Source organism: Thiohalophilus sp., assembly GCF_034521165.1.
Lineage (GTDB): Bacteria > Pseudomonadota > Gammaproteobacteria > UBA6429 > Thiohalophilaceae > Thiohalophilus.
The window spans coordinates 633,005-748,347 of record NZ_JAXHMV010000008.1 but is presented as its reverse complement, the minus strand read 5'-3'; the positions used below and the strand labels follow the sequence as shown (position 1 = coordinate 748,347).

The 115,343-nt window shown below is 55.5% G+C and carries 115 protein-coding genes and 2 tRNA genes (2 of these 117 running past the window's edge); 48 read left to right on the top strand and 69 right to left on the bottom strand.

Translation table 11 applies throughout. The annotated features are described in order from the left end of the window. From U5K34_RS08370 to U5K34_RS08320, 11 genes are all read right to left on the bottom strand, one after another. Positions 1 to 408, bottom strand: the 5' portion of a protein-coding gene (locus U5K34_RS08370; protein WP_322567929.1) for a PIN domain-containing protein. The gene continues 162 nt to the left of window position 1, outside the view; the window shows 408 of its 570 coding nt (coding positions 1-408); the start codon lies at positions 406 to 408; its stop codon lies beyond the left edge, outside the window. A gap of 4 nt (positions 409 to 412) precedes the next feature. Beyond that, entirely contained in the window at positions 413 to 874 is a 462-nt protein-coding gene (locus U5K34_RS08365; protein WP_322567928.1) for a helix-turn-helix domain-containing protein, read from the bottom strand. A 218-nt stretch (positions 875 to 1,092) separates the two neighbouring features. Next, complete coding sequence (hflC, locus tag U5K34_RS08360; RefSeq protein WP_322567927.1) at positions 1,093 to 2,034, bottom strand: protease modulator HflC; 942 nt, start codon at positions 2,032 to 2,034, stop codon at positions 1,093 to 1,095. Next, positions 2,031 to 3,083, bottom strand: a complete 1,053-nt coding sequence (hflK, locus tag U5K34_RS08355; RefSeq protein WP_322567926.1) for an FtsH protease activity modulator HflK — start codon at positions 3,081 to 3,083, stop codon at positions 2,031 to 2,033. Before hflK ends, hflC begins: the two co-directional genes overlap by 4 nt. 427 nt (positions 3,084 to 3,510) lie before the next feature. Continuing rightward, positions 3,511 to 4,749 (bottom strand): EAL domain-containing protein, encoded by a 1,239-nt coding sequence (locus U5K34_RS08350; RefSeq protein ID WP_322567925.1) that lies wholly within the window; start codon positions 4,747 to 4,749, stop codon positions 3,511 to 3,513. Positions 4,750 to 5,163: 414 nt separating this feature from the next. Continuing rightward, entirely contained in the window at positions 5,164 to 5,589 is a 426-nt protein-coding gene (locus U5K34_RS08345; RefSeq protein ID WP_322567924.1) for a hypothetical protein, read from the bottom strand. Positions 5,590 to 5,592: 3 nt separating this feature from the next. Beyond that, on the bottom strand, positions 5,593 to 6,564 hold the full coding sequence (locus U5K34_RS08340) for a PIN domain-containing protein (RefSeq protein WP_322567923.1): 972 nt from the start codon (positions 6,562 to 6,564) through the stop codon (positions 5,593 to 5,595). A gap of 433 nt (positions 6,565 to 6,997) precedes the next feature. After that, positions 6,998 to 7,294, bottom strand: coding sequence for a DUF3175 domain-containing protein (locus tag U5K34_RS08335; protein WP_322567922.1), 297 nt, complete (start codon positions 7,292 to 7,294; stop codon positions 6,998 to 7,000). A 203-nt stretch (positions 7,295 to 7,497) separates the two neighbouring features. After that, positions 7,498 to 8,460: a DUF523 and DUF1722 domain-containing protein gene (locus tag U5K34_RS08330; RefSeq protein ID WP_322567921.1), complete on the bottom strand. Its 963-nt coding sequence runs from the start codon at positions 8,458 to 8,460 to the stop codon at positions 7,498 to 7,500. Next, a complete protein-coding gene (locus U5K34_RS08325) occupies positions 8,450 to 9,043 on the bottom strand; it encodes a hypothetical protein (protein ID WP_322567920.1) in 594 nt (197 codons plus the stop codon). The genes U5K34_RS08330 and U5K34_RS08325 overlap by 11 nt, the downstream gene beginning before the upstream one ends. A gap of 29 nt (positions 9,044 to 9,072) precedes the next feature. Further along, positions 9,073 to 9,492: a DUF6524 family protein gene (locus U5K34_RS08320; protein WP_322567919.1), complete on the bottom strand. Its 420-nt coding sequence runs from the start codon at positions 9,490 to 9,492 to the stop codon at positions 9,073 to 9,075. A 103-nt stretch (positions 9,493 to 9,595) separates the two neighbouring features. On the opposite strand from U5K34_RS08320, the gene U5K34_RS08315 reads away from it, so the two are divergent. Both U5K34_RS08315 and U5K34_RS08310 read left to right on the top strand, forming a co-directional pair. Next, a complete protein-coding gene (locus U5K34_RS08315; protein WP_322567918.1) occupies positions 9,596 to 10,147 on the top strand; it encodes a hypothetical protein in 552 nt (183 codons plus the stop codon). 28 nt (positions 10,148 to 10,175) lie between these two features. Further along, positions 10,176 to 12,011 carry an ABC transporter ATP-binding protein gene (locus tag U5K34_RS08310; RefSeq protein WP_322567917.1) on the top strand — a complete coding sequence of 612 codons (1,836 nt, stop codon included), beginning with the start codon at positions 10,176 to 10,178 and terminating at the stop codon, positions 12,009 to 12,011. A 788-nt stretch (positions 12,012 to 12,799) separates the two neighbouring features. Here the strand turns inward: U5K34_RS08310 and U5K34_RS08305 are convergent. Further along, complete coding sequence (locus tag U5K34_RS08305) at positions 12,800 to 13,201, bottom strand: gamma-glutamylcyclotransferase family protein (protein WP_322567916.1); 402 nt, start codon at positions 13,199 to 13,201, stop codon at positions 12,800 to 12,802. A 364-nt stretch (positions 13,202 to 13,565) separates the two neighbouring features. On the opposite strand from U5K34_RS08305, the gene rapA reads away from it, so the two are divergent. The 3 genes from rapA (at position 13,566) to U5K34_RS08290 (ending at position 16,756) form a co-directional block, all read left to right on the top strand. Continuing rightward, positions 13,566 to 15,272 carry an RNA polymerase-associated protein RapA gene (gene rapA, locus U5K34_RS08300; protein ID WP_322567915.1) on the top strand — a complete coding sequence of 569 codons (1,707 nt, stop codon included), beginning with the start codon at positions 13,566 to 13,568 and terminating at the stop codon, positions 15,270 to 15,272. Between the two features lie 25 nt (positions 15,273 to 15,297). After that, on the top strand, positions 15,298 to 16,464 hold the full coding sequence (locus U5K34_RS08295; RefSeq protein ID WP_322567914.1) for a hypothetical protein: 1,167 nt from the start codon (positions 15,298 to 15,300) through the stop codon (positions 16,462 to 16,464). 94 nt (positions 16,465 to 16,558) lie between these two features. Then, positions 16,559 to 16,756 carry a DUF6316 family protein gene (locus U5K34_RS08290; RefSeq protein ID WP_322567913.1) on the top strand — a complete coding sequence of 66 codons (198 nt, stop codon included), beginning with the start codon at positions 16,559 to 16,561 and terminating at the stop codon, positions 16,754 to 16,756. Between the two features lie 13 nt (positions 16,757 to 16,769). On the opposite strand, the gene U5K34_RS08285 is transcribed toward U5K34_RS08290, so the two are convergent. The 17 genes from U5K34_RS08285 to U5K34_RS08205 form a co-directional block, all read right to left on the bottom strand. Continuing rightward, a complete protein-coding gene (locus U5K34_RS08285) occupies positions 16,770 to 18,407 on the bottom strand; it encodes a putative bifunctional diguanylate cyclase/phosphodiesterase (protein ID WP_322567912.1) in 1,638 nt (545 codons plus the stop codon). Between the two features lie 507 nt (positions 18,408 to 18,914). Next, positions 18,915 to 19,727: a TIGR00282 family metallophosphoesterase gene (locus tag U5K34_RS08280; RefSeq protein ID WP_322567911.1), complete on the bottom strand. Its 813-nt coding sequence runs from the start codon at positions 19,725 to 19,727 to the stop codon at positions 18,915 to 18,917. A gap of 229 nt (positions 19,728 to 19,956) precedes the next feature. After that, positions 19,957 to 20,388, bottom strand: a complete 432-nt coding sequence (locus U5K34_RS08275) for a hypothetical protein (RefSeq protein ID WP_322567910.1) — start codon at positions 20,386 to 20,388, stop codon at positions 19,957 to 19,959. 13 nt (positions 20,389 to 20,401) lie between these two features. Further along, complete coding sequence (locus U5K34_RS08270; RefSeq protein WP_322567909.1) at positions 20,402 to 21,535, bottom strand: FAD/NAD(P)-binding oxidoreductase; 1,134 nt, start codon at positions 21,533 to 21,535, stop codon at positions 20,402 to 20,404. A gap of 82 nt (positions 21,536 to 21,617) precedes the next feature. Continuing rightward, positions 21,618 to 21,851, bottom strand: coding sequence for a sulfurtransferase TusA family protein (locus U5K34_RS08265; RefSeq protein ID WP_416224066.1), 234 nt, complete (start codon positions 21,849 to 21,851; stop codon positions 21,618 to 21,620). Between the two features lie 40 nt (positions 21,852 to 21,891). Then, positions 21,892 to 22,278 (bottom strand): DsrE/DsrF/DrsH-like family protein, encoded by a 387-nt coding sequence (locus tag U5K34_RS08260; protein ID WP_322567907.1) that lies wholly within the window; start codon positions 22,276 to 22,278, stop codon positions 21,892 to 21,894. A 92-nt stretch (positions 22,279 to 22,370) separates the two neighbouring features. Next, positions 22,371 to 23,240, bottom strand: a complete 870-nt coding sequence (locus U5K34_RS08255; protein WP_322567906.1) for an ABC transporter permease — start codon at positions 23,238 to 23,240, stop codon at positions 22,371 to 22,373. Positions 23,241 to 23,356: 116 nt separating this feature from the next. Beyond that, the gene (locus U5K34_RS08250; RefSeq protein ID WP_322567905.1) at positions 23,357 to 24,184 is read right to left on the bottom strand and encodes an ABC transporter permease; all 828 of its coding nucleotides are present in this window, start codon (positions 24,182 to 24,184) and stop codon (positions 23,357 to 23,359) included. After that, positions 24,181 to 25,515, bottom strand: coding sequence for an ABC transporter substrate-binding protein (locus U5K34_RS08245; RefSeq protein WP_322567904.1), 1,335 nt, complete (start codon positions 25,513 to 25,515; stop codon positions 24,181 to 24,183). Before U5K34_RS08245 ends, U5K34_RS08250 begins: the two co-directional genes overlap by 4 nt. Before the next feature lie 79 nt (positions 25,516 to 25,594). Further along, positions 25,595 to 26,389: an ABC transporter ATP-binding protein gene (locus tag U5K34_RS08240; RefSeq protein WP_322567903.1), complete on the bottom strand. Its 795-nt coding sequence runs from the start codon at positions 26,387 to 26,389 to the stop codon at positions 25,595 to 25,597. Positions 26,390 to 26,527: 138 nt separating this feature from the next. Further along, entirely contained in the window at positions 26,528 to 26,941 is a 414-nt protein-coding gene (locus tag U5K34_RS08235) for a hypothetical protein (protein ID WP_322567902.1), read from the bottom strand. 25 nt (positions 26,942 to 26,966) lie between these two features. After that, the gene (gene scnC, locus U5K34_RS08230; RefSeq protein ID WP_322567901.1) at positions 26,967 to 27,689 is read right to left on the bottom strand and encodes a thiocyanate hydrolase subunit gamma; all 723 of its coding nucleotides are present in this window, start codon (positions 27,687 to 27,689) and stop codon (positions 26,967 to 26,969) included. A gap of 37 nt (positions 27,690 to 27,726) precedes the next feature. Further along, positions 27,727 to 28,095: an SH3-like domain-containing protein gene (locus tag U5K34_RS08225; protein WP_322567900.1), complete on the bottom strand. Its 369-nt coding sequence runs from the start codon at positions 28,093 to 28,095 to the stop codon at positions 27,727 to 27,729. Continuing rightward, complete coding sequence (locus U5K34_RS08220) at positions 28,088 to 28,519, bottom strand: nitrile hydratase subunit beta (protein WP_322567899.1); 432 nt, start codon at positions 28,517 to 28,519, stop codon at positions 28,088 to 28,090. The genes U5K34_RS08225 and U5K34_RS08220 overlap by 8 nt, the downstream gene beginning before the upstream one ends. Before the next feature lie 264 nt (positions 28,520 to 28,783). Further along, positions 28,784 to 29,578, bottom strand: a complete 795-nt coding sequence (locus tag U5K34_RS08215; RefSeq protein WP_322567898.1) for a methyltransferase domain-containing protein — start codon at positions 29,576 to 29,578, stop codon at positions 28,784 to 28,786. Between the two features lie 85 nt (positions 29,579 to 29,663). Beyond that, entirely contained in the window at positions 29,664 to 30,104 is a 441-nt protein-coding gene (cynS, locus tag U5K34_RS08210; protein ID WP_322567897.1) for a cyanase, read from the bottom strand. 109 nt (positions 30,105 to 30,213) lie between these two features. Further along, positions 30,214 to 30,867 (bottom strand): HupE/UreJ family protein, encoded by a 654-nt coding sequence (locus U5K34_RS08205; RefSeq protein WP_322567896.1) that lies wholly within the window; start codon positions 30,865 to 30,867, stop codon positions 30,214 to 30,216. Positions 30,868 to 31,207: 340 nt separating this feature from the next. Here U5K34_RS08205 and cynR point away from each other — a divergent pair, with 340 nt between their 5' ends. Further along, positions 31,208 to 32,257: a transcriptional regulator CynR gene (gene cynR / locus U5K34_RS08200; protein WP_322567895.1), complete on the top strand. Its 1,050-nt coding sequence runs from the start codon at positions 31,208 to 31,210 to the stop codon at positions 32,255 to 32,257. Between the two features lie 153 nt (positions 32,258 to 32,410). Here the strand turns inward: cynR and U5K34_RS08195 are convergent, their stop codons facing one another. The 14 genes from U5K34_RS08195 to U5K34_RS08130 form a co-directional block, all read right to left on the bottom strand. Then, positions 32,411 to 33,613 (bottom strand): alginate export family protein, encoded by a 1,203-nt coding sequence (locus U5K34_RS08195; protein ID WP_322567894.1) that lies wholly within the window; start codon positions 33,611 to 33,613, stop codon positions 32,411 to 32,413. 408 nt (positions 33,614 to 34,021) lie between these two features. Beyond that, on the bottom strand, positions 34,022 to 35,158 hold the full coding sequence (locus tag U5K34_RS08190) for a carbohydrate porin (RefSeq protein WP_322567893.1): 1,137 nt from the start codon (positions 35,156 to 35,158) through the stop codon (positions 34,022 to 34,024). Positions 35,159 to 35,172: 14 nt separating this feature from the next. Further along, positions 35,173 to 36,471 carry a glycolate oxidase subunit GlcF gene (gene glcF, locus U5K34_RS08185; protein WP_322567892.1) on the bottom strand — a complete coding sequence of 433 codons (1,299 nt, stop codon included), beginning with the start codon at positions 36,469 to 36,471 and terminating at the stop codon, positions 35,173 to 35,175. A gap of 219 nt (positions 36,472 to 36,690) precedes the next feature. Next, entirely contained in the window at positions 36,691 to 37,575 is an 885-nt protein-coding gene (locus tag U5K34_RS08180; RefSeq protein ID WP_322567891.1) for a PhzF family phenazine biosynthesis protein, read from the bottom strand. A gap of 932 nt (positions 37,576 to 38,507) precedes the next feature. After that, a tRNA-Met gene (locus U5K34_RS08175) sits at positions 38,508 to 38,584 on the bottom strand. A 137-nt stretch (positions 38,585 to 38,721) separates the two neighbouring features. Continuing rightward, positions 38,722 to 39,813 (bottom strand): redox-regulated ATPase YchF, encoded by a 1,092-nt coding sequence (gene ychF, locus U5K34_RS08170; protein ID WP_322567890.1) that lies wholly within the window; start codon positions 39,811 to 39,813, stop codon positions 38,722 to 38,724. Between the two features lie 158 nt (positions 39,814 to 39,971). Beyond that, the gene (pth, locus tag U5K34_RS08165) at positions 39,972 to 40,538 is read right to left on the bottom strand and encodes an aminoacyl-tRNA hydrolase (RefSeq protein WP_322567889.1); all 567 of its coding nucleotides are present in this window, start codon (positions 40,536 to 40,538) and stop codon (positions 39,972 to 39,974) included. A 51-nt stretch (positions 40,539 to 40,589) separates the two neighbouring features. After that, on the bottom strand, positions 40,590 to 41,237 hold the full coding sequence (locus U5K34_RS08160; RefSeq protein ID WP_322567888.1) for a 50S ribosomal protein L25/general stress protein Ctc: 648 nt from the start codon (positions 41,235 to 41,237) through the stop codon (positions 40,590 to 40,592). A gap of 97 nt (positions 41,238 to 41,334) precedes the next feature. Next, positions 41,335 to 42,273, bottom strand: coding sequence for a ribose-phosphate diphosphokinase (locus tag U5K34_RS08155; RefSeq protein ID WP_322568094.1), 939 nt, complete (start codon positions 42,271 to 42,273; stop codon positions 41,335 to 41,337). Positions 42,274 to 43,053: 780 nt separating this feature from the next. Then, a tRNA-Gln gene (locus U5K34_RS08150) sits at positions 43,054 to 43,128 on the bottom strand. Positions 43,129 to 43,159: 31 nt separating this feature from the next. Continuing rightward, positions 43,160 to 44,032, bottom strand: coding sequence for a 4-(cytidine 5'-diphospho)-2-C-methyl-D-erythritol kinase (ispE, locus tag U5K34_RS08145; RefSeq protein WP_322567887.1), 873 nt, complete (start codon positions 44,030 to 44,032; stop codon positions 43,160 to 43,162). A 2-nt stretch (positions 44,033 to 44,034) separates the two neighbouring features. Continuing rightward, entirely contained in the window at positions 44,035 to 44,607 is a 573-nt protein-coding gene (locus U5K34_RS08140; RefSeq protein WP_322567886.1) for a hypothetical protein, read from the bottom strand. Continuing rightward, positions 44,604 to 45,206, bottom strand: a complete 603-nt coding sequence (gene lolB / locus U5K34_RS08135) for a lipoprotein insertase outer membrane protein LolB (RefSeq protein WP_322567885.1) — start codon at positions 45,204 to 45,206, stop codon at positions 44,604 to 44,606. Before lolB ends, U5K34_RS08140 begins: the two co-directional genes overlap by 4 nt. Further along, on the bottom strand, positions 45,203 to 46,951 hold the full coding sequence (locus U5K34_RS08130) for a tetratricopeptide repeat protein (protein ID WP_322567884.1): 1,749 nt from the start codon (positions 46,949 to 46,951) through the stop codon (positions 45,203 to 45,205). The genes lolB and U5K34_RS08130 overlap by 4 nt, the downstream gene beginning before the upstream one ends. 167 nt (positions 46,952 to 47,118) lie before the next feature. Between U5K34_RS08130 and hemA the strand changes: the two genes are divergently transcribed. From hemA to U5K34_RS08085, 9 genes are all read left to right on the top strand, one after another. Further along, positions 47,119 to 48,387, top strand: a complete 1,269-nt coding sequence (hemA, locus tag U5K34_RS08125) for a glutamyl-tRNA reductase (RefSeq protein ID WP_322567883.1) — start codon at positions 47,119 to 47,121, stop codon at positions 48,385 to 48,387. An 11-nt stretch (positions 48,388 to 48,398) separates the two neighbouring features. Next, a complete protein-coding gene (prfA, locus tag U5K34_RS08120) occupies positions 48,399 to 49,484 on the top strand; it encodes a peptide chain release factor 1 (protein ID WP_322567882.1) in 1,086 nt (361 codons plus the stop codon). A 376-nt stretch (positions 49,485 to 49,860) separates the two neighbouring features. Then, complete coding sequence (locus U5K34_RS16110) at positions 49,861 to 50,148, top strand: BrnT family toxin (RefSeq protein ID WP_416224065.1); 288 nt, start codon at positions 49,861 to 49,863, stop codon at positions 50,146 to 50,148. Next, a complete protein-coding gene (locus U5K34_RS08110) occupies positions 50,123 to 50,404 on the top strand; it encodes a hypothetical protein (protein WP_322567880.1) in 282 nt (93 codons plus the stop codon). Before U5K34_RS16110 ends, U5K34_RS08110 begins: the two co-directional genes overlap by 26 nt. Positions 50,405 to 50,719: 315 nt before the next feature. Then, positions 50,720 to 51,301: a carbonic anhydrase gene (locus U5K34_RS08105; protein WP_322567879.1), complete on the top strand. Its 582-nt coding sequence runs from the start codon at positions 50,720 to 50,722 to the stop codon at positions 51,299 to 51,301. Positions 51,302 to 52,017: 716 nt separating this feature from the next. Further along, positions 52,018 to 53,088: an alpha/beta fold hydrolase gene (locus U5K34_RS08100; RefSeq protein ID WP_322567878.1), complete on the top strand. Its 1,071-nt coding sequence runs from the start codon at positions 52,018 to 52,020 to the stop codon at positions 53,086 to 53,088. A 132-nt stretch (positions 53,089 to 53,220) separates the two neighbouring features. Next, entirely contained in the window at positions 53,221 to 53,769 is a 549-nt protein-coding gene (locus U5K34_RS08095) for an OsmC family protein (protein ID WP_322567877.1), read from the top strand. Positions 53,770 to 54,672: 903 nt separating this feature from the next. Continuing rightward, on the top strand, positions 54,673 to 55,158 hold the full coding sequence (locus U5K34_RS08090) for a hypothetical protein (protein WP_322567876.1): 486 nt from the start codon (positions 54,673 to 54,675) through the stop codon (positions 55,156 to 55,158). A gap of 40 nt (positions 55,159 to 55,198) precedes the next feature. Beyond that, positions 55,199 to 55,477: a SelT/SelW/SelH family protein gene (locus tag U5K34_RS08085; RefSeq protein WP_322567875.1), complete on the top strand. Its 279-nt coding sequence runs from the start codon at positions 55,199 to 55,201 to the stop codon at positions 55,475 to 55,477. A 78-nt stretch (positions 55,478 to 55,555) separates the two neighbouring features. Here U5K34_RS08085 and soxX read toward each other — a convergent pair whose 3' ends face one another. The 3 genes from soxX to soxA all read right to left on the bottom strand — a co-directional run bounded on the left by soxX (position 55,556) and on the right by soxA (position 58,362). Further along, complete coding sequence (soxX, locus tag U5K34_RS08080; protein WP_322567874.1) at positions 55,556 to 56,044, bottom strand: sulfur oxidation c-type cytochrome SoxX; 489 nt, start codon at positions 56,042 to 56,044, stop codon at positions 55,556 to 55,558. 159 nt (positions 56,045 to 56,203) lie between these two features. After that, a complete protein-coding gene (locus tag U5K34_RS08075) occupies positions 56,204 to 57,244 on the bottom strand; it encodes a porin (protein ID WP_322567873.1) in 1,041 nt (346 codons plus the stop codon). Between the two features lie 35 nt (positions 57,245 to 57,279). Then, positions 57,280 to 58,362 carry a sulfur oxidation c-type cytochrome SoxA gene (gene soxA, locus U5K34_RS08070; RefSeq protein WP_322567872.1) on the bottom strand — a complete coding sequence of 361 codons (1,083 nt, stop codon included), beginning with the start codon at positions 58,360 to 58,362 and terminating at the stop codon, positions 57,280 to 57,282. Positions 58,363 to 58,843: 481 nt separating this feature from the next. Here soxA and U5K34_RS08065 point away from each other — a divergent pair, with 481 nt between their 5' ends. The 3 genes from U5K34_RS08065 (at position 58,844) to U5K34_RS08055 (ending at position 63,251) form a co-directional block, all read left to right on the top strand. Beyond that, the gene (locus U5K34_RS08065; RefSeq protein ID WP_322567871.1) at positions 58,844 to 60,424 is read left to right on the top strand and encodes a HAMP domain-containing sensor histidine kinase; all 1,581 of its coding nucleotides are present in this window, start codon (positions 58,844 to 58,846) and stop codon (positions 60,422 to 60,424) included. Positions 60,425 to 60,460: 36 nt separating this feature from the next. Next, a complete protein-coding gene (locus tag U5K34_RS08060) occupies positions 60,461 to 61,855 on the top strand; it encodes a sigma-54 dependent transcriptional regulator (protein ID WP_322567870.1) in 1,395 nt (464 codons plus the stop codon). Between the two features lie 754 nt (positions 61,856 to 62,609). Beyond that, positions 62,610 to 63,251: a hypothetical protein gene (locus tag U5K34_RS08055; RefSeq protein WP_322567869.1), complete on the top strand. Its 642-nt coding sequence runs from the start codon at positions 62,610 to 62,612 to the stop codon at positions 63,249 to 63,251. A gap of 65 nt (positions 63,252 to 63,316) precedes the next feature. Here the strand turns inward: U5K34_RS08055 and U5K34_RS08050 are convergent, their stop codons facing one another. The 8 genes from U5K34_RS08050 to U5K34_RS08015 are packed head-to-tail and all read right to left on the bottom strand — an operon-like array spanning position 63,317 to position 70,355. Continuing rightward, entirely contained in the window at positions 63,317 to 65,008 is a 1,692-nt protein-coding gene (locus tag U5K34_RS08050) for a complex I subunit 5 family protein (protein WP_322567868.1), read from the bottom strand. Continuing rightward, a complete protein-coding gene (locus U5K34_RS08045; RefSeq protein WP_322567867.1) occupies positions 65,005 to 66,504 on the bottom strand; it encodes a complex I subunit 5 family protein in 1,500 nt (499 codons plus the stop codon). Before U5K34_RS08045 ends, U5K34_RS08050 begins: the two co-directional genes overlap by 4 nt. Beyond that, positions 66,501 to 67,967 carry a complex I subunit 5 family protein gene (locus U5K34_RS08040; protein WP_322567866.1) on the bottom strand — a complete coding sequence of 489 codons (1,467 nt, stop codon included), beginning with the start codon at positions 67,965 to 67,967 and terminating at the stop codon, positions 66,501 to 66,503. Before U5K34_RS08040 ends, U5K34_RS08045 begins: the two co-directional genes overlap by 4 nt. A gap of 9 nt (positions 67,968 to 67,976) precedes the next feature. Beyond that, positions 67,977 to 68,288 (bottom strand): NADH-quinone oxidoreductase subunit K, encoded by a 312-nt coding sequence (locus U5K34_RS08035; protein ID WP_322567865.1) that lies wholly within the window; start codon positions 68,286 to 68,288, stop codon positions 67,977 to 67,979. Beyond that, positions 68,281 to 69,225, bottom strand: coding sequence for a hydrogenase subunit MbhD domain-containing protein (locus tag U5K34_RS08030; protein ID WP_416224064.1), 945 nt, complete (start codon positions 69,223 to 69,225; stop codon positions 68,281 to 68,283). Before U5K34_RS08030 ends, U5K34_RS08035 begins: the two co-directional genes overlap by 8 nt. Further along, positions 69,225 to 69,521: a monovalent cation/H(+) antiporter subunit G gene (gene mnhG / locus U5K34_RS08025; RefSeq protein ID WP_322568093.1), complete on the bottom strand. Its 297-nt coding sequence runs from the start codon at positions 69,519 to 69,521 to the stop codon at positions 69,225 to 69,227. The genes U5K34_RS08030 and mnhG overlap by 1 nt, the downstream gene beginning before the upstream one ends. After that, positions 69,511 to 69,789 carry a monovalent cation/H+ antiporter complex subunit F gene (locus tag U5K34_RS08020; RefSeq protein WP_322567863.1) on the bottom strand — a complete coding sequence of 93 codons (279 nt, stop codon included), beginning with the start codon at positions 69,787 to 69,789 and terminating at the stop codon, positions 69,511 to 69,513. Before U5K34_RS08020 ends, mnhG begins: the two co-directional genes overlap by 11 nt. A gap of 47 nt (positions 69,790 to 69,836) precedes the next feature. Continuing rightward, a complete protein-coding gene (locus tag U5K34_RS08015; RefSeq protein WP_322567862.1) occupies positions 69,837 to 70,355 on the bottom strand; it encodes a Na+/H+ antiporter subunit E in 519 nt (172 codons plus the stop codon). Between the two features lie 225 nt (positions 70,356 to 70,580). Between U5K34_RS08015 and U5K34_RS08010 the strand changes: the two genes are divergently transcribed. From U5K34_RS08010 to U5K34_RS07980, 7 genes are all read left to right on the top strand, one after another. Then, positions 70,581 to 71,195, top strand: a complete 615-nt coding sequence (locus U5K34_RS08010; RefSeq protein WP_322567861.1) for an N-acetylmuramoyl-L-alanine amidase — start codon at positions 70,581 to 70,583, stop codon at positions 71,193 to 71,195. Positions 71,196 to 71,249: 54 nt separating this feature from the next. Further along, positions 71,250 to 71,927, top strand: a complete 678-nt coding sequence (locus U5K34_RS08005; protein WP_416224063.1) for a haloacid dehalogenase type II — start codon at positions 71,250 to 71,252, stop codon at positions 71,925 to 71,927. Next, positions 71,920 to 72,096 carry a hypothetical protein gene (locus tag U5K34_RS08000; RefSeq protein WP_322567859.1) on the top strand — a complete coding sequence of 59 codons (177 nt, stop codon included), beginning with the start codon at positions 71,920 to 71,922 and terminating at the stop codon, positions 72,094 to 72,096. Before U5K34_RS08005 ends, U5K34_RS08000 begins: the two co-directional genes overlap by 8 nt. 32 nt (positions 72,097 to 72,128) lie before the next feature. Next, positions 72,129 to 73,961, top strand: a complete 1,833-nt coding sequence (locus U5K34_RS07995) for a sodium:proton antiporter (RefSeq protein ID WP_322567858.1) — start codon at positions 72,129 to 72,131, stop codon at positions 73,959 to 73,961. A 172-nt stretch (positions 73,962 to 74,133) separates the two neighbouring features. Continuing rightward, positions 74,134 to 74,985, top strand: a complete 852-nt coding sequence (gene prmC / locus U5K34_RS07990) for a peptide chain release factor N(5)-glutamine methyltransferase (RefSeq protein WP_416224062.1) — start codon at positions 74,134 to 74,136, stop codon at positions 74,983 to 74,985. A 90-nt stretch (positions 74,986 to 75,075) separates the two neighbouring features. Beyond that, on the top strand, positions 75,076 to 75,465 hold the full coding sequence (locus U5K34_RS07985; protein WP_322567856.1) for a hypothetical protein: 390 nt from the start codon (positions 75,076 to 75,078) through the stop codon (positions 75,463 to 75,465). A 178-nt stretch (positions 75,466 to 75,643) separates the two neighbouring features. Next, positions 75,644 to 76,390, top strand: coding sequence for a molybdopterin-synthase adenylyltransferase MoeB (locus tag U5K34_RS07980; RefSeq protein WP_322567855.1), 747 nt, complete (start codon positions 75,644 to 75,646; stop codon positions 76,388 to 76,390). A gap of 63 nt (positions 76,391 to 76,453) precedes the next feature. On the opposite strand, the gene hslO is transcribed toward U5K34_RS07980, so the two are convergent. The 4 genes from hslO to gatC all read right to left on the bottom strand — a co-directional run bounded on the left by hslO (position 76,454) and on the right by gatC (position 80,754). Then, positions 76,454 to 77,326 (bottom strand): Hsp33 family molecular chaperone HslO, encoded by an 873-nt coding sequence (hslO, locus tag U5K34_RS07975; protein WP_322567854.1) that lies wholly within the window; start codon positions 77,324 to 77,326, stop codon positions 76,454 to 76,456. Between the two features lie 46 nt (positions 77,327 to 77,372). Further along, positions 77,373 to 78,806 carry an Asp-tRNA(Asn)/Glu-tRNA(Gln) amidotransferase subunit GatB gene (gatB, locus tag U5K34_RS07970; protein WP_322568092.1) on the bottom strand — a complete coding sequence of 478 codons (1,434 nt, stop codon included), beginning with the start codon at positions 78,804 to 78,806 and terminating at the stop codon, positions 77,373 to 77,375. Between the two features lie 148 nt (positions 78,807 to 78,954). After that, entirely contained in the window at positions 78,955 to 80,409 is a 1,455-nt protein-coding gene (gene gatA / locus U5K34_RS07965) for an Asp-tRNA(Asn)/Glu-tRNA(Gln) amidotransferase subunit GatA (protein ID WP_322567853.1), read from the bottom strand. Between the two features lie 57 nt (positions 80,410 to 80,466). Beyond that, the gene (gatC, locus tag U5K34_RS07960) at positions 80,467 to 80,754 is read right to left on the bottom strand and encodes an Asp-tRNA(Asn)/Glu-tRNA(Gln) amidotransferase subunit GatC (protein ID WP_322567852.1); all 288 of its coding nucleotides are present in this window, start codon (positions 80,752 to 80,754) and stop codon (positions 80,467 to 80,469) included. A gap of 182 nt (positions 80,755 to 80,936) precedes the next feature. Between gatC and U5K34_RS07955 the strand changes: the two genes are divergently transcribed. From U5K34_RS07955 to U5K34_RS07895, 13 genes are all read left to right on the top strand, one after another. Further along, entirely contained in the window at positions 80,937 to 81,983 is a 1,047-nt protein-coding gene (locus tag U5K34_RS07955; RefSeq protein WP_322567851.1) for a rod shape-determining protein, read from the top strand. A gap of 75 nt (positions 81,984 to 82,058) precedes the next feature. Next, the gene (gene mreC, locus U5K34_RS07950; RefSeq protein WP_322568091.1) at positions 82,059 to 82,973 is read left to right on the top strand and encodes a rod shape-determining protein MreC; all 915 of its coding nucleotides are present in this window, start codon (positions 82,059 to 82,061) and stop codon (positions 82,971 to 82,973) included. Further along, complete coding sequence (gene mreD / locus U5K34_RS07945) at positions 82,970 to 83,458, top strand: rod shape-determining protein MreD (protein ID WP_322567850.1); 489 nt, start codon at positions 82,970 to 82,972, stop codon at positions 83,456 to 83,458. Before mreC ends, mreD begins: the two co-directional genes overlap by 4 nt. An 8-nt stretch (positions 83,459 to 83,466) precedes the next feature. Continuing rightward, complete coding sequence (gene mrdA / locus U5K34_RS07940; RefSeq protein WP_322567849.1) at positions 83,467 to 85,338, top strand: penicillin-binding protein 2; 1,872 nt, start codon at positions 83,467 to 83,469, stop codon at positions 85,336 to 85,338. After that, a complete protein-coding gene (gene rodA / locus U5K34_RS07935) occupies positions 85,325 to 86,464 on the top strand; it encodes a rod shape-determining protein RodA (RefSeq protein ID WP_322567848.1) in 1,140 nt (379 codons plus the stop codon). The genes mrdA and rodA overlap by 14 nt, the downstream gene beginning before the upstream one ends. 18 nt (positions 86,465 to 86,482) lie before the next feature. Next, positions 86,483 to 87,463: a lytic murein transglycosylase B gene (gene mltB, locus U5K34_RS07930; RefSeq protein WP_322567847.1), complete on the top strand. Its 981-nt coding sequence runs from the start codon at positions 86,483 to 86,485 to the stop codon at positions 87,461 to 87,463. A 21-nt stretch (positions 87,464 to 87,484) separates the two neighbouring features. Continuing rightward, positions 87,485 to 88,366: a septal ring lytic transglycosylase RlpA family protein gene (locus U5K34_RS07925; protein WP_322567846.1), complete on the top strand. Its 882-nt coding sequence runs from the start codon at positions 87,485 to 87,487 to the stop codon at positions 88,364 to 88,366. 108 nt (positions 88,367 to 88,474) lie between these two features. Further along, positions 88,475 to 89,620, top strand: a complete 1,146-nt coding sequence (locus U5K34_RS07920) for a D-alanyl-D-alanine carboxypeptidase family protein (RefSeq protein ID WP_322567845.1) — start codon at positions 88,475 to 88,477, stop codon at positions 89,618 to 89,620. A 17-nt stretch (positions 89,621 to 89,637) separates the two neighbouring features. Continuing rightward, complete coding sequence (locus U5K34_RS07915; protein ID WP_322567844.1) at positions 89,638 to 90,498, top strand: D-amino acid aminotransferase; 861 nt, start codon at positions 89,638 to 89,640, stop codon at positions 90,496 to 90,498. 150 nt (positions 90,499 to 90,648) lie between these two features. Then, the gene (locus U5K34_RS07910) at positions 90,649 to 90,915 is read left to right on the top strand and encodes a DUF493 domain-containing protein (RefSeq protein ID WP_322567843.1); all 267 of its coding nucleotides are present in this window, start codon (positions 90,649 to 90,651) and stop codon (positions 90,913 to 90,915) included. A 2-nt stretch (positions 90,916 to 90,917) separates the two neighbouring features. Further along, the gene (gene lipB, locus U5K34_RS07905) at positions 90,918 to 91,571 is read left to right on the top strand and encodes a lipoyl(octanoyl) transferase LipB (RefSeq protein ID WP_322567842.1); all 654 of its coding nucleotides are present in this window, start codon (positions 90,918 to 90,920) and stop codon (positions 91,569 to 91,571) included. A gap of 4 nt (positions 91,572 to 91,575) precedes the next feature. Further along, positions 91,576 to 92,553: a lipoyl synthase gene (gene lipA, locus U5K34_RS07900; protein WP_322567841.1), complete on the top strand. Its 978-nt coding sequence runs from the start codon at positions 91,576 to 91,578 to the stop codon at positions 92,551 to 92,553. Between the two features lie 56 nt (positions 92,554 to 92,609). Further along, a complete protein-coding gene (locus U5K34_RS07895) occupies positions 92,610 to 93,368 on the top strand; it encodes a YdcF family protein (protein WP_322567840.1) in 759 nt (252 codons plus the stop codon). A gap of 295 nt (positions 93,369 to 93,663) precedes the next feature. On the opposite strand, the gene U5K34_RS07890 is transcribed toward U5K34_RS07895, so the two are convergent. From U5K34_RS07890 to U5K34_RS07865, 6 genes are all read right to left on the bottom strand, one after another. Beyond that, positions 93,664 to 94,986 (bottom strand): L,D-transpeptidase family protein, encoded by a 1,323-nt coding sequence (locus tag U5K34_RS07890; RefSeq protein ID WP_322567839.1) that lies wholly within the window; start codon positions 94,984 to 94,986, stop codon positions 93,664 to 93,666. Further along, positions 94,986 to 95,930 carry a tetratricopeptide repeat protein gene (locus U5K34_RS07885; RefSeq protein ID WP_322567838.1) on the bottom strand — a complete coding sequence of 315 codons (945 nt, stop codon included), beginning with the start codon at positions 95,928 to 95,930 and terminating at the stop codon, positions 94,986 to 94,988. The genes U5K34_RS07890 and U5K34_RS07885 overlap by 1 nt, the downstream gene beginning before the upstream one ends. Before the next feature lie 75 nt (positions 95,931 to 96,005). Then, entirely contained in the window at positions 96,006 to 97,031 is a 1,026-nt protein-coding gene (locus U5K34_RS07880) for a M14 family metallopeptidase (RefSeq protein ID WP_322567837.1), read from the bottom strand. Then, on the bottom strand, positions 97,015 to 98,448 hold the full coding sequence (locus U5K34_RS07875) for a glutamate-cysteine ligase family protein (protein WP_322567836.1): 1,434 nt from the start codon (positions 98,446 to 98,448) through the stop codon (positions 97,015 to 97,017). The genes U5K34_RS07880 and U5K34_RS07875 overlap by 17 nt, the downstream gene beginning before the upstream one ends. After that, a complete protein-coding gene (gene murU, locus U5K34_RS07870) occupies positions 98,448 to 99,113 on the bottom strand; it encodes an N-acetylmuramate alpha-1-phosphate uridylyltransferase MurU (protein WP_416224046.1) in 666 nt (221 codons plus the stop codon). Before murU ends, U5K34_RS07875 begins: the two co-directional genes overlap by 1 nt. Further along, entirely contained in the window at positions 99,110 to 100,120 is a 1,011-nt protein-coding gene (locus U5K34_RS07865; RefSeq protein WP_322567835.1) for an aminoglycoside phosphotransferase family protein, read from the bottom strand. Before U5K34_RS07865 ends, murU begins: the two co-directional genes overlap by 4 nt. Positions 100,121 to 100,305: 185 nt before the next feature. Here U5K34_RS07865 and U5K34_RS07860 point away from each other — a divergent pair, with 185 nt between their 5' ends. From U5K34_RS07860 to U5K34_RS07815, 10 genes are all read left to right on the top strand, one after another. Continuing rightward, the gene (locus tag U5K34_RS07860) at positions 100,306 to 102,531 is read left to right on the top strand and encodes an LPS-assembly protein LptD (protein WP_322567834.1); all 2,226 of its coding nucleotides are present in this window, start codon (positions 100,306 to 100,308) and stop codon (positions 102,529 to 102,531) included. 93 nt (positions 102,532 to 102,624) lie between these two features. Beyond that, positions 102,625 to 103,920, top strand: coding sequence for a peptidylprolyl isomerase (locus U5K34_RS07855; protein ID WP_322567833.1), 1,296 nt, complete (start codon positions 102,625 to 102,627; stop codon positions 103,918 to 103,920). After that, positions 103,917 to 104,912 carry a 4-hydroxythreonine-4-phosphate dehydrogenase PdxA gene (gene pdxA / locus U5K34_RS07850; RefSeq protein WP_322567832.1) on the top strand — a complete coding sequence of 332 codons (996 nt, stop codon included), beginning with the start codon at positions 103,917 to 103,919 and terminating at the stop codon, positions 104,910 to 104,912. The genes U5K34_RS07855 and pdxA overlap by 4 nt, the downstream gene beginning before the upstream one ends. A gap of 5 nt (positions 104,913 to 104,917) precedes the next feature. Continuing rightward, on the top strand, positions 104,918 to 105,697 hold the full coding sequence (gene rsmA / locus U5K34_RS07845) for a 16S rRNA (adenine(1518)-N(6)/adenine(1519)-N(6))-dimethyltransferase RsmA (protein ID WP_322567831.1): 780 nt from the start codon (positions 104,918 to 104,920) through the stop codon (positions 105,695 to 105,697). A gap of 330 nt (positions 105,698 to 106,027) precedes the next feature. Beyond that, on the top strand, positions 106,028 to 107,671 hold the full coding sequence (locus tag U5K34_RS07840; RefSeq protein WP_322567830.1) for a chemotaxis protein CheW: 1,644 nt from the start codon (positions 106,028 to 106,030) through the stop codon (positions 107,669 to 107,671). A 12-nt stretch (positions 107,672 to 107,683) separates the two neighbouring features. Further along, positions 107,684 to 108,196: a hypothetical protein gene (locus tag U5K34_RS07835; RefSeq protein WP_322567829.1), complete on the top strand. Its 513-nt coding sequence runs from the start codon at positions 107,684 to 107,686 to the stop codon at positions 108,194 to 108,196. Positions 108,197 to 108,261: 65 nt separating this feature from the next. After that, a complete protein-coding gene (locus U5K34_RS07830; RefSeq protein ID WP_322567828.1) occupies positions 108,262 to 108,561 on the top strand; it encodes a late competence development ComFB family protein in 300 nt (99 codons plus the stop codon). Positions 108,562 to 108,590: 29 nt separating this feature from the next. Then, positions 108,591 to 108,977, top strand: a complete 387-nt coding sequence (gene apaG / locus U5K34_RS07825) for a Co2+/Mg2+ efflux protein ApaG (RefSeq protein WP_322567827.1) — start codon at positions 108,591 to 108,593, stop codon at positions 108,975 to 108,977. A gap of 4 nt (positions 108,978 to 108,981) precedes the next feature. Beyond that, positions 108,982 to 109,584 carry a class I SAM-dependent methyltransferase gene (locus tag U5K34_RS07820; RefSeq protein WP_322567826.1) on the top strand — a complete coding sequence of 201 codons (603 nt, stop codon included), beginning with the start codon at positions 108,982 to 108,984 and terminating at the stop codon, positions 109,582 to 109,584. Between the two features lie 3 nt (positions 109,585 to 109,587). After that, the gene (locus U5K34_RS07815; protein ID WP_322567825.1) at positions 109,588 to 110,421 is read left to right on the top strand and encodes a symmetrical bis(5'-nucleosyl)-tetraphosphatase; all 834 of its coding nucleotides are present in this window, start codon (positions 109,588 to 109,590) and stop codon (positions 110,419 to 110,421) included. 201 nt (positions 110,422 to 110,622) lie between these two features. On the opposite strand, the gene folA is transcribed toward U5K34_RS07815, so the two are convergent. The 5 genes from folA to U5K34_RS07790 form a co-directional block, all read right to left on the bottom strand. Beyond that, positions 110,623 to 111,129, bottom strand: coding sequence for a type 3 dihydrofolate reductase (folA, locus tag U5K34_RS07810; protein WP_322567824.1), 507 nt, complete (start codon positions 111,127 to 111,129; stop codon positions 110,623 to 110,625). Positions 111,130 to 111,439: 310 nt separating this feature from the next. After that, a complete protein-coding gene (locus U5K34_RS07805; protein ID WP_322567823.1) occupies positions 111,440 to 112,273 on the bottom strand; it encodes a thymidylate synthase in 834 nt (277 codons plus the stop codon). A 472-nt stretch (positions 112,274 to 112,745) separates the two neighbouring features. Beyond that, the gene (locus U5K34_RS07800) at positions 112,746 to 113,684 is read right to left on the bottom strand and encodes a hypothetical protein (RefSeq protein WP_322567822.1); all 939 of its coding nucleotides are present in this window, start codon (positions 113,682 to 113,684) and stop codon (positions 112,746 to 112,748) included. Positions 113,685 to 113,759: 75 nt separating this feature from the next. Then, positions 113,760 to 114,551: a prolipoprotein diacylglyceryl transferase gene (gene lgt, locus U5K34_RS07795; protein WP_322567821.1), complete on the bottom strand. Its 792-nt coding sequence runs from the start codon at positions 114,549 to 114,551 to the stop codon at positions 113,760 to 113,762. 102 nt (positions 114,552 to 114,653) lie between these two features. Then, on the bottom strand, positions 114,654 to 115,343 hold the 3' portion of the coding sequence (locus U5K34_RS07790) for a class I SAM-dependent rRNA methyltransferase (RefSeq protein ID WP_322567820.1). The gene runs 510 nt beyond the window's last position; the window shows 690 of its 1,200 coding nt (coding positions 511-1,200); the start codon falls outside the window, past its right edge — the gene reads right to left on this strand; its stop codon occupies positions 114,654 to 114,656.

Genomic DNA, 115,343 nt, shown 5'->3' with positions numbered 1-115,343 from the left:
ATGGCCAAGAAAGATATCTGGTGTTTGCACATCTATTTCATGTTTAGCAAGCGCTTCATCGGGAAAATCTCTCAGGTTGTTTGTGACTATCACATCAGCCTGGCATTTTATCGCTGCCGCCAAAACATGCCGATCATCAGGATCGGGTAATTGCAAAGAATCAATATAACCTTCGTAATTTTCAACAATCGCGTCAGGAACAGCTTGTCGCATAAGCTCTGCTGTGCGATAAAGAGTTTCTTCGGGGATATCAGAACGATCTTTCAGAACATTACGTATCCATTCATTCTGAATCTCAGTGGTCCATTTTGCACGGAACTGATCTGTCAGGGCGACGCTCATCAAGAGATCGCGTAATGGGGCAGGATACAGAACACAGGCATCAAATACGGCAGTAAAATTTGCCATGTGCCTAGTATCCCATTTTTGATTCCTGTGCTTGTTCCGCCAGTTCGTCTAATGCTTTGCGTCGTGCATCCATGCTTTGTTCCTTATAGGCTACCAGGTCATGAAAATAGACCCGTCGATGACTTCCAACTTTATGAAAAGGTAATTTCCCTTCCTCGAGTAGTTTTACGAAATAGGGACGGGAAACATTCAGGAAATCGGCTGCTTGCTGGGTAGTAAGTTCTGCATGCTGCGGAATGAGCGTCACCGCCTCACCTTCAGCCATATGGGCAAGGATATCCACCAGCATCCGCATCGCCGATACCGGCACGGTGATCTTCTGGTCTCCATCAACTATCTGAATCTGGGCCTTGTCACCCTTACCGATACAGGCCGCAAGCAAGCGGCTGCTCTCGGCCGCGATTTTCATATCCTCTTCACTCGGCGGTCGGCCTGCTTGATCAGATAGCTTGAATGCCTGCTCCATTTCCAGCCCTCAGTTAATAATACATTCCCGACTGTTTATAAGCCTGGCACACAAACGAAATAAACGCAATATACGAAATAATCGAAATATTGTCATACTAATAGAGGGGTTAATTAATCAGAACGCTCTGATTTTATTGATTTGTATAGAGAAAGATAGAGGTTGGTAATTAACCAGGGACCGCACCCGGAGGGGCGCGGTCCCTGGAAGGCCGGGATTTACCTGACCTGAGACTCTTCCAGGTAACGGAAGAAGTCGGAGTCGGCTTTGAGCATGAGGGTGCTGTTCTCGCCCAGGGCCCGGTAGCTTTCCAGCGTGCGGAAGAAGGAATAGAACTCCGCGTCGGCCCCGAATGCCTCACCGTAGATCCGGGTCGCTTCGGCGTCGGCCTCGCCCCGGATCTTCTCGGCGTCACGCGCGGCCTCGGAGCGAATGCGCCGAAGGTCACGTTCCATGTTGCCGAGGATTTCCTGACTGCGGCCCCGGCCTTCGGAGCGGAAACGTTCGGCAATGGACTGGCGTTCGGCGATCATGCGGCTTTCCACCTGCTTGCGCACCGATTCAATGTAGTTGACCCGCTTGATACGCACATCGTCCAGCTCGATCCCGAGCGCGGGCATGGAATCCCGGGCCCGCTCCAGAATCCCGGCTTCCAGCAGTTCACGACCCAGTTTGGGTTTTTTCTCCAGGTTGACGTCACTGCGTTCGGCCAGCGCGGGGTCATCCAGCTCATCGACATTGACTTCCCAGTCCTTCGAACGAACGATCTCTTCCAGCTCGGTGGACGAGACCATGTCGCGTACCACCGAGTCGATGATGTCGTCGAGTCGGGTGCGTGCACCGGCTTCATCCCGGACGCTGGTCAGAAACAGCAGTGGATCGGTGATCCGCCAGCGCGCCGTGGTATCCACGAGGATGAACTCACGGCCCAGTGTGGGGATCTGGGTCACGTCCCCGTCCCAGACCAGCAGGCGTTTGTCGAAATAGCGCACATTCTGCCAGGGTAGCTTGAATTTCAGACCCGGCTCGTCAATAACGTCGCCGATCGGTTCACCGAACTGGACCACGATGGCCTGTTCGGCTTCATCCACGGTGTAGAGGGTGACATAGCCGATGATGACGGCAATCACGGCCACGATGGCAAGCACTGTGGTTTTCATTGGTCACCTCCGGTGGCACGCGCGGCTTTACGGTTGACATCGAGCAAGGGGAGCGGCCCCACCTGCCCGTCCTGTACGACCAGTATCTGTCCGATACTGGGCAGGATTTCGTTCAGGGTTTCCAGATACAGGCGTGAACGCGTGACCTCGGGTGCCTGCTGGTATTCGCGCAGGACGGCACTGAAGCGTGCGCTCTCACCGTCGGCCCGGTTGACCCGTTCCGTGGCGTAACCTTTGGCTTCGGCGACGGTGCGCAGGGCGGCGCCCTTGGCGTTGGGGATCTCCTGGTTAACGCGTTTTTGCGCTTCGTTGATCATCCTCTCCCGTTCCTGGCGTGCCTCGTTGACTTCGTTGAACGCCGGCTGCACGGCCGGGGGCGGCACCACATCCTGCATTTCGACGGTGCTGATACGAATGCCGGCATCGTACTGGTTGAGTATTTCCTGAATCTCGTCGCCGGCCTTCTTCTGAATCTCCACCCGGCCGATGGTCAGCACCTCGGAGCCCAGCATGTTGCCGACGATACGGCGCATGACCGACTCGGAAATATCGCGCAGAGTCCGGGTGGGCTCACGCATCCGGTACAGGAACTTGATCGGGTCATCAATGCGGTACTGGACCACCCACTCCACATCGATCATGTTGAGATCGCCGGTGAGCATCAATGACTCATCTTCGAATTGCGCGGCGCTGTAGGTCGAACGTTGACCCTGGCGGGTGCCCTGGGTGCGGAAGCCGAATTCCTGCTTGAGCACCCGCTCGGTGGCCACCAGCTGAACCTGGTCGATGCCAAAAGGAAGCTTGAAGTGCAGGCCGGGATCGGTAATCCCCGTGACGGAACCGAATCGTTTCACCACGGCCCGCTGCTCGGGCTGAACAGTGTAAAAAGAGGTCAGCGCCGCCCAGGCCAGCAGGAGGAGTACAACGACGCCGATGACGCCGCCGATCCGGCCACGCGGTGAGCCCCCGCCAGTGAATTTTTTCATTATCTCAAACAGGTCGGGTGGGCCCGGCGGCCCGTGACCATTGCCTTTCACGGATTGAATCATACTTGTTCTCCCTTGAATCGTGACAACAGTCTACGCTTCAGGGTCGGTTTTGTAAGCAATTGGGGCGAAAAAATCTGGTCAATCCGTGTGCACCGACAGTTGGTGCAGAGCGCCTGTTCGATAACGGAAACTGCGCTGGAGGTAGACAAGAAAGAGAGCGTTGGAGATCATAATCCCCTGGATCACAGAGGGTTAGAATGCCGACACCAGAATCGGCAAGTTAGTGTCAGCTTTCGGCCAGAAGTCGATATTCGACCATGTAGAGTATAACAGCAAGTGTCCAAAGAGGTCATAATGAGAACCTCATGGTTCGACAACTTTGCCGAGAACGAATTTGGACATCGTGAATGGATGCCTGCAGGCAAAACAAGGGAAGGTCTGTATCAATCCTTTTCAACCGCACATGGCCAGGTTAATTATAGGCGTCTCAGAGATAATTGTTAGTTATAAGTTCAGAAACAGACATCGGCTTACCCAATAAGTAGCCTTGAGCCATGTCGATACCGATTTTACGCAGGGCGTCGAGTTCGGCTTCCGTTTCCACACCTTCTGCCACGATCTTGCTGCCTACCGCGTGAGCGAAACCCATGAGACCACGTGCCAATTCGCATCGGTTGGCGTCGCGGTCAATATTGCGGGTGATACTTATATCGAGTTTTATAATATCGGGTTTCAAAGCCAGGATATGACGGAAGCTCGCAAATCCTGCCCCGGCATCGTCCACGGCAAGCCGCACGCCGTAGTTACGCAAAGGAAGCAAGGCATCAACCAGGTCCTCATAACAATCCACCACAGCATGTTCTGTCAACTCAAGTACCAGGCGACCATCAGGTTGCGTACAGAGTAATTCTTCAATATGACCATCAAGCAACGTTTTTGGCGAAAGGTTAACGGAAACGTAGTAACCTGATGAAATTCGCTCCGCTTCGGCAAGCACACGTCGCAAGGCCATGATCTCAAGGTCTACACCGAGACCAACCTGAGCCGCCTCGTTAAACCAGACATCGGGTGTTCTTGCCGGTTCGGCCTTGAATCGCGTCAGTGACTCGAAGCCAGTCGGCGTATTCGTTGTAATATCATATATTGGTTGAAACACAGGATTCAGCAACTCATTATCAATGACTCGGCTGATACGGTGTTTTATCTCGTTATGTTTTTCTCGTTCTTCCAGGTCCTGTTCGATTTGCTCTGCTGCAACTTCAGAAAAAGCGTGCATCATCGCCAAATCCCGCTCGTTGAGGCTATGGTCAGGATGAGTGCTGAAGCAGCAGAATGTACCGTAGATACGGCCATTTTCAAGTCTTATCGGCACGCTGAGATGAGCGCCTATAGGAAAATCCTTAGTTGCCGCCAGTTTCCGTGCCTCCTCGAGATCGTTAGCGTCTTGAATTAACTCGGGCAGGCGCCCCTCGATGACCTGCAGACAATAACTATCTTCTTCTGGATCCGACCCGCCGACCTTAACCCTGTCTTCTCCTTGTTTGGCATCAACATGGCGAAAATACCGTCGGCCATCGACAAGTTCCGATATAAAGGCAACATCCATCTTGAGGTGACGCCGAATAATGGTAAGCAGACGACTGATGAATTCCTTCGATGTGTAATTCTCAGGCTCTCCCGAAATAGTAAGCATATCTCTAATCGGAGTGTCCAGGGTATTTGACATACCTCCCCACCTTTACTGAATTGTTAATTTCCCCTTATAAATCATAGCAGTAAGAAAATCATTTGCAAACCTTTCAGATTTTTTGTCTGAAGCATATGCGTGTAGTTTAGCTGTAACCTGGCCATACAAAGCTGGGGCACAGCCCGCTATCTGGGTATTGAGGTAGATGATGTACTAAAAATGGCGGAACAAACTGAAATCAAACTGGAATTGGGCAGTGGGTGGCCAGGTATGGTCACTTACCGGCCATGAGCGGCCATTGGAGCTACGCGTCAAATCGTGGTCTGTTCCTAATTATCCTGTTCAACTCAACAACTTGAATGTTTGAATGTTGGACCTGACCCCGTTCCGCTGGTGGCAAAGCCGCAACGAAGCGAAGGTTTTGGCATCCGATGGATGGCTTGGTTATTTTTTTCACAGTTTTAAACTAGCTAAGCCCTCCGGTATTGGGCCGCCCATAAAAAAGCCATTTTCAGATACGCCAATTCCCACGCCAAATCCTGAAACCATCCCACCGCCGATTTTATTAGTACCTATTCTTGTGAACTCTTTTCCGAGCTCGCACTCAGGCAACCTTCCAGTCAAATCTCTAAATATTTTTCTCGTAGGTGAGTAGAAATATGACTGTATTTCGTTTTCGTATATTACGAACCCATCCTCTTTCTCAGCGTATTCAATTTCATTCCATGGCTCGTCAACGACAATTTGAGGTTTGGCTTTTTCACCGCTTAGGTCAATTACCGAAAGAGCACCATTTGAATGAGACAAAATAGCTTTCTTTCCCCAAAGCAAAGGGATTTTTACACTATTAAAACTGACCGACCCTATTTTAAAGTCCATGTTTCAGTCACCAATTAAGTTTTTGAGCTCAGCCTCTAAAAATTGACGTTTAGAGGATTCCATTTGACGTCTTATTTCACTTTGTATTTCTTCCTGGGGAGTAAATTCCCTGTGGATTTGCACCACTATATCAGCTAGCTTTAAATCAAGTATTACTGGGACATCAGCATGATATATTAGATTCCCATTAATTCTAGGTGGAAGAGCATTGGCCTCATCCGTAACTAAAACAAATTTACTTGTCATATTTCCATTCGCTTCTTTCTTGGACCGAAAGTCTTCTACTCGGCTAATATTATCCTCACACAATATTATGTTGTTTTGTGCTAGTTTATCGCTAAATATAAATATATCGTTTATAAGATTTTGAATCGGGGCGGGACGCTTATCCAACAATTGATTTAGATCATCCTCGCTTTTTAAATTAATTATTCGGGCAGACTTGCCTTCTTCAGTGTTGGCGCCGTTTTCAAATATTTTGTCACTTGAGACAATCACTATCGGTAATGCTGATTTTTTAGAGATCGATATCAGCTGACTCCAAATTATCCTGTCTCTAAACTCCTCTCCTTCTGCGTTTTTTGGATGTGGAGGGAGCCGAAATGATGTTCGTTGCTCTGCATCTAGGTAGTTTTCTATTCCCGGCTCAAGCAAATAGACTTCAGAAAATCGCTTCTTAATAATGCCATATACATCAACTATATTTTCTGTTTCTTCTGGTTTAGGCGATACATTAAATCCTTTTTCGTTTAGCAGCTCCCACGCTTTCCGAATGTTAGCAGCATCTTTGGCTGCCAAGTCTTTAACCCATGCATTCAGCTCTAACTGAACCGTTCTAGGAATAGCGACTGCATCACCTCTTTTAATTGCAATTTGAATTTGAGTGCGCAATCTTTCAGGGATGTTTCCTTCAAGATAATCGTTTGATCCAAGAGACCTCAGGTAATTTGTGTCAAAAACTATGTACGACGACATTTTATGTCTCTCTAGATTATGCGTTTTCGATTTCGCCCGTAAACATAACAGTGATTTACACAGAATCTGCCTTTTCCAGGATATAGACAGATTCTGTCTATTCCAGACCCGGGTCCTGATATTACAGACATTACCCATAATCGTAGCAGGGAGGAAGGGGCTTTTCGAGGTTGGCAAAGCCTCGTTTTGTCGAGATATTGGGCTTTACCCTGACGCAGGCGAATTGTCGAAGGCGACAGGACCTCGAGGTATCCGGGAATTTGTCCGACATCGCTTTTCTTTATTGAGCCTTCTGGATGACCGCTTTGGGTCGAAAACAGTCATTCCTTAACCCTGGCTATATTCAATATGTTTGTAGTTAAATGTATAACCCATAATCAGAACAGGTCAATGCGATTTGGCGGGAATTTGTCGTTTTCTCCGGGGCGGGCGGCTATTTTTTCTTCTCCCTGCCGTACAGCGTCCGTAATTCGTCCTTGGCCTGTTCCAGGATCTGCAATTGCTGCTTGTCGAGGTTCTTGCCGGCGCGGTTGATGTAGAAGACCAGCATGGACATGGCGGAGCGGTAGGGTTCGGTCTTGCGGCGGGTGCTGGCCTCGGCGGAGTCGCGCAGGGATTTGGCGATCTTCTTCGGGTCCTTCCAGGTGAAGACGCCTTCATCCAGTTCCAGGGCGTCGCTTTGCTCGGTGACTTTCTGTGACCAGCGCGAGGTTTTCTTTTTAGTCGCCATGGGGTTCTCCTGACTAAGAATCTCACCACCAAGACACCAAGACACAAAGTTAATATTTATTCTGTCAAAGACTTATTCAGGAAGTGTTTGTATACAGTTCAACACGGTAATGGCTTGTAAACATTATTTTTCTTGGTGCCTTGGCGTCTTGGTGGTTAATATCTTGTCTTGCTGGTGAATATCGTGTCCTGGTGGTTAATCACTTACAGGCTGTTGCGCAGCATGAGTTCCTCGGGATAGGGATTCATGTAGTATTGCTGATCGATGTAGGGCTGTGGATTTTTGCGCAGGTGGTGTTTAAGCAGGGTGATGGGCACGATCAGGGGCACCTGGCCGAGGCGGTATTTTTCCAGGACTTCGAGCAGTTCCTGTTTGTCGTCGCCGTCCAGCGAGTTTTTCAGGTAGCCCATGACATGCATCAGTACGTTGGTATGCCGCTTGCGCGTGGCGGGGATTTTCAGCGCCTGCATCAGGATGTCGATGTAGCTGCCGGCCAGTGAATGCAGGTGCTCCTTGCCGGCGTCGGCGACCAGACGGCCCAGCCGGCGGTAGGCGGGCTCGTCGTGGGCCAGCACGTTGAATTTGTGCCGCGAATGGAAGTCGACCAGTGCCGAGGGGCTCAGGCCGGCTTGCAGCATCTGTTGCCAGCGATAATAGACGAACACCCGCTCGATGAAGTTCTCGCGCAATACGGGATCCATCAGCCGCCCCTCTTCCTCGAACGGCAGGTTGGGCAGGCACTGCATCAGGGTTTCGGCATAAATGCCGCTGCCGGTTTTGGCGGGAACGTTGTTGTGATCGAACACCCGCACCCGCTCCATGCCACAGCTGGGCGAGTCTTTCTTTAATATATAGCCGGAAATCTGTTGCAGCTGGCCGGCGACCTCGAAGGCATAGTCACGCAGCGCGTCGGTCTTGTCCATCGTCGGGTCTTCGCTGCCGACCGCGTGTATCCCGTCTTCGCGGCGCACCAGCCGGATCGGCGGGCGGGGAATACCCAGCCCGATCGCCACTTCGGGACAATACGGAACAAATTCGAAATACTCGCTCAGGTTATTCAGGACATACACATTGCGTTTGTGCCCGCCGTCGTAACGCACCTCCTGGCCCAGCAGGCAGCTGCTGATACCGATATGGATCGTATGTGTCAGGGTATCAGCGCTCATCGTCATCGTTGCCGGATGATTTTCCATGAAGGTTTTCCCGCAGCATGTTCACGAACAGTTCGCCCTGCTCACGGGCATCGTCCAGGGCGATATGATTGTGTTCCTGTTCGGAGAACCAGCGGTTGGGCAGGTAGGGCTTGCCGCACTCGCGAAACGGCCGTTTGCGCATGCCCATGGCATAGGAGCGCATGTCGATGCCGTGCTCGCCGAAGGCGCGCCGATCGGTGAAGCGCAGCAGGTACCAGTAGATCCACATAAAGTCCCAGGTCGCCGGCCAGGCGGTGAAAATGGGATTGCCCGGCAACTGGTCGAGCCAGTCGGCGAACTCGCTCATCACCGCTTGCGGCGGCCGGGTGTTTTCCCGGCAGGCGGCCCAGGCCTCGGGGAAGTGTTGCCACCAGGCTTCCATGCGCGGGTGGGCGGTGGCGTCTTCCAGGGTGTCGAGATTGGCGCTGTAATGGGCGATTTCCTCGCCGGCCTCGTCATAGGCGACCGCGCCGATACTGAGCATCGAATGGGGACCGGGAATCGGGCCGTCGGCCTCGATATCCACGCTGACATAAATTTCCGGTTTTTTCGCCATCTTATCGGCCCGGGCTGCGCTGCAATGGTTCAGTCTTCGACATCATCAATATCGAACTGGCCGCTCAGGCGCCGGCGGATATGCGACCAGGTCATGCCCACGGCCAGCAGGGCGCTGATGACAAACAGGACCATGTAGGCCACGGTGTCAAACGAACCACGCGGGATCACGCCCCATTCCCTCAGCAACCACAGCATTGAGGCGAACAGCGCGACCACCAGCAGCATGCCAAAGCCGCCCAGCGAGCCGAGTGTGGCGCGAATAAAAATCGTCCAGCCGATAATCAGCAGGATTCCGACAAAGATCTTCAGCGACAGCGGCCCCTGCGCAGTGTCAGCCGCCCAGTGGACGAATGAGTAGCCTTCCGGGTTATAGGTACAGAAGACCAGCACCAGTGCCGCCAGAAAGCGCCAGCCGATTCCGACCCAGGTAATTTCCCTCCTCGCCATTGAACCCCCTTTTTAATTATTGCTTCCGCCCCATCCGGCAGCCGATTTGATCCTGACCCGGATATTGGAAACAATAGCGGTTCGTTTTTCCGGAGTAGTTGCAATGAGTATATCAGAACGCGATCAACAGATTCGACAAACCCACGCCCCGCTCATCCAGCAGGTGGTCAAGGCCTGCCTCAATGCCGAAGAGCGGCAGCGGCTGGAACCGATGTTGCAAATGGCCCGGGAACAGAACTGGCACGCACTGGTGGATCGCATCGAATCCATTTTGCAGGGGCAACGGGACGAATCGCTGCTGCTGAATCTGGATGAGGAAGATCAGGTAATCGTCCAGGCTATTTTGCAGGGACTGCAAAACCCCGAGACCCTGCCCGATCCCGAGGTGCAGGCCGATCCGACCATCGCCGCCCCGGGCCTGGCGCAGATGATCCACGCCGCCAATCACGGTAACAGCGAGGCGTTACAGGCGCTGGCCAACATGGCCGAATACATGATTCAAGTCCCCGGCGACATGCGCCAGCTGGGCGGGATTATTAACCGTCTGTTGCAGGGCGAGCGGGACCCCGACGTATTATGTAAAGGCATGGGACCGAGCGGCGAACAACTGGTGCTGAATATTCTCGAAGAACTCAACCAGCTGTCGCCCCAGTAACCCGATCCGCCAGCCCCGACGCCATTGTATGACCACTTCCTCCCCAACCCGGCCGGTGCCGGTTGATGACGACGCCGCCTCCGCGCCGGCGCAGGGATACGGCTGGTCCTACATTCTCAATGCAACGCTGCGCCACAAACGCGAGCTGGTCAAGGCCAACCTCATTGCCGTGGTCGCGGTGCTGGCCAGCGTGCCCATCCCGTTGATGATGCCGCTGCTGGTGGACGAGGTGTTGCTGGAACAGCCCGGGCCGCTGGTCGGGTTTATGCAGGGGCTGTTTCCCGCGCCGTGGCACGGTCCGGTGCTGTATATTCTGTTCATCCTGCTGGTCACTGTATTACTGCGCCTGAGTTCGATCATGTTCACAGTCTGGCAGACTCGCCAGTTCACCCTGGTGGCCAAGGATGTGGTGTATCGCATTCGTCGCACGCTGTTAAATCGCCTGCGACGCATCTCCATGGCCGAGTACGAAACCCTCGGCAGCGGGACGGTGGCCTCCTACTTTGTGACCGATCTCAATGCCATCGACGAGTTTATCGGCCAGTCGGTGAGCAAGACCCTGATTGCCGGCCTGTCGCTGATCGGGGTTACCGCGGTATTGCTCTGGCTGCACTGGCAACTGGCCCTGTTTATCCTGTTTCTCAATCCGCTGGTGATCTATTTCACCGTCACTCTGGGCAAAAAGGTCAAGACACTCAAAAAGCGCGAGAACAAGGCCTTTGAGCTGTTTCAGGAATCCCTGGTGGAAACCCTCGACGCGGTGCGCCAGATACGCGCCAGTAATCGCGAGCGCCATTATCTGGGCCGGGTGATCGACGCCGCACGCCGGGTGAAAAGCCACTCGGCCGACTACTCCTGGAAATCCGATGCCGCCAGTCGACTCTCGTTCGGCGTGTTTCTGCTCGGCTTTGACAGCTTTCGCGCCATCGGCATGTTAATGGTGGTGTTCTCGGATCTGACCATTGGCCAGATGATGGCGGTGTTCGGTTATCTGTGGTTCATGATGACACCGGTGCAGGAACTGCTGAACCTGCAGTATGCGTTCTATTCCGCGAAAGCCGCCCTGCAGCGCATCAATACCCTGCTCGACCTGCGCCTGGAGCCCCGCTATCCCCATCATCAGAATCCGTTTTCCGGCAAGATCACCACCGGCATTCGCCTGGACGACATCAGTTTTACCTATGGCGACAACGAACCGGTGTTGCGTCATGTTTCGCTGAACGTCAAACCGGGGGAGAAAATCGCGCTGGTCGGCGCCAGCGGCGGCGGCAAATCCACGCTGGTTCAGGTGCTGCTTGGCATCTATCCCTTTGACAGCGGCATGCTCTATTTCGATGATGTGCCGATTACCCGCATTGGTCTGGATGTGGTGCGCGAGAACGTCGTCACGGTGCTGCAGCAGCCGGCCATGTTCAATGACACCGTTCGCCACAACCTGACCCTGGGAGAGGAACAGGACGACGCACAACTGTGGCAGGCTCTGCGCATTGCCCAGCTCGAAGAGATCGTCTTACAGATGCCGCACAGGCTGGACACGCTGATCGGCCGCCAGGGCGTGCGCCTCTCCGGCGGCCAGCAGCAGCGCCTGGCCATTGCCCGCATGATCCTGGCCAACCCGAAAATCGTCATTCTGGATGAAGCCACCTCGGCCCTGGATATCGACACCGAAGCACGCCTGCACCGGGCCCTGCATGATTACCTGCAGGAACGCACCACGTTGATCATCGCCCACCGGCTCAGCGCGGTGCGCCAGGCCGATCGGGTCTATGTCTTCGAGGATGGGCATATTATCGAACATGGCTCGCACGAAGAGTTGATCGAAGCCGGCGGGCTGTATCAACGGCTTTACGGAAAACAGGCATAAAATCGGAGTTGGCAGATGGCAGATGGCAGATGGCAGATGGCAGATGGCAGATGGCAGAAAATTCTAATTCAGTTTTTGCTGTCAACTGCCATCTGAAAACTGTCAACTTTCTTTTCACCGCTACATGACAATCGACCGGGAATCGTCACATAAGCTTCGCCAATGTGACCTACGGCTGAATAGTGAGCCTGTGGGAGCGCCCCACGGGCGCGACTGCCGAATCTGGCACCAGTCGCGGTCGAAGCCCGCTCCTACAGGGATTGGGTTGAACGTTGGCAAATAGCTGAATAGTGAGCCTGTAGGAGCGTCCCGCGGGCGCGACTGCCGAATCTGGCACCAGTCGCGGTCGAAGCCCGCTCCTACAGGGATTGGGTTGAGAGTTGGCAGAGAAATTTTAAATGATGAATTTTGAATGTTGAATGTTGAATTTAAACCCGGCAGCCTAGGTCAGGTTGTGCGCAGCATTACCTGACAATCGACCGGGAATCGTCACATAGGCTTCGCCAATGTAACCTACGGCTGAATAGTGAGCCTGTAGGAGCGTCCCGCGGGCGCGACTGCCGAATCTGGCACCAGTCGCGGTCGAAGCCCGCTCCTACAGGGATTGGGTTGAGAGTTGGCAGTTGGCAGTTGGCAGTTGGCAGTTGGCAGTTGGCAGTTGGCAGTTGGCAGTTGGCAGTTGGCAGTTGGCAGTTGGCAGTTGGCAGTTGGCAAAACTCTGATTCAGGGCTTTTTGGCTGTCAACTGCCATCTGACGTCTGCCAACTTCGCTTTTCTGCCAACTTTCCCTAGCGAATATAACGCAGGAAGTTTTCCAGGTGTTGTTCGATGAATTGTTGTTGATCCCACTGGCGGGATGAGAGCAGGCGGCCTTTTTCGTCGGGGATCACGTAGGCCATGGCGAACAACTCCAACCCCTCTTTTGTCGTCACTCTGACCTGCCGCTTTTCATAACAGGTATCTTCGTAGTGATCGATTTTGCGGTGAATCGCGGGGTCCAGATCCCGGTATAATGTTCCCTGCAAGCCCTCTCCCGGTGTCACAATAATGCCGGGGTAGACTTCGCCCTCCAGGCGATAACGGGCATAGCCGTTCAACCTGGCCGGGGTGCCGTCCAGGCTCTGGCCGGTCACGGCCGCAAACACTTCGGGTAATTCGAGGGTGCCGTAAGTAAACAGATGAGCGGACATTGCCCCTCCTTTATAAATAACATGTATCACACCAGTTCAGTGTTTCGAATGCCCGGTCACGTTGTTCACAAGATTTACTTCGCTTCGCTCGCAATGACGACAATAGTGGGGTCATTGCGAGGAACAACTTAACAAAGCAATCTCTCCGGACCTGGCATTCAGAACACTTATGAGGAATTTTAAAGCAAACATTACGCCATCACTATTCGGGTAATTACTTATATACTTCCAAGATGATCACAATTTGACAGGCGTCACATTGGCCTGTTCCCTGCCGCCTTTTTGTGCACGACATTCGCGCTTGCACAATTTACGTGCAGGGACAAGACTGTCTGTGGGCCCCGTTATTTGACACAATCGCGACATGGAAAATTTCATCCCAGGCCAGCGCTGGTACAGCGACAATGAACCGGAACTCGGTCTGGGTATCGTACGGACTGTCGAGCCCCGGCAGGTCCATCTCTACTTTCCGGCGATCGATGAAGATCGCCTCTATCGACTGGATAATGCCCCGCTGACGCGAATGCGTTTTCTGCCCCATGACACCGTCAATGATGATCAGGGCACAAAGTGGTCTGTCACTCACGTGGAAGAGCATGACGGCGTGCTCATCTATTATGGTCACGACGAGCAGGGCCACCCCGGCCAGATCGTTGAAACCGCTCTGGCGCCCCGCTTGCAACTCAGCCGGCCACAGGACCGGTTACTCGGCGGGCATATCGACTCCGCCCGCCTTTACCGGTTACGCCAGATGATCCGCGAGCGACAGCACGCGTTATTGCCGGCGCCCGTCCATGGGCTGTGCGGCTGCCGGGTCGACCTGGTGCCGCATCAGCTCTACATTGCTCATGAAGTCGCCAACCGCGCCACGCCCCGGGTACTCCTGGCCGATGAGGTGGGACTGGGCAAGACCATCGAGGCGGGCCTCATCATGCACAAGCAATTGCTGGACGAGCGCATTGCCCGGGCGCTGATCCTGGTGCCGGAAAACCTTCTGCATCAATGGCTGGTGGAAATGTTGCGCCGCTTTAATCTGCGCTTCAGTTTGCTGGACGAACAACGCTGCCAGGCCCTGAGCGAACAGGACGACAATCCCTTCGAGACCGAGCAGCTGGTTCTGTGCCCGCTGGAAATGTTCATGAGCCATACCGAGCGCCAGCAACAGGCGTTAACGGCGTCATGGGATCTGCTGGTCGTCGACGAGGCCCATCATCTTGACTGGCAGCCCGAACGGGTCAGCCCCGAATACCGTTTTATCGAACAACTGGCGGCGCGCATCCCGGCGGTGCTGTTATTGACCGCGACGCCGGAACAGCTGGGCATCGCCGGCCATTTTGCCCGCCTGCGACTGCTGGATCCGCAACGCTTTTTTGATCTGGATGAATTCCTTGAAGAAGAAGCCCTTTATCAGCCGATCCTGCGAGCGGTGAATGCGTTGCTGGAGGATCAACCGCTGGGTGAGGCCTCACGGGAGGCACTGCATCTGGCGCTCGGCGAGCACCCCGCCTTCGAGCGCCTGATGTCGCTCGCCAATCATGCGCCAACGGACGAGTGGCATCGCACGGAACATCATCATGCCCGTCAGCAACTGATTCATCTGCTGGTCGATCGTCATGGCACCGGCCGGGTCCTGTTTCGCAATACCCGCGCGGCGATCAGCGGGTTTCCCGAGCGGCAGCTGCACGCCACCGCCCTGCCCCTGCCCGACGCCTATGCGCAAGCGTATGCCAGTGCCTGCGATGACGACACCACCTGGCGGTTGAACCCGGAACAACTCTGGTCGCAACAGAACGAGGCCGCAACCGACTGGGTCGCGTTTGATCCCCGGGTGCAATGGGTAATCGAGACCGTACGCGAATACCGGGGTGAAAAGTTTCTTCTGATCTGCGCGCAGGCACAGACGGCTCGCACACTGCATCACTACCTGGCCGATCGGGTCGGTCTGCGTTGCGCCGTTTTTCATGAGCAGATGAGCATTATCGAGCGGGATCGGGCCGCCGCCTATTTTGCCGACCCGGAAGAAGGCGCCCGGTTGCTGATCTGCTCGGAGATCGGCAGCGAAGGGTCGTAATTTCCAGTTTGCTCATCATCTGCTGATGTTCGACCTGCCCGCGCACCCGGATCTGCTCGAACAGCGCATTGGTCGCCTGGATCGCATTGGTCAGACACAAACCGTACAGATCCATGTCGCTTATCTGGCAGACACGCCGCAAAGTATTCTCTACCGTTTATATCACGACGCGCTGGATGCTTTTTTACATCCCTGTGCCACCGGCGATGCCGTGTTTACCCGGTTTCGGGAAGCCATCGACGCGGAGATGCATCAGCCATCGAACATCACCACCTCGTTCGAGACACTGCTGGGGGAAATCGCGGAGTATCATCAACAACTTTCTCAACAACTGGACGCCGGCCGCGATCGGCTGCTCGAACTCAACTCCTACCGGGCCGAAGAAGCCGATTATCTGCAACAGGCCATTCGCCGTCTGGATAACGATCCGCGACTGTCTGAATTTCTGGAGGAGGCCTGTGCCCAGTTCGGGGTCGATCTGGAGGTGCATGGCAGTGATAGCCATGTCATGCATCCCGGTGCGCACATGCTGGTGGATCACTTCCCCGGCCTGCCGGATGACGGGCTGACGCTCACCTTCTCCCGCGCCACCGCTCTGGCCCGCGAGGAGTGGCAGTTTATGAGCTGGGAACATCCGATGATTCGCGGCATCATGGATCAGGTTCTGGAAGCGCGCCAGGGCAACGCCGCGCTGGCGATTCTGCGGGCCAGCGGTCTGCCCGCCGGAACTCTGCTGCTGGAGTGCCATTTTATTCTCGAGGGCATGGCGCCCAGACGGCTGCAATTGCCGCGCTTTTTGCCCCCGACCCTGGTGCGCCGGGTGGTTGATTCCGAGGGGCGGGATCTCAGCGAGCGGTTCCCGGCCGACACACTGCGCATCCTCCCCACCGAGCTGGACAAGACCACCCGTAACCGGATCCTGCGCGCCCGTCAGGACAGCTTGCGAGACATGTTTGACCGGGCCGAAACCCTGGTGCAGGCACCGGCACGCGAAATACTCGAACAGGCCAACCGGCATATGCTGAGCCTGCTGGAGACCGATATCACCCGCCTGCAACACCTGGCCACCATCAATCCCAACGTCCGCGATGAAGAAATCCGGCAGCTTCAGGCGCAGCGGGACGCGTTGTCCCGTCACATTCTGCAGATCGAACCCACACTGGATGCCGTGCGACTATTGATCGCCGGTTAAGCCGTCATCCAAAGACCGGTATTTTTCTCGGGAAATTGACGAACGCAGTGCCGGGGTCTATAGATCACAAAGCAACCATCATGGAGAACCTGTCATGCACGTGCATCGCCGGGGTGAGCAGGGCGCGATTCCCTTTCGCAGCGGCCGTTTATTCAATATCGATACCCGCTGGTATTTTGCCTGTCGGACAGGGCTGGACAAGGGCCCCTACGATAGTCGCGATGAAGCCGAAGCCGCCCTGTCCCTCTTTATCCGGGACATGAACACCCGGGATCAACGCCTGTATGACTGAAATAACGTATCGCTCAGGCCGGACTGTCGGCACGCGCCGCCAGCAACTCGGTAACGGGGCCATGCGCCAGCCAGCGTCGAAATTCCGCAACGCTGACAGGCCGGCAGATGTAATAGCCCTGGGCAAGATCGCAACGCAATATTTCGAGCAATTCATAGGCGTCCTGCGCCTCGACACCTTCGGCAATCACCCGCCGTCCCATGTTATGCGCCAGATCGATGGTCGTGCGGACAATCACCGCGTCATTATCATCGCGGCTCATATCCCGCACAAACGATTTGTCGATTTTGATCTCATCGGCCGGAATCTGCTTGAGATAGGCCAGTGACGAATAACCGGTACCAAAATCATCAATCGCCAGGCTGACGCCCATTTCATGCAATTGCTCAATCACCACGCGCATCCCATGTGAATCGGTCATCACACTGTTTTCGGTAATCTCCAGCATCAACCGGGCCGGATTAATCCGGTAGCGCTCGATCAGTTCGCGCAATTTTTCAGGCAATAGGGCATCCTGGATATCATGAATGGAAAGGTTCACGCTCATGCGTAAATCCAGTCCTTCCTTTTGCCATTCGGCCATTTGCTGTAGTGCAGTGCGCAAAATGTACTGGGATAACGGTCGCATCAGGTTCGACTGCACCGCCAGGGGAATAAACTCATCCGGCATCACCAGTCCCAGCTCCGGATGCTGCCAGCGGGCCAGGGCTTCCACCCCCCAGACCTTCTTGTGCTGCATATCGATAATCGGCTGGTAGTGCAGCGTAATCTGCCGGTTATCCATGGCATCACGCAGATTACACAACATGCTCAGACGCTGGGTGGTGTATTGATCCTCGCTCGCGTCGTAAAACGCATAACCGGACCCGCTCTCCTTGGCCATGTACATGGCCACGTCGGCATGCTGAATCAGCATATCCGCCGAGGGACCATCCTCGGGATAACAGGCCAGACCGATACTGATACCAATCGGTATCTGGCGACGGTCGATTCGAAACGGGTCCTGCATAAAACGGACGATATTCTGCGCCACCACTTCTGCTGTCTTATCATTTGCGCCCGGCAACAACACCGCAAACTCATCCCCGCCAAGGCGAACGAAGGTATCCGTCACCCGCAACACTTTCTTGATCCGGGTCGCGACATGCTGAATCAGCCTGTCACCGGCCTGGTGTCCCATCGAATCGTTAACTTCCTTGAACTGGTTCAGATCCATCATCAGTACCACGAACTCGAAGTGAGCTGACGAGCTGTCCTTGATCAGACCTTCAATCTTCTCATACAGGAAATTGCGGTTGGGTAATCCGGTCAGGTGATCATGATAGGCGTAATGGAGTTCCAGCGCGGAAATACGCCGGATGTATTCAATACTGGAAAGACTGCTACGGGTGATTAACAGCACGAACAGGCTGCCGCCCAGAAAGACCATTGCCACAAGAATTTCCGCAATGCCAGGGACAGCCTGACGGCTCAGCATCGTCAACTGGGCAATATAGCCGGCAATAAACAAGACCAGCAAAATAAAAATGAAATTCCAGGTCAGGTCGGTGCATTCCTTTTCCTGACAAATTTTCCTGACCGGACGCAACGAGGAGAGCAGTAATACCAGGCCAACCACCACGAGGGACATCGTTATGTACTTCAGCACCATAACCCCACCTAAAAGTATTCCGTCCCGCTAACAGGGAACAAATATAATAATTATTCTGTTTAATCCGACTTGGGTCGAACCGGGCTGGCGTGCTCAAAAAGTCACCATCGCCCATGCTGGAAAGTCGATTCAGCAATGCTATGAATTTACGTGATTTAGAATCATTCAAAAAATAATATCCATAGACGCTGTATCAATTATTGTTACTGCTCTGCAGAATAAATACAAGGGCGGCATAATAGAATCAACAAAGACGGAGTCGAGTCAAGTAGCCAATGCGCCAGATTGGTGCTGGAATCATATTTATTAGCCCGAGCAAACCGGCGCCTGGACAAAAAATAGTCACCCCGAGAGGGACATAATGGAAGAATTCGGAGTTGAGTAGAAAAGCAGGTGTGGGGTGTCCACAAAGTTGTTAAGCCTGTGAGAGACGTTAAGCTAAGCGTCCCGGTTACAAGATTCGACATCCAGTATGTGGACAAATTAGCAAATCTGGAACTGGCGCCTCTATACACAAAGTTGATGACTGGTCAATTCAGACTCCCTCATCCGTAATCGCTGAATATCTATACATCTACCTGTTTTTTCATTCAACTCAAGCAGTGCAGCGTGAAGTGTACCTTCACCATGGGCAACAGTTAATGAGACAGACTCCTTGTCAATCAAACGCCTCATGGACTGATTAATATCCATCCCAACAACAGAATTATAACACCCGGTCATGCCGACATCGGTGAGGTAGCCTGTCCCCCTGGGAAGCACACATTCATCAGCAGTTGGAACATGCGTGTGCGTGCCAATAACCGCAGATACTCGCCCATCCAGGTACCATCCCATGGCAATCTTCTCGCTTGCCACTTCTGCGTGCACATCAACAACAACACAACTCACATCTGATGGTTTGTTTGCCAATGCATCATCTGCAGCCTTGAAAAGGCATGATAACGATGAGGGCATAAAGAGGTTACCCAGAAGGTTAAGTATTCCAATTTTAGCTCGACTTTTAGTAGTAACTACATGCCAGCCACTACCCGGAGTTCCAACGGGATAATTATAAGGCCTGAGCAAACGAGGTTCGGTAACGATATAATTAATTACTTCTGATTTATCCCATGCGTGGTTACCATTTGTCAAAACATCAACACCAAGGGAGAACAGCTCCTCAGCCGTTTCAGACGTGACACCCTTACCATCCGCTATGTTTTCAGCATTAGCGATGACAAGATCGATCGGGTAACTGGAATGTAAACAAGGAAGCGCAGAAGCTATGGCCCGTTTGCCTGGCTCGCCGACAACATCACCGATAAATAACACAAGCATATGAAGAGCCCTTAACGCACTATAAGACCTCAAGTTGTAGAACCCGAAGCAGAGTCAAAACAGCATATCCTTGCAATACAACTTGAAAATAACCAGTTATCGATGACTTACAGGTAGATCTTACTATTAGCTCAGCCACTACCGCACAAAATCTGTATTAATACGTGCATTGAGCGTAAGTGGCTGGCTGCTCAGCTTGTGATAGAGGTTGTGAATGTATTACCGAAAGCTAAGCGGAACTCCCTCCCTTATGGTGTTGCTCGCGCAGGCTATGGCTCATATGCTTGCCTATAAGCGACAGGAGTCTTATACCCTCTTGCGTGCCAGGATCTTTGGCGACACGCACCATGCAACCAAACCCACCTGTTGCGGGTGGCGCAGCGGATATTTCCTGGCTCGTCGCATGAATCGCCTCTGAAAGGGCAATGAGCAAATTCTGACTTTCAGGCTTGTCAAGGACCTGGAGTAGGCGCATCAGACCTTCATTACGTGTCAGTCGATCTAGAAGCGTTAACCCCTCACTCATTGTACCAGCTATACGTGTGACAATTTCATCAGACATTGCATCACGAGCTGCTGATACGAGGTTGGCGATTTCAACCAACCCTTCAATGTCATTCCGATCAAGATTGTCTAAAGTTGCTTCATTTTCAGTAGTCATAATATCTGCTTCCTTAGAGTAATCCGCGGACACTGGACCAGTACATCTGGTTATAGGCCATTTTAAACCAGTGCATCGGTTTGGATGATGGCTTCAGATCAGGCGGGTTTTTATAGTCAAACATTGCATGAGTCGCACTGTCATGCCCGGTCTCAATGAAACAGTAAACTTTCCCGTCATAATCTCTTACAGGAATGCCGATTTTGATAATTGAAGCAATATTCTCGGCAACAACCTCTGCTTCGAAATGAGCCGCGGACCCGGTCTTGCTGACAGGCAGGTTCGTCGTATCACCCAACACATAAACATTGTCATAGCCTTCCATTGTCAGCCTGTGCCTGTCTGTTGGTATCCAACCACCTGTTCCAAGGTTGTTTTTCTCAACAACCTCCATGCCGGTGTGCGGAGGAATTGCGATCAACATGTCATACTTGGTTTCGGTTCCTTCCTCGCTTCTGACCACCTTGTTCTCCGGATCAACCTCTTTAACATTGAACAGAGTTTCATATTCAATTCCCATCCTGTCGAATTCAGGTTTTGCCCATGTGGCCACATTGGCGATCGTATGAATTCTGCCAATCGGATAGTGGTATTTGATCTTGATTTTGTCGCGTATACCTTTTGCAGTAAAGTAATCATGCAGTGCGAACACGAGTTCAACAGGAGCAATGGGACATTTATGAGGCACGCCAACCGCAACTGCTATTGTTCCTTCCTCAATTTCACGCAGCCGCTTGAACATCTTGACTGCGCCGGCTTCAGAATAAAAAGTATCCGCACCTTCGGACATACCAGGAATCTGCTCTGGAGCAATGCGCGAACCTGTCGCAATTACCAGCATGTCATACTCATGTGTTTTTCCACTCTTTGTAATTACCTTGTTATTATCGAGCTGGAACTCTTCTGCAGGATCCACATGGAAATCGATACCAGGCTCGAGAAGGCTCTGCTGGTCCCTATACAGCTGGTCTGGTGTCATCTGCCCAAATGCCACATATAAAAGACCAGGCTGGTACATGTGCTTATCCGATGCTGAAAGCATCGTTAATTTAACTTTACGACTTCGAATTTCGGAGGCCAAGCGTCGCGCCAGATTATTAGCCAGAATGGTACCACCTGTGCCACCGCCAACAATTAGAATTCTCATTGCATTCTCCTATCCAAACTTGAACCAGGCTATTGTTACTGCTGGTCAGGGTTTACCATTCAGACACAACAGACAACACCTGTTATTTCATTTTGCGAATAAAAATATGCCAAACGCCGTCGATCTTCTCACTGCTGACAAGCTCATGACCGACCTTGTTAACCCATTCTGGCACATCATTACCAGAACCTTCGTCAGTTGATAATAACTCCAGTGTCTCGCCAACTTCCGCTTGTTTCATATGTGTGATCAGCTCCATAAGAGGCCCTGGGCAAAACGTATCTCTTGCATCGATTACTTTATTAGTATCACTCATCATTAATACCTCATTTAATTGCCATTACTGGGCGCATATATTAGAATGTAACCATATGCCCTTCTTCGGCATCACTCAAAAAGCGTGTAAGTCCGGTTGGTGGGCCAAGCTCAGGCTCAAGATCTTCACCGGTAATTTCCATCAAATCGAGCGCCATCGAGCAAGGCAATAGCTTCGCATCACCCAGCTCTACTGCTTGCTGGAACAGTTGTTTGAAAGGCGGGACGCCTTTTTTCGACATAAGTTCACCAAGCTCGCCTTCAACAGGAGCGGCTTCACTATAGTGCTTCGTAAAGTATGGCAAAGCGTTCATGGACAGAAATACTACGACTTCATCACCAGACGCAGCGGCAACAGATGCAAACATTGCAGCCATTTGCATTTTTTCGTGCGTCCCAGTGACACACACTATATTAAGCTTTGACATTTTGTCTCCATATCCTCTAATTAATCGATCTACATCAAAACGTTGAATTAACTATTGAACTCGGTATCAGTTTCAAGAGATAGCCGTGATAATCATTTTTTGTTCCAGGAGAACTGCTTGATCAGCATTACAAGAATACTGTCCAGGATATAACCGACGAGACCGATTACGAGTATAACTCCCATAAGATTCGGGTAATTCATGCTCTCTCGTGCATCCTGTATTGCGTACCCAAATCCGGAGGTCACACCCAGGAATTCGGCGGGGATAATTACGATCCACGCAACACCCAGTGCGAGTCGAATACCAGTAAAAATATCAAAAGCAATCGCCGGAAAAATAATTGTTTTTAGAATATGCAGCGGATTCGCGCCAAGATTTTTAGCCACTTTAAACCAGCTTGGATCTACTTTCTGCAATCCGGCCGCAGTAGAGAACATTACCGGCCATACAGCAGCAATGGTAATCAGGAAGATAATTGCATCATTCCATGTCAAAAATGCAACTACCGCGATCGGCTCCCATGACAATGGGCTGATCATCCGCATAAACTGAAATGGAACGTTAGTAAGTTTCTGGAACGATGCTATACGTCCCATTACGATTCCAATTGGAACACCAATGGCTATAGCAAACAGCATTCCCATTCCAAGTCGATAACCACTGTTTACAAGAGCGTCAGGAATCGAACCGCTGGCCCACAGCCCAGGCAGTGCTTCGAAGGCCTGTATTATTCCGAATGACTTAAAAAAAGAATTTGACGGATCCAGCGTAATCAGAAAAATCCCTAGCCACCACAGGCCGAACAGGATAGCCAAACCAACCAGTATATTACCGAAACCACATGCCGTGCACTTGAACATGGTGCACATCTGACAATACATAACATAGAATCGATCGTCTCGGGGCTTCACTGTTGCCGCTCCATCATTACCTACCGATAAAACATCATTATCATTCATCGTTTTACATCTCCACGCTGTGCGGTTAAATAATCACGCACAAAACCGATAACCTAACGTACTCTCTGCTTTATATTCTCTGGTAGTGATTATAAATATTCGAACATCACTACCATTTAACATACACCACCTCTGTGCCAACTGAATTTCTTGATAAGCATGGCCAGAGTTGTATCCAGAACATAACCAATCGCACCAATCGATAGAACGATAGCGGTAAGATGATCGTACGATAATGTTTCACGCGCGTCTTGAATCGCATAACCAAGACCGGATGTGACGCCAAGATATTCCGCTGGCACCAGAACGATCCATGCAACGCCAAGCGCAAGTCTCAGACCAGATAGAATATCAAAGGTAATCGCCGGTAAAATGATCCTGGTAACCATATGTACAGGTCCTGCACCAAGATTACGGGCAACCTTGAACCATGCAGGATCGACCTTCGCCAGACCTGCCGCGGTAGAGAACATAATTGGCCAGACTGAAGCCATGGCTATAAGAAAAACGATCGCCCCGTACCAGGTTGAAAATACAAAAACGGCAATCGGGCTCCATGCGAGTGGGCTTACCATACGCAACAACTGAAAAGGCGAATTCGACAGTTGATTAAACCGCCTGAATTGCCCAATAAGGATTCCAACAGGAATACCGATAATTATTGCAATTCCGAGACCTACAAAGAGACGATTCAAGCTGACAGTAGTCGCACTTTGCAGCTTCCCGATTTCCAACAACTCAGGAAATGCCTGAAGCGTCGGGATAAGTCCAAAATTTGCAAAACTGGCTGTATTCGGGTTGCTTGCAATATAATTTCCAAATAACCACCAGGCAAATGCCAGAATCGCAAACCCCCCCAGACTCCAGATGAGTTTGCTCATCATCGAACTTTTGAATATTCCGGCGAGGCCCCCCCCGCCGGATGCGGCTACTGCATTGTTCATAGACTGATTTCCTCTTCCCTTTCGAAGGGGTTACCGGTTTGCGGTACACTCGGATCATTTTTCCAGTCGGGGTATTTTTCCAGGGATTTTCTTACGTAGTCATATTGGAACAGGTCATTTGCGACATGATCACCCGTTATACCCTCCAGGAAAGCATTGTCACCTGTAACCATGGTGTTTTTTAGCTCATCCACGATCCTGACAGTCGCAGATTTGTATGGCCAACCCTGGAAGTTGATTCTATCCTGTCCCCACTGGACATTCTGGATAGCATGCGGATTTTTATAATATGCCGGATCATAGAACATCATCGCACGTTCGATAATTTCCGCCGGGAACGGCATGTATTTTTTCCCGTCACGCGAAAGCATCTGGGACATTGATTTTCTGTTTTCACCCAGATACAGCTGGGCGCGGATTATCGCGTCATGCACAGCCTGCGTCCATTCGGCCCGATCCGGATCCATTGCATCCTGTTCATGCATCGCGACAACGCAGCAAGGATGCCCTTTCCAAATATCCCCATTGAAACGCAGAATTTCACCCTGTGCACGCAGTTCACCCATGGCACAGAACGGTTCGGCAACACAGAAGCCATCAATCTGACGAGAAGCCAGGGCAGGCGGCATATCCGGTGGATTCAGAACAAGGAAATTACATTCGTCTGGTTCAAGTTTGGCGTTCTGGGGACGGATTACCGGTTTAATCCCATGTTCCTTGAGCAGCATCTGGGAAACAATATTGTGCATGGAATACCAGAATGGCATCGCAAACTGTTTACCCCCCAGGTCTTTTGGAGATTTTATTCCACTGTCCTTATGTACCACCATCGCTGAACCATTAGTATGATCCCATGCTGTCACCTTGACCGGGTAGTTATTGTTGTACCGCATCCAGATAGGGATTGGTGCTAACAAATGAGTCAGATTGAAACGATGTGATGAGAAGGCCTCTACAAGTGGAGACCAGCCGCGAATCAAAGTCGGAGGCGCGGATTCGATTCCAGCGTCCTTGAAGAACCCCATCTCATGGGCCACAAGCAATGCGGCGGCGTCGGTAATCGGGATATAACCAATTTTCACCACCGGGTCGAATTTTTTATCTTTCTGTGCGAATGCCGATGAGAGCGGCCCCATCGCCCCAAGCCCGGCTACAGCGGCACTGGCTTGCAACAAGGTACGGCGCGTAATACCGGTGCCAAGTCCTTTTGTAAATCTCGAGTCACATTCAATTGTAGGCTCTGAGGTTTCAAAGCCTTCACCGTATTTTTTGTAATCGAGTTTCTCACCAACGATTTTGTTATTATGTCGATTTGTTCTATTTTTGCTCATTGCGTCTCTCCTGATGGTGCTTACCTTTGAGGTATCCCAGATTTACACACTTGCCCATATACGACGCAGGCTAAAAGGCTTACTGGGAGGCTGCTACAGCCGTATTTACAGCATGGACATCCGCGGCCGATTCGAATGTAGACATCAGTCTCCCGCGAAGCTCTTGAACTGCGGGGTCCTGACGTTCTCTCGGGTCAGGTAAGTCAATATCGAGTTCGTGAACGATATTACCTGGTGTGCCAGCCATAATTACAGCTTTGTCTGCCATAATTACAGCCTCATCAATATCGTGTGTAACCATGACGATATTAAATCCGAACTTTTTTGCTAATGAACGAACATCTCGTTGAAGCGAAGCGCGTGTAAATGCATCAAGAGCTGAAAACGGCTCATCCAATAATAGAATCTCAGGCTCCATAACCAGGGAACGCGCCAGAGCAACACGCTGCTGCTGACCTCCAGATAGATCCTGGACATTTGATTCTGAAAAGTTCTGAAGCTCGACAAGCTCTATTGCCTCGTCAACACGCTTGCTAATTTCATCTTTTGACCATCGACCAAACGTCAAACCTACTCCTACGTTTTGTGATACTGTCATCCAGGGAAATAAATGCGGGGACTGAAACATCATGACCCAGCGTGGTGATGGTTTTTGTATGGGTGATCCGTCGAACAGGACTTGACCTTCTGTAGGCTTCAATACTCCAGCCAGAATGTGCAAAAGTGTAGACTTCCCGCAACCTGACCGCCCGATTATCGCCAATGCCTCGCCAGGAGGTGACACCAGGTCAACCTTGTTAAACGTGACAGGACTCTTGGGCGTATAGCGGTGAGTCAAGCTATCTATTTTGATTTCAGTACCGCGTATTGACATCGATTTTACCTCTAACTTTCGCCCTGTTTTGCGAGGGCATATGGCGATCAGGGACAGTATAAAAATCAGTCAGATTCATTAACTTCATTTTCTATTATTCAGAACATAAAATTTTCGACTGGCATATAATCCCTGGTGTCAGGCGCTGTTAAATCTTTTTTCCAGTTCTTCCATTCGTTCAGCCAGCTCGTTCTCATTAAGCAGGCCACGCTTGATCATGGAATGCGCAAGAGCAAGAAGCTGTCGCTCAGGAAACGGCACATCTTCATAGATGGTCTCGGACAGCTCATCTTCCTCGGTGCGACGCTCAAGAGAGGGTAAAGCACATGAATCGAGATCAACCTCATCGTATGGCTTCACACATGAATCAGCAGCAAGCAAGTCGCAGGTAGTTTCAAGAGTAATCTTCCAGGGCGGATCGGGGTTAGTTACACCATACTCCGTTGAAAGCTCTTCCCAGTATCGGCCATTCTCCTGAATTTTTTGCAACAAGGAAATTGGTGTGATATCTACTACATAGTCATCACTTCTGTTGTCGTTAGTTGCACTCATGGCTTGACCCTCATATCTCTTACAATTAGTGATCGTGATGTACCGGGTTAATTGCTTTACGAACAGGTCGCTGGGCATTTGACGTAACACCCGGTTTAGGTACTGCAACACCAATCAGACAGTCACGCGTGACAATTTCAGCCAGTTGGTCTTCAGTCCATCCATCTGTACCTTCCGGTCGCTCCGGCATGACGATATAACGTGTTTTCTGATTGGAGTCTGCGACGCGAACCTCAACATCTTCAGGCAATTGCAATCCGAACTCTGCCAGAACCTGTCGAGGCCAGCGAACCAGTCGGCGACGATAATTCGGTGTACGATACCATTCCGGAGATTGGCCAAGAATTGGACGTGGATAGCAAGAACATAAAGTACAAACTACAACATGTTTTAATTTAGGAGTATCAACCAGAACTCGCAGGTTACAGTAGTCACTCGGTGTTCCGAACTGGGTCGGCGGGCTGGTAACCCAGTCAACGCCTACGGCTTTACTTGCTTCAACGCCATCTTCTTCACAGAGCTTTTTGTATTCAGGATCGAGCCATGCCTTGGCTACAAGCCGTGCTGCAGGCAGTGGGCCCAGAGTATGTACATACTCTGTCCATACCCGATGATCCTCAGCTGAAAACAGGCCTTTCTCTATTGCCAGCTCTCTCACTGCCGCCTCAAGAATCTCAAAGTCGCTGACTTCTTCGACCATAGGAGCCGGCTTGTGGACGTGGCCATGATTATGTTCATGATCTGACATCTGTATTTCCTCTCAATCTATAATAATATTTTCAGTGTTAGACAGCTTCCAGGTAGTGTTCAGGAAACTCAGTCTCCAGTGCATCATTGGAATATGTTTCGCTGTATTCAGGCCACAGATCTTTCTGCATAAATTTGACACTATAGAACCACTCTGGAGTGTCTTCATTACCAAACGCCTCATCTTCGGCCGCCGGGCTCTCATACACCAGTCTTGTGACCACACCTTCTGCACCACGTGTATAAGTCATAGTACGCGTATAAAAGATATCGGGAAGATCCTTGATCCGCACCCGATCGCCTTCTTTGAATTTAGGTTTTCCTGCCTTACCTTTGAAGCATTGCGGATCACCAATGCCATAGGCCATCTTCGCATGATGCTCTAGATCGTAAACCGGTTTAGACATGACGATTTCTCACCTCTTCAATTTTATTGACCAGCTCTGTAAGAGTTACGAATTGTTTGTCGACCAGGATTCGTGCTGCTGTCAGAAGCCAACGACCATAATATGGCAGACCTAGATACTGCGTCTGACCTACGTCAACATTTTGTTTGCGACGACGTTCTTCTGCGGTCCATACACCTCTCCAGGCCAGGCATTCGCAGGTCGCGAAGGTATTTAATTCCCACTGCTCTTCTTCTTTTTCTTCCCATACAATGGGAACATCAGGTTCGCCACCTACATCATGTGGTGTCCGCGTATAAGCGCGAAATAATGTATGGTCGATCTCGTCCGGGGAAGGCGCATGCGTCTGTTTATGCAAGGCCGGTTGCATCAGGCCGACAACGTTTATGTGCCGAAGAACCTCATCTCTAGTTGACGATGACATTGTTATTACTCCTCTTTTGATTGCGAGCAATCTCGCTTTCGCTCATACTGTATCGAGTTTACTTGCCTTCTAACTATCATTACTTATGACCACTTCATAAATTACAACTTAATTTATAACTCTCTTTCTAAAACTATGAATCAACCTCTAACAGTTTGCCAAGACTAATTTCCGATGGCATTGATAAGCGATAACTATATCCTGCAGTGTTAATTCTCTATGTAATATTAATGCTTGCTTAAATACTCTACTATATACCGACATCTAGACTTTTTTAGCCAGATACGTGTAATAGTTGCAGGCGGCAAAGAATGTTCCATTATCCATCGCCTTATTCTGTTCCTTGAGCCATATATCAACGGTCTGCTCTGACAACATTCCAGAATTCTTTACATAGGGAGCATAGGTTTCCGCAAATGTTTTGAAATAACTGCCCTGGCCGATTTCTACAACCGCATCACCCCAGGCATCTGTTAACACCAGTTCAAACTGCGGAAGCAACCTGGGCAAATCGCACATTATCCTTGGATTATTGAACGTTGTGTTTGACAGCGCTGCATCCATCCTGTTTCCGAATGAATGATCAGGAAACGCATAAGTTAACGATGAATAGTCACCATCGAATATGGCGATAACGCCACCTTTTTTTGTAACGCGCGCCATCTCTGCAAGAATTTTTGCTGGTTCTGTTACATGACTTATTACTGTATGACAGATAACAATATCGAACTCACTATCTTCGAAATCCAGCTTGTGCGCATCGCCCAGGCGGAACTCCAGACTATCAGTCACTTTTTCCTGATCGGCGAATTTAGTCGCCGCGTCTATAAATGATTTACAATGGTCTACACCTATGCCTCTCGCACTAAACGCATGTCTCTGTGCGAGCTTCCGCAAAATTATGCCAGTTCCACAACCGACTTCCAGAATTTTCCCTGCATCCGGGATTTCAATTCTATTTACATACTTTTCGAACAAGTCAGAGAACGTATTTACCTGTGCACGACTTTCCAGTCGCTCGATAAGACGCTCATGTGCCAACTCGTCTAACTCGTTCACAAATCTATGCGGATCCGGCACTATTTCTTCCTCTATCAAACTTTAATGTTATGACGACCATTAAATCTGCGTTTCCGCTATATAATCACCATGATTTATATGGCAGAAATTTTCCATTCATTGTTACTACGACTCGATCGCCTTTTGGATCTTCCTGTTTTTCAATATTCATTGAAAAATCAATTGCACTCATTATTCCATCACCAAAATTGTCTTTGATGATTTCTTTTATGGTTTCCCCGTATACACCGACAATCTCATACCATCTGTAAATCACAGGATCGGTGGGTACACTCTGCTCCCATGATTTGTAGGGATACTGTTGCAATGCCTCAGAAACCTCGCTTCCCAGCTCCAGAAACTCTGCCACGGCATCTGCATTCTCTTTCTCAAGATGATTCATTCCAAGGCATGCTGAACAGGTAAACTCGGGCGACAAACCTGCAGCTTTACCAACCTGCTCCCATTTGACTCCCTTCTCATGCTTTGCTTGCAAAATTACCTGTTTCATTGTTTCTTTATTCATCTTTACATCCACTTTTTCTGTCTGGATTCTCGCTATATTGACCCTGTATTAATTGCCCGAGCCAAAAGACACATTGACCTTTTGACCCGGGCTATACTCAGACCTTTTATCAAGACAGACTCATTGCCAGAAACAGACCACCGGTCAGAAAAGCTGCAATTCCACTCACCCGTGCTGCAATACTGCGCATTGTTTCAGAATGTTTGGCAAGCTTCTCCAGGCCCAGCGTACCACCAGCAATGATCATGTATTGAATTGCTGCGAATCCAATCAGGTACGATACCAACGGGGTCATCTCCGCGCCAATTATCGACTCACCATAGGCATAGCCATGCAGAACTCCACTAACTGCAAATACACCGCTCAAGACTATGGCTCCAAGATAATTCTTGCTTAATGCCAGAACAGCGCCAACAAGCACCGTTACTGCAACCAGCATTTCAGACATCGGAATATTCGCTGCCCCCAGGTGCAATGCCGTACCACCCACAGTTGCCCCAACAAATGCCAGTGGCACGACATATCGTGCCGCGCCTTTCAGGGCACACGACAGAAGTATCGCTACCACCAGGAATGCAAAATGATCCAGACCAATGATGGGGTGACCCACGCCTGAAAGCAGCCCCTGGCCTAATGTTTCAGGCGTTGCTCCACCCATTGGATGATGAGCGAATGCCGGTGAAGAGGCGATTAAAAGCATTCCGCCTGCTACAGACATCTTTGCGCGCAAAGAATTTTTAACAACATTATTTTCAATGCTCATAACAATTTCCCTCACAGTTTACTTCTTTGTTACCCGAGATCATTTAAGCGGTGTAATTCATTCAGTTTCTCAATCACTGTTTGAAACCAAGTGAAATTAATTATCTTCGGCTTACCACCTGTTGATATTTTCCGCTCCTGCCTGCGCCTGAATATCAGGCCGTACTTATATTAAAGTTTTCTAATCTGTTTAAATTGGAGTTTGTTTGACCGGTTTTTGCATCAATGCCTAAATTCAAGCTCGCAACGCGGTCTACAGAACTCTTCCTTGCAACTGACTATGTACGATGCGATGATAGTTTTCCAAGATTTAATTCCGATGAGCCCTATAGGAGTATGTTATGGCTCGTAACAACATTTTTCCCCGCTCCGTCCACTATCTTCTTGCCGTCGCCGAGCATCAGAGTTTCACTCGCGCCGCAGAAGCGCTGTATGTCTCTCAGCCGTCTTTATCTCAGCAAATCAAGCAACTGGAAGACCTGTTAAATATCCAGTTGCTCGACCGTTCTGGCCGCAGTGTTCGTCTAACCCCGGCGGGCGAGGTATATTTGCACCATGCGCGTCGTGCTTTGAAAGAGCTGGATGCGGCCAAACGGGCTATTCATGAACTCAAAGATCTGAGCCGCGGCAGCCTGCGTATTGCCATGACTCCCATTACTGATTATCTGGCTATTCCCCTGCTGGTTAACTTCAATACGCTTTACCCCGGTATCACAGTAACCACACTCGAAATGCCACAAAATGACATGAAAGATGCTCTGGTTGGCGATCATGTTGATATCGGAATCGCGCTTAGCAGCACGCTCACGACCGAGGGATATCCTGGAATAACGGACAGTGAAACCTTATTTAGTGAAACACTCAGTCTCGTATTCGGTAAAAATCACCCCCTGGCCGGACAAAAGGGTCCGATCAGTAAACACGCACTTGAAGAGGAACCTTTAGTCCTGTTCAATACCAATTACGCCCTGCGCTCGCATATTGACCACTATTGTCTTGAACAGGGCATATCCCCGCATATCGCCGTGGAAGCTACGTCTCTGAGTGTGATTATTGAGATGGTACGGCTGGGAAAGATCGCCACTATTCTGCCAGACACAATCGCATGTCATCAGCACGGCCTCTACTCACTCTCCCTGCTACCTGAGTTGCCACATCATACAATCAGTCTTATATATCGTAAGGATATTAATAAAAGTCCCGCCTGCCTGGCTTTCGAGGAACTGGCTGGCGAATGGTCGGCCACACGCTGCGAACTTCATCCCAGTCATCGCCTGCGTCCCTGTCCACTGACCGACGCCTGTGCTGAAGATGAAGAGAAATTTCCTCCTGATGTCAGTATAGATGGAGCTGACACCCCACTTGAAGACATCGAAACCGATATCGTGTAACTCAATCAAGAGGAACAATTACAGAGTTAGAAAATAAAAAAATGTCGGGACAAATATCACTTGCCAGAATATTTGTCACCGACTCAAGAGGAGAACTTTGCGACAAATACCACTTCAAAATATTTGTCGCCGCCTTTTCTGACTAAGCACGAATCAGAACTTCATTTCCCCCCATACCCACAACTTATCAGTATCAACTTTGCCAGCCGCGGCGTCACCGGCGGAATACGAACCATACTTGATACCCCCGGTATAGACTTTCCCGAACTTTCTGGCATACAGAATATTAATTTCATCGCCGAGGTCATCAATTGTTGCTGTGGATTCGTCAGCACTGAAGTCATGATAAACAGCAAGCCATTTACCACCGGCAAACTTGCCGCCCAGACTGACATATAGATCAACCAGCCCCTGATTAGGAGTCGCTAAGAACTGGTCAGTCCAGCCGTTGAAGAGATGCACAGTCGCCAGAGGCGTCGAAAAACCATATGTACCATCATCCGAACCCAGGAGTTCATAACCCAGCTTGGCTGTCATCCCCGAGAATTTCATCGCACCTTCGGCCAGAATATAGTCAGCATCGCTCTTGGTCGCTCCTGATTCAGACTCCTGAGAAGCATACTCCAGACTATAAGAATACTGATCGTTCGCACCGGTGCTGCCGATAAGACGCAGACCATAGGTATCCAGTGCATTATTAGTATTGTTATCAATCTCCAGCAGGTATGCATAACCGCTTAACGTCCCGAAGGAGGATTTGTATGAAACATTCAGAAGATTATCCTTCGAATCTACATCGACGGCCTCGGCAAAAATCCGATTGCGTTTAGAGATATATGAATAATCGACTTTAAGATTGTCCGCCGGTGAGACAGAGACTCTGAGGCCGTCATATGTCTGTCTGTCCTGTCGCCACCCAACATGACCAACGAACCGCTGGTTATCATATGTAATTACCTGGCGGCCATATTTGACCTCGGTCATACCTGAAGAATATTTGATAAAACCCTGATCCACTTCAGTCACTTCCGGGTCCGCAATTACTGAATACACGCCGGGATTGAAGCCTGTTAATGGCATAGAATATTCGTCTTCACCACCAACAATTCTGACATCTTCCATGCCAAGCGTTGCAGAAAAACCTTTATATTCACCTGTTGCGTAGCTGATACGACTCCTTAACGTCATTGCCGACGCATCCTGGAGACTATTATCTTGTTCAACGGACTCATAACGCAGACGCATATCAACACTCGACTTCCCGCTCGTTATTGCGTCAGTGATATTGTCCGCCGCAAGAGAAACGTCGAAACACATTGCGGTGGATAACAATGCTATTGAGACTTTAGTTTTCATAGTTAACTCCCATGATTATTCTTATGCTATCCGACTTGAAGGCAGATTATTTTCTTTTCCAGAAAACAGAATACTTCGCAACGACATTTCTGAAACAAACTAGAATATTTACATCGATATATACCCTGAAGTCTCTGATAGTCATATAATTTATATAGTTAGCAACATCAATAAACAGTCGCACATAACTGACGCGTAAACAGAATACAAATTACGTCCAATTGACATACACCTGCGGCTGTCAGGAGCAACTATGTATGAAAGCTCTTTTTTTTACCAAGACTTAATTCCGATAGGACTTATAGGAATTTGCTATGCCTTGTTGATAATAAAATTATAATATGCTTGTGCTCATACAAACCATGCGAGGCACTATTTCACAGGCATTTGACTATGGAGATATTAAAGCTACTCAAAAATCATGCTGATTCGAAGACTATATACGACCAGTTCATTGTCAACAGGACTGTCAATGGTATCGAATCCACTGTTTTTCAGCCACTGCACTGATGGAGTGAGTGCAAGTGCATTGCTCAACCCAAACCTGTAATAGACTTCCGACTGCGTTATATCGCCCTTTGTATTAACCACCTCATCAGATACACCGGTATAACCTGCTGCAATACCCAAAGTGGCATCTCCCAGATGTTTCTCAAATGCCATACTTGCAAACGATGTTGCTTCCGAAACATCTTCGTTCGCAATTCCCAGACGGAAATTCAGCCCATAATTATCACGAATATAATCCCCGCTGAGGTAAATGCCTGAATTATCGTCAACTTGTCCGGAACCATCCACATAGTCATTGTCAGCCGTATTTTGCCAAAACCCAAGCCGCCATATGCCGTATGCGGTTTGGCGATACAGCTCCACCCCGGCAAATACGCCCTTACCCTTGGCCCCCACGTCGACTAACTCTGAATAGGATCTTCCCGGATTATCAGCCATTCCATGCGAACCAGTGACAAGGAGATTCAGTCCGTAAGGTGCCAGGCCTTGATGTACATGCATGCACCCGCCCAGGGTATAATCCGGGAAAGCGATGGTTGGATTATTAACAAATGCATTACCCAGAAACTGAGATGTTTCATCATTGGCAATTTCGCTGTTGTCCAGCCTGCAGTCCGGATCGAGAAGCCCGACGGTTAAAATATTTTGACCGATTCGTTGTGTATAGTGTATTTCGGATACCTGCAGACGCCCTTTTCCCTGGCCGTCCAGTGCTGATCCTGCATCGCCATTGACTTCCTCAACCAATGAACTGACTCCTCCCTCCCTGGGACTGATATTTCCTTCCACATATGTCAGTAATTTGCCCGGCCCCATCGGCACTTCGGCCGTCAAGTCAACGGACAACAATCCTTCGTCTTCCAGACGTGAATCGTTACTTGTCTGAAATGTAAATGTGGCACCCGCCTGGACTTCAATCCCCGACTTTTGCTCCTGAATTACGCCATGCCTGACTTGTGGCTCGTCAGCCAAAACTCCTGCCGAGAAACTACCAGCAAGCATTGCCACAACCAATGGTCTTTTAATATGCATCATACTGGAGACTGATTTTATTGTTTATTTTCCAGTTTTTCGTCCACAAGCTCGATCCAGTGGCGAACCGGTATTGGTGACACGGCGGAAAGATGTGTCAAACACCCGATATTGGCTGTGGCAATAGTTTCAGGACGACTTGCCAACAAGCTTTTCAGCTTCATGGCACGTAAGGATTTGGAAAAGGCACGTTGCAATATGGAGTAGGTGCCTGCCGCGCCACAGCACATAAACGGATAGCTAACTGGCACCAGTTTAAAACCGGCCTGCTTGAGCAATTTCTCGGTAACGCCGTTCAGCTTTTCACCATGCTGCAGGCTGCAGGACGATTGAAAGGCGATTCTTCGTACTGGTTTTTCGGGCTTGTCAGATGAACCGGTGGAAGCTTTACTGTCCCACTCCTCACCAACGACTTCCGCAATATCCCGTGTCAGCATGGAAATCCGACGGGCTTTTTCGCGATACAGGGGATCATCTTTCAGTAATTCACCATATTCCCTGAATTGCATCCCGCATCCACTGGCTGTCAGGACGATAGCCTCTGCGCCCTGTTCAATGTGCGGCCATATCGCATCAATATTCTTGCGCATGAAATCACGCGCTTCTTCTGTTTCAGCCATGTGCTGACTCAAAGCACCGCAACACCCCTCTGCCGTCGGTATCAACTCAATACCAAACCTGTCCAGGACACGTGCCGCGGCGGCATTGATATCCGGCGCCAGCGCCGGCTGCACACAGCCCTGCCAAATCAGCATCTTGCGAGGACGCTCCTGCCTGGGCCAGAAACCCGCTTTGCGTTGTTCGGGGACCATACTGCGCAACTCGCCAGGCAGGATCCGCCGAAATGTCTGCCCAAGTCGCAGCAGCGTACTGAACCCGCGACGATGCGCGACAACCGACCGCAACATCCGCCGCATGAGGCGCTCCTTGAACGGCCTTGGCACCTCTTTTTCCACCAGTTCCCGGCCGATGTCCAGCAATCGCCCGTAATGCACGTCTTGAGGGCAACTGGTTTCACAGGAACGGCAGGTCAGGCAGCGATCAAGATGCAGTTGCAGATTTTGTTCCAGCGTTCGACCTTCGAGGGTTTTCAGCGTATAGGCGGGTGGCAGTAAATCCAGTCCTGGTTCCTTGCCTTCCAGAAACTGTTTGATGAGATAAATACGGCCTCTCGGCCCATCCCATTCATCATTCGTCAGCCGGAATGTCGGACAGGTAAATGTACACTGACCGCACTGTACACAGGGCATCAGCAACGATTCCGCTTCCTGCCCCAGTTCGGTCTTCTTATATGCTTCAGCCAGCTCGACTTTCATCGAGAACCTCCCGATATCCTGCTAACCAGGCACGGCCATACCGCGCACTGTTGGTTTCACCTGTTTAAACTATCTCGCAGGGCACCGAAGCAGTCCAAGATTTTATTTCGATTCTGGCTATAGGGATTTGTTATAGAGGCGCAAATCAATTGCTGTTGCCGAAAACCGGCAATAATATCAGGTAAATGAATAAGTACCAGTAAATCAGTAAATTAGCAATTAGAGTAACCTGCCCTCTATCACAGGAATCACCTGCCCACCAACGAATACGATATCGGCGTTGGCCTTTTTTTGCCCTTTTAACAGGATTCGTGAGGGACGCTGGAGTGCGTGCCCCTGCTCGATGCGTAATGAAAACTGCCCGCCACTGCCTGTTTTATGCTCCAGCAGATAAGCGCCGAGAAAAGCGGCCCCATTGCCCGTTGCGGGATCCTCACGTACGCCATGTGCCTCGAAGAAAAAACGCACAGACAAATCACTATCGGGATCCTGCGTCTCGCTGCAAAACAGATATGTCAGAGGTGGAAAGCCCTGTGCAGCCAACGGCGCGTACGCCTCAAGGTTCAGCCTGGCTCGCTGCAGGGCCGAAAAATCCCGCAGCGGGACAATCATGGCCGAGGTACCGGCAGAAACCTGCTGGATTGGCGTTGTATCATCGATGTCCTGCGGAGCCAGACCAAGGGCCGCCGCCATCTGTTCGGTGTTAACGGACTTGCCAAGTGACATGGATGGCGCCCTGAACCAGGCAATCTCATCACCTGATTCACTCGTCTTAAATGTCACTGTCACTGTCCCGATTGACAGCTCAAGAGGTACTTCTATTGCAGCATTTGCCATAACATATTGTTTCAGCACCCAGGCCGTTCCCAGAACCGGGTGTCCGGCAAAGTCAATTTCCCGTGCCGGAGTAAAAATCCGCACCGTATAGCTTCCGTTGTCGTTCAATCCAGGACTGACAAAGGTTGTTTCAGAGTAATTCGTCTCCGCGGCGACCCGCTGCATGGTCTCGCTAGTCGGCAACTCATCACTGACCACTACCGCCAGCTGATTGCCTGCATAAGGCTGTTCGGCAAATACATCCACAATATAAAAATGTTGTGGCATATCGAAATTCTCCCCGCTTTTGTATAACCGTTATCTTTGCACAAAACTTCACAAATGATAACTGTATAGCCTTGCACTGTTCATGACAACGCATTGTCTATCAATGCTTGTTTATCTGCTACTTTCCGGCCAGGCCAAAATCAAATACTACCCGCAACGCGGGTAGTATGATGAAAGCTCCCGGAGGGGGCTGTATCAGGGACAAGGTACGTTTCACGCCTCGTTATCCTGGTCGAAATGATGGTACGCAAGATACCTTCTACCCGGCTGGAACACTCTTACAGAGACGCAGAGTACGCGGAGAATAAACGCGTTAAGTTTCTCTGCGCCGTGGCGTCTCTGCGAGAGAAGTGCTTTTTTCCTCAGATTACAGAACGCCAGTCCCAAACAGGGATAACCACCGAAATCTCGAACACACCGACCCGCACTGAAAAACAGAGTATTGAATCGCTGGTAGATTGGAAGTGTTCAGAGAAAGGCATAGGCCCGATAAAGCGAAGTGGCATCGGGCAACACCACCGATTGCCGGACACCGCGTTGCTATGTCCGGCCTACCACTGGCTCAAATCCGGCGTATTTCATGATTCTCGGACACCGCTCAAATCAGGGATAAAGAGCTCACCACGAAGGCACGAAGAACATGAAGTGACAAATCCATTAAACCTTCGTGGCTTCGCGTCTTCGCGGTGAAGGCTTTTCCGCCTTTATCGTCACTCGACCCTGCTGGTCAGGCAGCGAAGAATTCAGGGGGTCGTAGGCCCGATAAAGCGAAGCGGTATCGGGCAACACCGCCGATTGCCGGACACCGCGTTGCTATGTCCGGCCTACCACAGGGAATACGAACATTGGACGGGATTTGGAATGTGTACTGGATGTAGGTACGCCAGGCAGTTACTAGAACCTGGCACCTAGAGCCTAGTTACTGGATAGAATGGTGGCTACGCCCTGATTCGAACAGGGGACCCCATCATTATGAGTGATGTGCTCTAACCAGCTGAGCTACGTAGCCATATATCTTGCTGGCCCGGACGGGCCCCACAGGAGCCGCGCATTGTCGGCATTTGTGGCCGGGATGTCAAGCCAGCCATGCCCGCCTGATGCCTCTCCGGCTCAAAATCTTCAAATAAAATCAGTCAGTTGCCAGCTTCAGACATTGAAGCGAAAGTGCATCACGTCCCCGTCCTGAACGATGTATTCCTTGCCTTCCAGGCGCAGCCGGCCGGCTTCCTTGGCCCCGGCTTCGCCATTGTATTTGACGAAATCGTCGTAGCTGGTGACTTCGGCGCGGATGAAGCCTTTCTGAAAGTCGGTATGGATCACGCCGGCGGCCTGCGGGGCGGTGGCGCCGATCGGGACGGTCCAGGCGCGCACTTCCTTCTCGCCCGCCGTGAAATAGGTCTGCAAGCCCAGCAGTTCAAAGCCGGCCCGGATGACGCGATTCAGCCCCGGCTCTTCGAGCCCCATCTCACCGAGAAAATCCGCCATCTCCGCCTCGTCCAGTTCGGCAATCTCCGCCTCGATCGCGGCACAGACCGGTACCACGGGCGCCCCTTCACCCGCCGCGTACTCACGGACCTTGTCCAGCAGGGGATTGTTTTCGAAACCGTCGTCGTTGACGTTGGCGATGTACATGGCCGGCTTGATGGTCAGCAGGAACAGATCGCGGATCAGTTTCTTTTGCTCCTCATCCAGATCCAGCGCCCGCACCGGTCGGCCTTCATCCAGCGCGGCTTTGACTTTCTCGAGGACCGCGACTTTTGCTTTGGCCTCCTTGTCACCGGACTTGGCCATCTTGCCCAGGCGGTTCAGGGCCTTTTCCACCGACTCCATATCAGCCAGCGCCAGTTCAGTGTTGATGATCTCGATATCGCTGATCGGATCCACCTTGCCGGCGACATGCACCACGTCGTCGTTTTCGAAGCAGCGCACCACGTGAGCAATGGCTTCGGTCTCGCGGATATTGGCCAGAAACTGGTTGCCCAGCCCCTCGCCCTTGGAGGCGCCTTCCACCAGGCCGGCGATGTCGACAAACTCCATGGTCGCCGGCAGGACTTTTTGCGGCTTGACGATCTCCGCCAGCTTGTTCAAGCGGGGATCCGGCACCGGTACCACACCCACATTGGGTTCAATGGTGCAAAACGGATAATTCTCCGCCTGAATCCCCGCCTTGGTCAGCGCATTGAACAACGTCGACTTGCCAACGTTGGGCAGACCGACAATACCGCACTTGAATCCCATGATGTCTGTTCCGTTTAGATTGAAGAATTTTTACCGCAGAGACGCAAAAGCATGAACCAATTTTGAATTTCAAGTTTTGAATTTTGAATTAAAGCCCGTGACCTTAATTCATAATTTAAAATTCAACATTATCTCCCTGCGCCTCTGCGTTGGGTTTTCTAGCTTCGATGAAGTTCGTTCATCGCTTTGGACAATTCACCGCCGAGGATTTCCGGCAATACTTTCAGGGCCGCGTCGATGGCGTTATCGATGGCGATGCGATCGTCTTTGGCTGCTTTTTTCAGGACATGGCTGGTCACACGGTTTTTGTCGCCCGGATGGCCGATGCCGATGCGCAGACGCTGAAAGCCGTTGCCCCCCATCTTGCTGATAATGTCACGCAGGCCATTGTGCCCGCCATGCCCGCCACCTTCTTTTAGACGGGCCGTGCCGGGTGGCAGATCCAGATCGTCATGCGCGACCAGGATGTTTTGCGTATCAATCTTGAAAAAATTGGCCAGAGCCTGCACGGCCTGACCACTGAGGTTCATATAGGTATCCGGTTTGAGCAACCAGACATCCTGACCGCCCACAGTAAACCTGGCGACCTCGCCGTGGAATTTTTTCTCGAATTTGAAAACAGCGTGATACTGGCGGGCGACCTCGTCCACAAACCAGAAACCGGCGTTGTGCGGTGTGCCTTCATATTCGGGGCCGGGATTTCCCAGACCCGCAATCAGTTTCACACATGCAGACAACGCCGGTTACCTGAGGTCGTAAAAAAGGGAAGAAGCCGATCAGCTTTCTTCGCCGGCCGCTTCGGCCGACTCGCCGCCTTCCTCTTCTTCCACTTCTTCTTCTTCCTTCGCACCGCGCGGCAGATGGATCGCAACAACCGGCTGATCATGCTCTTCGCCGTGCATCAGTTCCACCAGTTCGACACCGGCCGGCAGTTTCAGCTCGCTCATGTGTACCGTGTGATCCAGCTTCAGCTCGCCAAGATCCAGCTCGATGTATTCGGGCAGGTTTTTGGGCAGGCAGGAGACTTCAACTTCGGTCAGGTTATGGGTGATAACCCCGCCTTCCTTGACGCCCGGGCACTTCTCTTCGTTCATAAAGTGCAGCGGTACTTGCACACGAATCGCCTCGCTGGCACTGACACGCTGCAGATCCATATGCAGGATATAGGGCTTGCCGGGATGGCGCTGCAGATCCTTGATAATCGCCTGATCTTCACCCTGGTCCATTTTGACAGTCAGGATCGAGGAGAAGAATGCTTCGCTTTTCAGCTGGTTAACCAGCTCGTCGTGATCCAGGGTCAACATCACCGGATCCTTGCCGGCGCCGTACATAACGGCCGGTACCCGGCCCGTGCGACGCAGGCGGCGGCTCGCACCTTTGCCCTGATCGCTGCGGGGTTCTGCTTGTAATACAAAATCACTCATGGTGAATCTCCTGTTACATGGTGCGCAAAATGCGCGATGCCGTCCCCGCGACCAGAGACGGCGTTGCCCGCCTGTTCAAAGGCAGGATCGTCAGCAGTCAGTCGACAAACAGACTGCTGACCGATTCTTCACTGCTGATGCGGCGGATGGTCTCCGCCAGCAACTCGGCGATACTCAGCTGCCGGATATTCGGACACTCGCTGGCGGCGGACGACAATGGAATGGTGTCGGTCACCACCAGCTCATCCAGCGAGGAATGAGTAATGTTATCCACCGCCGGGCCGGACAATACCGGATGGGTACAGTAGGCCACCACTTTGCGCGCCCCGTGTTCCTTGAGCGCGTTGGCCGCCTTGCACAGCGTGCCGGCGGTATCCACCAGATCGTCCACGATAATGCAGGTGCGATCCCGGACATCGCCGATAATGTTCATCACCCGCGCATCGTTGGCACGCGGGCGGCGCTTGTCGATAATCGCCAGGTCCGCATCATCCAGTCGCTTGGCCAGGGCCCGGGCGCGAACCACACCGCCCACATCGGGCGAGACCACCATCAGGTTCGGATACTTCTGACGCCAGACATCGCCCAGCAAAATCGGCGAGGCATAGACGTTGTCCACCGGGATATTGAAAAACCCCTGGATCTGATCGGCGTGCAGGTCCACGGTCAGGACCCGGTCGGTCCCGGCGGCGCTGATCATATCGGCCACCACCTTGGCAGTGATCGGCACCCGTGCAGAGCGCGGCCGGCGATCCTGGCGGGCGTAACCGAAATACGGAATCACCGCGGTAATGCGTGCGGCCGAGGAACGGCGCAGCGCATCGACCATGACCAGCAGTTCCATCAAATTGTCGTTCGACGGATGGCAGGTAGGCTGTACGATGAAAATGTCCTTGCCGCGGACATTTTCCATGATCTCCACCATCACCTCGTCATCGCTGAACTTGCCCACCAGCGCCTTGCCCAGCGGCAGACTCAGTCGCGTGGTAATGTCCTGCGCCAGTTGCGGGTTGGCATTGCCCGCGAAGATCATCATGCTGCGCTCGGCGGCACGGTTCCCGGGGAGATCCAGTTCTGGTCGATTGTTTAGCATCATTCTCTCTGGGTCAGCTGGATGGCTCGGCCCATCATTTTATGGCTGGGGTGGCAGGATTACTCGGCGCGGTCGCTCCCGGCGTCCTGCCTCCCGCGACATTAGTACTTCCTGTACGTCATCCTGCGCCTCGCCCCTTCGGGGCCGGCCTTCGGCCGTTCAAATTCGAGTCGCTCCCGGCATCCTGCCTCCCGCGACATTAGTACATCCCTGTACGTCATCCAGACAAATTTGTAGAACCTTTTACGGTTCTCATCCTGCCTCGACTCAGCGTCCTGGTTCAAAATCGAACGCTGTCGATCAGCCTTGCCTACATTAATGGCTGGGGTGGCAGGATTACTCGGCGCGTCCTGCGCCTCGCCCCTTCGGGGCCGGCCTTCGGCCGTTCAAATTTGTTCCAGACAAATTTGTCGAACCTTTTACGGTTCTCATCCTGCCTCGACTCAGCGTCGTTTGTTCAATACCGGACGCTATCGATCAGCCTTGCCTACATTAATGGCTGGGGTGGCAGGATTACTTCGGGCTTCCTGCCCTTCGCCCCTTCGGGGCCGGCCTTCGGCCGTTCAAATTCGAGTCGCTCCCGGCATCCTGCCTCCCGCGACATTAGTACATCCCTGTACGTCATCCAGACAAATTTGTCGAACCTTTTACGGTTCTCATCCTGCCTCGACTCAGCGTCCTGGTTCAAAATCGAACGCTGTCGATCAGCCTTGCCTACATTAATGGCTGGGGTGGCAGGATTCGAACCTGCGTATGCTGGAATCAAAATCCAGTGCCTTACCGCTTGGCGACACCCCAAAAATAGTTCTCAGTCCTAAGTACTTAGTACTCAGAACCTGGTACTCAGTACTGTATTTAAAGGTGATTCGTTGACGCCTTGTGCCACGAATCCCTGCCAGTTTCCGGCCAGTTGCTGCCAGACGGCGTTGGCGGCCGCCTCGCTTTCGAATGCCGCGAAAACGCAGGCGCCGGTGCCAGTCAGGCGGGCCGGAGCCAGGGGGTCGAGTGCGTCCAGGGCCGCGGCTACTTCAGGGTAGCGGGCGCGGACCGGCGCTTCACAGACATTGCCCCATTGCGGGCTTTCGGGCGCGGCCAGAAAGTCGCGTATTGTAATGGGTGGACAATCCCGCCGCAAATGCGAATCGGAGAAAATCGCCGCTGTTGAGACAGTTACCGGCGGAATCAGCACCAGATACCAGCGCCTGGGCAGATCCAGCGGCTGTAATTGCTCACCCACGCCCTCGGCCCAGGCGCTGTGGCCGCGCACGAAGACCGGCACGTCGGCGCCCAGCTGCATGCCCAGTTCGGCCAGCGCCTCGACGCCCAGGCGGGTATTCCAGAGCTGATCGAGCGCCACCAGCGTGGTGGCGGCATTGGAGCTGCCACCGCCCAGGCCCCCGCCCATCGGCAGGCGTTTGTCCACGTGGATATTGACCCCGGCTTCGACACCGCCGGCCTCCTGCAGCAGGCGGGCCGCGCGCACCACCAGATCCTGCGCGGCCGGCACGCCGGTGAGATCCGTCGCCCGGTGGATCGCCGCGTCGTCCCGCAAAGAGAACGCCAGCCGATCGCCGTAATCGAGCAACTGGAAAACCGTCTGCAACAGATGATAGCCATCCTCGCGCCGGCCGGTGATATGCAGAAACAGGTTCAGTTTGGCCGGCGCCGGCCACCAGCGAAGGGGGGTGGTATCCACTGTCATGCTCAATTCCCCGGTGGTTGCAGCCGCAAGCGTCGCTCGCCGATCAATTCGTAGTCGGGCACGGCCAGGTTCTGTTGTTGTGCCACCCCGCTGTCTTTGAGCAATCGCCCGGCGCTGTCAAAACGGGCGCCGTGACAGGCATCGACAAATTCCGCTTGCTCCGCGACCAGCCGAACCCGGCAGCCGCGCCGGGTTTCGTAGGGATGAAACACGAATATTTCCGGGTGGCGCGAGCGCCAGAGCGGGGAGATGCCCTCGGGCTGGCGACTGTGGCGTGAGTCGGGATCATGCAATTGGGCCGCCGGGCGCTGCTTCAGTCGATCCGCTTCGCCGGACAGGCGTCGATAGATCCAGATCTCCCGCCCGTCGGGCCACTGCAATTGACGCCGCTCTCCCGCCGGGATTTGCGTCCAGTCTACTTCCAGTCGCCAGGGGTCGGCCGTCGCTGCCTGCTCCCGCTGCCCGTCGCCGCCGCCCAGGCTGGCCAGCAATACCGCCGCCAGTGCCACCAGGGCGATCAGAAACAGCAGTTTCACCGCCACGGAGAGATAAAGCCGACGCGCGGAACTGTTCATGAACCGGAAGCGTTGACCTGCCAGTGATCCACGACCAGCTTGACCCGCAGATCCTGCCGGTCGACCGACAGGCGATCCGGCAGGGCCAGGCTGTCGACCCGGGTATAACGGCTGAAGGCGACCTGCCAGTCGCCCTGTTTGACCGCGGTCAGCCGACCGGCCTGATCGCGGTGCGACTGCCGGGTGGCGTAGCGGGGATCGGTCAGCCCCAGAATCCAGTAACGCAAACCGCTGACCGGCATGTTGACCCCGGTATGTTCATACAACAGGCTTTCGGGATCCTCGGCGTAATAGATGCCCTGACGCGAATCGGTCAGGCGCACGCCCTGCCCGTCGCCCTCGAGTTGCACCCGGCCGCTGCCAAACGGCCCCCACAATTCGATACGGTAATCCTCCTGGCGCTGTTGCCATTCCACGTTCAGGTGCCAGGCTTCGGAGCCATTGATAATGGCCACCCGCCCTTTCAGCTGCCAGGCGTCGATCTGTTCCAGGGCCTGCTGGCGCTGTTCACGGCTCTGGTCGGAAACGGTGCCGGAGTCCGGCGGCGTGGCGCAGCCGGCCAGCCAGACGCCGGCAATCAAAACCGGCCACCACCTCATTGGGTGAACCGCTCGATCACATCCTGCAACACGCGATGTTCGGGGGCCTCGCGCAGCGCCTCGTCCCAGACCCGGCGGGCATCTTCCCGGCGGCCGGTCACCCACAACACCTCGCCCAGGTGCGCGGCGATCTCGCCGTCCCGGAGTTTATCGAAGGCGCGTTGCAGATATTCGAGCGCCTTGTCGTGTTGGCCCAAGCGGTAATAGGCCCAGCCCATGCTGTCGATAATGGCCGGCTCATCGGGCTGGATCTTGTAGGCGCGGCGGATGTAGTCGAACCCTTCGTCGATTCGATCGGTGGCATCCACCAGGGTATAACCCAGCGCGTTGAGCGCCTCGGCGTTGTTGGGTTCGTTATTCACGATGCGCTGCAGATCGGCGATCGTCTCGTCCAGCCGGTCGAGTTTTTCGGCAACCAGCGCCCGGGCATAGAGCAGTTTGCTGTTATCGGGCATCTGCTCCAGGGCGATGTTATAGAGCCGGTAGGCCTCCTCGTACTCACGGGCGTTGAGCAACAGATCCCCCTCGGCCAGATAGAGCTGCAATTCCGTATCCAGGTTGTCGGCGCGGGTGTTTTGCAAATGTTCACGCCCGGCGGCCAGACCGCCCTGTTTGGCCAGGATGCCGGCGGCGCGGATGCGGGCATTCACGTACTGATCACCGCGTTCGATCATGGCGTAGTAGTCGAGGGCCAGGTCGAATTTTTCCTGTAACTCGGCGGCCTGGCCCAGGTAATAACGCGCCTCGTTCACCCGTCGCTTTTGCGCGATGAGCTGCTTGAAACTGGCTTCGGCCTGGGTGTAATCCCCCATCTGCAGGGCCAGCAGCCCGCGGGCGTAGAGTGCATCGGTATGTCCGGGCTCACGTTTGAGGACTTCATCGAATTGCCGGCGCGCGGCGTCAAACTGTTGTTCGTCCACCAGCTTGCGCGCCAGAAACAGGCGCAGCGGCACATCGTCCGGCGCGGTGTCCAGTCGCTCGCGCACCAGTTTGAACAACCGGCCGGTCTTGCCCTGACGATGCAGGACATTGGCCCTCAGCAGATGCGCATCGGACCAGTCGGGGCGCCGGGCCAGGGCTTGTTCGATGGCCTGCCCGGCCAGCTCCAGGCTGTCGACCATCAGGGCCAGATGCGCCAGGGCATACTGGGCATCGGGATTATCCCGGCGCTCGGCAACCAGCTTCTGCATCACCGCCAGCGCGGCCTGCTTGTCTTTCTCTTTGCTGAGCAACGAGGTGATCAGCATGTAACGCTGGCGTTCCTTATCGCCGTTGTCCAGCGCCAGCAGCGCCTCGAAGTGCGGCAAGGCGGCATCACTGTTGCCGGTACGCACCAGCAGCGCCGCCAGCACCTGGCGCGCCTCGGCATTGTCGGGCGCCAGCTGAACCCACTTTTGCGCCGCTTGCAGGGCCCGTTCATCATCGCGGGCATACACGGCGATGCGGGCCGCCCGCTCGGCAACCCGCACATCGTTGGTGGCCGCGGCGGCCTTGCTGTAGCCTTCCACCGCCACATCCATGCGATTGCGCTGCAGGGCGATTTCGGCGGCCAGCAGATAATAGAGGACTTCCCCGGAGAGCGACTCGGGCAGCTCGGCCACCGGGGCCGGCGCCTCGCTTTGCGCTACCGGCTCACTGGTCACCGGGGCCGATTCGGGCGTATCATCCGGCGCGCCGGGGGTGGGAGCAGTCTGGCAGGCCGGCAACAGCAGCGCCAAACACATGACATATATAGGATTTTTCATCAAATTACCGTGACAAACTGGAATTGATTCCGATCATTGTAGAGAAACCGAACAGCAACTATAACCAACTTTCGCCGGTTTGACGCTGATATAATATAGAATATCGGGCAGCATAACCGGCATCTCAACCCGAACGCGAACTTTCGACAGGTATTCAGGCAAACGACGTGGCATTACTGGCATTTGGCATCAACCACAAGACCGCCCCGGTGGATATCCGGGAGAAAGTCTCGTTCGCCCCTGAAAAGCTGGAGGCGGCGCTGCGCGATCTGCAATCCCGTGGCGCGGTGAACGAATGCGCCATCGTCTCGACCTGCAACCGCACCGAACTGTATTGCGGTTTTGACGAGAGCCAGAGCAACGTCGAGAACATCCTGCACTGGTTCCGCGAATACCATCACCTTGACGCCGACGAGGTCGAGCCCTATCTCTACACCCATCTGGACAACCTGGCCGTGCAGCATTTGCTGCGCGTGGCCAGCGGTCTCGACTCACTGGTGCTGGGCGAGCCGCAGATCCTGGGCCAGATCAAGGACGCCTACAACAGCGCCAGCCACGCCGGCGCCATCGGCCGCCAGCTCAACCGCCTGTTCCAGCATACGTTTTCCGTCGCCAAGCAGGTGCGCACCGACACCGCCATCGGCGCCAGCCCGGTCTCGGTCGCCTTTGCCGCGGTCAACCTGGGCAAGCGGATCTTCTCCGACCTGGGCAAACACACCGCCATGCTGATCGGCGCCGGCGACACCATCGAACTGGTGGCGCGGCATCTCAAGGAACAGGGTATCAAAAAGATCATCGTCGCCAACCGCACCGTCGAACGCGCCCAATCACTGGCCGACGGTTTCGACGGCGAGGCAATCACCCTCTCCGACATGCCGGCACGCCTGATCGAAGCCGACGTCATCATCGCCTCCACCGCCAGCCAGTTGCCCATCCTGGGCAAGGGCGCGGTGGAACGGGCGCTGAAAAAACGCAAGCACCGACCCATGTTCATGGTCGACATCGCCGTGCCGCGCGACATCGAACCGGAAGTGAGCGAACTGGCCGATGTCTATTTATATACCGTGGACGATCTGCACGGCGTGATCGAGGAAGGCCGCCAGTCCCGCGAGGAGGCCGCCCGCCAGGCCGAGGACATCATCGACAACCAGGTCGAACACTTCATGGGCTGGCTGCGCTCGCTCGAAGCGGTCGATACCATCCGCGCCTTCCGCCAGAACGCCGACACCATTCGCGATGAAGCCCTGCAAAACGCCGAGCGTCAGCTGGCCGCCGGCAAGGATCCGCAAGAGGTCATGCAGGAGCTGGCCCGCACCCTGACCAACAAACTGATCCACAATCCCTCGGTCCAGATGAACCAGGCCGCCTTCGAAGGTCGCAAGGATCTGCTCGATACCGCCCGTCAGCTGCTCGGCATCAAAGACGACGACGCCTGAGCCGCCGCTGCATGAAAGCTTCCATCCAAGCCAAGTTGGAAAACCTGGTCGATCGCCTCGAGGAAATCAACGCGCTGCTGGCCGACCCCGGTGTCATCAATGATCAGAACCAGTTCCGCAACCTGTCGCGCGAATACGCCCAGGTCAATCCGGTGGTCGCCACCTTCAAGCAATACCAGGACACCCTCACCGAAATCGACGAAGCCCGCGCGATGCTCGACGACAGCGACGGCGAGATGCGCGAGATGGCCGAGGAAGAACTGCACAGCGCCGAGCAGCGCAAGGCCGATCTGGAAGACGAACTGCAACGCTTGATGTTGCCGCGCGATCCCAACGACGACAAGAACACCTTTTTGGAAATTCGCGCCGGCACCGGTGGCGACGAGGCGGCCATCTTCACCGGCGATCTGTTTCGCATGTACTCGCGCTATGCCGAACGCCAGGGCTGGAAGCTGGAGATCTTAAGCGAAAGCGAAGGCGAGCACGGCGGTTATAAAGAAATCATCGCCCGCATCGCCGGCAATGGCGCCTATTCCCACCTGAAGTTCGAATCCGGCGTGCATCGCGTGCAACGCGTCCCCGAAACCGAATCCCAGGGCCGCATCCACACCTCCGCCTGTACCGTCGCGATCATGCCCGAGGCCGACGATGTCGAGGAAGTCGATATCAACCCGGCCGATCTCAAGGTCGACACCTTCCGCGCCTCCGGTGCCGGCGGCCAGCACATCAACAAGACCGACTCGGCCATCCGCCTCACCCACCTGCCCAGCGGCATCGTGGTCGAATGCCAGGAGGAGCGCTCGCAGCACAAAAACCGCGCCAAGGCCCTGGGACTGCTGCAGGCCAAACTGCAACAGATCGAAGTCGACAAACAGCAAAGCGAACAGGCCCAGACGCGTAAATCATTAGTCGGCAGCGGCGATCGCTCCGAACGCATCCGCACCTACAACTTTCCCCAGGGCCGGATCACCGATCACCGCATCAACCTCACCCTCTACAAGCTCGAAGAAGTCATGCAGGGTAACCTGGATGAGATCATCACCGCCCTCAGCGACGAACATCAGGCCGATCTGCTGGCTGCCATGGCCGAAGAATAAAGCCTCTTTTCTTGTCCTCTGGTAAATAACGCAGAGGTCGCGGAGGCGCAAAGACGCAGAGAAAAAATAATTCTATTGAATCCGCCAGGTTCGTAGGAGCGGCTCTGCCGCGACAAAGCCGTCATACCACGGTCTACGCCAAATGCACCGACAACTGTCTGCCTGATCCTTTTCTCCTCGTAACTCGTCTCTCGCTCCTGGTCCCTGGATACTCGCCCCGCCAGAATCAAGGCTAAATTCCGAATCTAACAATAATTTTCACAGGCAGAATCTGCCTGAATCACTGTCGGAGGTTCCGACTCTGGCGGGCCGAGAGCCATACATAAAGCCATATTATTATATGGACACCCGGCCGAAAGACTGCTAGGGTTTTCTCATCAGCAGGGAAAGCTTTGAATGGGATCCGGAGAAGGATCTTGTCAATCAGGTGAAACACGGCGTTTCGTTCTCAGAAGCGCAGATCGCTTTCACTGATCCGGGCCGCGTTATTGCGGAGGACACGTCCCACAGTCACGGTGAAAAACGGTATTACTGTTTTGGGAAAGTCGGAGATGGCATCCTGACTGTCCGATTTACATACCGCCATGGTCTCATCCGAATTATTGGAGCTGGCTATTGGCGCAAAGGTAAGCAGATTTATGAGCGAGAAAACCAAATACACTGACGAGCCTCTCGGCCCGGTAAAAGTCGTGCCGGATTTCCTCCCTGCTCCAGAAGAGCTTGTGTTCAAGGAGGATACGGTAAAAGTGACAATTGCTTTAAGCAGGGAAAGCGTCGAATTCTTCAAGCATGAGGCGGAAAAACATCACACCCAATACCAGAAGATGATACGCCGGTTGCTCGATGCGTATACGCTAGCCCACAAACAACCTGCAGCAAAGCATTCCAGCCGACGCAAGAAGCGCACAGCTGGACGGTGACGTTAAGAAGATAAACGGGGCGGGCCCTGGCACGCATAGATAAAGGGCCGAGGGACGAGTTACGAGGGACGAGGAAAACAATCGCGAGTGTTGTTGATGTTCCTGAGGCGAGATATTACTGGTAAGAAAGATTTGTTATGGCAGAGCCGCTCTGCGGGTTTGGGGTCAGGGTTTTGATTTTCCTCGTCCCTCGTAACTCGTCCCTCCGGCCCTCGCGCCGCGCGCGGCGCGCAGCGCGTTGCTCGCAAAACCCCCACAACCTGCTAGGCTTATTGATCCCTTCCCCAAGAACACAAAACACTGGAGGACGCCGCCATGTCACAAATTCACGATGAAGTTTTGGCCGCCAACGAACAATACGCCGCCGATTTCGGCGACAAGGCCAACCTGCCCATGCCACCCGGACGCCACTTCGCGATTCTCACCTGCATGGACGCGCGCCTCGATCCGGCCAAATACGCCGGCCTGGCCGAAGGCGACGCCCACGTGATCCGCAACGCCGGCGGTCGCGCCAGCGACGACGCCATCCGCTCGCTGGTGATCTCCTACAAACTGCTCGGCACCCGCGAATGGTTCGTCATCCACCACACCGACTGCGGCATGGAAACCTTCACCGACGACATCATGCGCGGCCTGCTCGCCAGCAGCCTGAAAACCGCCAGCGTCGATGAAACCGGCTGGCACGACTCCGGCAACGGCCCCGGCTCCACCGAAGGCAACTACATCGACTGGCTGACCATCCCCGACAACGAACAAAGCGTGGTCGAGGACGTACAACGCATCCGCCACCACCCCCTGGTACCGGACGATATTCCGATCTACGGATATATCTACGATGTCAAAAGCGGGAAGTTGAATGAGGTAAAAGAAGCGACAAAAGCAGGCAAGGCGAAATAGTCGGCATGTCAGGTAAGATCCCCTCCCCTTCCAGGGGAGGGTTAGGGTGGGGTGATCAAGCATCCAGCCTCTATAAAATGCTCGCCCTCAGGGCGCCTGTGATTTTGAAAGCGGGCTCTCGCGCCCGCGCGGCGAGTTCATCTGACGAAGGCCATCCATGGCCTTCGCACTTCGTGCAGCCTCCGGCTGCCCAAATTCGTTCCCGACGAATTTGTCTTTATTACGCGATAAAGAAACGAACCAAAGAAACCGCGCCCGAAAGACTCGCCCGCTACGCAATAAACAACATTGCGCAGCGGGTTCCCTGCGCTTCTCGCTCCAGTCGGGCTCGCCAGACGGCACGTCCCTGTGCCGACTGGCGAGTGGCGGCATCCCTGCCGCCACCCTGCGGGCTAATCCTCCTTCCACTGCGATGCTCGGCGTCGTCTAACGGGACTCAAGAGCTCACTAGTTGGATCAGGGGTAACTCTGATACCAGACTACGAACCCCTACCTACCTCGAAAATCCGGGGAAGTGCTGCTACGATCAGGGTTAAATTGCTAATTTAACAATAATTTTTATAGACAGAATCTGCCTATATCCTGAACAAGACAGATTCTGTCTCAATCACTGTTATGCAGTATGGGACACAAAGGCTCTATTAGAATAATTGCCTCAATGCTGTATAAGGCATCCAATCGGTTATAAAGAGCAAGGGGGCAACCGGCGCAAGCTTATGAGACAGCGGATAGGCTTTTGCACCACCAGTGATGACGTGCGTATCGCCTACGCAACGGCCGGGCAGGGCAGGCCGCTGCTGCGCGTCGGTGGCTGGATGACGCACATTGAGCACGACTGGGATAGTCCGGTGTGGAATCACTGGCTGCGTGAGTTAACGCGTGACAACACGTTGGCGCGCTTTGACATTCGCGGCTCTGGTTTGTCCGACCGAGTCGTCAATGGGCAGACACTGGAAGCTTGGGTGCGCGATACCGAGGCAGTGGTTAACAGCCTGGGCTGGCGGCGATTTCCGATATTGGGAGTCTGTCAGGGGGCAGCCATAGCTGTAGTCTACGCGTTGCGACATCCTGAGCGCGTCAGTCACCTTGTGCTTTACAATGCCTATACCCATGGCGCATTCACTAAAGGGATGTCCGGCTATCGTGTGGAGGAGGCAGAGACGCTGGCGCGCATGATCGAGATAGGCTGGGGACGGAAAACCGGAGCCTTCCGGGAAGTGTTCGCCCGCCTATTGTCTCCCTCCGATGCGACGGATCAGATCACTTGGTGGGATGATTTGCAGCGCTTGACAGCAGATCGGGCGACCGCGGCAAGGCTCTGGCGCGGATTCCATGAAATCGATATCCGCGATCAGCTTCCGCAGCTGCGCACACCGACTCTGGCGGCGCATGTCAAAGCCGACACCATGGTACCGTTCGAGTCCGGGCGCGACCTGGCCGGGCGCATTCCCCATTGCCGTTTTCTGCCGCTCGAAGGCCGAAACCATATCCTGCAACCTCAAGATCCGGGATGGCGCACGTTTATCGAAGAGATGCGTCGATTCCTCGCTGCTGACCCGCACGAAGATGTGGTCATGGCCGCACAATTTCATGAGCTTACCCGCCGTGAATGTGAGGTCCTGGACCATGTCGCTCGCGGGCGATCGAATGCTTCAATTGCCCATGCGCTATCGCTGGCACCGAAAACCGTACGCAACCACGTTAGTAATATTTGTGGCAAGCTGGCCGTCTCGAATCGCACGGAACTGGCTGTCGAAGGCCGAAATGCCGGCTTTGGCATGGATTAAAACCTTTGCGGGACATCCGTCCCGTTTTTCCCCAACTCACAGACAGTATCCGGGACACTTGCCTCATGTGTGGGTTGTCTCCGCTCCTTATGCTGATTTCACGGCAAGTAAATCAGCAGAGGAGTCGCAATCATGTCTGCAGTACAAGAAGTATCTATCGTCAAACGTCAGGAGCTCCTGCACCGTCACTATCTTGAAGTGCCTGCGGATGGCTGGATTACCGACCGCGCACGGGCTCGGGCCGGCCAGAGCAACGATCCGGTGCATGGAGAGATCGAACTCGCCAACAGCGATGGTGCCCGTCAGCAATACGGTATCCACCGCGCGGTAGGCGGAGACCACGACGCGCCTAATCCCGGCGACTATCTCAGTGCGGCGCTGGCGGCATGTCTGCATTCAACGTTGCGCATGATCGCCGAGCGACTTGAAGTGGCGATTATCGATAGCGAGGTTACAACCACGGCGCGGGCCGATGTTCGCGGTGCGTTGATGGTGGACACGACAGTTCCGGTGAGCTTTCAACACATGCACTGCGACGTGTTCCTGGAGGTGCCCGCCGGCACAGACGAGCGAACACTCAAGGTGTTAATGACCAGTGCCGAGCACTGCTGCGTCGTATTTCAAACGCTCAGGTCCGGTACAAAGGTGACGACGGATTGGCGGATTGATCAGGCGCCTTGAGCGTCAACCGCAACCGGAAAGGGAGAGCTTCACCCAACTAAAGGGGTCAAAGCCGAATTGTACTTACTTAAGACGAGTTTCAGGATTTTCGTCATTCCGGCGCAGGCCGAAATCCAGGAGGGCTGCCACCATAAAGCAGTCTGAATCCTGGCCTGCGCCGGGATGACGGCGGTTCCGGACTTAAGTAAGTAGCATTTGGGTCAAAGCCTTTAGTCCCCCTTCCCTCTCTAGACTGTTTTTAATCCCGTTAGACGACGCCGAGCATCGCAGTGGAGGGAGGATCAGCCCAAAGGGTGGCGGCAGGGATGCCTGCCACTCGCCAGTCGGCACAGGGATGTGCCGTCTGGCGAGCCCGACCGGAGCGAGAAGCGCAGGGAACCGGTTCAGCCATTGGAAATGGCTGAACCGGCGGCGTCTTTCGGGCGCGTTTTCTTTGGTTCTGTTTCTTTGTCGCGTGACAAAGACAAATTCGTTGGGAACGAATTTGGACAGCCGGAGGCTGCACGAAGTGCGAAGGCCATGGACGGCCTTCGTCAGATGAACCCGAGGCGCGCTGGCGGGTCAGCGCTTTCAAGATTCAGCTCGCCCGCAGGGCGTACATTTAGAGAGGACTGGATGCTTGATCACCCCTCCCTGGCCCTCCCCTTGGAGGGGAGGGAATAAAATATGAGCCACGAGAGCCTGCTTTCAAAATACAGCTCGCCCGAAGGTCTAGCCTTTTAATCCCCTCTCCCCTGAGGGGAGAGGGAATAAAAGAAAAAAGCCCGCCCGCAGGGCGAACATTTTCATCCCCATCCCATCCTGATAATATATACCTCGATTTGTCCCAAAACTAACGGGTAAACTAAAACAACTCGGCACTTTCATCCTATTGAAAACGCCAGATGATTGAAGAAGGATAAAATGGAAGAGACAAACAGCCCTATCAATTCGGAAAAAATGAGCGCCCCCAGCTTCAAGCTGCTGGTAACAACACCGATGGCGGCCATCATGGTGAGCGGCAAGGACCAGAGTGCATGGTCAGACCTGCTGGAAACTGTCGGGGACGTCTATACTTCAGCAGCAGGCGAGACTCACGGCGAGGTCAACGAAGCGCTTTCGACCGTCTCATTCATGCTGCAAGGGGGCGACCGGTTAATCAGAAAATATTTCGCGAATGATGAGCTGAATCTTGACCGGATGATGGAAACTTCCGCCACCGGCGCCGATGTCTGGGTCTGCAAACTCAGTGACGGTGACGTGGACAAGTCCGACGTCATAAAACTGTTTCAGGCAATACAGGCCGGATTAATCGAAGCACTCGGCGACCTGCGCGAAGAAAATAAGATGGTCGAACAGCTCATTCAGGTCCAGGACAAGGTCGTTGAACATATTTCCTCGTTAAACTGATTAGGACTGTCCTGAATCTCGAAATCCGGCGAGGTGATTCATGGAACATCACATCAAAATCGTCTACTGCACCCAGTGCCGCTGGTTGCTCCGCTCCGCATGGATGGCACAGGAGTTGTTGACCACGTTTGACGAAGAGATCAGCGAACTGACGCTAAAACCCGGCCAGGGCGGGATTTTTCAGATATGGATCAACGATGAGCTGGTCTGGTCACGCCAGGAGGCCGGGCGCTTTCCCGAGATCAAGGAGTTGAAACAGCTGGTGCGCGATCGCCTCGCGCCTGACAAAGATCTTGGACACTCCGATAAAAAGAAATAAATGGGTTCAGTGAAAAATAATGTTAATTTTAATTAGTATTTTCACCAACCCATTTATCTTTATATCTTCCTGGAAACCTCAGTCCAGAGAATAGAGGAAAGCCATCACATCGCGAATCTGCTGATCTGTGAGTATATCATTAGGTCCGAATGGTGGCATATGCGCATCGGGATTATAGACTCGCGTGTCATAAATCCGTTGATATGTATATTCATATGGCAGATCGCGTTTGGCATAATCCACCAGGCTCGGACCGATTGTACCTCCTTGATCACCACCGTTGATCTGATGGCACGCCAGGCAATTACCTAATGGCGTGGAAAAAGCAATCTCACGTCCATCTTCTACGTCACCCAATTCTCCACTCCACTCTACCTGTTCGATAGGAGGAGGAGGTAATTTTCCACAATCCTCAGAATAGCTGTGACAAGGGAAAACCGAAAGATCACGCTCTCCCCCGTCAGCTGCAAAGGCGGTAGTGGCTGAGAAAAATGATAACCAAATCATACTGAGCGTAATTAACGCTCCTTCAGATACCCAACCTGTTTTATGGTTTCTTCTGGTCATGAGTAAGCCTCCTGACTTGCTTAATTAATTATTTTCAAAGACTCTTGAAAAACGGCATAGAAATACGGAAAAAAGTTGTATCTTCTGGATAGATTGCACCGGTATAGTTACTATCCTCGTCATCAACAAAGTCCTGCTGGAGCTGAAATCGTATTCCCATTATTGCCAGTGTAAGTAATTCCGAAAGTTTCTACACTGGCGATCATCACCACCAACGTCCACATTTCGGTCAAACTCTGAATGTCGAAGCATAAGTTCCCAGCGAGGCGCAAACTTAAATCCTAAAGCTGCAAAATATCCATCTGCTGTTACATCATCGACACCGGCAGCCTGCTCATCTGTCCCACGCATATATTCACCCCACAACCACCATTTATCTTTACGGAAGTCATTGTACATAAAGGTCAAGGCATGCCGCGTACGATCTCTTTCGCTACTCCAGGCCGTCACGTCTTCTGATGCACCAATACGCGTTCCATATACAAAAAGAAAATCGCCATGATGATACTCAATACTTCCGTTGAAATCCTTTTGCTTGACACGATTGTCTGTCATCTCCGTTCCAGAGGTATTATAAAGTCCTGCCGTATAAGTCAGGGATCCCCCGTTACTCAACTCAACCTGATCGAAAACCATAACACCAGGCTTCCATATATTAGTATAGAAGTTCTTACCTGAATCGAATTCGGCATAACAATTAATACTTCCACAACCATAAAGGTTGTATTCAATATCAGCATAGTTGATCCAGGGGGACTCCCAACTCGGCACGAAAAAAGAGTGCCCCATAGGAACAGCCATCGACCCTGCAGCAATATTTGCTGCCCCCATCACATCCTTAAATGTCATATGTGCAATAAAGGCCTTGGCTCCACCACCTGTCTCATTCGTTATTGCATTAGGCGCCATTTCCGTAGTAAGGAAATAATCTACTTTTTCACTAAAACTTCCATATACACCAAGCCTCAAACGATCAAAACTAAAATCATTATCAAGGTCATATACATTATTAGAATCACTATTCCTGTAGGTTGGCTCAATCAAAACATGCATATTCGCAGTCGGTTCAGACGTATCAGGAAGAGTCATATATGCCATTGGAAATGAGACATAGTTACTATTATCTGCTACGCTCATAGCAGGATATATAGCAGATGCAATAGCTAACACAACAAAGCCGTCTCGAATTGTAATTTTCATATCTTCACCATTTAATTAGTTATTGTTACTTGAATTTAGTCCAAGGTTTCACCGTAATAGCTGGAAAGGGAGTTAATCTCATAGCCGTTTGACAAAGACTTGATAAAAACCTCCATATCAGTGTACTCAAGACTTCCTTCATGAGACGTCTTCATACGAGCAGCTGCTTGACAGGCTTTAATCTGTAATTGCATCGTAAGAAGATAATGACGCTCTGGATGAGCTGGAAACTCCCATATCGGATATGATACGGCATCTCCATATGGAGTAGATGGACGCATACCTCGAAGCTGCTTCAAAACTGTCGGCGGCGTATGGCACGAGGCACAGGCGAAATTAAATTGGCCTACACGTTTGAAGAACAAATCTCTACCACGGTAAAAAGCATCCTGAACCGGACCGGGCGTGTCTACTTCAATATCAATAGGCACCCCATCACTTTTATCTGTTACATACCAAGTCATCAAAGTATTATCGCCTGAATCTTCAGGCATCTCCGCGCCAACATATTTTTCACTGCAGTTCCTAATACGCGTAGTCAGAGGTATAACCCTGTCATATTCTTTATCAAAAGTAGGATACTTTGCTGCTACTCCTCGCAGCTCTTCTCCATTACTTCCATGGCAGGACGCGCAGCTTTTACCGGTCTTTCCTGTTCTCGCATAGAGTTCTCTTGCCTCCTCGCGCAATAATTCACCATTAAATTCATCACGCTTAAGCCAGCGTACATCTTTGTAATTGATATACTGGGACTCCATACCGTTAGCAATCGACTTTTCGATAGCCTTACGGTCTTTCCAGTTCTTATATGTGCCAGTGATATCGTTCTCAACGCCTGATATAGCTTTTTCTTTGCCTGGATGGTACTGACCAGGTTGATCTTTCTGATCAGCAACCGCAGCGAGACTGATAAGCGCCCCACCCAAGAAAATGAGCTTTAGTAATCTCATAAATAGCCCCCTCATAATGTTTTTATTCATTGATCCAGCAAGGATGCAACTGATTCTGCAAGAGATATGCCACAAGAATAACTTTCCTAAGTTATTGATTTTTCGTCCAGGATCATCCTTCATATCTTGAAAATAGGCTTTCAGTTCAGGAATATTTCCAATACTCAAAGTATTGCATGGAAATTTACCAATAACTTGCTGGATGAAATTGTCTCTGAATGGCTCTTAGTTCGAGCAATATCAATCATAGAGATACTGTGCTTGCCTTTCATAAACAGTCATGTAAATATAAAATTGGTGTAGTTTACTTTCTCACCTCACATAAATTGAAAACTGCATCTCTAATGTCCGCACCACTAGAACCCTGCACTGTCCAGCTAGACACTCAAACATGAAATTATATTATTATGGCAGCTACAATATATTTATCTTCATGATTGGAATGCTAAAGATTTATTCTAATAATGATTCAAGCAGAATTTAATCAAAAAAGATTTGCAGCATAGGTGTACTTGTGCAACATAGCTCTGATAAACGCTCCTCCCTGAACGATCCCAGTATAAAAAAACGGCAGTGTCCTATCTGGGGTTCACTTAGTTCACGGCTAGCCATAAGCGCAATTCTGATTGTTGCTTTGTCGGCCACCTCTATGCTTTATAGTCTGGACTATTTTCTTACTCGTGATTTTCATGCTATTCACGCGAGCGAGTTAAAACAACAATCTACACGAATTGAGAGCTATATAGACAGACAGGTTCAGGAACTTTCTAAATACGCACGATTGGCAACCCACAATCGCACATTAAGAAATACTTTGTTGGAACTTGATCATATCCAGGTCTCGCGCCAGAGAATACAATCTTTTGTAACGCGTACAGCATCTCTATACAATCTCGACTCAGTTACTGTATGGAACAATGACGGAGGTTTGGTAGCAGCGAATGAGAATATAATTGGGAATATGGCATTGCATTTAAGTAATTTCCCGATGGAGACACCGCGCTCTATCCGGTCTGGACTTGTTAATCTAGGCAGACAACTATGGGTCATATCCACTGCCCCGATTAACATTGGATCCGACACAATGTTTGTACTGCAATTTTCACGTCTACTTGATGATAGAATAGCCGCAGATGATTTGCTCGGTGTTGGCCTAAAAATCGAGCCTAAAGAGACTAGAGATGACACTAACCCGGAAGCTGCTCTATTAAAAGTCCATACTGTCGACGGAAGCCCCTTGCAAGTTTCAATCTCATCTAAGAACACAGTAGTCCCACCCGGTTTACATTCAAAAGTTTATGTGGCGTCTGCAATTGCCGTCTCATCTTTATTGTTGTTCCTCATTTTTCTTTTCATTAGTCACCGTGAAAGCAAACCCTTTAAGCGATTACAGATAGCGCTACGACAAGTGGGCCAAGGTGATTTCTCTCAATCAATCGAGATAAAAGGCTGCAATGAAGCAGTTGAACTTGCAGAAAGCTTTAATCATATGGTTATCGACTTATCTAGATTACGCAGCCTGGAACGAAGTCTTGACCAGGAGCGTAGACTTGCCGCCGCCGGCAGGCTCGCAACAAGAGTGGCTCATGACATCAACAACCCGATCAGTGTAATCCGCTCTGTCGCTGATATTTCACGTCGCAGATATGGAAACGACAATCCTTTTGGCGCAGACATGGACACAATATATCAACAGTCAAGCCGCTGTCTCCAGATTGCAGAAAATCTGGTTGCATTTTCCAAACCACGAAATATAGAACGTAATGTTATTGAATTAAATAAGAACTGTGAGGAGTATCTCATAAGGCGGAAACAACATGCACCTGATTTCAAATATCAATTCACTGCATCTCCAAAAGCTTTGCTTGCAACAGGAAATAAATATTATCTTTGGCAGGTACTCGACAATCTCACTGACAATGCATTACAGTCTAATAATAACAACACTGTCTTCTATACTTGCCACGAAGAAGCTGAATACACAATCATCAGCATTAGAGATAACGGCATTGGATTCCCATCCGGACAAGAGGAAGATATTTTCGAGCTTTTCTTTTCCACAAGACCTGATGGATCCGGAATGGGTCTGCCCAATGCTTTATCTATCACTCACGCACTGGGTGGTACAATAAGAATCACCAATCCGGAGTTAGGCGAGATATCCATATATTTGCCAACAGCTATACATAAATATGATGATCAATTTGCGGCTCTTCCCGCTCCATACTGACTATCATATTGCGCACAGAATAGACTGGAGGTCCTAATGGCCGAGGCAGTACCAAAACTATCAATAGAAGAGGCCTACTCAACATTGTCTGTAGCTGTCGTTGATGACGATCCAGCTGTCGCGTCCACCCTTTCTAGGGTTTTGCGCGAACTAGGAGTCAATAACGTGAGCGAACACACCGACGTTAATCAATTTATTGAGCATCGTCTCGAACATCCTCTCGACGTCGTTTTTACAGATCTGGTTATGCCTGAAAAGGACGGATTTGCACTTATTGATTTTCTTCAACACTCTAACCATAATGTATTAACCATTGTTGTTAGTGCGTACTCTTCTCTGGAAAATGCTGTTCAAGCTGTAAAAGCAGGCGCGTTTGAATTTGTCTCTAAACCGTTTAACATAGATGTCATAGATTCAACTCTAAGAAAAATCGTAAATCATCAGACTATACAGCATCGTCTTGGAAAAACTGATGCACACGAAACTTCTGATCCGTATTTAATTGATATATTAGGTACAACTGAATCTATCTCTGATATACGTCGAACAGTATCCATTGCTCGTGATGTAGACGCGAACGTTCTTATAGAAGGAGAAACTGGCACCGGAAAAGAGTTGATAGCAAGGGCGCTGCATGCCGGTAAAGGCCCTTTCGTGGCAGTCAATGCAGCAACAATTGTGGATGAGTTGGCAGAATCTGAGTTGTTTGGGCATGCACAAGGTGCATTCACTGGTGCTACTAGCAATAAAAAGGGGCTAATTGAAGCAGCTAACGGCGGCATTTTATTTCTAGACGAAATCAATTCTATGGGACGCACAATGCAAGTTAAGTTATTACGCATGCTTCAGGAACGTGTTGTTCGGCCTGTAGGCTCGACAAGGGATATCGCAGTTAATTTTAGATTGATTTGCGCCACTAATGAAGAATTGGAAGAGGCCGTCCTAGCTGGACAATTTCGCATGGATTTGTATCATCGGATCAATGTAATTCCTATCCGACTTCCACCATTGCGAGAAAGACCAGGCGACATTAGAGAACTGGCAAAAAAGTTTGTTGAGCGTTTTTCACGCCTACACCAGAAAACAACCGCTAATTTAAGTCAATCTGCTATGGATATCCTCGAACATCACCAATGGCCAGGGAATGTACGCGAACTACAAAACGTAATCGAGCGTGCTATAATTTTTGCAGGGCCGAAGCAAATCATCAGCGCAGAACATCTTGAGCGCGTTTTCCAGACAACTCGGCCCATTACAACATCGTCTAATGGATTTGAAGCACCCCTGGGGATAAGCATGCGTGAAATGGAGGCACGTTACGCACAAGTTATTCTTGAACAGGTCGGCGGCAACAAAAGCGAAGCAGCCAGGATTCTCGGTATAGACTATAAGACGCTTGTTAGTCGGCTGAATTTTTCTTTTTCTGATTAAAGAATAGATCAATTAATCCTCTCATGTCTTCAACAATTTATTCATCCCCACTCTTTCTTTGACCTCGCTAGATGACGCTTGTCACCTCTTATTTGGCAATAGATTTTCCGACAAACAAGCGGCACTTGCACTACCACCTATAATCAAACCCTTCCTCTTGTTCAGTGCGACTCATGGAAAACCACATCAAAATCCTCTACTGCACCCAGTGTTGCTGGTTGCTCCGCTCTGCAAGGAGTTAAAGTAGCTAGTGCGCGATCGCCTCGCGCCTGACAAAGATCTTGGACACTCCGACAAAAAGCCGGGGGATATGACGTAAATTTCATCATTAAACTTGAATGCATTTCCTCCGCAGGGCTTTAATATTTGTAAAAGCTCAATGGATATTCTCCTTTTCCCCGCAAGAAATGCGGAACAAGCTCTGGCCCTCTCCCTTCCTGGGGGATGAAATTGGTCTGTTGAGAAAACTTTATCTTTGCGTTCTTTGCGCCTTTGCGTCCTCTGCGTTAATTCCAGCGACATTGAGAAAGGACTATTGCCCATAACGGCTCAAAAATCTCCCTCCACCCTGCTAAGATTATGGGTAATTTCAACCCGACACAGGATGCCGAAGGAGCGGTTTACCCCGATACTCCGGATGCGGCTCAGAGTTTACGTACGAAGATCAAAGCCTGATTACCTGCGATAAACATTCAGCGTCGACTGACTGCCCCGCTTTCGACCTGCCTGATAACCCTGAACAGAGGACATCACATTGAATAAATCCATTCTCGTTATCATTCTGGCCGCGCTGGTCTCTTTCGGCTGCACCGAGTCCGATTCGGACTCGCCGATCACGATTAACACCAGCGGCAATACCTACGTTAACGGCTTCTTTGGCCTCGAGGTGGAAAAACCCGCCGACTGGTACGCACAGAGCGCCGAGGAAACCATCCTGTTGCAACAGCAGGGCAACAAGGTACTCTCCGGTGACGATAAAAACATGCAAAAGCTGATCGAGGCGGCAATGGAAAGTTCTCTGCCGCTGTTCGGCTTTTTCGAATATCCGCCCGGCACACCCGGCAAAATGAACCCGAATGTCCTGTCTGTAGCCGAGAACATCAAGTTGTACCCCGGCATCAAAGAACCCTGCGATTACGTTGAAGCGGTGAAACAGGTTCTTCAGCAGGGTCAGTTAAAATACGAGTTCGACGGAGAGTGCCAGTCCTCTACGATCGGCGGCAAACCGGCAGGCTATATGGATGCCTCGTTACACGTAGGCACATTCGATATCGCCCAGCGCTATCACGCCATGATCACCGACGGCTATGCCATATCCTTTATTCAAACCTATACGGATGAGGCAAGCCGTAGCAAAGTCGATAAAGTAATGGACTCGATTCAGTTTACCCGCTGACACGGCGCATAAACGCGAGTTTCAACACGACGGATTACCACCGATAAATCAGGCCGCGATCGATACTATCCGCCTGTCATACCGCCGCCGACGATCAACAGGATCACCAGCACCACGAACAGGCCAGTAGCACTTCGCCAGCGGGTTAGCCAGACTTCGGCCGACCCCAGTGCTGTCAGCCGATAGGAACGAATCCAGCGTGGTGGCCCCGACCACCGGTTCAGTGCATTCAACAGGATACGGACTGCCCCCAGCAGACGGGCTACCAGTTTTTCCAGCGGCACGACGATGTCGCCGGCCGCAACCACGGGCAAGCTCGGTCGCCAGCGCCAGAACAACCCGCCGATCAGTAACGCCCCGCCCAGTGGCCACAGGCTGGCCAGCGGGGCGAATATGAACTCACCGACGAGATCGACACCCGTTAGCCAGATGCCCCAGGGCAGGAAAAGCGCCCCCGTCAGCACCAGCAACCAGCCGGTCAGCATGGCATCATTGATCCCGCTCGCCTCCGCTTTCGGTTGCCGGGACCAGACCAGGTATAAAAAACGCAACATTAACAGGCTGGTGGCCAGGGCACTCCATGGCAGCAGATCGGCATAGATCCCGGCACTCGGTATCGACTGCAGGCCGCTTTTAAGCAGATCCTTGACCAGCATGCCACCGCTCCACGGCGCCCCGGCCATTGCCAATGCCGCCAGCAACAGGCCGGCACCCACCCTGCGGCGTTGACGCGGGCTGGCGCCGGTGCTCATGCCCACGCCAAGGAACAGCGCCCCTTTCACCAGGCCATGATGCAGCGCATACAACGTTACCGCCAGCAATAACAGGGGCCAGGCCACCGGCGACAGCAGGCCCGCGCCCACGGCCAGGGTCATTACCCCCATCTGGCTGATACTCGAATAGGCCAGCACCACCTTGGGATCCCGTTGCAGTACCCCTATCAGCGCGGCATAAAAGGCGGTCAGCATTCCCACAAACATGATCGCCTCGCCCCAACCGACCAGGCTAACCTCGCCCATCGGCAACAGGCGTAACCAGCCGAGCAACCCCGCCTTGATCATCGCCCCGGACAACACGGCGCTGGCCGGGATCGGCGCGACCGGATGGGCCAGCGGCAACCAGACGTGCAAACCGATCAGGCCTGCCTTGATACCCAGTGCGATCAGCAGCAACAGGTACAGCAGATCGGCGGAAGTCATGTGCGCCGTCGCCGCACGCACTGCGGGAAAATCAAGCGCGCCGGCGCTGGCATTCACCAGCATCACCATTGCCGCGAACAGCAACACTTCGCCGAGCAACACCAGGATCATATAGATGCGACCGGCGCGCAGTGCGGCCTGACTGCGTTCGTGTACCACCAGGCCATACGAAGCGATACTCATCAGGGCAAAGAACAGGTAAAAACTCACCAGCTCCTGTGCGACAACCAGACCGATGTTGCCGCTCATCGCCAACAAAAAGAACACACCGAAACGGCGCCGGCGTTCGCGCAGATATCCCGACGCATACAAACCGCCACCCAGCCATAACAGTGCGGTGAATAATAAAAAGATCCGGCCGGTCCCATCCACGCCCCAGACACTGCCCAGCAACACCCAGGGCAGACTGATCGTACTGTCGAGGGGCAATACCAGCGCCGCGATCAGCGCCGGCAACGCGGCCCACGGGATCCACCGGAAACCGCCATGCCAGAACAGCAAGGCCACCGCCAGCAACAACGGCAACAACACGCTTATCGGCAACAGCAGTTCGGTCACGGTAAAAAGCCCTCCCCTTCGACGATGAACTGCACCCATTGCAGCGGACTGAACGGAATCGCGGCCAGCAGGCCGGCGCCGACCGCCATCGCCGCGGTAATCAGGGGCGGCAGCAACAACAGCCAGGCGGTCTCCTTGCGACCGAAGTGCCGTTCCTGCGGCCATTGGCCGGCCGGTTCACGAAACCAGGCGCGATACAACACCGGCAGAAAGTAGCCCGCGTTCAGCAGGCTGCTGCCGATCAACACCCACAACACCCAGGCCTGATCCGCCTGCAAGGCGCCCAGACCGAGATACCATTTGCTGATAAAGCCCGCCAGCGGCGGCACGCCGATCATGCCCAGCGCGCCGAGGGTAAAGGCGCCCATGGTCCAGGGCATGCGCCGCCCCACGCCGTCCATTTCCTCGACCTTGTGGATGCCCAGCGTTTCGGCCAGATTACCGGCGCAGAAGAACAGCGTGATCTTCATCAGCCCCTGATGCACCAGATGCACGAGTCCGCCGATGGTCGCCAGCGGCCCGAGGATCGCCACGCCCAGCGCGATATACGAAACCTGGCTGACGGTGGAAAAGGCCAGTCGGCGTTTCACGTCGTTTTGATAGAGCGCCCGCAATGATCCGTACAGTATGGTGATTGCCGCCAGTACAGCCAGCGGTCCGGTAACACCCAGTTCGGCGGCGAATTCAATGCCGAAGATCTCATACAATACCAGGACGATACCGAACGCACCGGCCTTGACCACCGCCACCGCATGTAGCAGCGCGCTGACCGGGGCGGGCGCCACCATTGCCAGCGGTAACCAGCTGTGAAACGGCACCAGCGCCGCCTTGACCCCCAGCCCGGCGATCAATAGCGCGAAGATCGTGATCAACACCGAACGTGAATGGCCTTCCAGTGCCTGACCCAGACCACCGGGGGTAAAGGTCAGGTCACCCGTCAGGCTGTAGAGCCAGACGATCCCGATCAACAGCAGGGCGCCGCCACCCACGGTATAGGCCAGATACACCTGACCGGCCCGGCGCGCCACCTCGCTGCCGCGATGCACTACCAGCGGATAGGTCGACAGGGTCAACAGCTCATAAAACAACAAAAAGGTAAACAGGTTACCGGACAGAGCCACGCCGGCGGTGGCCGCCACACAAAGGCTGAAAAAACCGAAAAAGCGACTGCGATGGGGCGAGCCTTCGAGATAGCCGATGGCATACAGTGTGGTCAGTAACCACAACACCGCCGACAGGGTGACAAATAACAATGGCAACGGCCCGGCCCGCAACACCAGATCGATCCCGGGCACCAGCGGCAGTTGCGTCTGGTACTGCTGGCCGTGAAACACGCCCCACAGCATGACGATGACCAGGCTCAGTTTGATCAGGGCTCCGGCCAGGTTCAAGGTGGTACGCAGGTGCGTCCGCTGCTCGGGCAGGGTAAAAATGATCAGGCCCACCAGCAACGAGCTGGCGATGATGAGAAGTGGCAGGCTGGCCTGCATCATCATCCCTCCCGCCCGACCAGGTTGCTCGGATCACCGATCGCCAACAGCTCCAGCACCGGCAGAGTAAACAGGCCTAGCCCCACCGCCGCGATGGCCAGCAGCAGGGCCGGCCAGCCCAGGCGCAACGCGATCAGCGGCGACACCTGCGACGATTCACTACCGGGCGTAAAGGCCGGACCGATCACCTTGAACACATAGGCCGCCGCCAGCAGACCGCCGATGATCAGCACCCCGATCAAGTCCCAGCGCCCCTGCTCAAACGCCGCCTGCAGCAACAGCCACTTGGCGGCAAAGCCGCCACTGGGTGGCAGCCCCATGATACTGACGCCGGCCACGCCGAAGGCCGCCACCGACAGCGGCAGGCGCTGCGCCAGGCAATCCAGATCAGCAATCCGATCATGCCCGCCAAAGTGCAACAGGTTACCGGCGGCGAGAAACATGGCCGATTTGGCCAGCGCATGGGATAACACCAGCATGAGTACCGCGCCCCAGATCACGTTTGAACCGCTGGCCACCGCCAGTGCGAATCCGACAAACAGATAACCGATCTGCGCCACGGTTGAATAGGCGATCAACAGTTTCAACCGCTGTTGTCGCAGGGCCAGAACCGAGCCCCACAGGATGGCCAGTGCACCGAGTCCGCCGGCGATCTCCACCAGCACCCCGCTCGTCAAAGGCGCGAAGATTTCAAACCACAAACGCAATAAAATATAAAAGGAAGCCTTGATCACCAGCGCCGAGAGAATCGCGCTGACCGGCGCCGGCGCACTGGCATGGGCCGCAGGCAGCCAGAAGTGCAGGGGAAACAACGCGGTTTTGAGCATCAGTCCGGCGAACATCAGACCACCGGCCAGCCACAGGGTCGGGGCATTGGCTGTGCGCTCACCCAGCAGACTGATATCCAGCGTACCGAACTGATGATAGAGCAACGCCACACCCAGCAGATAGACCATCGATCCCAGCAGACTGGCCAGCAAATAACGCATGGCGCCGGCCAGTGCTTCGGGTTCGTCGCCCAGGGCGGTCAGGGCCACGGCGGCCAATGTCATCAGCTCCAGCGTGACATACAGGTTGAAAATATCGCCCGACACAAACAGGGCATTCAGGGCGCCCAGCAGCATAAGCCATATCGGCCAGAAATGGCGCCGCTGCGGCAAAGAGAAAAATTCGCTGGCATGCACGCTGACGGCCACAAACACCACCGCGGTGATACCCAGCATTAACAGACTCAGGCCGTCCACCTGCAGTACGATCCCCAACGGCGCGCCCCAGCCGCCCACGGCATGCGCCACAGGACCTGCGAGTAACAGTTGACGCCCCAACACAAATACCGAGGTAGCCGATACGACGACACTGACCAGTCCGATAAAACGGGTCCAACCCGGCAAGAGAAACCCGAGCAAGGCCCCGAGCAACGGCACCATCACGGGCAAAACGATCCAGTTGCTGTTCAGCGACGCCTCCATGCGATCATCCTACTTCGCATGATCCCCGGGCAGGTGTGCCCGGCCGGTTGCCCGATGGAGTTTGAGCATCAACAGCAGAGCCAGTGCCGTGGCGGAGACCGCCACTACGATACCGGTTATGACCATCGCCTGTGGCACCGGATCCGCCGAGGTGGGGTCACCGCTGCTGCGCGCCAGTGTCACCAGCAGCAGAAACACGCCACTGCTCATGACATTGATGGCCAGGATCTTGCGCAGCAAATGGGCATGTACGATCAGCGCATACAGTCCGAGAGTAAACAGGCCCGCCCCGGTGAGAGTGTAGATTAGCAAGCTATTCATCCTTGTGCTCCGGTTCGGCGTCCCCGCCCATAAACAGCGCCACGAGTATCGCGCCGATCGACAGGCTGGCACTCGCTTCGATCAGCAATATCCATCCACCGGCCTGCGCCGGCGGGTATTGCAACAACTTGCCTTCCAGCCACAGGGTGATCAGGGCAAGAACGAGAAACAACACCGGCCCCAAAGCCAGTAACAATCGCCATGGCCAGCGGGCAAACCGGGCCGGCAGACGCCAGCCGGATAACAACAACAAAATACCGCCGGCCGCCAGCACCGCGCCGGCCTGAAACGCGCCGCCGGGGGCGCTTGCCCCCAGCCATAACAGATACGCCGCCACCAGCACCAGCACCGGCGCTAACAGACGTGACAGGGCATCCAGTACCGGGCCGGTGGCCGTTACGGCCTGACGATGGCACTTGCCCAGCGACCCGACGCCCAGCAAGGCCAGCAGCAGCACCAGTATCTCCAGCAATGTGTCGTAACCGCGAAAGTTGAGCAGCACCGCCGTCACCGGATGGCGGACGCCGCTGTTATCCAGTTGCGCGATAACGTCCCGACGCAATCCCGGCGTATCGACGGGCAGGTGGTACAGGGTATAGACCAGGGCAATGAACAGTCCCGCTGTCAGCAGAGCAACAAAACCCGAGCCAGGTCGATGCCAGGAAGGCTGTGACGGTTCGGGGTTCGTCGCCTCTTCGTGAACGACAACATCCAGCCTGGCCAGTGCCGCCAGCAACAGGGCACCGGTGACGCCGGCGCCGATCGCCGCTTCAGCCAGGGCAATATCCGGCGCCGCCAGTCGCACCCAGACCAGGGCCAGCATCAGGCCAAAGGCCACAAACAGGACAATGGCCCGGAACAGGTTGTCACTGGACAACGCCTGCCAGGCGAGCCAGATGCCCCCCAGCCCGAGCAGACTGTCGAACAGCAGCGGCATCACCGCTGCCACGGCGTGATTCCCCGTTGCAGGGCCCGGCGGGCGATCAGATGGGCGACGCTGGCCCCGGCCAGCAAGACCAGTAACCAGATCAAAAACAGCTTGCCCGCCACCAGCCAGGAGCCGGACTGGATCGCCAGTCCGGCCATGACAAATCCCAGTCCCACGTTATCGGCCTTGGTCAGGGCATGCAGCCGGGTATAAACATCGGGAAAGCGCAACAACCCGACCGTCCCGGCCAGAAAAAAGAACCCGCCGCTAATCAATAGCAATAGCGCAAGATAATCAGTCAGCATCACGGGAAGTTTCCTTCTCGGGCCAGGCGCGACGCACAAAGGCCACCGCAGTCACCGCCGCCAGCAAGGCAATGATCAGGGCGACATTACGTAAACTCGTCTGCGCCTGTAACTGGGCCATGACCACCAGCATGGCGACCGTAGTGGTGCCAAACAGTTGTGCCGCCAGCATGCGATCCGCTCCGCTGGGCCCGCGCATGATACGCCACAGGCCGGCGATCAGGTTGAGCAGCAGAAAAACCAGCAAGGACCAGTAAAACAGTTCCACGAATCTGCCTCTTTGTTATTTCGTCACCGCGTTTCGAAAAGCGGCATTTATGTCAATGAGTGATCGCTTACCGTTGGAGTCATCGCGAGCGCAAACAGTTCCGCCACCCGGCACTCAAGGATACCCAGGCGCACCGTGATGTCACTGTTGCCATCCAGCACATGCACGCGCAAACCATCGTTATCGATTTCGACACTCAATGTGCCGGGCAATAAGGAAACCATATTGATCATCACAACCCGGGGCAAACCCTCCGGCAGTTTGAGGGGATAATCCACCAGTACGGGCGTGATCGGCAGCCGGGAATGCAGGGCCCGGCCCGCCACATCCATCCCCCCCTCCAGAGAGTGGCGTAGAAAAAACGGGATAAAGCGCAGCAGCGCCGGAATGCTGATCGTCATGCGCGGCACCAGGAGCAGGCTGACCAGCGTCGCCAGCAATACCGCCGGGACTCCCAAACCCCAGCTGCCGGGTTGCCCTTCGGTGAGCAGCCACCATAGCACGGCGAACATGGCCGTCCGTGACAACAGCATGAAAAGCCTGTTAATCATGACCTGCCGGGCCATCAGAACCGGATCCTTGGTGACGGGTGGTCAGCGTAATTACCGGTTTTGATGTGCGGGTAACGGGTCATGGTTTCGCTTTGAAACGAGTTGGCCAACGGGACGGATTGCTGTCTGTCAGTCTAGCAAAATGACCGCGCACGAACACAGGCGATGGACGTGACAGCCGCTATCGGTCTCTGGTATGTATAGCGACAAGATAACCTGAACCAGCCACAGGGATGCCCCATGATCGTTTTACTGGATAACGGCCACGGCGGGCTGATTGCCGGCGAATACCAGACCACCGGAAAACGCTCGCCCGTCTGGGACGACGGCAGTCAGTTGTTCGAGGGTGAGTTCAACCGGGCGATCGTCAATGGGATCGTCGCTGCGCTGACCCGCGACAATATTCCCTATGTGGTCATCACCCCCGAATACCGCGATGTCACTCTCGAAACCCGGGTCAAACGCGCCAACCGTTATTTCGGACAGGATGCCTGTTTCTTTCTCAGCGTGCATGCCAATGCCGGCGGCGGTCGCGGCTTCGAGGTCTTTACCTCTCCCGGGGAAACCCTCAGTGATCCCATCGCCACCATCCTCGGCGAAGAATATCAAAAAACCTTTCCGGAACGCCCCCTGCGCGCCGATTACCGCGATGGTGATCTGGACAAGGAGCGTCGCTTTTACGTTCTGACCCGCACCCGCATGCCAGCGGTGCTGACGGAAAACTTTTTTATGGATAACGAGGATGAATGCCGCACTATCCTGATGAGCGAGGCAGGCCGGCGGCGGATTGTCGACTATCACGTCAACGCCATCCGGCGTGTGCGGGATGAACTTTTCGCCAACACGGAGGCGTGATGACACCCGTTGCGGCTGCTATGCTTGTCATTCACTTTAATCGGTACCGGCAGCATGACCCAGATACTCGCCTTTGATATTTACGGCACCCTGATCGATCCCCACGGTATCGCAGTGGAGCTACAACAGCTGATCGGCGAAAAAGCCCCCGAATTTTCCCGCCGCTGGCGCGACAAACAGCTGGAATATACTTTTCGCCGGGGTCTGATGCGCCGCTATGTCGATTTTTCGACCTGTACCCGCCAGGCGCTGGATTACTGCGATACCGTGTTTGGCACGCAACTGACCGGGGCGAACAAACAGCAGCTGCTCAAACACTATGCCAGTTTGCCGGCCTTTGCCGATGTCGAGCCCGGACTCGAGGCGCTGCAACAAACCGGCATGCAGATGGTCGCCTTTTCCAACGGGACGTCCGAGGGCGTGCGCGGCCTGTTGCAACAGGCGGGTATTCTCGATTTTTTTGCCGATGTGATCAGCGTGGATGAGATCGGCAGCTACAAACCCGACCCCGCGGTCTATCACCATTGCCTGTCCCGCGTGGGAACAAACGCCGAAAACTGCTGGCTGGTCTCTTCCAATCCCTTTGATATTCTCGGTGCCGCCGCGGTCAATATGCCGACTGCCTGGGTACGACGCGATCCCGCCGTGGCCTTCGATCCGTGGGAGACCCGGCCCACAGCCAGCATTGAACAGTTAACAGATCTCATCAGCGTGGTACAGAACCATGGATGACAAACTCGAGATCGCCGAACGAGTTCGCCAGGCCTGTTTGCAGCAAGCCATGGAAGCCTGGGAGCAGGCCGGCATCAGTGGCCTGTGCGGCGAAGGTCGCTGGGAGGTGGCACTGGATGCGATCCGGCACCTGGATGTTGCCAAACTGATCGAATCCCCGCAGGATTAGACAACCCTAACAACCGCGGCTGCCGATCGCCCATGCACGAACATATTCTCATTGCCCTGGCCGGTATCGGCCTGATCGGTATTGCCAGTCAGTGGTTGTCGTGGTGGTTGAAACTGCCGGCGATTCTGTTTTTACTGATCGGCGGTATCATCGCCGGGCCGGTCACCGGCTGGCTCGATCCCGATACGTTGTTCGGCGATCTGCTGTTTCCGTTCGTCTCGCTGGCTGTCGCGGTCATCCTGTTCGAAGGCAGTCTGACCCTCAAGTTCGAACAGATCCGCGGACTGCAACAGGTGGTGATCAACCTGGTCTCGGTGGGTGTGCTGGTCACCTGGGCTGTGACCGCCATCGCCACGTATCTGTTGCTCGATATTGGCTGGGAGCTGGCGCTGCTGTTCGGCGCCATCACGGTGGTCACCGGGCCAACCGTCATTATCCCCATGCTACGCACCGTGCGCCCCAACAGCCGCCTGACCCATATTCTGCGCTGGGAAGGGATTGTCATCGATCCGATTGGCGCCCTGCTGGCGGTGCTGGTGTTCAACTTTATTATTACCGGCCAGGGCAGCGATGCACTGGGCTCCACCCTGCTCGGTTTCGGCACGATACTGCTGGTGGGCATCGCAATGGGAGCCGTGCCCGGCTATCTGCTGGGTCTGCTGTTGCGCCATCATCTGTTGCCCGAATACCTGCACAACATCACTACCCTGACGCTGGTCTTCGCGGTATTCGTGATTTCCAATTCGCTGTATCACGAATCCGGTCTGCTGGCGGTCACTGTCATGGGCCTGTGGCTGGCCAATATGAAGGGCGTGCATATCCATGACATTCTGTCATTCAAGGAAAGTCTCAGCCTGCTGTTTATCTCCGGCCTGTTTATTATTCTGGCGGCACGGCTGGATCTCGATGCGCTCATCGAACTGGGCTGGCCGGCGCTGTTTGTGCTGCTGGCCATCCAGTTCATCGCCCGCCCCCTGAAAGTGCTGGTGTCCACCTTTCGCTCGTCACTAAACTGGCGCGAGCGCACCCTGCTGGGCTGGATCGGGCCACGCGGGATCGTTGCAGCCGCCGTGTCTGCCCTGTTCGCCCTGCGCCTGGAACAGGAAGGCATGAGCGAGGCGGCATTACTGGTGCCACTGACCTTCATGGTCATCATCGGCACCGTGGTCTTGCAAAGCGCCACCTCGCGACTGTTTGCCACCTGGCTGGGGGTCGCCGAGCCGGAGCCGCGCGGTTTTTTGATCATCGGCGCGAACCCGGTGGCCCGCACCATCGGCCAGGCCCTGCAGGAACAGGAGTTCAATGTGCTGTTGACCGATACCACCTGGGAGAACATTCGCGCGGCGCGCATGGACGGCCTGCCCACCTATTACGGTAACCCGATTTCCGCGCATGCGGATCAGTGCCTGGATCTGGTGGGTATCGGTCGCATGCTGGCCCTCTCTCCCATGGCCGATGTGAATGTGCTGGCCGGACTGCGCTTTCGCCGTGAATTCGGCTCCGGCGCGATCTATACCCTGCAGACCGCGCAGGAAAAAGATGCGCCGGACAAACTCACTGCCGCCGAAGAACATCGCGGCTATTTGTTGTTCGGCGAGGGCGTCACCTTCAGCAAGCTTTCCAGTCTGCTCAGTCAGGGCGCCAAGATACACGATACCAAGCTGAGCGACGATTTCAGTTTCGAGGAATTCAGCAATAAATATGGCAAACGGGCCACGCCCTTATTCGCCATCGATCCGCGCGGCCGGATTCAGATCTTCGTTGCCGAAGGCAAGCTGACGCCCCAGGCCGGCTGGACGATCCTCAGCCTGATCGAGCCGAGCGAGGAAGAAAAAGCCAAAGCGCAGGAAGAGAACGAAAAGTAGATAAACGGTGGCTCCGCGTTGCTTGAGCCACCCTACACATCCCGTAGGTCGGAACAAGCGCAGCGGTTCCGGCTTCATCGTGCCGGTGGCTCCGCTGCGCTTGAGCCACCCTGCTCTGTAGTAAAACCCGATTCAGGTATAATGCCGGTATGTGCCATTCGCCCCCGTTATTATGTCGTTAACCGTCAGCGAACTGCTGGGCGCTGCCCATCGACGCCTGCAGGCGGTGTCGGATTCGGCGCGCCTGGACAGCGAGCTGTTACTGGCCCATGTGCTGCAACAGTCCCGGACCTGGTTGCATACCTGGCCGGAGAAACCGGTCGACGAAGCCCAACAACAGACGTTCGAACACCTGCTGCAACGCCGGCTCGCCGGCGAGCCCATCGCGCATATTCTGGGGGAACAGGATTTCTGGTCGTTGCGATTAACGGTCTCGTCGGCGACATTGATTCCCCGGCCCGATACCGAGCGGCTGGTGGAACTGGCCCTGGAACGCATTCCAGCCGAGGCCGACTGGACCATCGCCGATCTGGGGACCGGCAGTGGCGCCATTGCACTGGCGCTGGCCACCGAACGCCCCCGCTGCCATGTCATCGCCACCGAGCAATCGACCGAGGCACTCGATGTGGCGCGGGTCAATGCCGCCCGGCACCGGCTGAACAATGTGCAGTTTATCCACGGCGACTGGCTGGCCGATCTACCGACAGCGCAACGCTTCGAGATGATCGTCTCCAACCCGCCCTATATCTGCGAGGCCGATCCGCATCTCTCCCGGGGCGATGTCCGCTTTGAACCGCGCGGCGCCCTGGCCGCCGGTGCCGACGGCCTCGCGGCCATTCGCCAGATTATCCGCCAGTCAACCGCGCGGCTGATGCCGGGCGGCTGGTTGTTACTGGAACACGGCTATGATCAGGATGAAGCGGTGCAGCGTCTGTTACGGGATACCGGTTATGGCGAAGTGGCTGATTTTATTGACTTCGGCGGGAACCCAAGGGTCGCCGTCGGCCAGCGCCCGGCGGGGTAAATCAGCAAACGCTTATTTATACGGGAGCTATTGACCCCTTCTGTGATCGGTTTAGGATAAAGGGCATGTGAACAGGCCCGCAGGCAGACTGTGCTCAAGCAACGCGACATTATTTTTCATTCCCTGCATCCCGAACCCAATCCGGCGCGTTCGGCGGCCCTGTTGCTCAATGAGGTCGACGGTATCCAGCATGTCGAGGCCCCGACCGATACCCGCCTGCTGGTCCATTACGATCTGCGTCACATCACCCTGGCCGAGATCGAGTCCGCCCTGGCCCGGGCCGGTTTTCACCTGGACAACGCCCTGCTGATCAAACTCAAACGGGCCCTGCATTACTATACCGAGGAGACCGAGCGGGCTAACCTGGGCTGCCCGGCCTGTCAGGACAAAACCACCCGCGAAATCTTTATCAAACACTATCGCAATCGCGCACACGGCTGTCGCGATCCCCGTCCTTCGCACTGGCGTAACTATCTATAAGAGCAGGGGCTAGGGGCTAGGGGCTAGACGCTAGAAAACCCCATAAACTCCTGACTGCCGACTGCTAACTGCCATCTGCCTACTGCCAACTTTTATTTGCCAACTTTCATTTACCTGTTCAACGCTGTTTGTTTGGCGTATTCTTTCGTTATTCGATAACGCATAGACTTGACTGACCATGAACGACGACCAACTGCTGCGTTACAGTCGCCAGATCATGTTGCCCCAGGTGGATGTAGCCGGGCAGGAAAAGCTGCTGGCTTCGCGGGTTTTGATTATCGGCATGGGCGGGCTGGGTTCGCCGGTGGCGATGTATCTGGCGGCGGCCGGTGTCGGGCAGCTGGTGCTGGTGGACCACGACCATGTGGATCTCTCTAATCTGCAACGACAGATTCTGCATCGCTATGAGGATATCGGCCGTCCCAAGATCGCCTCGGCTGCCGAAACCCTGATGCAGCTCAACCCGCAACTGCACATTACCACCCTGGATCACAAACTCTCGGACGAAGAGCTGGGCGAAATCGCCCGCAATGTGGATGTGGTGGTGGATGCGACGGATAATTTCGAGATTCGCTTTGCGCTCAATCGCGTCTGCGTCGAGACCGGTACGCCGCTGGTTTCCGGCGCGGCGATTCGCATGGAAGGCCAGGTCAGTGTTTTCCTGAACCGACCCGGCAGTCCCTGTTACCGTTGTTTGTATCGCGAAGAGGGCGAGCTGGATGCCTCCTGCAGTGAAAACGGCGTTCTTGCGCCGATCGTCGGGATCATTGGCAGTGTTCAGGCGCTTGAGGTGATCAAGATTCTGCTCAACATCGGCTCGACGCTGGACGGTAAATTGTTATTGCTCGATGCTCTGCATATGGAGTGGCGCACTCTGACCCTGAAGCAGGACAGCGAATGTCCGGTGTGCGGCGCCACGGCCTGAACAGACGTTCCAGACCCGATTCACTCGCGCTTCGTAAGGTGTGGCAATAGCCCGCTCGCCTGTTCAGTGGCGGGTATCGGGTGTCCGGTAGGTCACTTCGGTCGCGAACAGTTGTTCGGCATCCACGGCATCGAAGCGGTATTGCTGATTGCAAAACTCGCAGGTTACATCGATGTGCTCTTCTTCCTCGAGAATCGCGCGGACTTCGTCGATCCCCAGCTGACGTAACATATTGGCTACCCGGTCCTTGCTACAGGGACAGCGAAAACAGATCGGTTCCGGTTCAAAGACACGCACATCTTCCTCGTGATAGAGGCGATGGATCACCTGCGGGGCGGTGAGATCCAGCAGTTCCTTGTCGGTAATGGTGGCGGACAACTGTTCGACCCGGTTCCACCCTTCCTGCTCCTCGGCGCTCTGGTTGGCCGGCAGCTTCTGGATCAACAGACCGGCGGTACGTTGATTACTGACCGCCAGCCAGATACGGGTATCGAGCTGTTCGGAACGGGACAGATAATCGTCGATGGCCTCGGCCAGATTGTTGCCGGTGAGTTCCACGATACTCTGATAGCGTTCCGCGCTGTTGGCCGGCTCCAGGGTAATGGCCAGGCGGCCATCACCGACCAGTTCGGGCAGGGAACCGGGCTGGATATCCTCGGCGTAATGGGCCATGCCGCGCACGTTACGATCGTGGGTGCATTCCACCACCATGAACGGAATCGGACCATTGCCCTGGATCTGCATGGTCAGCCGGCTTTCATGTTTCAGGGTGGCGGCAAGCAATACCGACGCCGTCATGACTTCGCCCAGCAGATGCAACACCGGATCGGGATAGGTATGTTTTTCCTGTAGCGCTTTCCAGGTGGCATCCAGCTGTACCAGATCGCCGCGAATCGCCAGGTTTTCGAACAGGAAACGTTGCAGGGTATCGCTCATGATCAGACTCCGGCCGTTTTGTCGGCCGGTGACAGGTCAGGATGGCTCATTGGCTGAGCTTGTCTTTCAACATCTGGTTCAGCTGCGCCGGGTTGCCCTTGCCGCCGGTGGCCTTCATGCACTGGCCCACGAAGAAACCCAGCACTTTCTCCTTGCCGGCCCTGAACTGCTCGACCTGTTCGGGATTGTCGGCAATTACTTTATCGACAATCGCCTCCAGCTCACCCGTGTCGGTGATCTGCTTGAGCCCCTTCTTCTCGATAATCGCATCAGCATCGCCTTCACCGTTCCACATGGCATCGAACACCTCCTTGGCAATCTTGCCGGAGATGGTCTTGTCCTGGATACGTTTGATCACCCCGGCCAGCATCGTGGCACTGATCGGACTGTCGGTGATGCTCAGATCGTCCCGGTTCAGATAACCGGATAACTCACCGATCACCCAGTTGGCGGACAGTTTGGCTTCACCGCAGGCGCTGACCACACTTTCATAATAATCGGCCAGCTCGCGGCTGGCGGTCAGGATCACGGCGTCCTCGAGCTTGAGCCCGTAATCGTTGACAAAGCGATCCTTTTTCGCCTCCGGCAGTTCCGGCATGTCGGCGCGAATCGTCTCGATATGCTCAACGGTAATCTCCACCGGCAGCAGATCGGGATCCGGGAAGTAACGATAATCCATCGCCTCTTCCTTGGAACGCATGGAACGGGTCTCGTCCTTGTCCGCATCGTACAGGCGGGTTTCCTGGATGATCTCGCCGCCGGCTTCGAGCACGTCGATCTGGCGTTCGACTTCGAAATTGATCGCGCGCTCCACAAAGCGGAACGAGTTGATGTTTTTAAGTTCCGTACGCGTACCGAACGCTTCCTGCCCTTTGGGACGCACCGACACATTGGCATCGCAACGGAAGGAACCTTCCTGCATGTTACCGTCGCTGATGCCCAGATAACGCACCAGCGCGTGAATCTTTTTCATATAGGCCACCGCCTCTTCGGCCGAGCGCATATCCGGCTCGGAGACGATCTCCAGCAAGGGCGTACCGGCACGATTGAGATCAATGCCGGTCATGCCGTGATAATCCTCGTGCAGCGATTTGCCGGCATCCTCTTCCAGATGCGCGCGGGTCACGCCGATGATCTTCTCGCTGCCATCGTCCAGGCGAATACTCACCTGGCCGTGTTCGACGATAGGCAGTTCGTACTGGCTGATCTGATAACCCTTGGGCAGATCGGGATAGAAGTAGTTCTTACGCGCAAAGATCGACCGCGGCGCGATCTGCGCCTCGACAGCCAGGCCGAATTTGATGGCCATGTTGACCACGTCTTTGTTCAACACCGGCAATACACCGGGCAGCCCGAGATCCACCGCGCAGGCCTGGCTGTTGGGCGGCGCCCCGTAGGCGGTCGAGGCGCCGGAGAAGATCTTGCTGCTCGTCGCCAGCTGGGTATGAATCTCAAGCCCGATAACCGTTTCCCAACTCATCATGTCAGTTCCGAGGTACGAGGGACGAGGGACGAGGAAATAAAGCCATACCTGTCACTGTCCACATGTTTCAACATAATCATTACTAATAACGAATTCTCGAGTCCGGGAACGAGACCAATCCTCGTCACTCGTCCCTCGTAACTCGTCACTCGAACCCCGAAGGGGTTCGCCAGTGCCAGTCGGTGGCCTGCTGGAAACGGTGCGCGACGTTGAGCAGGCGCGCTTCGTCGAAGTAGTTGCCGATAATCTGCAGCCCGACCGGCAGGCCGTTGACGAACCCGGCCGGCACCGACATGGCCGGCAGGCCCGCCAGGTTGGCGGCAATGGTGTAGATGTCCGACAGATACATGGTGATCGGATCGTCCGCTTTCTCGCCCAGCTTGAAGGCCGGGGATGGGGCGGTGGGACCCATGATCACATCCACCGACTCGAAGGCCTGCACGAAATCGTCGCGGATCAGCCGCCGCGCCTGCTGCGCCTTTATATAATAAGCGTCGTAGTAGCCGGCCGACAGGGCGTAGGTGCCGACCATGATACGCCGCTTGACCTCGGGGCCGAAGGCCTCGCCGCGGCTGCGCTTGTAGAGATCCTCCAGATCCTGCGGGTTCTCGCAGCGGTAGCCGAAACGCACCCCGTCGAAACGCGACAGGTTGGAGGAGCACTCGGCCGGAGCCACCACGTAATAGGCCGGCACCGACAGGTGGGTGTTGGGCAGGCTGATCTCCACCACCTCGGCACCCAGTTTCCTGTACTCGGCCAGGGCCGCGTCCACCGCGTCGGCCACGCCGCTATCCAGTCCGGGATCGAAATGCTCCTTGATCAGGCCGATTTTCAGCCCCTTGAGATCCGCACCAAGATCGGCCGTATAGTCCGGCACCGACCGGTCCAGACTGGTGGAGTCATGCGGGTCATAACCGGCCATGGCGTTGAGCAGCAGCGCCGCGTCCTCGGCCGTTTGGGTCAGCGGGCCGGCCTGATCCAGACTGGAGGCGAAGGCGATCATGCCGTAACGGGAAACCCGCCCGTAGGTCGGTTTGAGTCCGGTGATTCCGCACAGCGCCGCCGGCTGGCGAATCGAGCCGCCGGTATCGGTGCCGGTGGCCGCCGGGGCCAGCCGGGCCGCCACGGCCGCCGCCGATCCGCCGGACGACCCGCCGGGCACGGTCCCGGTGTCCCAGGGGTTTTTCACCGGCCCGTAAAAACTGGTTTCGTTGGACGAGCCCATGGCGAACTCATCCATGTTGGTCTTGCCCAGGGTGACCATCCCCGCCTCGTTCAGGCGGGTCACCACGGTGGCATCATAGGGGGCGATGAAGTTGTCCAGCATTTTCGAGCCGCAGCTGGTTTTGATGCCGTCGGTGCAGAAAATATCCTTGTGCGCCAGCGGGATACCGGTCAACGGGCCGGCCTCACCGGCGGCGCGCTGCGCGTCCGCCGTCCGGGCACGGGCCAGCGCCGCATCGGCCGCGGCGGTGATATAACTGTTGAGTTGCGGATCCAGCGCGCGGATGCGCTCCTGATAATGGCGGGTCAGTTCTTCACTGGAATAGGCGCCCTGTTCCAGATCCCGGGCCTGTTCCGCAAGCGTTTTGTCGTGCATGCCGTCTTCTCGTGTGCGTCAGTCTTTGATAATTCAGGGAAAAACCGGATGGGCCACTTACTCGACGACCCGGGGAACCAGGTAAAGTCCGTCCTCGACACTGGGCGCCTGGGCCTGAAACCGTTCCCGCTGATCCGTTTCGGTCACCCGGTCCTCGCGCAGGGGCTGGACGGCATCGAGGGGGTGCGCCATGGGCGTGACCTCGGCGGTGTCCACCGCGTTCATCTGCTCGACCATTTCCAGAATGTTCGACAGGTTGTCGGCGTAGCCGGGAATATCCGCCTCATCGATGGCCAGCCGGGCCAGATGCGCAATCTTCTCGACGTCAGATTTATCCAGTGACATGGTTCCCTCGGTAATCCAGCAATAATCCAGAAAATACAAGAATATCCCGGCGCCGGGGCCGGTTGTGATGGGCTAGGCAAATTGGCAACGTTACCACAGATGATTCCTTGCCCAAAGCCCTTCTATTTGATTACAGTACCCGTTTATACTGACGTATCCCATCACCTATAAAGATTACAAACATGTTTGACAGTTTACGGGGTCTTTTCTCCAACGATATTTCCGTCGATCTGGGTACCGCCAACACCCTGATTTATGTCCGCGGCCAGGGTATTGTACTCAATGAACCCTCGGTTGTGGCGATTCGCCAGGAGCGCGGACCGGGCGGGCCCAAGTCGATCGCCGCCGTCGGCGCCGAGGCCAAGCGCATGCTGGGCCGCACTCCGGGCAATATTGTCGCGGTACGGCCGATGAAAGACGGCGTTATCGCCGACTTTACCGTCACCGAGAAAATGCTCCAGCATTTTATTCGCAAGGTCCACGAGACGCGCTTTTTCCGCCCCAGTCCGCGGGTATTGATCTGCGTACCCTGCGGTTCCACCCAGGTGGAACGCCGGGCGATTCGTGAATCGGCCGCCGGTGCCGGGGCACGCGATGTCTATCTGATTGAAGAACCCATGGCTGCGGCCATCGGTGCCGGCATGCCCATCTCCGACGCCAGCGGCTCGATGGTCGTGGATATCGGTGGCGGTACCACCGAGGTAGCCGTGATCTCCCTGAGCGGGATCGTCTATTCCGCCTCGGTGCGTATCGGCGGTGATCGCTTCGACGAGGCGATCATCAATTACGTGCGACGCAACTACGGCAGCCTGATCGGCGAATCCACCGCCGAGCGCATCAAACAGGATATCGGGACCGCCTACCCCGGCCACGAGGTACGCGAACTGGAAGTCCGCGGCCGTAACCTGGCCGAAGGGGTACCGCGCAGCTTTACCCTCAACAGTAATGAAATTCTCGAATCGCTGCAGGAACCGTTGTCGGGGATCGTCAGTGCGGTCAAGACCGCGCTGGAACAAACGCCCCCCGAACTGGCCTCGGACATTGCCGAACGCGGCATGGTCCTGACCGGCGGTGGCGCCCTGCTGAACGATCTGGATCGACTGCTGATGGAAGAGACCGGCCTGCCGGTGATTATCGCCGAGGACCCGCTGACCTGTGTGGCACGCGGCGGTGGCCGGGCGCTGGAGATGATCGACGAACACGGTGGCGATCTGTTCACTGTCGAATAATGATTCCGGCCCGCGACCGGTCATCGCCGGTCAGGCCGCCCGGCCGATTCACTCGAGCGGGCAAAAACCGGTAACCTGTTCCTGTCCTGTATTCCGTCGGGGAGCCTGACTGTTAAACTTTTATTCGTACAAGGTCCGTCCGCCACGATCCGGCTATTGTTGCTGATCCTGATTTCAGTGGCCCTGATGACCGTGGATCACCGCACCAGCTATATCAATACCCTGCGTTCCGGACTGACCGTTGTGGTCTATCCCCTGCAATACGCGGTCAATCTGCCCGCCGATTTCATGGGCTGGGCATCACAAACCTTTGTCACCCGCGATACGCTGTTAAAAGAAAACGAAGAGCTGCGCACCCAGAACCGGCTGCTCAAGGCCCAACTGCAAAAACTCACCTTTATAGAATCAGAGAACGTCCATCTGCGCGAACTGCTGCAATCCTCCAAGCGCGCCGGTGAACGTATTCTGATCGCCGAACTGCTGGCGGTGGATCTCGACCCCTACAGAAAACAGGTGGTGATCAACAAGGGCAGCAGTCACGACGAACTGTATATCGGCCAGCCCATCGTCGATGCCCACGGGGTGATGGGGAAACTGACGCATGTCACCCCCTTCTCCAGCACCGCACTGCTGATCACCGATCCCAATCACGCGGTACCGGTACAGGTCAATCGCAACGGGCTGCGCGCCGTGGCCGTCGGCAGTGGCGAAGGGACCGTGGAACTGTTGCACCTGCCCAACAATGCCGATATACAAGAGGGTGATCTGCTGGTCAGTTCCGGCCTGGGCTGTGTCTATCCGGCCGGCTATCCGGTTGCCACGGTGACTAAAGTCACCACCAACCCCAGCCTGCCGTTTGCCGAAATCGTTGCCGAACCGGTTGCCCGCCTGCAACGCAGTCGCGAGGTGTTGCTGGTCTGGCCGGCGCTGGCCAACCTGCCACCGATGGAAAACCCCTGCGAAGTCCACAAACGGAGAAATGAACAATGAGACGGGACAGGCAGGGCGGCGGAGGTATGGTTCTGGCCAGCTTCATCGTGGCGCTGGCGCTGACGATTATGCCGTTACCCGACACGCTGGAACTGGCCCGGCCGGAATGGATGATTATGGTCGTGGTGTACTGGGTCATGGCGCTGCCCGAGCGCGTCGGCGTGGGAATTGCCTGGATCATGGGCCTGTTGCTCGATGTGGTGCGTGACGCCCTGCTCGGTCAATACGCCATTACTCTCGCCCTTATCGCATTTATCGTGATCTACATGCACCAGCGCCTGCGGGTCTTTCCGGTATGGCAACAGGCCCTGGTGGTCGGCATGCTGGTGATCCTGCAATATATTCTGGTGTTCTGGATCAAGGGGCTGACCGGGGAGCTGCCCTCATTCTGGAAAATGCTGTTGCCGGCCGTCAGCAGCCTGATCTTCTGGCCGCCGGTCTTTCTGCTTATGCGACAGATTCGACGCCGTTATCAAATCAGCTGAGCGAACCGATGCCGCGTAACACCCGTCCCGCTCTGAAGGATAACCTGCGAGAGACCGCCCTGTTTAACCGGCGCCTGCTGGTTGCCGGTATCGGGGTCGCGATATTGATGGCGATTCTGATCAGCCGGATGTTTTATCTGCAGGTTATCAACCAGGCCCACTTTTCCACGCTCTCGGAAAACAACCGGGTCAACCTGCTGCCCATTCCTCCCACGCGTGGCCTGATCTACGACCGCAACGGGATCGTACTGGCCCAGAACCAGCCCAGTTTTACCCTGACACTGGTACCGGAACACATTCCCGATCTGGACGCGACCCTGGCGCGCCTGCAGGACCTGATCCAGTTGACCGAGGCCGACATCGAACGCTTTCATCGTTACCGGCGGCAAAAACGCCGTTTCGAGGGGATTCCGTTACGTTTTCGCCTCACCGATGAAGAAGTTGCCCGCATCTCGGTCGATCAATACCGGCTGCCGGGTGTTGAAATCAAGGCCGAGCTGGCCCGCCATTATCCGCTGGGCAAGCTGGCCTCGCATGCTATCGGTTATGTCGGACGTATCAGTGAAAATGAACTGGATGACATCAACACCGCCAATTACAGCGCCACTACGCACATCGGCAAGGTGGGCGTGGAGCGTTATTATGAAGATCAGTTACACGGTGAGGTCGGCTACCAGCGCGTGGAAACCAACGCTCAGGGGCGGATTCTGCGCGTACTGGAACGCACCCTCCCCAAACCGGGCAAGAATCTTTACCTGAACCTGGATTCCCGACTGCAGAAAATTGCCGAAGAGAGCTTCCAGGAGGAAAACGGTGCTCTGATCGCGATGGACCCGACCAACGGCGCGGTCCTGGCCCTGGCCAGCATGCCAACCTACGACCCCAATCTGTTTGTCAACGGTATCGATTCGGCCTCCTATCGCGAACTGACTTCCTCCATAGCGCGCCCGCTGTTCAACCGCGCCTTGCGCGGTCAGTATCCTCCCGGCTCGACACTCAAGCCGTTTCTGGGGCTGGCCAGCCTGGAGACCGAAGCACTGCGACCCGATCATGAAATAAATTGCCGGGGCTGGTACAAGCTGAAAAATGACGAGCGGCGTTATCGTGACTGGAAAGAGGAAGGTCACGGTAAAACCGACCTGTCCAAGGCGATTACCGAATCCTGCGATGTCTACTTTTACGAATTGTCTTTTGAACTGGGCATCGACAACATACACAAGTACATGTCACGTTTCGGGCTGGGCAAACGGACTGGCATCGACATCCGTGGCGAAATGCCCGGACTGTTACCCTCGCGGGAATGGAAGCGCCGCACCCGTAACCAGCCCTGGTTCCATGGCGAAACCCTGATCACCGGCATTGGTCAGGGTTTTATGCTGACCACGCCCCTGCAACTGGCCAGTATTACCGCCACTCTGAGTCAGCGCGGCCAGCGCCAGACACCCCGCATGCTGTATGCGATCCAGGATGCCTCCACCAATGAATTCAATGTTCAGGATAGCAAGCCGCTGGAACCGATCCAGGATATCGAACAGGATCACTGGCAAACCGTGATCAAGGCCATGCGCGATGTCATCCACGGTCGCACGGGTACCGCCCGAGGAATTGGCTACGGTATGCAATACGAAGCCGCCGGCAAGACCGGCACTTCGCAGGTCTTTGGTATTGCCCAGGGTGAAGAGTATGTCGAGGAAGATATCGCCAAACGCCTGCGTGACCACGGACTGTTTATCAGCTTTGCCCCCGTGGACGATCCCCGTATCGTGGTCGCGGTGATTGTGGAAAACGGCGGCAGTGGCAGCTCCTCGGCGGCCCCGATTGCCCGCAAAATCATGGATCACTACCTACTCAACCAGGATCCGCCTCATGAGCCTGACTGACAGCCATCAGCTCGCCAACGAAAACCGGATCAGTGCCGGTCGCCAGCTGTTGCAGCGTCTGCATCTGGACCTGCCACTATTGATCGCCTTGCTGGTGCTGGCAGTCATCGGCGGCTTCGTTCTTTACAGTGCCTCCGATCGCGGAACGGATATGCTGATACGCCATGCCCTGCGTCTGCTGATCGGTTTTGTCATTATGGTGGGCATTGCACAGCTGCAACCGGACACCATTCGCCACTGGTCGCCGTGGTTATACGCCCTCGGCCTGATATTGCTGCTGGCCGTCCTTGCCTTTGGCCAGAGTGGCGGCGGCGCCCAACGCTGGCTGGACTTCGGCCTGTTCCGCTTTCAGCCCTCGGAGATCATGAAACTGGCCGTGCCGATGATGCTCGCCTGGTATCTGTGCATTACAGCGATCCCGCCATCACCAAAGCGTTTGCTGGTGGCATTACTGCTGCTGATCATCCCCACGTTGTTGATCGCCCGTCAGCCCGATCTGGGCACGGCCCTGTTGATTGCCAGTGCCGGTTTTTTCGTGCTGTTTCTTGCCGGACTGCGCTGGAGTTTCATCGTCGGCGCCCTCGTTGCCCTGACCGCCAGTACGCCGTTGGTCTGGAACACCCTGCTGCGCGATTATCAACGTCAACGGGTTCTGACCTTCCTGAATCCGGAGCTCGAGCCGCTGGGTTCGGGCTACCACATCATTCAATCCACCATTGCCATCGGCTCGGGCGGGATCCATGGCAAGGGCTGGCTCAATGGCACACAGGCGCATCTGGATTTTCTACCGGAGCGATCCACTGACTTTATTTTCGCGGTCTACAGCGAGGAGTTCGGTCTGCTGGGTGTTCTGCTGCTGCTGTTTTTCTATGCCGTGCTGATTGCCCGTGGCCTGATGATCGCCACCCAGGCCCAGGACACCTACAGTCGCCTGCTGGCCGGCAGCATCACCCTGACATTCTTTATTTATGTCCTGGTCAATATCGGCATGGTCTCCGGGCTGATGCCGGTCGTCGGCGTTCCCCTGCCATTAATTAGCTATGGCGGCACATCGATAGTGACCCTGATGGCCGGTTTCGGTATTCTTATGTCCATCCAGACGCATCGGCGTCTTATATCAACCTGACAGAGTGCAGTAGCTGTAATGAAAATCGTTCGTTTTACCCTGTTATCACTGGGCCTTTTCCTGAGTACCGCCTCCCCCGCGCAGGATTTTTCCAACAATGAGCAGCTGCAGACATTCATCCAGGAGATGAATCAGAAGCACAACTTCGAGACTGACCGGCTGCGTCAGATATTTAATAATACCCGGCTGCATCAAAGTATTCTCGACGCGATTTCCCGGCCGGCGGAAAGCAAGCCCTGGCATGAATACCGCCCCATATTCGTCACCCACGATCGCACCAGCGGCGGGGTACGCTTCTGGCGCGAACATCGTGACGCCCTGCAACGGGCGGAAGAAAAATTCGGGGTGCCGCCGCAAATCATCACGGCCATCATCGGTGTCGAAACCCGCTATGGCAGGCATGCCGGTCGTTATCCCGTGCTCGACGCCCTGGCCACGCTGGCCTTCGCCTACCCGCCGCGCAGCAGTTTCTTTCGCAAGGAACTGGAACAATACCTGTTGATGACCCGCGAAGAAGATCTGGATCCGCTGGAACAAAAAGGCTCCTACGCCGGTGCCATGGGAATGCCGCAGTTTATCTCCAGCAGTTTCCGCCGCTATGCCATCGACTTTGACGGTGACGGCAAACGGGATCTGTGGGGTAACCCGGACGATGTCATCGGCAGTGTCGCCAATTATTTTCACAAGCATCGCTGGAAGCCGGGTCAACCGGTAGCCCACAAGGTCAGGGTGCATGGCAAAAAATACCGCCAGCTACTCGACAACGACTTGCGAGCCAGTCATACCCAGCAGGAATTGCTGGACAACGGGGTCATTCTGCCCCGGAATATTCCGCGCGATCTCAAGGGTAACCTGCTTGAACTGGATACCGGCAACGGCCCGGAATACTGGGTTACCTGGCATAACTTTTATGTGATCAGCCGCTATAATCATAGTGCGCTGTATTCCATGGCGGTGTACCAGCTCAGCGAACTGATCGTCGCCGCCCGTAATAACTAGCCTGATTCAGGGGGAGCGCCAGTGAAACACGCCGTTCTCATCGTCTGCGCCGCCTTGCTGGCCGCCTGTGCCGGCGGCAGCAACTCGCGCTATGCCATGCAGCATGACAGTGCGCCGGACGATGATTTCGATGCCTCACGCATTCCCGATGCCGTCCCGCGAGTAGAACCTCGCAGCCGTTATGGCAATCCCGACTCCTATGTGGTCAGGGGTCGACGTTATCATGTCAAAACCAGCAGCCAGGGTTATGTCGAACGCGGCCATGCTTCCTGGTATGGCAAAAAATTCCACGGCCATCGCACCTCCAGTGGCGAGACCTACGACATGTATGCCATGACCGCGGCCCACAAAACCCTGCCGCTGCCGACCTACGCCGAGGTCACCAATCTGGATAATGGCAGGAAGATCATTGTCAAAATCAACGATCGCGGCCCGTTTCATCCGGGGCGCATCATCGATCTCTCCTATGCCGCAGCCAAAAAACTGGGCATGACCGGCAAGGGCACCGCCCCGGTACAGGTCAGGGCGATCGATCCCCGCCAGCCGGCTCGTCCGGTGCAGGTCAAACGCCCGGGCGCGTCCTCGCGCTATATCGCCGCCCGCATGGGCCGCCAGCTGCCGAAACAACCGACCGATACCGACCCGCCCGCCCCTGCCAGCCCGTCCGCGAGCAGCGACATCTTTATCCAGGTCGGCGCTTTCTCCAGCCGCGATAACGCCGAGCAGTTACGCACCCGGCTTGACCGGCAATTCAACAATCTGAGTGTGGCCGCGGCGTTTCATGACGATACCCGACTCTACCGGGTGCGGATCGGACCTCTGGCCAGCCGCGAACAGGCCGACCGCTTGATCGAGCGGATTATTCTCAACGGCCTGGGCCAGCCCCGCCTGATCATCGACTGACGCTTCCCCCGTGCAAAGATAAACCGGCCATTTTGCGACAGATGGCTGGGTTTCGCGCGCCTCAGCCGTTAAAATGGCCCAAATCCATTCCAGCAATAGAGAAACAATATGCGCTTTGTCATTCCCGCCATCGCCCTGCTGGCCGCAGTGCTCAGCCCCGCTCTGAACGCCGCCCCGGATCTGGTACCCGCGCCACCACAGTTGCCGGCGACCTCCTGGCTGCTGATTGATCATGACAGTGGCCGGGTGCTGGTCGAACATGAGCCCGATGCCCGGGTCGAGCCGGCCAGTATCACCAAAACCATGACCAGTTATGTGGCGTTTCATGCCCTGCGCAATGGCAGCATTAATCTGGATGACATGGTTCGCATCAGCAAGAACGCCCGCTACAAGCATACTGACGGTTCGCGCATGTTCGTCGAGTACAACTCGCAGGTCAGTGTGGAAGACCTGCTACGCGGGGTCATCGTCCAGTCCGGCAATGATGCCAGTATCGCCCTGGCGGAACACATTGCCGGCAGTGAAGAGAGCTTTGTGACCCTGATGAACCGCCATGCGCAGGCCCTGGGTATGGACAATACTCACTTCACCAACAGCACCGGCTGGCCGGATGAAAATCATTACACGACCACCGAGGATCTGGCCACGCTGTCGCGTGCATTGATCAACGATTTCCCAAAAAAATACGCCATGTTCGCCGAGAAACATTTTACACATAACGAGATCAAGCAATCCAACCGCAACAGTCTGTTGTGGCTGGACGACCGGGTTGACGGCATCAAGACCGGCCATACCGAATCGGCCGGCTATTGCCTGGTCTCCTCGGCCGTCAATGAGGATATGCGCCTGATTGCCGTGGTAATGGGTGCCGACAGCGACAACCAGCGCGACAATGCCAGCCGTAAACTGCTTAATTACGGTTTTCGTTTCTACGAAACGTTCCAGTTACACGATGCCAACGAACCGTTAACCGAAATGCGTATCTGGAAAGGCGAGCAGGATGTGGTACCGCTGGGACTGGAGACGCCACTGTTTGTCACTATCCCGCGAGGTCAACGTGATGACGTCAAAGCCAATATGAAAGTAGACTCCATGATCATGGCGCCGGCGAAGAAAGGCCAGGAATACGGTACCGTCAATGTCATGCTTGGCGAGGAAGCGCTGGCAAGCAAACCGCTGGTGGCACTGCGCGATGTCAACGAAGGCAGCATCTGGCGCAAGCTGGTGGATAACATCAAGCTCATGTTCAAATAAGCCGGCGACATACGAATATGTCCGAATCTATCTGCTATTTGAACGGTAACTACCTGCCGCTGGATGAAGCCTGCGTTCCGGTACTGGATCGCGGCTTCATTTTCGGCGACGGGGTTTATGAAGTCATACCCGTCTATGCCGGCAAACCCTTTCGTCTGGACCATCATCTGCAACGACTCGATAACAGCCTCAACGGGGTGTATCTTTCCAATCCGCTCGATAACGCAACCTGGACGCAGATCCTGCAACAGATCATCGAGCGTAATGGCGACGGTGACCAGTCCCTGTACCTGCAGGTCACCCGCGGCGTGGCCAAACGCGATCACGGTTTTCCGGCCACCGCGCAACCCACCGTGTTTGTCATGAGTAATCCGTTCAAACCGGTGGACAGCGAACTGCTGGAAGAAGGCGTCGCCGCCATCACTCTGGAAGATATCCGCTGGCAATACTGCCATATCAAAAGCATTGCCCTGCTGCCCAATATTCTGTTGCGCCAGCAGGCCCTGGACGCCGACGCCGCCGAGGCGATTCTGCTCAAGGGCGACAGGGTCACTGAGGGCGCCGCCAGTAACGTGTTTATCGTACTCGATGGCATCTTGCTGACGCCCCCCAAGGGCGAGTGCCTGCTGCCGGGCATTACCCGTGATCTGGTCGTGGAGCTGGCCGAGCAGCACGGCGTCCCCTGCGAGCAACGGGATATCACTCGCGAGGAACTGTTGCGGGCCGGGGAAGTCTGGGTCACCAGTTCCACCCGGGAGATCCTGCCGGTAACCCGGCTCGACGGGCATCCGGTCGGCGACGGGCGGCCCGGCCCGGTATGGCAAAAGCTGTACGCCATCTACCAGGACTACAAGGACGAGCTGCGCCGCTCAGTCTGAAGTCGCCGTGCTTTTGTGTTAAAGAGACCAATAAGCCAGCGAACACACTGAAGACACTGAATCTGTACCGGAGCGTTCTTCCCTTCAGTATTTTCGGTGTACAGTCAGTGCTTTCGGTGGTTCCATAACAGGCAGCTAATCGGTAATGCCATGAGTGAGGAAGAAACATTTCTCGAATTTCCCTGCGAGTTTCCCATCAAGGTCATGGGCCGCAGTGACGTGGATCTGCAATCGATGGTCATGGAACTGGTGAGCAAACACGCGCCGGACCTGAGCGAGCAGGACATCACCCGCCGTGACAGCCGCCAGGGGAATTATGTCTCCCTGACCGTCACGGTGACCGCCACCAGCAAGGCCCAACTGGATCGCATTTATCTGGAGCTCAACGCCCACGATGCGGTGCTGATGACCCTCTAGCCGTGAGTCAACCGTCATCCGACAAGCGCCTGCGGATCCGCCTGCGGGGATTGTGTGACTATGAACCGATCTGGCACGAGATGCAGGCCTTCACGCAGCAGCGCCAGCCCGATACGCCGGATGAACTGTGGCTGCTGCAACACCCGCCGGTCTTCACCCTGGGACGCAATGCCAAACCCGAACACCTGCTCGATCCCGGCGATATTCCGGTGATCCCCATCGATCGCGGCGGCCAGGTCACATACCACGGACCGGGGCAGCTGATGGTGTATATCCTGGCGGATCTGAAACGACTGGGAATGGGGATTCGCGAGTTTGTCAGCGCACTGGAACAGTCCGTCATCGATCTGCTTGCCGAGTATCAAATCGCCGCGCGCGGACGGCGCGATGCGCCCGGTGTCTATGTACAAGACGCCAAGATTGCCGCGCTGGGCCTGCGGGTCAAACAGGGTTGCACGTATCATGGCCTGGCCCTCAACATCGACATGGATCTGTCACCGTTCTCCCGCATCAACCCTTGCGGCTACGCGGGCATGGCCGTGACCCAGATGCGCGATCTGGGTGTCACCGACAGCCTGGAGACGATCCGCGATCGATTCGTTGGGCATTTACTTACCAATCTGGGCTACAATGGCCGGGAACAGCCGCCGGAATAATCTTATGAGTCAACCGTCCGATCCCCATTCACAGGACACACCGCCGCGCACCGCCAATCCGCTCAAGGGCAAATCCAAGACCGCTCGCATTCCGATCAAGGTGGTCCCGGCGGACAAACCGTTACCCAAACCACGCTGGATTCGTGCCCGCTCGCCCAACTCGCCGGAAGTGGCCCGACTGAAACAACTGCTGCGCGATCACAACCTGTATACGGTCTGCGAGGAAGCGGCCTGTCCGAATCTGGGCGAATGTTTTGCCCACGGCACCGCGACCTTCATGATCATGGGCGAGGTCTGCACCCGGCGCTGTCCGTTTTGCGATGTCGCCCATGGCCGCCCGGATCCGCTGGACGAAGCGGAACCGCATAATCTGGCGGTTACCATCGGCGCCATGCAATTGCGCTATGTGGTAATCACCTCCGTAGATCGCGATGATCTGCGCGACGGCGGTGGCGCCCATTTCGCCCGCTGCATTGAGGCGGTCAGGCAACAGAGTCCCGCAACCGGTATCGAGATCCTGGTGCCCGATTTTCGCGGCCGCATGGAAAAAGCGCTGGGCGAACTGGTCGGGGCCCTCCCCGATGTGTTCAATCACAATCTCGAGACCGTACCTCGCCTGTACAAACAGGCCCGTCCGGGGGCCGATTACGCCTGGTCACTGAAACTGCTGCAGCAATTCAAACAGCAACACCCCGGAATACCGACCAAATCGGGCTTGATGCTGGGACTGGGCGAAAGTCTTGAGGAAGTGCAACAGGTGATGCAGGATCTGCGCAAACATGAGTGCGACATGCTGACCCTGGGGCAATACCTGCAGCCGGGACCGCATCACCTGCCGGTCAGTCGCTATGTCACCCCGGAGGAGTTCAAACAACTGGAAACCCTCGGCTATGAAATGGGTTTCAGTAATGTCGCCAGCGGACCCATGGTGCGCTCTTCCTACCATGCGGATAAACAGGCCGCCGGCGAAGCGATCACCTGATTCAAAAAAGTAACGGTTGTACCCCCTAATCCACATTATAAAGACGGGGCACGGGTTTGGAAATTCTGCTTATTCGACTGATTGAATCCCTGCTGATGCCGCCGGGATTGATGATCCTGATGATGCTGCTCGGCTCGTTATTGATCGGGCGCTTGTTTGTCACCGGCAAGGTACTGGTCATCGGCGGCTTTGCGCTGTTGATCGCCGCCAGTCTGCCGATTGTCTCCAGCAATCTGCTTGCTCTGCTGGAACAGCCCCCGCCACTGAACATGGCAAAACTCAAGGAACAACGCGTCCAGGCCATTGTAATCCTCGGCGGCGGACGTTATGCCGACGCCCCCGAATTCGACGGCCGGGATACCGTGTCAAAACATACCCTCGAGCGGTTGCGTTACGGCGCCCGCCTGCAGCGCCAGAGCCAGCTGCCGGTACTGGTCACCGGCGGCAATCCTTACGGTCGCCCGGTCGCCGAAGCCGAACTGATGCGCCAGACCCTGGAGCAGGCCTTCAACATCCCGGTGAAATGGGTCGAAAGCGCCTCGACCAATACCTGGGAAAACGCCCGCTACAGCCGGATTCACCTCAAGCGCGCCGGCATCAACCGCATTGCCCTGGTAACCCACGCCTGGCACATGCCGCGCTCGGTCAGCGCCTTCCAACAACAGGGCTTCGACGTTATCCCCGCTCCCACCGCCTACAGCACCCGCGCCCGTCCCCTGCTGCTGCAATTCGTCCCCGACGCCAGCGCCCTGGAAGACAGCCGCAAAGCCCTGCACGAACTCCTCGGCCGCCTCTGGTATGCCGTGCGGTATTAGATAGAACCGTGGAAGAAACGCAAAGGACGCAAAGACGCGGAGAACGCAAAGAATTTATTATGCAGTATTATCTTCGCTCTGCGTCTTTGCGTTAGTTTCAGGTTTAATCAAAGAAGACCACCGAAGACACTGAAAAACACCGAACAGACAGAACCAGTGTATTCGGTGTCTTCAGCATTTTGATCATTGCTTAATGAGCGATAATGCGAAGTGTCGCATTCAACCATTCTTTTCTCTGCGTCCTTTGCGCCTCCGCGTCCTCCGCGTTCCTTCCAGTGGACCTAAGAAGTGGTAATCAGCGGCCTTCGTAGACGATGCGCCAGTGGCCGTCGCGGCGGGTGAGGTAGAGGCGTTTTTGCATTTCGCTGTTGAAGTTGTTGGAGCGGTAGGTCTGGTGCATGCGGGCCACGACCAGATCGCCCTGCTGGTTCTCCACCCGGGGATAGCTGAACAGGGAGATGTCATCGAGTTTGACGTCCTGGAAGGTCTTGGACTGCGCGACCTGGCGTTTGTAGCGTTTCCAGCTTTGAATGTCGTGCGAGCGGGTCCAGAAATTCTTGTCATAATGTGACAGGTAGCGTTCGGTATCCAGGCTTTCCCAGTCCTGCTCCCACGCCTGCAGGGCCTGCAGTATCTCCTGACGTTCATTGCGCCAGGTCTGCTCGTCAACCCAGTCGATGCGCGAGGTGATGATCACCGGCGTGACGCCGGGTTTGATCTCGTTTTTGATCGCGTCGAGATCGTAATTGGACAGTACCACGCAGCCTTCACTGTCCAGCGGCGGACGACTGTAGAATTCGCGCTCGGTGCCGTGCAGCCAGATCCCGTAACCGGTTTTACCCTGTTTGCGATCCAGTTCGTTGGGGTAATTGACCGGAAACGCACCGATACCATAGCGCTCGGGCAGTTCTTCATCGGGTATCCAGTTGGTGACAAAGTAAACCCCTTCGGGGGTACGCAAATCGCCCCGCACCACCTTGTTGCCCTGCTTGCGTCCGGTACTGACATAGTAATCACGGACCAGGCGCGGCGGTTGTGCCTTGCCCTGTTGTTCGAACAGGAATAACCGGTGGCGAGACTTGTCCACCACAATGGCATGCCCGACGTTATCGCTCAGGGTCAGGATCTGGCGCGGTATCCGGGCGTGCCGTTCCCTGTCCAGATGGACACCCAGACGGTAATCCGCTTCCTGCTGCAGGTCCTGCAGGACGTCGCGCGCCTCACGACTGAGACTGGCAAACAGTCGGGCATCGCCGATGTCGTTAACCGGGCGCCATTTCATCATGCGCAAATCGGCGTAGACCATGTGCGCCAGCTGGAAATTGGGCGCCCGCTGGCGCAAGGCATCGAGCTCACGCAGTGCCGCCTCGAGATTGCCGCTGCGAAAATAGATCAGGCCTTTTAACAGACTGGCTTCATGATCGGCGGGATGGACGGCCAGTCGCTCATCGAGATGGGAGAGGGCCTCGCCCACCTGCCGCTCCAGGCTCAGGGGCGCACCCGGATTTTCGCGCATGGCCAGATGCGCGAGCAGGGTCGGTTCCGCCTGCACGGCCCCCGGCAGCAGCAAAGTGCCGCCAAGCAGTAATCCGGTTAAAAAGCCACGACGGAGCATCATCAAAGTGTGTTTTCCCGGCTGATTCGCCAGCCATTGTTCTCACGGCTGAGGATCAATTGTTTATGCGTGACATCCCCGTAGGTATCGGAGCGGTATTTCTGGATAAACTCCACCACCGCCTGTTGCGCGGACTGTTCGGCAATCTGCAGTTTCTCCAGTTCAACCCGGATCCATTCGGGACGCTTCAAGCGTACCTGGCGTTGTTGCTCCCAGCCCTGGCGGGTGAGGCCGTCGTCCGGGCGAAAATCCCCGGCGTAAAATGACAAATAGCGTCCCACGTCCTGCGCCGCCCAGGCCCGGGCCCAGTCGCGCACGGTCTGCTCGATGGCCGCCGGTTCGCTCTCCTGCAGCGGGATAGTTGGCGAAGGCGTAGTCTCGACAACGTCAGCCGGTTGTTGTTGTGTCTCGCCCTTCTCCGGCGGTGCGGAGGCCGCCGGGCGCGGGGGCTCGTCCAGATCCAGTTCCAGGGTGGCAAGCGTCACGCGCTGCTCGGGCACATCCACCCGCAACGCCTTGCCATAGGAGGCGCGGGCAATTTCCACGTTCACCGTCTGCAGATTACGGTACACCGTGGCATAGGCCGGATCGATCCCGGTCAGGGCCTGCTCCAGTACCTGACTGGCCTGCGTCAGTTGCTCCTGCTCCATCAGCAACGCCGCCAGGTTGTTATACGCCTCGACACGTTGCGGCTGTTGTTCGATCAATTGCCGATAAGCGCGTTCCGCCGCCCCGGGCCGGCCCAGGGCGGTCAGGGCGCGGGCGCGCAGAAACAACCCGTCGTCATCGTCGGGGGCCGCCTGCAGGTGCTCATCGATCAGGGTCAGCGCCCGTTCGGCCTGCCCCGTCTGCAGCAGCGACTGCGCGTCATCCAGCGTGCCAGCCGACAGGCCCGCAAAGAGGAACCACAGCAGCGCACCGGTCGCCACCCTGAGTTTCATCGTCATCAACAACCCTGTATAAAAACATTAATGATTATAACAATTTACCATGCCGCGGCAAGCCAAAGCGGTGCCGGGCGTTCAGCCGGCGCCGGGTAATGGCAGGCGTTCCATCAAATAGCAGAGACAATCCTGGCGGATGATCTCGGCATCCAGGGTCAGCATCGAGGGCATGACCGGCACGCGGGTATAAATGCCGCCATCGCGCAGTTCGAAATAGCGGCCACTGACTTCATTACCCTGCTCGTCGCGGGCGTGCAGGGCCAGCTGACAATCCGCCCGGAAGCGTCCGAAACAGGTGCCGGGCGGCAACTCGCTGAAGTTATAACGATCGATAGCCGGGCTGAGATCGACGTCGGCCGTCTCATCGCCCACCGCCACCGAACATTGTTCGGGCACGTTGACCACCGCCACCGTATGAAACAGATCCACATCCTGCGCGGCCATCGGGTGATCGGGAAAGACCGACAGGTGCAGCGCCGCTTCGATAAATTCGATCACATGCGCCACGCCCCGCGCGTCATCGGGTTTACCACATTCGATGGTGACCGCCGGGCACAGCGCGGCCATGGCCATGGAGAGCACCGTATCCGGCTTGAGAAAATAGACCACGGTACGACTGAACAGCGTCGCCAGATGCAGATAATCATCCTGCAGGCGGTTCACGCAGGCGTAATGGGGATTGGTGCCGGTGTTGTTGTGTATATCGATGGCGGCAAACAACGATTGCGGTTGTAACCAGGCCAGCAGCTCACGCGCCATGGCATACTCCGCCCCTTCGCCGTCGCCTTGCCAGATCCGGTTATAGTCCGCCTGCTGTGGCAGATGGCGCTGTCCCTGTGCCGCCGCCGCGACATTACCAATGAACAGATACACACTGCGCGGCAGACGGGGATATTTTTTCAGGAGGGCGCGCATGGCATCCCAGCCGGTGGTTTCGTTACCGTGCAACAGCACCGAAATAAACAACGGCCGGGGATCCTCGCCTGACAGGCGGATCAGTGTCGGACCGTTTAACTGTTCATGCAGACGCCGGGCAGGCAAATCCAGCAGGCCCGGCGGCACGGCATCGAGCCATGTCAGGCTGTTTTCAGAGGGGCCATGCATGAACCGGATCTCCCTGTTGCTGGCGTTCCAGATAGGCGGCCGTGAGGGCCTGCATATCCTTGCCATGTTGTTTGACATAATCGCGTTGCCAGCGGGCACCGTTTTGGCCACTGGCCACCCGTTGCGCGATAATTTCCAGATACTGTCGGCTGTCCGCTTCGGCCACGCCCAGTTGTGCGAGTCCCTCCCGGGCCATGGGCAGTAACACTTTTTGAATCAGTTCGCTGGCGGACAGCTGCCTGTCCTCGAACCACTGTTGCCGGGCACGCAGGCCGAAACGGGCCGCGGTATAAAAATTGTCCCGCGCCCGGTCGAAGGCCAGTTGCCGGCGCGGGGGAATCGGCAGATTCGCCAGCGCGGTAACCGCGCCATAATAAAAAGCGGCATTGGCAATGGTATCGATCAGGGTGGGCCCCGCCGGCACCACCCGGTGCTCGACCCGCAGATGCGGCGTGCCGTCTTCCTCAAAGCCGATCAGCGGACGATTCCAGCGCCAGATGGTGCCGTTATGCATGCGCAGGTGGGCCAGTTGTTCGGGCGCCTCGCCCAGGTCCACCGGCAGCATGACCGGATAATGGGCCAGATTCTCCTCGAAGCATTCCATCAGCGACTGTTTGACATAGCCGTTGCCAAAGGTCACCCGGCGAATCGGTCCGAAACGCGCCGCGTCATACCCGCCCACGGCGACCGCCTGCTCGAAAACCGGGATGCGGGTCTCGTCCCACAGACTTTTGCCGAACAGAAACGGCGAGTTGGCACTCACGGCAACCATCGGGCCGGCCAGAATGATACTGGCATTGAACAGCGGCACCGCGTTTTGCGGTGTGAGCTTCAGATGGATCTGAAAGGAGGTGGCGGCCGATTCGAGCATCACATCGCGATGCGTCACTCGCAAATGTTCCTCACCATTGATATCGAAGACCAACGGTTTGCCATGGCGCATGCGCACCACTTCACGATTGAGGGCCCGATAACGCTGCATGCGGGACATGTTGGCCAGGGTCAGCGAGTCATTCTCCACCGTCGGCAAAATCCCGATCATCAGCACCCGGGCGTCCAGCGCCTCGGCCGTATCAGTACAGTGGCGCCAGGTTTCGATCAGCTCGTTATGCATGGCGGTGAAGACCTCGCCGGCCAGATAACGCGGGGTACTGTTGACCTCGAAATTGAAACTGGCCAGCTCCGGCGACGCCAGAGGGGTATCCAGGCGTTTGAGAAACGCCTCGTTAATCGGTGCCGGCCGCAACGCGTCATCGATCAGCCAGGCCTCCAGCTCGAAACCGCCCTGCGGTTCCGTGCTCGCCAGCGCCCCTTCCTGCAACCAGCTTTTGAGCAGGGCGGTTTCCTGTTGCAGACGCTGTTCGAAGCGGGCGTAATCTTGTGCATCGAACTGGCTGCTCTGTATCTCTTCACCCATTAACCCTGACCACCATTCAGTTGCGCATCCAGTTCGGCCAGTCGTTGCGGCGTACCGATATCCCGCCATTGACCGGAATAATATTCTCCGCTCACCTTGCCCTGTTGCATGGCCGCGCGCAACAACGGCCCCAGCGGCCGCACGCCCGGCCTCAGATCCGCAAATAGTCCGGCCCGGTAAACCCCGATGCCGCTGAACGTCAGGCGCGGTTCGTGCTGTTCATCCAGAACATTCTCCCGCAGGCCAAAATCGCCCTGCGGATGATGCGCCGGATTGTCCACCATCACCAGATGCGCCAACCCTTCGGGTTCAGCAGGCAGTCGGGCCAGGGGATAATCGGTCCAGATGTCGGCATTGAGCGCGATAAACACCTCGCCCAGCCACGGCAGGGCCTGGATGATACCGCCGGCTGTCTCCAGTGCCGTCGCTTCGTGCGAATAATGCAGCCTCACGCCGTAACGCTCACCTGTGCCGAGTTTTTTTTCGATCTGATCGCCCAGCCAGGCATGATTGATCACGATCTCGTTAATCCCCGCCGCGGCCAGTGCCTCGATATGATATTCGATCAGCGCCTTGCCACCGGCCTGTAATAGCGGTTTGGGACAGGTGTCGGTCAACGGCCGCATGCGCTCGCCACGACCGGCGGCCAGGATCATGGCCTTCACGCCGACACACTCCGCGGCGTAATCTGTTCCAGTCGACGGGGCACATCCAGGCTTTGTAACAGCCCGGCAAAATCGATCAGCTCGGCATAGTCGCCCATGATCGGCAGGACATACCCGAGCGTGCGCGGAATGTCGGCCAGATACCCGGGCTTGGCGTCACGATAATTCAGTCGCGCGAAGATGCCGCTGGCCTTGAGATGGCGTTGTATACCCATCAGATCGAACCAGCGCAGGAACTGTTCGGCGCTCACTTGCGATTCAACGATCCCGGCCTGTTGCGCACGCTGCAGATAATCCCGCACCCACTGCTCGACTCGCTCGCGTGGCCAGGCGATATAACAATCGCGCAACAGGGAGACGAGATCGTAAGTGACCGGTCCCCGGACCGCGTCCTGAAAATCGATCACGCCGGGATTGGGTTCACTCAGCAACAGATTGCGCGAATGATAATCGCGATGCACGATCACTTCGGGTTGTTCCAGCGCCACATCGGCCAGATGCGCAAAAGCGCGTTGCAATATCTGCTGTTGCGCGGTATCCAGCACCAGCCCGAGATGCCGTTGCAGATACCAGTCGGCAAACAGTTGCATTTCCTGCATTAACCGCTCGCGATCGTAGTCGGGCAGCCAGCCGGGGATCGGCTGTTGTTGCAGCTGCAAAAGCGCGTCCATCGCATCCCCGTACAGGGCTTCGACACTGTTCTCGTTCAACGCCGGCAGGTAAAGTTGCGTGCCCAGATCGCTCAGTTGCAAAAAACCCTGTTCGGTATCCCGCGCCATAATCCGCGGCACATGCAGTCCCGCATCCATCATCAACCCGGCTACCCGGATAAAGGGCGCGGTATCCTCCTTTTCCGGTGGCGCATCCATGACGATGAAACTCGTGCCGTCATGGTGAATGCGAAAATAGCGCCGGAAGCTGGCATCGGCGGAAGCCGGTTCCAGCGAGTAGCGGTGATAGCCCTGCGTGGCCAGCCACTGTTCAAGTTGCTGCAAGCGTGTATCCAAACCAGTTTGCCTTTTACCTCTGCCAGGGCGAATTATACCGGTTATCCGCAACGGGAGCCGGACACTGACGGTATTTGTGTTAGCCGGGTCTGGGGTGTTCAACCTGTGACCATGTATAATGCCAACATACCATAACCCGACCGCCCGGCGCGGCATTACCACCGACCCGCAACTTCGAGGCCACCTTGCGTCAATCCGCCTGTCACTCCTGCTTTTGTCATCCGCGGCACCTGCGTGCCGGGATACTGGCGGCCATTTTGTGTGCCGGGGCGCCGGCCGCCGCGCAGACCGCCTCGACACTGTACGATGACGCGGACGAAGCGCAATCCGTAGCGACGAGCGAAACAAGTGGCGGACTCTGTCCGCCCGCCAGCCACGCCCCCCTGCCCCGCGTGGAAGGCGATCCGGATGACCCGCGCACGCACATCGAAGCCGATAGCGCCGACATCAGTCTCGAGACCGTCAGTGTATTTCGCGGCGCGGTGGCGGTACGCCGGGGACTGCGCCAGTTAAACGCGGATCGGGTCGACTACGATCGCCAGCAGGATACCGCCCACGCCGAGGGCAATGTGCGACTGCTGCAAAACGATCTGCTGATTACCGGGGCCGAGGCAGACCTGGATATGGCCGCCGGCACCGGGCAAGTCAGTCAGGCCACCTATCGGACCGCCGAAAACCAGCAGGGGCGGGCCGAGACCATCCGGATTCTGGACAAATACCGTACCGAACTGGATGACGCCACCTATACCACCTGCGATATCGGCGATCCCGACTGGTTGCTGAGCGCCGGTCACATCATGCTCGATAATGAAAACCGCCAGGGGTCAGCCAGCAATGTGGTGGTCCGCTTCAAGGGCGTCCCGTTTCTGTATTTGCCCTACATGCGGTTTCCCATCGGGGACGAACGGCTCAGCGGTCTGCTCTATCCCTCGATTGGCGATTCGGATCAACATGGCACCCGGGTGGTGGTACCGTATTACTGGAACATCGCCCCGCAAATGGATGCGACGCTCACGCTCGATCACATGAGTCGCCGCGGGACCATGTTGCAAACCGAGTTTCGCTATCTGACCGCCAATAACGAAGGCCAGCTGGACTGGCATTATCTGCCCGACGACAAGATCTACGGCGAGGATCGCGAACGGGTGCGCTGGCAGCATGAGGGGCGGGCCGATGCCGGCTGGAGCGGGCAGGTGGAGTACAATTCGGTCGCCGACACCGATCATCTGTTCGATTTCGGCGACGATCTCAATGCCACCAGTACCACCCACCTGCAACGTCGCGGTCAGCTGGTATACAACGCCGACCGCTGGCAGTTTACCTCCCTGGCCCAGAGTCATCAGGTCATTAACGGCAACGAAACCTATCAACGCCTGCCACAACTGGGACTGACCTCCCGCCTGCCGCAGCGGGACAATGCGCTCAATTACCACCTCGACGCCCAGTGGGTTGCGTTTGCCCATCGCGATGCGCCGACCGTGCCCGAAGGCAACCGGCTGGCCGTGGAGCCGTCGATCAGCCTGCCACTGCGCGCGGTCTACGGCTTTGCCGAACCCAGGTTGTCCCTGCATTACACCCAGTACGATCTGGATCCGGCGACGACCCCCAGCGAGCCCGAACAGACCCGCACGGTGCCGATTTTCAGTCTCAACAGCGGGCTGTTTTTCGAGCGCGATACCCGCATCGGCGAAACCGATCTGCTGCATACGCTCGAGCCGCAACTGTTTTATGCCTACATCCCCTATCGGGATCAGAGTGCGATCCCGGTATTCGACAGCGCCTTTCGGCGTTTCAATATTAACGATCCGTTTCGCGCCAACCGCTTCGACGGGGTCGATCGCATCGGCGACACCAATCACCTGACCGCGGCGCTCACCACCCGGCTGTTGGGTCAGCAAACGGGTCAGGAGCTGCTGATGGCCCGGCTGGCCCAGGTGTTCTACTTCGAAGATCGGCGGGTCACACTGGGCAACGACGCACTCGATGACAGCCGCCGCTCGGACATCATTGGCGAATTCGACCTGCGGCCCAATAACCGCTGGGCCTTCGACAGCGATGTCACCTGGTCACCGCAGGACGATGAGGTCACCGTCGGCAACGCCCGGCTGCGCTACTCGCCGTGGGACAGTCTGTCGCTGGCGGCCGCCTATCGCTTTCAGCGGGATCGGCTGGAGACCAGCGAGGCCGGGTTCGACTGGCGGCTCAATCCCCGCTGGGGGTTCCATGGCCGGCGGCTGTATGACCTGGAAAACCGGCGCGAGCTGGAATCGGTCCTGGGGCTGCGTTACGACAGCTGCTGCTGGGGCCTGAGCCTGGAAGCCGGCAAGCGTTTTGTCAGCAGCGACCGGCCCGAGGAAAACACCCTGTTGCTGATCCTGGAGCTCAAGGGGCTGGCCAGCTTCGGGGAGTAACATCGCGCTCAATCCTGGCCACCGAATCCTGGCATCGGGCGGGGCCGCCTGTGTTATGCTTGGCGGTCTGTTGTTAACCGCTTGACTCATATCATGAAACACCTTATCAGTGGCCTGCTGTTCGGCCTTGTGGCGCTGAACGCCGCCCCCCTCTCTGCCGCCCCGGTCCAGGAACTCGATCACGTGGTCGCCATCGTCAATGACGATGTCATCACCCGGGTCGAACTGGATGAACGACTGGAGCGCATCAAAAGTCAGGCCCGGCAACAGCAGCAGCGCCTGCCCGATGAAGCGACCCTCGAACGCCAGGTGCTGGAAAATCTGATCGTCGAGGAATTACAGCTGCAACTGGCGGAAAAGGCCGGCATCCGGGTGGACGACGAGAGCGTCAATCAGGTCATTAACAACATCGCCCGCGAGAACAACCTGACGCTGGACCAGTTTCAGGAAGTCCTGCGCCGCGACGGCATGAGCTTCGCCGCGTTTCGCGAAAACATCCGCAACGAGATTATTATCAACCAGCTGCGCAAGCGCCGGGTCGAGGACAGCGTCAACGTCACCGAGCAGGAAGTGAACAATTACCTGAGCAACATGGAAAACCGCCAGGGGCTGAACGACGAATTCCGTCTCGGCCACATCCTGATCGGCGTACCCGACGGCGCCACCCCGCAGCAAATCCAGCAGGCGGAAGCCAGAGCCCGGCAGGTCTATAACCGTCTGCGCCTGGGCGCCGACTTTCACCAGACTGCCGTGGCCGAATCCAGTGGCCAGAATGCCCTGCAGGGCGGCGACCTGGGCTGGCGCAAGGGGGGGCAACTGCCCAGCGCGCTGGCCGACATTATCGTCGACATGGAACCGGGCGATATCAGCGAACCCCAGCGCAGTGCCAGCGGCTTTCATATCATCAAGCTGCTGGATCGGCGCAGCGACGAGCAGCGGCGCATCGTCGAGCAGACCCTGGCCCGGCATATCCTGATCCGGCCCAACCAGCTGGTTTCCAATGCCGACGCCCGCCAGCGGCTGGCGCGCCTGCGCGAGCGGATTCAACGGGGCGAGAGCTTCGCCGATCTGGCCCGCGCTCACTCGGATGACACCGGTTCCGCCGCCGAGGGCGGCAGCCTGGGCTGGTTCAGTCCCGGCAGCATGGTGCCCCGCTTCGAGGAAGTCGTGAACCGCCTCGAGCCGGGCCAGATCAGCGAACCCTTCCAGAGCCGTTTCGGCTGGCACATTGTCGAGGTAATTTCACGCCGCAAGCACGACGACACCGAACAATACCAGCGTATCCAGGCCCGTCAGTCCATCCACAAGCGCAAAAGCGATGAGGCCATCGAACAATGGCTGCGTCAGCTGCGCGCCGAAGCGTACGTGGAAATCCGGCTGAACCAGTGACACCGCGGCCGCCTACCCTTGCCATTACCCCCGGCGAGCCGGCCGGCATCGGTCCCGATTTGCTCATTCAGGCCGCCCAGCAGCCTCGCGAAGCGGCCCTGGTGGCGCTGGCCGATCCGGAACTCCTCGAACAACGGGCTCGCCAGCTGAACCTGCCGCTGGGCCTGCAGCCCTGGGCCCCCGGCGATCCGCCGGTGACCGGCGCCGGAGTGCTGGCCATTCAACCCATTTTGACAAACGCCCCCGTGACCGCCGGCCGACTCGATCCGGCCAATGCCAGCTATGTGCTGGCCTGCCTGGATGCCGCCGTGGCCGGTTGTCAAGCGGGCCAGTTTGAGGCGCTGGTGACCGGCCCGGTGCACAAGGGGGTGATCAACGACGCCGGCATCGCCTTCACCGGCCACACCGAGTATCTGGCCGACGCCACCGCCACCCCTCGCGTGGTCATGATGCTGGCCACCCCCGGACTGCGGGTGGCCCTGGCCACCACCCATCTGGCCCTGCGCGAAGTCCCCGACGCCATCACCCGCGAGAACCTGACCACCGTCATCCGTATCCTGGATCGCGAGCTGCGTCGTCATTTCGCCTGCGCCACGCCCCGGATCAAGGTGTGCGGCCTCAATCCCCATGCCGGCGAAGGCGGCCATCTGGGGCGCGAGGAGATCGAGGTGATCGAACCGGCGCTGGCAGCCCTGCGCCGCGAGGGCCTGGATCTGATCGGGCCACTGCCGGCCGATACCCTGTTCACGCCGGCCGGGCTGGAAGGGATCGATGCGGTGCTGGCGATGTATCACGATCAGGGCCTGCCGGTGCTCAAGCATATGGGCTTTGGAAAGGCGGTGAACATCACCCTGGGCCTGCCGTTCGTGCGCACCTCGGTGGACCACGGCACGGCGCTGGAGCTGGCCGGCAGCGGCCGCGCCGATCCGGGCAGCCTCGGTTATGCCATCGAGGTCGCCGGCGAGATGCTTCGCGTGGCCGACCCCGCCTGACCGCCATGACCCGCTCCTCGCATCGCCCGCGCAAACGCTTCGGCCAGAACTTTCTGCACGACCCGGGCGTCATCCGGCGCATCCTCGACGCCATCGCGCCGCGCCCGGACGATCCGCTGGTGGAGATCGGCCCCGGTCAGGGCGCCCTGACCCGACCGCTGCTGGAGACGGTAAACCAGCTGGACGTGGTCGAGCTGGATCGGGATCTGCTCCCGCAACTCGAGGCGCTCGATGTCGACGGCAAACTGCGCGTGCACAATGCCGATGCCCTGCGTTTTGATTTTTGCCCGCTGCGCGCGGGAGAGGCCAGACTGCGTCTGATCGGCAATTTGCCCTATAACATCTCTACCCCGCTGCTGTTTCACCTGATGGAACAGCTGGCCTGCATCGCGGATATGCATTTCATGCTGCAAAAGGAGGTGGTCGACCGGATTACCGCCGTCCCCGGCAGCAAGACCTATGGCCGGCTCGGCGTGATGCTGCACTATTACTGCCGGGCCGAACGACTGTTCAGCGTCCCGCCGGGCGCCTTCCACCCGGCCCCCAAAGTCGAGTCGGCCATCGTCCGCCTGGTCCCGCATCCCGAACCACCGGTGGCCGTCAACGACGTCCAGCAACTCGCCTGGCTGGTCAATCGCCTGTTCAGCCAGCGGCGTAAAATGCTGCGCCACTCCCTCAAGGGCTATCTCAGCGAGGCCCGCCTGCGGGAACTGGGCATCGACCCCACCGAACGCCCCGAACAACTCGACCTGGCCGCCTTCGCCACCCTCGCCAACGCGCTCTAGTCTTTTTTCAAACACTCTGGGAATAACGCGGAGAACGCAAAGGCGCAAAGTTCGCAAAAGAGTGTCTTATTACCAGCGCCCAATAATTATGATGAGACTTCTCATGAAGTCAGACGAAAAATGGCTTTGCGATGAGCCTGCCCGTGATAAATAAAGAGTCAAACTGATAGAACCACAATAAAAACTGTGCGTCCTTTGCGCCTTTGCGTTCTTTGCGTTAATAAGGGCGAATGAGAAATGGGACCGGCGCCCCAAATGCCCACAGATGCTATTAATAACCGCCGCGCCGGGCCGCTATAGAAGGACAACCATCCCGAGCTGACACGGACTATGGCTTCTTTGCACGATGCCGATGCCCTGCTGATCTATCAGGTGGGGCCGGTGCGCTGTTGCGCGCCGACCGGGCCTGTTGAACAGATTGTGCTGCCACCGGATCTGACCCATCCGCCAGGCAGTGACGCCGCGCGTCCGGGGATTTTCCGCCATGGCCGGCACATTGTCAGTGTCATCGATCTGCGCCAGCGCTTTGGTATCGATCCGGCCGACTGGCAACCGGGGCGACTGGTCATCACGCAACTGACGCGGGGCTATACGGGGTTCTGGGTGGATCGGATCGTGGATGTCATCCGCTCTCCCACCGAGGGCTGGGGCGGGCTGCCGCCCCATCTGCCGCGCGACGCCTTCAGCCGCACCCTGCTCTACCGGGATCGGATTCACCTGTATACCGATTTCGAGCAATTGCCCCACCTGCACCCGGCCGGCTTTTTGCGCCAGTACCTGGCCCGGCTGGAGCCGGCCGCGGAACCTGAACCCCCCGTGGCTCAACCGGTCAGTGAGCACCAACCTCGTGCCTCACAGTCTGACGCCGCGCCCGGGCGAGAAAACACCCCGCCCCCGACCGCCGCAACCCGATCCGCTCCCGAACCGGCCCCGACACCCTCCTCGCCACCGCCACCCGCCGTCGCGCCGCCGCAACAAACGTCCAGGCCCGCCGAAGCCACGACACCCGCCCCCCCGGCAACGCCGACACGGCCGACTGCCGCGGCCGGGACGGGTAAACCACCGTCTTCGCCATCGCGCGCCGCCTCCGACACGGACCACCCCGCGGCCGGCAGGCAAACGGTACCGCCTGTTGCGGACACCACCCGCCCCACGCCGGCGCCGCCAACGATGTCGAAATCTGCCCCGACGCCGACCACAGAAGAGACGGGCGGCGGGTTCGGAGTATTGCTCGTTCTGCTGCTTCTGCTGGGCGCTGGTGCCGCCGGCGTTTATCTGTGGTATCCGACGGGCGACATCCCGGATCCGCTGCCGGTGACAAGCCGTGAGCAGCCGGCCCCGCGTCCCGCCCTGCCGACACCGCCGCCGGAGCGCCTGAGCGAGGTTGCCCCCCGCTCAACCACTGGCGAACCGATCGCCCCTGCGGTCCCGACAGAAGCGCCCGCCAGACCGGAGCCTAAACCGGAACCGGAACCGGAACCGGAACCGGAATCAGATTCGGCATCAGCACCGCAAACCCCCTCCCAAGCGCCGACCCCGGCAGCGGATACGCCGCACCTGCTCGGCGACCTGGTCCGTTCGGACCCGCCCTACCGGGCCCGTATCGAGCAGGACAGCGAGGGTATTACGTTGATTTTCGAGGCGCCGGCGCCCGCCGTTCCGGCCGTGGCCACCTCGCCGGACGCGCCGCTCAACGGCCCAGGGCCGAAGGACGATGGTGCCCCGGCAACGCCGCCGGCTGACGGGCAGGCCGACGCCCCCGCGTCGGACACCCCGTCCACGCCCCCGCCCCGCCGGGAGGAAATCGTGCACGTCGTCGCCCGCGGGGATACCCTGTGGGACATCGCCCAACGCTATGTGGACAACCCCTGGCGCTATCCCGAACTGGCCGAAAACAGCGAGATTCACGACCCGGATCGGATCTACCCCGGCGACAAGGTCCGCATCATTATCTATCGTGGCCGGCAGCCGTGATAAAATCGCGCTATGTCCACGTCCCCCCTCGATCAGGTAATGAGCTGCGCCGCGGCCGGTCTGCCGGCCCTGCGCCAGGTGCTGCAGCCCTACGATCTGGCGGTCGTGGTGGTCGCGGATCACGCACCGTTGCCGGGCAGTTTCTGGGGCGATCCCGAAGCCGGCCTGATCGGCGCTCGCCTGTTCATTCGCCCGCACACGCCCGTCCAGTCCGCCCTGCATGAAGCCTGTCACTATATCTGCATGGATCCCCAACGCCGGGCCCAACTGCACACCGATGCCGGCGGCGGTTATGACGAGGAAAACGCGGTCTGTTATCTGCAGGTCCTGCTGGCGGAGCAACTGCCGCAAGTGGGCCGCCAGCGCATGTGGCAGGATATGGATCGCTGGGGCTACAGCTTCCGCCTCGGCAGTGCCCGGCGCTGGTTCGAGGAAGATGCCGACGAAGTCCGTCACTGGCTTGAGCAACAACACCTCATCGACACCGGGGAGCGACCCACCGGCCGGCTGCGCCAGAGCGCGTAATACGGTCAAGTTAAGGCACGACACACCGATACAGGAAGCATGGCCCCGCCAGCACAGGAGACGACATGGCGTTTGAATCGATTCACAACTATTACGAACAACTGGTCCTGGATCAGCTGCTGAAACTCACCGACAGCGAGTTGCGCGACGAGAGTGACGAGAGTGACGAGAGTGACGATTTTCTCTCCGACATTGCCTGCGTTGCGCTCAATCAGTTACCACCACGTTATGTTCGCCACAATGTTGATACGGCCTTTTACATGACCCAGGAAGAACGCGAGGCGATAGACCAGGAGGTCGACAAGGCCGTGAAAAAGGCGATTGACTATGTCAACAAACACCGCGATGATCACCAGCCGCAATAAATCAACCACAGCCTACGGCAGTTAACCCAATGGATGAAGCCAGCCCCGAATATAATACACAGGTAGAGGTGGAAACCGCCTATATCGAGGAGCAGTCCGATTCGCAAGAGAACCGGTACGTTTTCTCCTATACCATCACCATTCGCAATGACGGTTCGGTCGCGGCCAAATTACTGACCCGTCACTGGATCATCACCGATGCCGATGGCAAGGTACAGGAAGTGGAAGGGGAAGGCGTGGTGGGTGAACAACCCCATCTTGAACCCGGGGAAAGATTTCGTTACACCAGCGGCACAGTACTGGAAACCCCGGTCGGCAGTATGCAGGGCACCTACCATATGATTGCCGACGATGGGGTTGAATTTGACGCCGAGATCCCGCCCTTCACGCTGGCTATACCCCGCACCCTGCATTAATGACATGTCGCTCAAGCACAGTTACACACTGCTCGCGCCCCTCTATGATCTGATCGTTAACGGCCCGACTGCCGGCATGCGCCACAACAGCCTGAGGCGGCTCGCCGAGGCAACGGATCAAAACATACTGGTCAGCGGTATCGGCACCGGGCTGGATATTCCCGCTCTGCCCGCCGGTCCCGTCTATACCGGCGTGGATTTGACCCCGGCCATGTTACGCCGCGCGCAACGGCGCGTCGGACAGCGCAATGATATCCGGCTGCACTGCGGCGATGTGATGCGCCTGCCCTATGCCAATGAACAATTCGATATCATTTTAATGCACCTGATCCTGGCCGTCGTGCCGGAGCCGGAACGCGCCCTGCACGAAGCCGCTCGGGTCGTACGCCCCGGCGGGCGCATCCTGATCCTGGACAAGTTTCTGCGCCACGATGAGCGCGCGCCGCTACGACGGGCATTGAACAGCGTGATCCGCCATATCGCCACCCGCACCGATGTCGTGCTGGAACCGTTACTGGCAGAATGTCCGCAATTACAACTGGTTGAGGAAATCCGGCTGGCACCGGGCGGCTGGTTTCATCAACTCGAACTGAGAAAAACAGACTAGTTTATGGCTATCTATGCAATCGGCGACCTGCAGGGTTGCCATGACGAATTTCGTGCCCTGCTGGATAAACTGCGATTCGATCCCGAACGCGATCAACTCTGGCTGGTCGGCGACCTGGTCAATCGCGGTCCCAAATCCCTGGAATGTCTGCGTTACGTCAAATCACTTGACCCCGCGGTCACCGCCGTTCTCGGCAATCACGATCTGCATTTGCTGGCCCTGGCCGAAGGCGTGGGCAGCACCAATGATGCGGGCATGCAGGCCATACTGGATGCACCGGATGCCTCGGAACTGCTGGGCTGGTTACGCCAGCGGCCATTACTGCATTACGATGCCGAACTCGATTATTGCCTGGTGCATGCCGGCATCTATCCGGGCTGGACCCTGAGTGAGGCACAACAGTATGCGAATGAACTCGAAACGGTATTACGCGGTGACGACTATCACGCGTTTTTTCAGCATATGTATGGCGATCAACCGGCAGACTGGTCGCAACAACACGCAGGCTGGGTTCGATTACGCTTTTTCTGCAATGCGTTTACCCGCATGCGCTTTTGCCAAAAGGATGGTTCACTGGATTTAAAGGCCAAAGGCAGCCCCGACGCCCCGCCGGACAACTGCTACCCCTGGTACGACCTGCCGCAACGGGTCAATATCGACACCACGATCCTGTTCGGCCACTGGGCCGCCCTGGGCCTGCACATAGAAGGCAACGTCCACTCACTCGACACCGGCTGCGTCTGGGGAGGCCAGCTCACCGCCTACCAGCTCGGCCAGCCCGCCGACCGCCACATCACCACCCAGTGCCCGCAAAACTGCCAACCCGGCACGCCCTGAACCTCGTCTAGATATAACAGTGGGAATAACGCAAAGAACGCAAAGACGCAGAGGGCGCAAAGAAATAATTTTTTGTTTATTAATTGCCGGGTGGTTCTAATTATTGATCAACCCGTTCGGCTCAAACACGTCCGATCATGTCAATGCTTCCTTTGCGTTCTTTGCGCCTCCGCGTCCTTTGCGTTAATTCCGGAATATTTTCTATTTGTGCTCGAGAATGACGTAGTCGTGGGGATAGGGGTTTTTGTCGTCGGCGGGATGGTGATGGCGTTCGGTTTCCTGCCATTCGTTCGGATCGAACTCGGGAAACCAAGCGTCGCCTTCGATGTCGGCGTCGACATACGTCAGGTACAGACGATCGGCGCGCGGTAATATCTGTTCGTAAAAGGAGGCGCCGCCAATGATCATGATCTCATCCACCTCCCCGGCCGCCTCAATGGCCTCGTCGATCGAATGGACCACCACGGCACCTTCGGCCCGGTAGTTTACATCGCGACTGATAACGATATTGGTGCGTTTGGGCAGCGGCTTGCCGCCGAACGATTCAAAGGTCTTGCGCCCCATCACGATCGGCTTGCCCAGGGTATGTTGTCGAAACCACCGCATATCCGCCGGCAGCCGCCAGGGCAGCCGATTTTCGATCCCGATCACCCGCTGCGGCGTCAATGCCGCAATCAGCGAAATCCGTGGTGATGTATCCTGTGACATAGATCAGTTCCCTGAACAATATTCTTTCTACCGGAGCAGAAGTCAAAATATTTAACTCTCGCAGAGGCGCAAAGCAAGCCCGCCGAGGATAAAACGTATTGTTTTACTTTGCGCCTCAGCGCCTCTGCGAGAGACAAACTGTTTCCTGCGCTTTGACCGACCTTCATGTAGGTCACGTTGGCGATAGCCTGCGTGACATTCTCTAACAGCCGTCGTTCTAATACAGAGACGATACAGAGAATGTCAGGTAGCGCTCCGCGCAACCTGACCTACGACTTACGACTGCCGACTGCCATCTGCCAACTTCGCCTTATATCGCCACCGGCGCCTTGATATGCGGATGATACTGATAGTCGACCAGTTCGAAATCATCGAAACGAAAATCGAACAGGTTATCGATGGCCGGGTTGATCTTCATGGTCGGCAGCGGGTAGGGCTGGCGGCTCAGCTGTTCGTCGGCCTGCTCCAGATGATTGAGATAGAGATGGGCGTCGCCCAGGGTATGCACAAAGTCACCCGGCTGCAGATTGCAGATCCGGGCCATCATCATGGTCAGCAGGGCATAGGAGGCAATATTGAACGGCACACCGAGAAAAATATCGGCACTGCGCTGGTACAACTGACAGGAGAGTTTGCCGTCGGCCACATAGAACTGGAAAAACGCATGACAGGGCGCCAGTGCCATTTTATTGTTACGGGCATTGGCCTGCGGTGAGACGGATTCGTCGGGCAGATCGGCCACGTTCCAGGCACTGACAATGATACGCCGCGAATCGGGCTTGTGTTTGAGCTGCTCGATTACCTGGCTGATCTGATCGATATGCCGGCCATCGGGGGTTGGCCAGGAACGCCATTGAGCCCCGTAGATAGGACCCAGGTTGCCGTTTTCGTCGGCCCATTCATCCCAGATAGTCACCTTGTTATCGTGCAGATAAGCGGTATTGGTGTCACCGCGCAAAAACCACAGCAGTTCATGAATGATGGAACGTAAATGCAGACGCTTGGTCGTTACCAGCGGAAACCCCTGCGCCAGGTCGAAACGCATCTGGTGACCAAACACACTGAGCGTGCCGGTGCCGGTTCGATCGTCCTTGCGCGTGCCGTTGTCCCGCACATGCCGCATCAGCTCAAGATACTGTTTCACGTCGACGCCTCATTCACAGGTGGCTGTTTGTTGGTCGATTTTATCACGCCTGTGAGTCCGGCTCTATTGCCGTGTGGGTAACATAACCGCGGAATGCCCTGAATCCACTGCCAGGAAGGGGGAAATGAAAGCCCCGCAGGAGGCGAGTCAGGCAGTGGAGCGTTCCACGCACCATTATCATGGTCGAAATGATAGAGCGCAGGACGCTCTGCCGACCCGGCTATAATACTCTCGCGGAGACGCAGAGCACGCTGAGAATGAGCGATATCAGCTTTCTCTGCGCCGTGGCGTCTCTGCGAGATATAAGCTTTTCCTTCTACTGCACGCCAGACCAGGCAGATATAACCACCGAACACACCAACACGCACTGAAAAAACCAGCCGGGGTTCAGGTGGAACCGCTTCGCTTGTTCCACCCTTACCGGGGTGGTGATCGGGTATTGGGAACTTTTATTTAAACCAGCCCGGAGGGTTTACCAGCTGTCACCGCCGGGCGGCCACTGCCCGCCAACGGCCTGGGTGAAGAATTCCTCATACACGTAGGGCAGGTCCATCAGTCTGCCAAAGCTGTGCTCGCCGAACATGCGCAGATCCGGGAACATGACCGCCAGCCGAAAGTGCGGATGCAGGGCTATGACTTTGCTGCCGTTGACCATGATTTCATACGGCAGATGGGCCGTGCGCCGTAACGGCTGGTGGTCGATCACATCCATGACAAATTTATCATTGAGAAACTTCTGTTCCTCCACATCGGCCTGCAGGCTGAGACCGTAGACGACCTGCTGTTTGCCCGGCACCTTCAGTTTGTAGACCTGGCCAATGCCGAAATTGTTGGTGGCCAGACCGCGCTCGACTTTGCGTACCGCCTGGGCATGGCTGCCGTGATCGACAAAATCGAAGAAGCCGTAAAAATCTTCCAGACCGAAGGTGTAGTTATAGCTCGGCAGTTTGTCTTCATCGATGCCGTCTCCGCCGAAATCCCGGTCAAAGCCGATCGCCTGTCCGAGACGGCGCTTCACCTGCGCCAGACGGGAACCCATATTGTAGGCCAGACCGATATACTCGGGGTTGTTGTAGCTGACCTGAATCTGCTTGCCGCCCTGCTGATTGGCCACCTCGGTGACCGCCACCTTAATGACCGCCCCAAAGCCGCCGTAATCACTCTGCCGGGCTACATTTTTCAATCTTTCGCTGGTCACGGCAAAAATATGCGCCCCGTCGTAAGGGCGGTAAGTGCCGATAATCTCAAAGCCGCCGCGTTCGAGCCGGCCCTGGACATCGCTCACCACGCGCGACATCTCGCTGTCGGCGATTCCGGCCAGCGAGAAGGGTTTGAGTTCAGCCGCACTGGCGGTGAGACTGAAACTCAGCATCAGCCCGATCAGCAGTGCACGTTGAATAAGTGCAAACATGGTCAATCTCCCTGGTTTGGTTGGGGGGCTCGCTCCTGTTATCGGCTGGCCCCGTATTTTACTGAATATTTTCCTCTAGCCCGTGGTTGCCGGGACAGGCTGCCGGTAGGCCGACCATAACAGGTAAAGTCCGGCAAGCATCAGCGGCAAGGTCAATAATTGCCCCATGGTCAGCCAGCCCCAGGCGAGATAGCCAATATGGGCATCCGGGGAACGTACAAACTCTATGGCAAATCGAAATACGCCGTAGCACAGTGCGAACATCCCCGACACTGCCCGCCGCGGTCGAGATCGGGCGGAGAACCACCACAGGATCACGAACAGCACCAGCCCTTCCAGAAAGGCCTCATAGAGCGGATTGGGATGGCGCGCCTGCGGTCCGGCCAGCGGGAACACCATCCCCCAGGGCAAATCAGTCGGCCGCCCCCACAGCTCGCCATTAATAAAGTTGCCAATGCGCCCGGCACCCAGCCCCAGCGGCACCAGCGGCGCGACAAAATCCAGCACCGCAAAATAGGCCTTGTGATATTTGCGGCAGAACAGCCACAGAGCCAGCATCACGCCCAGCAGGCCGCCGTGGAAGGACATCCCCCCTTCCTGGATCCGAAACAGCAACAACGGATCGTCCAGAAACGGGCCGAAATTATAAAACAGTACATACCCGACCCGTCCGCCGAGGATGACGCCCAGTCCCCCGTAGAACAGCAGATCATCGACCTGTACCGCCGTCCAGTTCGACCCCGGTTGGCGGGCACGCAGGCGACCCAGCCACCAGGCGCCGACGAAACCGATCAGGTACATCAGGCCATACCAGTGGACTGCCAGCCCAAACACCTCGAAAGCAACGGGATCAAAATCAACAATCATTAATGTATTCTCTTTTATCAAGCAAGGGCCGAGGACCCAGGGACGAGGGACGAGGGACGAGTTAAAAAGCAACAAAAAAGCCTCGTCACTCGTCCCTGTCGATTACATGGCCAGTAATCGACAGAAATAGGCTTTGAGATAATCGGTCTCGGGCATGGCGGCGTGCACGGGGTGATCGGGTCCCTGGTGGCCCTGCTCCAGTACCTGGACTTCCTGTTCCAGCTTGTGGGCCGCGCGGCGGATGTTGTCCAGCAGTTTTCGGCGGCCCAGGTGATAGGAACAGGAGGCCGAGATTAGCAGTCCGTCTTCGTTTAACAGGCGCATGGCCAGCCGGTTAATACGCCGATAGGCCAGCTCGCCTTCTTTCATATCCTTGCGGCGTTTGATAAAGGCGGGGGGATCGAGCACCACGATATCAAAGCGTTCGCCCTGTTCATGCAACTGGCGCAGAACATCAAACGCATCGCCAGCCAGAGTGGTCAACCCCTGCTCCTTGACCGCCCGCGCATTGGCCCGGGCGACCTGCAGATACTCTTCGGAGCTGTCCACGCAAATCACTTCACTGGCACCGGCATGCAGTGCCTGGACACCCCAGGCCCCCACATACGAGAAGACATCCAGTACCCGTTTCCCCGGCGCATAGGCCTGGCAGCGTAAGCGGTTCAGGCGGTGATCAAAATACCAGCCGGTTTTCTGGCTTTCGGCCAGTGGCACTTCAAAGCGCACCTTGTTTTCAATCAGTTCGATCCGGCCCGGCAGCTCGCCCTTGACCACGTCGGTATAGCGCGTCAG

Bases quoted from the DNA above. Each gene is read 5' to 3' on its own strand.
- U5K34_RS08090 (WP_322567876.1), top strand. From the start codon at position 54,673: ATGGAAGAGACAAACAGCCCTATCAATTCGGAAAAAATGAGCGCCCCC.
- U5K34_RS08235 (WP_322567902.1), bottom strand. From the start codon at position 26,941: ATGAGTGCAACTAACGACAACAGAAGTGATGACTATGTAGTAGATATC.
- U5K34_RS07915 (WP_322567844.1), top strand. From the start codon at position 89,638: ATGTCCGAATCTATCTGCTATTTGAACGGTAACTACCTGCCGCTGGAT.
- U5K34_RS08365 (WP_322567928.1), bottom strand. From the start codon at position 874: ATGGAGCAGGCATTCAAGCTATCTGATCAAGCAGGCCGACCGCCGAGT.
- U5K34_RS07835 (WP_322567829.1), top strand. From the start codon at position 107,684: ATGTCCACGTCCCCCCTCGATCAGGTAATGAGCTGCGCCGCGGCCGGT.
- U5K34_RS08190 (WP_322567893.1), bottom strand. From the start codon at position 35,158: ATGATGCATATTAAAAGACCATTGGTTGTGGCAATGCTTGCTGGTAGT.
- gatB (WP_322568092.1), bottom strand. From the start codon at position 78,806: ATGAGTTGGGAAACGGTTATCGGGCTTGAGATTCATACCCAGCTGGCG.
- U5K34_RS08320 (WP_322567919.1), bottom strand. From the start codon at position 9,492: ATGGCGAGGAGGGAAATTACCTGGGTCGGAATCGGCTGGCGCTTTCTG.
- U5K34_RS08030 (WP_416224064.1), bottom strand. From the start codon at position 69,225: ATGCCGCTGCTGTTCGACAGTCTGCTCGGGCTGGGGGGCATCTGGCTC.
- U5K34_RS08075 (WP_322567873.1), bottom strand. From the start codon at position 57,244: ATGAAAATTACAATTCGAGACGGCTTTGTTGTGTTAGCTATTGCATCT.
- U5K34_RS08280 (WP_322567911.1), bottom strand. From the start codon at position 19,727: ATGCTTGTGTTATTTATCGGTGATGTTGTCGGCGAGCCAGGCAAACGG.
- U5K34_RS08330 (WP_322567921.1), bottom strand. From the start codon at position 8,460: ATGAGCGCTGATACCCTGACACATACGATCCATATCGGTATCAGCAGC.
- U5K34_RS07995 (WP_322567858.1), top strand. From the start codon at position 72,129: ATGCACGAACATATTCTCATTGCCCTGGCCGGTATCGGCCTGATCGGT.
- rodA (WP_322567848.1), top strand. From the start codon at position 85,325: ATGAGCCTGACTGACAGCCATCAGCTCGCCAACGAAAACCGGATCAGT.
- U5K34_RS07980 (WP_322567855.1), top strand. From the start codon at position 75,644: ATGAACGACGACCAACTGCTGCGTTACAGTCGCCAGATCATGTTGCCC.
- U5K34_RS08295 (WP_322567914.1), top strand. From the start codon at position 15,298: ATGTTCGACCTGCCCGCGCACCCGGATCTGCTCGAACAGCGCATTGGT.
- lipA (WP_322567841.1), top strand. From the start codon at position 91,576: ATGAGTCAACCGTCCGATCCCCATTCACAGGACACACCGCCGCGCACC.
- U5K34_RS08290 (WP_322567913.1), top strand. From the start codon at position 16,559: ATGCACGTGCATCGCCGGGGTGAGCAGGGCGCGATTCCCTTTCGCAGC.
- U5K34_RS08130 (WP_322567884.1), bottom strand. From the start codon at position 46,951: ATGAAAAATCCTATATATGTCATGTGTTTGGCGCTGCTGTTGCCGGCC.
- U5K34_RS08340 (WP_322567923.1), bottom strand. From the start codon at position 6,564: ATGTCGTCGTACATAGTTTTTGACACAAATTACCTGAGGTCTCTTGGA.
- U5K34_RS08350 (WP_322567925.1), bottom strand. From the start codon at position 4,749: ATGTCAAATACCCTGGACACTCCGATTAGAGATATGCTTACTATTTCG.
- U5K34_RS08285 (WP_322567912.1), bottom strand. From the start codon at position 18,407: ATGGTGCTGAAGTACATAACGATGTCCCTCGTGGTGGTTGGCCTGGTA.
- U5K34_RS08255 (WP_322567906.1), bottom strand. From the start codon at position 23,240: ATGAATGATAATGATGTTTTATCGGTAGGTAATGATGGAGCGGCAACA.
- U5K34_RS07920 (WP_322567845.1), top strand. From the start codon at position 88,475: ATGCGCTTTGTCATTCCCGCCATCGCCCTGCTGGCCGCAGTGCTCAGC.
- U5K34_RS07955 (WP_322567851.1), top strand. From the start codon at position 80,937: ATGTTTGACAGTTTACGGGGTCTTTTCTCCAACGATATTTCCGTCGAT.
- U5K34_RS08245 (WP_322567904.1), bottom strand. From the start codon at position 25,515: ATGAGCAAAAATAGAACAAATCGACATAATAACAAAATCGTTGGTGAG.
- U5K34_RS08250 (WP_322567905.1), bottom strand. From the start codon at position 24,184: ATGAACAATGCAGTAGCCGCATCCGGCGGGGGGGGCCTCGCCGGAATA.
- U5K34_RS08315 (WP_322567918.1), top strand. From the start codon at position 9,596: ATGAGTATATCAGAACGCGATCAACAGATTCGACAAACCCACGCCCCG.
- U5K34_RS07885 (WP_322567838.1), bottom strand. From the start codon at position 95,930: ATGACGATGAAACTCAGGGTGGCGACCGGTGCGCTGCTGTGGTTCCTC.
- U5K34_RS07910 (WP_322567843.1), top strand. From the start codon at position 90,649: ATGAGTGAGGAAGAAACATTTCTCGAATTTCCCTGCGAGTTTCCCATC.
- U5K34_RS08205 (WP_322567896.1), bottom strand. From the start codon at position 30,867: ATGAGCATTGAAAATAATGTTGTTAAAAATTCTTTGCGCGCAAAGATG.
- U5K34_RS08310 (WP_322567917.1), top strand. From the start codon at position 10,176: ATGACCACTTCCTCCCCAACCCGGCCGGTGCCGGTTGATGACGACGCC.
- U5K34_RS08040 (WP_322567866.1), bottom strand. From the start codon at position 67,967: ATGGAGGCGTCGCTGAACAGCAACTGGATCGTTTTGCCCGTGATGGTG.
- U5K34_RS08180 (WP_322567891.1), bottom strand. From the start codon at position 37,575: ATGCCACAACATTTTTATATTGTGGATGTATTTGCCGAACAGCCTTAT.
- U5K34_RS07880 (WP_322567837.1), bottom strand. From the start codon at position 97,031: ATGCATGGCCCCTCTGAAAACAGCCTGACATGGCTCGATGCCGTGCCG.
- U5K34_RS08060 (WP_322567870.1), top strand. From the start codon at position 60,461: ATGGCCGAGGCAGTACCAAAACTATCAATAGAAGAGGCCTACTCAACA.
- U5K34_RS08335 (WP_322567922.1), bottom strand. From the start codon at position 7,294: ATGGCGACTAAAAAGAAAACCTCGCGCTGGTCACAGAAAGTCACCGAG.
- U5K34_RS08140 (WP_322567886.1), bottom strand. From the start codon at position 44,607: ATGAACAGTTCCGCGCGTCGGCTTTATCTCTCCGTGGCGGTGAAACTG.
- prmC (WP_416224062.1), top strand. From the start codon at position 74,134: ATGTCGTTAACCGTCAGCGAACTGCTGGGCGCTGCCCATCGACGCCTG.
- U5K34_RS08110 (WP_322567880.1), top strand. From the start codon at position 50,123: ATGAGCGAGAAAACCAAATACACTGACGAGCCTCTCGGCCCGGTAAAA.
- U5K34_RS08220 (WP_322567899.1), bottom strand. From the start codon at position 28,519: ATGTCATCGTCAACTAGAGATGAGGTTCTTCGGCACATAAACGTTGTC.
- U5K34_RS08015 (WP_322567862.1), bottom strand. From the start codon at position 70,355: ATGGCCCGGCAGGTCATGATTAACAGGCTTTTCATGCTGTTGTCACGG.
- U5K34_RS08225 (WP_322567900.1), bottom strand. From the start codon at position 28,095: ATGTCTAAACCGGTTTACGATCTAGAGCATCATGCGAAGATGGCCTAT.
- U5K34_RS07840 (WP_322567830.1), top strand. From the start codon at position 106,028: ATGGCTTCTTTGCACGATGCCGATGCCCTGCTGATCTATCAGGTGGGG.
- U5K34_RS07875 (WP_322567836.1), bottom strand. From the start codon at position 98,448: ATGGGTGAAGAGATACAGAGCAGCCAGTTCGATGCACAAGATTACGCC.
- U5K34_RS07800 (WP_322567822.1), bottom strand. From the start codon at position 113,684: ATGTTTGCACTTATTCAACGTGCACTGCTGATCGGGCTGATGCTGAGT.
- U5K34_RS08105 (WP_322567879.1), top strand. From the start codon at position 50,720: ATGTCACAAATTCACGATGAAGTTTTGGCCGCCAACGAACAATACGCC.
- cynS (WP_322567897.1), bottom strand. From the start codon at position 30,104: ATGAATAAAGAAACAATGAAACAGGTAATTTTGCAAGCAAAGCATGAG.
- hslO (WP_322567854.1), bottom strand. From the start codon at position 77,326: ATGAGCGATACCCTGCAACGTTTCCTGTTCGAAAACCTGGCGATTCGC.
- U5K34_RS08260 (WP_322567907.1), bottom strand. From the start codon at position 22,278: ATGTCAAAGCTTAATATAGTGTGTGTCACTGGGACGCACGAAAAAATG.
- U5K34_RS08345 (WP_322567924.1), bottom strand. From the start codon at position 5,589: ATGGACTTTAAAATAGGGTCGGTCAGTTTTAATAGTGTAAAAATCCCT.
- prfA (WP_322567882.1), top strand. From the start codon at position 48,399: ATGAAAGCTTCCATCCAAGCCAAGTTGGAAAACCTGGTCGATCGCCTC.
- rsmA (WP_322567831.1), top strand. From the start codon at position 104,918: ATGACCCGCTCCTCGCATCGCCCGCGCAAACGCTTCGGCCAGAACTTT.
- glcF (WP_322567892.1), bottom strand. From the start codon at position 36,471: ATGAAAGTCGAGCTGGCTGAAGCATATAAGAAGACCGAACTGGGGCAG.
- U5K34_RS08045 (WP_322567867.1), bottom strand. From the start codon at position 66,504: ATGATGATGCAGGCCAGCCTGCCACTTCTCATCATCGCCAGCTCGTTG.
- U5K34_RS07830 (WP_322567828.1), top strand. From the start codon at position 108,262: ATGGCGTTTGAATCGATTCACAACTATTACGAACAACTGGTCCTGGAT.
- mltB (WP_322567847.1), top strand. From the start codon at position 86,483: ATGAAAATCGTTCGTTTTACCCTGTTATCACTGGGCCTTTTCCTGAGT.
- mrdA (WP_322567849.1), top strand. From the start codon at position 83,467: ATGCCGCGTAACACCCGTCCCGCTCTGAAGGATAACCTGCGAGAGACC.
- U5K34_RS08085 (WP_322567875.1), top strand. From the start codon at position 55,199: ATGGAACATCACATCAAAATCGTCTACTGCACCCAGTGCCGCTGGTTG.
- gatC (WP_322567852.1), bottom strand. From the start codon at position 80,754: ATGTCACTGGATAAATCTGACGTCGAGAAGATTGCGCATCTGGCCCGG.
- lgt (WP_322567821.1), bottom strand. From the start codon at position 114,551: ATGATTGTTGATTTTGATCCCGTTGCTTTCGAGGTGTTTGGGCTGGCA.
- U5K34_RS08275 (WP_322567910.1), bottom strand. From the start codon at position 20,388: ATGACTACTGAAAATGAAGCAACTTTAGACAATCTTGATCGGAATGAC.
- soxX (WP_322567874.1), bottom strand. From the start codon at position 56,044: ATGACCAGAAGAAACCATAAAACAGGTTGGGTATCTGAAGGAGCGTTA.
- mnhG (WP_322568093.1), bottom strand. From the start codon at position 69,521: ATGCTGACTGATTATCTTGCGCTATTGCTATTGATTAGCGGCGGGTTC.
- U5K34_RS08160 (WP_322567888.1), bottom strand. From the start codon at position 41,237: ATGAGTGATTTTGTATTACAAGCAGAACCCCGCAGCGATCAGGGCAAA.
- hflC (WP_322567927.1), bottom strand. From the start codon at position 2,034: ATGAAAACCACAGTGCTTGCCATCGTGGCCGTGATTGCCGTCATCATC.
- U5K34_RS08195 (WP_322567894.1), bottom strand. From the start codon at position 33,613: ATGAAAACTAAAGTCTCAATAGCATTGTTATCCACCGCAATGTGTTTC.
- U5K34_RS08325 (WP_322567920.1), bottom strand. From the start codon at position 9,043: ATGGCGAAAAAACCGGAAATTTATGTCAGCGTGGATATCGAGGCCGAC.
- U5K34_RS07815 (WP_322567825.1), top strand. From the start codon at position 109,588: ATGGCTATCTATGCAATCGGCGACCTGCAGGGTTGCCATGACGAATTT.
- folA (WP_322567824.1), bottom strand. From the start codon at position 111,129: ATGTCACAGGATACATCACCACGGATTTCGCTGATTGCGGCATTGACG.
- U5K34_RS08005 (WP_416224063.1), top strand. From the start codon at position 71,250: ATGACCCAGATACTCGCCTTTGATATTTACGGCACCCTGATCGATCCC.
- ispE (WP_322567887.1), bottom strand. From the start codon at position 44,032: ATGACAGTGGATACCACCCCCCTTCGCTGGTGGCCGGCGCCGGCCAAA.
- U5K34_RS08000 (WP_322567859.1), top strand. From the start codon at position 71,920: ATGGATGACAAACTCGAGATCGCCGAACGAGTTCGCCAGGCCTGTTTG.
- U5K34_RS07820 (WP_322567826.1), top strand. From the start codon at position 108,982: ATGTCGCTCAAGCACAGTTACACACTGCTCGCGCCCCTCTATGATCTG.
- mreD (WP_322567850.1), top strand. From the start codon at position 82,970: ATGAGACGGGACAGGCAGGGCGGCGGAGGTATGGTTCTGGCCAGCTTC.
- hflK (WP_322567926.1), bottom strand. From the start codon at position 3,083: ATGATTCAATCCGTGAAAGGCAATGGTCACGGGCCGCCGGGCCCACCC.
- U5K34_RS07890 (WP_322567839.1), bottom strand. From the start codon at position 94,986: ATGATGCTCCGTCGTGGCTTTTTAACCGGATTACTGCTTGGCGGCACT.
- ychF (WP_322567890.1), bottom strand. From the start codon at position 39,813: ATGGGATTCAAGTGCGGTATTGTCGGTCTGCCCAACGTTGGCAAGTCG.
- U5K34_RS08240 (WP_322567903.1), bottom strand. From the start codon at position 26,389: ATGTCAATACGCGGTACTGAAATCAAAATAGATAGCTTGACTCACCGC.
- scnC (WP_322567901.1), bottom strand. From the start codon at position 27,689: ATGTCAGATCATGAACATAATCATGGCCACGTCCACAAGCCGGCTCCT.
- cynR (WP_322567895.1), top strand. From the start codon at position 31,208: ATGGCTCGTAACAACATTTTTCCCCGCTCCGTCCACTATCTTCTTGCC.
- U5K34_RS08035 (WP_322567865.1), bottom strand. From the start codon at position 68,288: ATGAATAGCTTGCTAATCTACACTCTCACCGGGGCGGGCCTGTTTACT.
- U5K34_RS08100 (WP_322567878.1), top strand. From the start codon at position 52,018: ATGAGACAGCGGATAGGCTTTTGCACCACCAGTGATGACGTGCGTATC.
- U5K34_RS08095 (WP_322567877.1), top strand. From the start codon at position 53,221: ATGTCTGCAGTACAAGAAGTATCTATCGTCAAACGTCAGGAGCTCCTG.
- U5K34_RS08305 (WP_322567916.1), bottom strand. From the start codon at position 13,201: ATGTCCGCTCATCTGTTTACTTACGGCACCCTCGAATTACCCGAAGTG.
- rapA (WP_322567915.1), top strand. From the start codon at position 13,566: ATGGAAAATTTCATCCCAGGCCAGCGCTGGTACAGCGACAATGAACCG.
- gatA (WP_322567853.1), bottom strand. From the start codon at position 80,409: ATGCACGACAAAACGCTTGCGGAACAGGCCCGGGATCTGGAACAGGGC.
- U5K34_RS08155 (WP_322568094.1), bottom strand. From the start codon at position 42,273: ATGATGATCTTCGCGGGCAATGCCAACCCGCAACTGGCGCAGGACATT.
- U5K34_RS08265 (WP_416224066.1), bottom strand. From the start codon at position 21,851: ATGAGTGATACTAATAAAGTAATCGATGCAAGAGATACGTTTTGCCCA.
- U5K34_RS08010 (WP_322567861.1), top strand. From the start codon at position 70,581: ATGATCGTTTTACTGGATAACGGCCACGGCGGGCTGATTGCCGGCGAA.
- U5K34_RS08270 (WP_322567909.1), bottom strand. From the start codon at position 21,535: ATGAGAATTCTAATTGTTGGCGGTGGCACAGGTGGTACCATTCTGGCT.
- U5K34_RS07855 (WP_322567833.1), top strand. From the start codon at position 102,625: ATGAAACACCTTATCAGTGGCCTGCTGTTCGGCCTTGTGGCGCTGAAC.
- apaG (WP_322567827.1), top strand. From the start codon at position 108,591: ATGGATGAAGCCAGCCCCGAATATAATACACAGGTAGAGGTGGAAACC.
- U5K34_RS08065 (WP_322567871.1), top strand. From the start codon at position 58,844: ATGCTTTATAGTCTGGACTATTTTCTTACTCGTGATTTTCATGCTATT.
- lolB (WP_322567885.1), bottom strand. From the start codon at position 45,206: ATGAGGTGGTGGCCGGTTTTGATTGCCGGCGTCTGGCTGGCCGGCTGC.